This window comes from Peribacillus sp. NPDC096622, assembly GCF_044762665.1.
In the GTDB taxonomy this organism is placed as follows: domain Bacteria; phylum Bacillota; class Bacilli; order Bacillales; family DSM-1321; genus Peribacillus; species Peribacillus frigoritolerans_B.
In genome coordinates, this window is record NZ_JBIWES010000002.1 from 415377 (window position 1) to 529103 (window position 113727).

The window sequence follows — 113727 nt, forward strand, 5'->3', positions numbered from 1 at the left end:
TATGAGATTAAGTGGAAGGAAAATGACTTTACCGATATCAATAACGTGGAGTCACGTGTCCATTATCATATTTCGAATGCCAATCAAGACCCCAAGATCAGGATTGATGTGAAATTAAAAGCGAGTCTGCTAGAGGTTCAGGGCTATGACTTGGGCAAAGCGGTCGACCTGAATAAAATAGAGGCCAGGGCCGAGCATGTCATTGGTAAAAAATTAAATGAGATGGTAACCATGTTTCAGGAGAACAATATAGATCCGATTGCACTCGGTGATCATGCTAAAAGTAAAACAAGAAATTTCGATCAAAAACATTGGGAGGAGGCATATCCCGATATTCCAATCGAGGTCGATCTGGATATTGAAATGATTCAAACGGGAATAGCTGAATAAAAATAGAATATTCTGGAGTTTCCCCCTTTATAATAGGGTATTGGTGTAATGATTGTGTCAATGCGGCTAAAGAGGGGGAAAAGCATGGACAAAGCATGGTGGAAAGAGGCAGTTGTGTATCAAGTGTATCCAAGGAGTTTTATGGATAGTGATGGCGATGGGATAGGGGATATAAACGGGATCTTGATGAAGCTCGATTATTTACAAGAGTTGGGTGTGAACGTGATATGGCTATCCCCGGTTTATCAATCTCCCAATGATGACAATGGGTACGATATCAGTGATTATAAATCAATCATGACTGAATTCGGGACCATGTCTGATTTCGATAGGTTGTTGAAGGCAGTTCATGAGCGTGGAATGAAAATCATGATGGACCTCGTGGTCAACCATTCTTCAGATGAACATCCGTGGTTCGAGGAATCCCGATCCTCAAGAGATAATCCGAAACGTGATTATTATATTTGGAAACCTGGCAGGAATGGGAAAGAGCCAAATAATTGGGAGTCCATTTTTAAAGGTTCAGCATGGCAATATGATGAAAGAACCGATGAATATTATTTACATTTATTCAGCAGGAAACAACCGGATTTAAACTGGGAGAACCCTAAGCTCCGTGAAGAAATCTACAGCATCATGACTTGGTGGCTGGATAAGGGTGTCGATGGCTTCCGTATGGATGTCATCAACTTCCTTTCAAAAGATCAAAGCTATTCAGATGGAGCCGTTCATCATGAGAAGCAGTATGGTGATGGAAGCCCCTTTTTCCTGAATGGCCCGCGCATACATGAGTTTTTGCAGGAAATCAATCAACGGGCACTTTCTGGACATGACGTGATTACGGTTGGGGAGATGCCAGGCGTCACACCGGAGGAAGCACAATTGTTCACAGGTAAAGATCGTGGTGAGCTACATATGGTCTTTCAATTCGAACATATGGATTTGGGGAAGGGACCAGAAGGGAAATGGAGTAACGATAAATGGAAGCTAACCGATTTAAAGCGAATTCTCTCCAAGTGGCAGACTGGTTTGGAGGGGGATGGCTGGAACAGTTTATACTGGAACAACCATGATCAGCCCCGGGTTGTCTCAAGGTTTGGTAATGATGGAAAGTATCGTATTGAAAGCGCAAAGATGCTTGCCGCTTGTCTTCATATGCTTCAAGGTACACCTTATATATATCAAGGGGAAGAGCTTGGCATGACCAATGTTGCATTTGAGGGCATCGATGAATACCGGGATATCGAAACATTGAATTCTTATGACGAACTCGTCAATTCTCATGGCTGGTCAAAAGAGCGGATGATGTCAGCCATCCACGCCCGCAGCCGGGATAATGCGAGGACACCGATTCAGTGGAATGACTCCCGGAACGCCGGATTCACGAAAGGGACTCCTTGGATTAAGGTTAATCCCAATTTTCCCGAGATTAATGCAGAAAAGGCCTACAATGATCCGAATTCCATTTTTCATTTTTATAAAAAGCTTATCCAATTACGCAAGGAACATGAAATCGTCGTTTATGGCCGTTTTGAACTGCTGTTGCCGGATGATGAACGAATATTTGCCTACACGAGATCGTTGGAAGAAGAAAAGCTGTTGGTGCTATGTAACTTTAAAGAAGAGCAGGCTCCCTATACTTTGCCTGAAGAGCTGCATGCATATGCTGCCACAAAGCTGATCGGCAATTATGATCAGGAGGAAGAAGGAATCTCCAGCAAACCCCTGCAACCATATGAATGCCGTGTTTATCATTTGAAATGAAAAAAGGACCTGTCCTTCTCCATTTAGGGAAGAACAGGTCCTTTGCGTATTATTTTGATTTAAGGTCACATTCCTCTAGCGGAATGATTTTCGTTTTATGCTTAATTTTATAGCCGAACCATAGGACGAAAAATAGAATCAAGCCAATGTAGGAAACGAACATTGAATTCCAATCGATCCCATCGCTGCTGAAAGCTTGATAGCCTTGTCCGATGATAATGATAATACAAAGGACAAGTGCGAATATAGGCCCGAATGGGAAGCCTTTTGCCCGGAATGGTAAAGCATTCATATCAAGGCCTTGAGCAGCGTAAGCTTTGCGGAACCGATAATGGGCAATTGCAATCCCTACCCAGGTGACGAATCCTGCCATGCCTGAAGCGTTCAATAACCAGATATAAACGACGCCATCACCGAAAAACGAAGCTAAGAATGCAACGCAGCCAACTAAAGAAGTCACGATAAGTGCATTCACGGGTACTCCTCTTTTATCTAACTTACCTAAGAACTTCGGTGCTTTCCCATCACGTGCCAAGTCCCATAGCATACGGGTTGAAGCGTACATGCCAGAGTTACCAGCAGAGAGTACGGATGATAAAATGATCGCGTTCATGATGGATGCGGCAAATGCAAGGCCGGCCCGTTCAAATACAAGCGTGAATGGACTTACGGCAACATCTTCACTCAATAAACGTGAATCGGTAAACGGAATGATCATGCCAATTACAAAAATGGCTAAGATATAGAATAAGATGATACGCCAGAAAACGGATTTGATCGCTTTTGGGATATTTTTTTCTGGATCCTCACTTTCACCAGCGGTCACTCCAAGCAATTCAGTACCTTGGAATGAAAAGCCGGCAGCCATGAATACACCTAGAATCGTGAAGAACCCTCCGTTAAAGGGACCTTCGCCCATTGTGAAATTGGAAAAACCAATTGGGTCTTTCCCACCCATGATTCCGAGAATGATCAGAACACCCGTGATCAAGAAAATGACGACTGTCACGACCTTGATCATGGCAAACCAGAATTCTGTTTCCCCGAAACCTTTAACTGACATGTAATTGATAAGAAACATAGTGATTAACGCAATGGCACTCCAGATAATTGAAGGGCTATCAGGGAACCAGAACTTCATAATTAAGACAACGGCTGCCAATTCAGCGGCAATGGTGATTGCCCAGTTATACCAGTAGTTCCAGCCAATCGCAAAACCGAAAGACGGATCGACGAATTTGGATGCATAGACACGGAACGAACCGGCCACTGGCATGAACGCTGCCATTTCTGCAAGACTTGTCATTAAGTAATAAACCATGATGCCGATGATCGCGTATGCCACCAAGGCACCGCCGGGACCGGCTGAATGAATGGCACCGCCACTTGCTAAAAATAAACCTGTTCCAATCGTTCCACCTAATGAAATCATCATTAAATGACGCGCTTTCAGGCTCCTTTTCAGTTCAGTAGGGCTTGATGCTGATTGTGAATTTGACAATTGATGTTACACTCCTTTTTATTGGAAGGGAACGAAAAATAAAAAACAGCAGTCGAAAAAGATCGACGGCTGTTTATAATAAACCCGTTTATCCTTCCGAAGATAGCTCCCCACGCTTTGTGAAAAAACGTGACAGTGGTGTTCCTATTCGGTTACACCGCCAGCAAGAATATACATGGAATATACCCTAACTTCGGCAACTTATCCTTTCAAACGGAGTCTTTAATTTTCCAGAATCTCGTCCGTTTTACTTTTATAAGCTGCAGCCTCTAACTCATCGGTAAATGAGGAAGTATTCAATTTTCTAAAATCGTTGGCGTCAGCTTGTGGGTGACGTCGGACGATTATATTCATGAAATTCATGCAATCGCTAATAGATTGCTAGTAATTGAGTAAACTTTACTATATCAAAATTATAAAATAACTTCTGGGATATCGCAATGATTATTTTACGTGGTTATTTTTTCCTAGTTAATGAGTGATGGCAGTAAGGAAGAATTCAAGTACTAAAATAAAGCATCCTAATGACTAAACGGTTTTCCTTTTTATTAGTGCGTAGTCCAGTTTTACATGTTTGACCTCTTCAGGATTCTCAAATAGGTCCACTGCCATTTTCCCAATCCATTCCAGCGGTAAGGAGATGGTCGTGATGTCGAGCATTTCACCAAGGCTATCATTATTGAAGCCGAGAATGGCCACATCTTCCGGTACCCTTATACCCGATTTCTTAGCGGTAAGAATGAAACCCGCCGCCGTGTCATCATTCGTGATGATGATGGCATCAGGTTTATCCATCATCGAATTCCATTCCTGAAACAATTGTTCACCGTCTTTGATGTGATAACTGCCTTCAAATAGCCATTCTTTATTGTTTATCAGTTGATGTTTACTCATGATATCGTTAAAGGCCTTTGTACGATGGGAACTATTTCTGCTTTTTTTACGGCCGAGGCTGTATCCGATTTTCTTATATCCTTTAGCAATCACGTACTCAAGGGCACAGGAAAAAGCGGCATAATGATCAATGCTGATGGATGAGAATTCAGCTTGGGCTGTATCTTCACATAAAATAATCGGTCCGTATTTTTGATAATCCAAGAGGATTTTCATTTCCGAAATCCTTGAACAAACGATAATGCCATCGAGCTGCTTCATTTGCAGCATATTAAAAGCCTGAATCTCTTTCTCTCTATCATAATTTGTTTGAAAGATGACGATATGACAGCCAATTGCATTTGCCTGTTTAGTGATTCCGTTAACGATTGCCCCGTAATATGGGTGATTGTTGAAGGGGATGATGATGCCGATAAGATTGGTTTTGCCTTTTGAAAGATGAATGGCGTTGATGTTTCTCGTATAATTCAAACGATCGATCGCTTCTAAGACGCTCTTTCTTTTATCGGGGCTTACATATGGATGATCATTCAATACACGAGACACTGTTGAGACAGATACACCAGCACATTGAGCTATTTCTTTAATATTTGTCATGGTATCACCGTTTTTTCTTTTTTTATATTGTACAGTATGAAACCCATTTCAGGGCAAGGGAACAGTGTGGGACTGCTGAAGATTTCTTTAAATAAGGTCTTGTTCTGGTATTGGTTTCATCCTTTAAGATTTGTTTAAGTCTTAGAGGAGGAGGAAATCATGATGTTTCAAACTTTAATCACCCTGTTTGTGCTTTGCGGAATCGAATTGGGATTTGCGTACTTGGCAATTTCCTTGAAACAGGAAAAATAAGTGTCAAAGCCCGAATTCCGCGGCATTATGCGTAGAAACCGTGTTTACTCGTGAATTTCACGTCGTCCCTAAATAGCTCTTCTAGGTTTATATTCACCATAAAAACTCCACAATATAAATATAACTTCATCATTCGGAATGACTGACTGTCAGGGAGCTCCCTAGTGGAGCTTCCTGACAGTTTTTGCTGTGTGTATTAGTCATCCGCCTTTTTGAAATGTTTAAAAATAGTTGCACTTTTTTTGTATATTTGTGTATAGTATAAAATAAGTTGTGTAGAGGAAACTTTTTAGCATTTACGACAATGTAAAAAAATTTACACTTAGTTTTGCGCATGGCAAACTATTTTAGAAAGATGAAAAAGGGAGGGAATATGGATGGGTTTTCTAAAATCTATTGGAGGCGTGCTTGCTGCATTGCTGATTTTAACGGGGTGCGGCAATGAAACGGCCGAAAGGGGTAATGGCAAGCTGAATGTCGTTACAACAACGGGAATGATTGGGGATTTGGTTGAGAATATCGGCGGTAAAAATGTCGAGGTCACAAGTTTAATGGGACCGGGAGTCGACCCCCATCTATATAAAGCGACGCAGGGTGATGTGAAGACACTGGATTCGGCTGATATGATTTTTTACAACGGATTGCATCTTGAAGGGAAAATGGCGGATATATTTGAAATGATGAGCAAGGATAAACCGACGATTGCCGTAACGGAAGACTTTAAGGAGAACCAACTTCGCAAAGTGAGTGCAGCGGAGCATGATCCCCACGTATGGTTTGATGTAAAGCTTTGGATCGTTGCGGCGGAGGCAGTTAAGAAAGAATTGATTGCCAAGGACCCGGACAATGAAGCAGAGTATCGTGAAAATTATGAGGAGTATGTTCTGCAATTGGAGGAACTTGATAAATATGTCCAGGAGGAAATTAATAAAGTGCCAGAAGACCAGCGGGTGCTCGTTACAGCACATGATGCTTTTGGATACTACGGGCAGTCATATGGCCTGGACGTAAGAGGGCTCCAAGGGATCAATACATTATCGGAATATGGATCAAAAGATGTGACGGATATGCGGAATTATCTTGTGGAGAACAAAATAAAAGCGATTTTCATTGAGTCAAGTGTACCGAGGAAGGCTATCGAGGCTGTCATCCAAGGAGCAGGTAAGCAGGGCCACAAAGTGGAAATCGGCGGTGAATTGTTCTCGGATGCCATGGGTGAAAGAGGGACGGAAGAAGGAACATATATCGGAATGGTCCGTCATAATACCGACACCATCGTCCGTGCTTTGAAATAAGGGGGGGAAACTATGAATCAAGCAGCTTTGAAGGTCGAGAATTTAACGATTGCTTATCATAAGAAACCGGTTGTCGAAGATGTCTCGTTTGAGGTGCCGGAAGGGAATTTAATCGGTATCATAGGCCCAAATGGAGCAGGGAAGTCCACTTTGATAAAGGGAATACTCGAATTGATCCCAAAAATATCGGGGCAAATCACAATAAAGGGCTCTACTTATAAAACGATGAGGAAGAGTATCGGCTATGTACCACAGCGGGAGTCAGTGGATTGGGATTTTCCGACCAATGCACTTGATGTCGTGATGATGGGCAGATATGGTCATCTCGGATGGCTGAGGCGACCAGGGAAGTCAGAAAGGCAGAAGGGGATGGAGTGCCTGGAAAAGGTGGGGATGGCTGAATACGCTAACCGCCAGATCAGCCAGCTATCAGGTGGACAGCAGCAACGGATATTCCTGGCTCGTGCATTGGCACAGGAAGCGGATATTTATTTTATGGATGAACCGTTCGTAGGGGTGGATGCCGCAACAGAGAAAGCGATCATACAATTGCTGATGGAATTGAAGGAAAAAGGCAAAACCGTTCTGGTTGTGCACCATGACCTATCCACCGTGAAGGAATATTTCGACTGGACGATGTTATTGAATAAGAAGGTGATGAAAATAGGTCCGACAGAGGAAGTGTTCATTCCCGAATACTTACAGGCAACATATGGAGGCCGCTTAGCGATACTATCAGACACAAAGTCCGGCCTTTTATTAAAATGAGGTGTACACGATGAACATAATGGACATTATCACTGATCCAAATACAAGGTGGATATTGCTCGGCACGATGTTCCTCGGATTAAGCAGCGGGGTCATCGGCAGCTTTGCCTACCTCAGAAAGCAATCTTTGCTTGGCGACACACTCGCACATGCAGCGTTACCCGGTATCTGTGTCGCCTTTATGTTAACTGGGGTGAAATCGACTTCCTACTTTCTGGTAGGTGCTGCCCTGGCTGGCTTAGTGGCTGTCTTCTTGATCAGTGTGCTTACGAGATACAGTAAGATCAAGCAGGATGCGGCCTTGGGAATCGTCTTATCTTCTTTCTTTGGCTTTGGAATTGTCATGCTTACGCAAATCCAGCAGAGTGAGTATGGAAACCAGAGTGGGTTGGATACCTTTTTATTCGGGCAGACGGCGTCAATGGTGATGTCCGATGTATATATGATGATGACGGTTTCCTTTATTCTCATTTTCACTTGTACCGTATTTTTTAAAGAATTCAAATTACTGTCCTTTGACCCTGGGTTTGCTAAGGGGATGGGATTGCCAGTTGTTTTTCTGGATTATTTCATCATGATGCTGATCGTGGCAGCTGTAGTGATCGGCATCCAGGCTGTAGGAGTCGTATTGATGGCATCTTTACTGATCACGCCTGCGGTATCTGCGAGGTATTGGACGGAGCGCCTGCATATCATGGTCATCCTGTCTGGCATATTCGGAATGTTGAGCGGCGTGTCTGGAACGTTGATCAGTACATCGGTCAATGATTTGCCAACAGGACCGTTAATTGTCTTATCCGCGACGGTATGGTTTTTCTTTTCCATGCTTTTTGCACCTAAACGCGGAGTGCTTTCATCTGTATGGAGAAGGGTATCGACGAAAAAGAAATATTCTCTCGAACAGGATAGAAGGAAAGGGAGCCACTCATCATGAATGATTTTTGGATTATCTTAGTCGGAGCATTAGTGGCGGGTTCTTGCAGTGTATTAGGGTGTTTTTTGATAGTCAGGAAAATGACGTTGATTGGGGATGCAATCAGCCATTCCGTTTTGCCGGGAATCGTATTGGCATTTTTAATGACCGGAACCCGTGATTCGGTTCCAATGCTGATCGGGGCGGCTGCGCTCGGCTTGCTTACCGTATTCTTGATCCAGCTTTTCCAATCGTCTGGCGTTCAATCCGACGCAGCGATCGGGATTGTATTCACCTCCCTTTTTGCAACGGGGATCGTGCTTGTGAGCTTGTACACGCAACAAATAGATTTTGACCTGGAGCATGTCCTTTATGGCGAAATAGCCTATACTCCATGGAACACGATGACAATCGCGGGAATCGAAGCTGGACCAAAAGCTGTTTGGATAGTCGGCAGTTGTTTTATCCTGAACCTCATACTGATCTTCCTTTTCTTCAAACAGTTTAAACTCGTATCTTTTGATCCATCACTTGCGGCTGCAATGGGAATTCCTGTACTGTTCTTCCATTACTTATTGATGAGCCTCATTTCACTGACGACTGTAGCTTCTTTTGATAGTGTAGGTTCCATTTTAGTAGTTGGAATGCTCATCATACCTGCGGCAACGGCATATCTGCTGTCAGACCGTTTAAGCCTCATGATATTGGTCAGTATCGGGGTCGGGGTGCTAAGTTCCATCATCGGCTACTATTCAGCCACCATTTTGGATGCCTCGATATCAGGCTGCATGGTGGGTTCGGCCGCCATATTATTCGGATTGGCCTTTCTCTTCTCCCCAAGCCATGGGTTGGTCAGCCTATTGCTGAAACGGAGAAAATCAAAGGAATCACATGCATAGCTCCCCCGCCTACAGGCTTCATGGAAATGATTCCATGAAGCCTGTAAACTATCCTTCTATATAGTTGTGATTTTATTTGTTTAAAGTATAATGAATAAGTGTATTTATAGATGTATCGCAGGAGCCTTTTTAAGGGAGAGTTAAGTATGGAAGAACAAAATAAATTTTCGTCACGAATAGATTTTTCTTTGGTTACAATATTGCTGTTATTATGCGTTGGAAGTTGCCTGGCAATCTATAGTGCCCAAACGACTGGACAGTACGCTGAAAACTTCTTAATAAAACAAATTTTTTGGTATATAGTAGGAATCGGAATCGTATTAGGGTTCATCACCCTTGATTCGGATCAGTTGAAAAAAATTTCTTGGTACGCCTATGGCTTCGGATTATTTTTGCTTTTTTTGCTGATCATTATGCCGGATAGCATCGTTCCTGTCCGGAATGGTGCGAAAAGTTGGTTCATCATTCCGGGAATCGGTTCGATTCAGCCATCGGAATTCATGAAGGTTTTCCTGATCCTGGCTTTGGCGAATGTCATCTCAAACCATCATCTCAAAAACACGCTGAAAACGATTCAAACGGATATCTGGCTGCTGATTAAAATCGGTCTTGTGACCGGTGCGCCTTTATTGTTAATCATGCAACAGCCGGATTTGGGCACCTCGCTTGTCATCATGTCAATCATGCTCGGAATGATTTTCATATCAGGGGTATCATGGAAGATCCTGCTGCCGATCGTTTCGGGAGGAATTGTCGTCGCTTCAGCGGTCCTGTACTTTGTACTTTGGAAGCCGGAAATCCTGGAAAAATACCTAGGGGTGAAATCCTATCAATTCGGCCGTATTTATTCTTGGCTGGATCCATATAATTATGCCAGCTCCGAAGGGTATCACTTAACCAAATCGTTACTGGCCATCGGCTCCGGCCAGACCACAGGCAAGGGAATCGGTTCAAGGGAAGTGTATTTACCTGAGAGTCATTCGGATTTCATTTTCAGCATCATCGGTGAAGAATTCGGCTTCATCGGATCAAGCATCATTATCTCCTTGTTTTTCCTATTGATTTACCATATAACAAAAACAGGAATGGACACGAAAAATAACTTCTATACATATATCTGTGTTGGCGTTATCAGCATGTTGACGTTCCACGTTTTTCAAAATATCGGCATGACTGTAGGCCTTTTGCCGATAACGGGGATTCCGCTTCCATTTGTCAGTTATGGAGGAAGCTCGCTAATGGGGAACATGATGGCCATGGGATTAATATTCAGCATTCGGTATCACTATAAGAAGTATATGTTTTCAACGGATATCTAAATAAAAGCCGGCCCCTGATGGGCCGGCTTTATTTGTAGCAAAAAAACAAAAGGAGCGGAATCCCCCCCCTGAATGTTTGCTTATTGAATGTTAGTTCCAGATGGGAATTGATTTTTATAACCGGAAAATTGTTGATACGATTGGCCTAAGCTAGTTGCTTGCGCCTTTTCTAAACTATACCAGCCTTTTTCGAACATAAGGTTATAGAGTTCACGCTGCATCTCCTGATTTTCTTTGGAAATGGAGAAAATGTCTTGGAATAGTGCTTGGTTACTCATTTCATGCAGGGCAACGGAAAGGGAGTTACAAAAGTACTTTTCAGTTGAAAGCATATCATTTATAAAATCCCTGTCATTCATTTGCGGTGTCTTTGCCACGGGAGATTCAGGATTTTGGACTTTGTTTTCATTGGGCATCAAGAACCCTCCTTTATTGATATTGTTGTTGACCCTGATTTTGGTTTGGGTTCAAGTGTTTCAAAATGGTATCGTAATGGCGTTGATGCATCAGTCCGCACCGATTTAACGCATCAATGATTTGCGGGTCCTTACATTGTGTGGCAAAAAAATGTGCTTTTTTAACCGCATTCAGATTCCATGCAAGCATATCGGTTAAGTATAAGCTATCTTTCACCGAAACCATTTCCGGCGGCTGTTTCATAAAGCCGGTCGGCTGCTGTTGGCTATTAAACGAATTTTGCTGTTCCATCATTCTACCTCCTTAAGTGTTCTTTTAAACGAGCTTAATTTTCCCTTCATGAAATTTTTTTATTCTTGCTTCTAAATATCTGAAAAATGAATTAAATGGTAAAATAATCTTGTGCATCTATTTTCCAAAATGATTTGGAGGGGAATGCAGATGGAAAGAATCCTGAAAAATCTATTCCTTTTTTTATCAAAGAATAAAGCTATGACAAAGGCAGCGAAAAAATACGGGCTGCGGTTTGGTGCATCTCGTTTCGTGGCAGGAGAATCTTTGGATATGGCATGTGATGTGATTGCTGATCTTAACCGGAAAGGGCTTGCTGTCACCATTGATTATTTAGGTGAATTCATTGAAGATGAACTAGAAGCAGGGAAGATGGCAGATGAGTGCATCGAAGCTATCCGGATGATTGGCACAAATGAACTGGATTCACAGTTATCCCTGAAGCTGACCTCGATGGGCTTGGATGTGTCCGAACAAGTCGTAATGAATAACATGCGGAGGATCTTGGATGAAGCTAAAGCCCATCGTGTTTTCGTGACGCTTGATATGGAAGATTTTCCGCGCTGTCAGCCGACTTTGGATGTATTCAAAAACCTTAAGCCTGAATATAATGAATTGGGGACTGTCATCCAAGCTTATCTGTATCGGACTGAGAGGGATATTGAGGAGCTGGATGCATACCATCCAAATCTAAGACTTGTTAAAGGGGCTTATAAAGAACCAAGGGAAGTGGCTTTTCCCGAAAAAAAAGATGTGGATGAGAATTTCAAGAAAATCATCAAGATGCATATGCAAAATGGAAATTACACAGCCGTTGCCACACATGATGATAAAATCATTGATTATACGAGGGAATTGGTCAAAGATCAGGGCATTCCGCGGGATTCGTTTGAATTTCAAATGTTATACGGCATCCGCACTGAAAAGCAGTTTGAACTTGCTAAAGAAGGATATAAGGTAAGGGTATATGTTCCTTATGGTACGGATTGGTATGGATATTTCATGCGTCGCCTTGCGGAGAGGCCGGCCAATATTGCTTTCGTTTTAAAAGGCCTATTCAAGAAATAGGAAGCGAGAGCCGCCCCGGAAAAGGGACGGCTGCTCAGATTAAGAAGGATTATCTTTTGAACTGATTGTTCTGGCTGTTCACTTTATTGATTCCATGTTGACGTTCGGCGCCAGGACCGGCATTGCCTTTGACGCTTGCTGCGCTTACGGCTGCTTTAGAAGGATTATCTTTACGCTTCATTATATAAGTCACCTCCTGCCCGGTTATTTTTTACTGAACGGAGGATAAATAACCGAAAGAACGCGGAGAAAAAAATATTTTTTTCCTGTTTAATCATTGCGGAATTTCCAAATATATTCTATATTAGTAATAAGAAAAAATATTCAAAATTTTTTTGAATTAAAAATGAATGAGCATTCATTCAATAAAATGTGTAAGGGGGATATAAACTTGGTTCGACAAATACGAAAGGCTGCTGTTCTAGGGTCAGGAGTTATGGGATCAGGGATTGCTGCACACCTTGCTAACATCGGCATTCCGACTTTATTATTGGATATTGTACCTCGTGAACTCACTGAGGATGAAAAGAAAAAGGGACTGACATTAGAGAATAAACAAGTGCGTAACCGTATCAGCCAAACTGCGATTACGAAACTTTTAAAACAGAAACCAGCTCCGCTTTCGGCTAAGGGAAACATTGCGTTGATCGAGGCAGGAAACCTGGAAGATGATATAAGTCGTTTAAAGGATGTCGATTGGATCATCGAAGTGGTCGTTGAGAAGCTTGAGGTTAAGCAAAGTGTGTTCGCCCAGGTTGATCAGCATCGTAAACCGGGAAGCATCGTTTCATCGAATACATCCGGAATTTCAATCGAAGCTATGGCAGAAGGCCGTTCGGAGGACTTTCAAAAGCACTTCCTGGGAACTCATTTCTTCAATCCGCCGCGTTATCTTAAATTGTTGGAAATCATTCCTACTAAGGCAACTTCAACAGAAGTGCTCGAATATATGAAACGCTTCGGCGAAGATGTACTTGGAAAAGGTGTTGTCGAAGCCAAGGATACCCCTAACTTCATCGCAAACCGCATTGGAACTTATGGTTTATTGGTCACTCTGCGGGAAATGCAAAAAGGCGGATACAGTGTCGGTGAGGTCGATTCGGTTACAGGTCCGTTGATTGGAAGGGCAACTAGCGCGACATTCCGGACACTTGATGTAGTTGGATTGGATACCTTTGCCCATGTTGCCAGAAACGTTTATGACCAGGTGGATGGAGAAGAAAAAGAGGTTTTCAAGATACCTGAGTTCATGAATGAGATGCTTAAGAATGGGTGGCTTGGAAGCAAGTCAGGCCAAGGATTCTTCTTGAAAAAAGGCAAGGAAATCCTTGAACTGGATCCCGAAACCCTTGAATATGCTGCACGAAAACGATTAAAAACGCCATCCATCGAAATGGCTAAACAGGCCAAGGGCTTGGAAAATAAAATGAAAGCGCTTGTTTATAGCGAAGACCGTGCCGGCCAATTACTTTGGAATGTCCTGAATCCGGCGCTAGTGTATTCTGCCCAGCTGCTTGGAGACATCGCGGACGACATCGTGGCGATCGATCAAGCGATGAAATGGGGCTTCGGATGGTCCACAGGACCTTTTGAAACCTGGGATGCGATAGGTGTAGAAAAATCGGTAGCCCGAATGGAAGCGGAAGGCATCACCGTTCCGCAATGGGTGAAGGATATGCTAGCTAAAGGCATCACGTCTTTCTATAAAGAAGAAAATGGCATGGTCCACTATTATGATAATAGTGAATATAAAGAACTTGTCGAAAATCCTAAAGTGATCAATCTTAAAGCGATCAAGAAGCAAAAAGGCGTAATCAAGAAAAACAGTGGTGCAAGCTTGATTGATATCGGCGATGGAGTGGCTCTGCTTGAATTCACTTCACCGAATAATGCAATCGGTCTGGATATCATTCAAATGATCAATGCGGCGGTCGACGAAGCGGAAGCGAATTTTAAAGGACTGGTCATCGGAAACCAAGGAAAGAATTTCTGTGTCGGCGCTAATATTGCAATGATGCTGATGGAAGCGCAGGATGACAATATTTTTGAACTCGATATGGTCATCAGCCAATTCCAACAGGCGATGCTTAAAATTAAGTACAGTGCAGTTCCTGTAGTGGTTGCCCCGTTTAATATGACACTTGGCGGGGGGGCTGAAGTGTCCCTTCCGGCAGCGCGCATCCAGGCAACGACTGAAACGTATATGGGACTAGTGGAACCTGGTGTAGGCTTGATCCCAGGCGGGGGCGGGACTAAGGAACTTTATGTGAAGACGTTGAGGAATATGCCGAAGGGTGTAGATTTCGACTTGCAAAAAGTGGCCAACCAAGTATTTGAAACGGTCGCCATGGCAAAAGTTTCGACCTCCGCCGAGGAAGCGAGAGGGAATAATTTCCTCAATTCAGCTGATGGGATAAGCGTGAATGCGGATCATCAGCTATATGATGCGAAACAGGCGGTACTTTCCATGCATGAACAAGGCTATACCGCTCCAGCCCGCACAAAGATCCCTGTCGTAGGTGAAACTGGATATGCCGCACTTCTATTAGGGGCGGAATCCATGCGCCTTTCAGGATTCTTATCAGAACATGACCTTGTCATAGCCAAAGAGCTTGCATACGTCCTGGCAGGAGGAAAACTCCCATTTGGCACGGAAGTAGATGAACAGTATATCTTGAACCTAGAAAAACAGGCATTCCTAAAACTGATTTCGACTCCGAAATCCCAGGCAAGGATGCAGCACATGCTCGTTAAAGGTAAACCACTCCGTAATTGATGAATAGATGAAGATATGGCCAAAACGAGACAATAGATCGATAGCTTAAAAATGAGTAAGGGGGATCCTCATGAAAGAAGCGGTAATAGTAGCTGGAGCTAGGACTCCGGTAGGAAGAGCGAAAAAAGGTTCTCTTGCTAGTGTACGTCCTGATGATTTAGGGGCTCTTGTCGTAAAGGAAACGTTAAAGCGTGCAGGGAATTATGAAGGCACAATAGATGACCTGATTATCGGTTGTGCAATGCCTGAAGCGGAGCAAGGATTGAACATGGCTCGTAACATTGGAGCATTGGCAGGGTTGCCTTATACAGTACCGGCCATAACGATTAATCGTTACTGTTCAAGCGGGCTGCAAAGTATCGCATATGGAGCGGAAAGGATCATGCTCGGCCAAAGTGATACAGTCATTGCAGGCGGGGCGGAATCCATGAGCCTTTTGCCAATGATGGGCCATGTAACACGTCCGAACGCGAGACTTGCGGAAACGGCACCGGAATATTATATGGGTATGGGTCACACTGCTGAAGCCGTTGCAAAAAAATACGGCATTTCCCGTGACGATCAAGATGCATTTTCTGTTAGAAGTCATCAAAAGGCGGCTAAGGCCATTGCAGAAGGAAAGTTTTCCGATGAGATCGTACCGGTTGACGTAACCCTTCGTTCAGTGGGACCAGATCTTAAGTTAAAGGAAAAATCATTTACTTTTACACAGGATGAGGGCGTTCGTCCAGGCACGACTGCCGAAGTGCTAAGAAAACTAAGACCTGCATTCTCCGTTACAGGATCCGTAACAGCAGGGAATTCATCACAGACGAGTGATGGTGCAGCCGCGGTCATGGTCATGGACGGGGAAAAGGCTTCTTCATTAGGGATGAAACCGATGGGTAAGTTCCGTTCCTTTGCTGTAGCTGGAGTACCGCCTGAAATTATGGGCATCGGGCCGATTGCAGCCATACCTAAAGCTTTGAAGCTAGCAGGTCTTGAGTTATCAGATATTGGTTTATTTGAATTGAATGAAGCCTTTGCCTCCCAATCCATCCAAATCATTCGTGAGCTCGGATTGAATGAAGAGATTGTTAATGTAAATGGCGGAGCCATCGCCTTAGGCCATCCACTAGGATGTTCGGGAGCAAAATTGACATTAAGCCTGCTTCATGAAATGAAGCGCAGAAACCAACAGTTCGGAGTCGTGACAATGTGTATCGGCGGCGGAATGGGTGCTGCCGGAGTATTTGAATTAATGGCGTAATCCCACCCCTTCCGGAAGCTGTCATGCTTCCGGCGGATTTACTATCTTAAACACATAGGAGGAAATAACATGTCCAATCAAACTACAGATAACCTCATTAAAGGCGGAGCCTTTTTAATAGAAGATATTACGTATGATCAAGTGTTTACTCCGGAAGATTATTCTGATGAGCATAAAATGATAGCCAAAACTTCCGAGGAATTCGTAGTGAATGAAATTCTGCCGCAGGTTGAACATTTAGAAAACCATGAGTTTGACCGTTCCGTTAAATTACTGAAGCATGCAGGTGAAATCGGTTTACTTGGTGCTGATGTTCCTGAGGAATATAACGGATTGGGCCTTGATAAAATCAGTTCGGCATTGATTACGGAAAAAATGGCACTTGCAGGCGGCTTCGGAATTACGCATGGTGCACATGTAGGTATCGGATCTTTGCCGATCGTATTGTTCGGGAATGAAGACCAAAAGAAAAAATACCTTCCATTACTTGCAACGGGTGAGAAGATTGCTGCGTATGCCTTAACGGAACCAAGCTCAGGTTCAGATGCCTTGGGAGCAAAAACGACAGCGAAACTGAATGCAGAAGGAACGCACTATATTTTAAATGGTGAAAAACAATGGATTACAAATGCAGGTTTTGCAGATGTATTCTGTGTATACGCGAAAATCGACGGTGAACAATTCTCGGCTTTCATTGTTGAGCGTGATTATAAAGGCGTATCAACTGGGGCTGAAGAGAAGAAAATGGGGATCAAAAGCTCATCCACACGTACTTTAATCCTCGAAGATGTTCATGTACCAGTCGAAAACCTTTTGGGTGTAGCGGGAAAAGGGCATGTCATCGCTTTCAATATCCTGAATATCGGCCGCTATAAATTAGGCGTCGGTGCTGTTGGCGGATCCAAACGCGCCCTTGAGATTACAGCTGCTTATACGAATCAACGTCAACAATTCAAAACGAAAATTTCCGATTTTAACTTGACGAAAGAAAAACTTGCAACAATGGCAGCTAAGATTTATGCAGCAGAAAGCTCTGTATATCGTACCGTTGGCCTTTATGATCAAAGACAAAGCAAATTGACGGATGAGCAAGTGAAAGATGGGAAATCAATGGCGGCTGCAATCGCTGAATATGCGATTGAATGTTCATTGAATAAATTCTTTGCTTCCGAAGTATTGGATTACGTTACGGACGAAGGCGTACAGCTTCATGGCGGTTATGGTTTCATGCAGGAGTATGAAATTGAAAAAGCATATCGCGACTCCCGTATTAACCGGATCTTTGAAGGTACGAATGAAATCAATAGATTGCTTGTCCCGGGAACTTTCTTGAAGAAAGCGCTTAAAGGGGAATTGCCGCTACTTCAAAAAGCTCAAGGCCTGCAAGAGGAATTAATGATGATGATGCCGGAAGAACCTGGCGATGAGCCACTGGCACAAGAAAAAATGCTTGTTAGGAACGCTAAGAAAATCGGTATTTTGGCAGCTGGGCTTGCGGCACAGAAATACGGAAAAAGTCTTGATCAAGAACAAGAAATCCTCTCCAACATTGCTGATATCGCATCCCTTGCCTATGCAGCTGAATCCGTAGTATTGCGTACGGAAAAGGCAATTGCAACTACAGGTCTGGAGAAGAACAAACAAAAAGTGCTTTACACTGAAATCTTCGTTCAGGAAGCTTTCAATGAAATAGAACAGCATGCAAAGGAAACGTTAATTGCGGTGGAAACAGGGGATACTCTTCGCATCATGCTTTCCTCGCTCCGCAAGCTGACTAGACACACTCCGATCAATGTCATTGCGAAAAAACGCGAAGCTTCCGTCAAGGTAATCGAAGCGGAAAAGTATGCTCTTTAAGCAATGAGTCAGAATCCGTAAAGGGAATGCCCGCAATGGCATTCCCTTTATTTCAATTGATGAAATCGGATTGGAAATTCAAAAGACATTTCGTTGTATTGCGTGGTAAAAACGGGTATTCTATTGATAGGTGGTGAAATGATGGGCTTAACATTATATTGGTACCCAAAATGCGGTACATGCCGTAATGCGAAGAAGTGGCTGGATAATCATGAACTGCAATATGAAGCGATCCATATAGCGGATAATCCCCCTTCGCGAACTGAAATAGAACAACTATATAAAAACAGCAATTTGGAGTTGAAGAAGTTTTTCAATACTAGCGGTCAAAAATATCGGGAGCTGGGCTTAAAGGATAAGCTGAAAGAAGCTTCTGAAGCAGAGATGCTTGATATATTGTCCACAGATGGCATGCTTCTGAAAAGGCCGATTGTTACGGATGGCACCAAAGTGACGGTAGGTTTCAAAGAAGAGCAATTCGAACAGGTTTGGAACTGAAATTTCACAAAATATTTGGTTAATTCCTTACTTAAACAAACAATCTACCTTATAATGTAATAGATAAAATAAGATGTACATATGGAGGGTTAATTATGACAACACCAAAAGAACTTCGTTACACTAAAGAACATGAATGGGTCAAAACGGAAGATGGAACAGTGCGCATTGGAATTACGGCATTCGCACAGTCCGAGCTTGGGGACATCGTATTCGTTGAGCTTCCGGAAATCGGCGATGAATTGAAAGCGAACGAACCATTTGGAAGTGTTGAATCCGTTAAGACCGTTTCTGAGCTTTATGCACCTATCAGTGGCAAGGTTGTTGAAGTAAACGAAGATTTAAGTGACAACCCTGAATATGTAAATGAGTCTCCTTATGAAAAGGCATGGATGGTCGTGCTTGAACCATCTAATGGCAGTGATATTGAAAACTTGATGAGCGCTGAAGAGTATGAGAGTTTAATCAACGGTTAATAAGAAGGAGAGGGGGGACTGAAAAGGCCTGCTCTCTTTTTCATTTTGTACAGTGGGTGAGTTGCGCACATAATTCGTGAGATGGAGTGATGACATGGAGTGGGGCGAATTCGAAAAAGTGATCATAGTAGAAGGCAGTTCCGATAGAAGAAAAGTTGCCTCCGTTTTAAATGAAGATGTGGAAATAAGATGTACGAATGGGACCATATCATTAACTAAGCTGGATGAATTAGTGGAAGAATTGATGGACCGTGATGTTTATCTCCTTTTTGACGCAGATGAATCAGGAGAAAAGCTGCGGAAGCAGTTCCGAAGGGAAATGCCGGAAGCGAACCACCTGTATATCAATAAAATATACAAAGAAGTGGAAAGCTCACCCGAACATCATATCGCAACTGTGCTCCTATCTGCCAATATGAATGTGAAAATGAAATTTTTAAGTCAAAGGGTGAACGACTAATTGATGCAGGAATGGAAAGAAGAAGAGTGTAAGCTTGCTGTTGAAAGTGGGGAAACCTTTTGCTTATATTTATATACGCCTTTATGCGGCACCTGTCAGGTGGCATCCAAGATGCTGACGATAGCCTTGGAGCTTTTCCCGGAATTGAAGGCAGGCAAAATGAATATGAACTATGTCCAAGCAATTGCCGAATCATATGAAATCGAAAGTGTTCCTTGCTTATTGCTTTTCAAAGAAGGACAGCTGCACAAAAAAATATATGCCTTTCAATCCGTTCCTTATTTGTACGGATTGCTTAAGGAAATCAGCTAGGAAACCAATCAGATCCGTGGTTGGTTTCTTTGTTGCGTACATTTGAATGCAAGTTGAAAATAAACAAAGAATATTCTAACAATTCATTGACTGATTTATTCTAAAATGCTATATTTTGAATTAAGTAAAGTAACGGCAGAATTTAATAGTTCTTATCAAGAGTGGCGGAGGGACTGGCCCGACGAAGCCCGGCAACCGGTATAAATTTTATATACGGTGCTAATTCCAGCAGAGTGTTGGCTCTGGTAGATGAGGTGTGTTCTTGAAACCTCTTCTTATTGAAGTGGTTTTTTTGTTTATAAAAGGCCAGATTTCATATAATTCCAATTAAATCCATAAAAAAGAGGAGAATTAATATGTCAGGGAAAAAGTTGCGTTTCGAAACATTGAGTGTTCATGGCGGTCTGCAAGCTGATGAAACAGGTGCCCGTGCAGTTCCTATCTACCAAAGCAATGCATACTTGTTCAAAGACACCGACCATGCAGCGAAATTATTTGGCCTAAAGGAGAATGGCTATATATATACACGGCTTCATAATCCCACGGTCAGCGTTTTTGAGGAAAGAATGGCCTTACTGGAAGGCGGTATCGGCGGATTGGCAACGGCAAGCGGAATGGCGGCCATCTCACTTTCAATCCTGAATATTGCCGCTTCAGGGGATGAGATTGTTTCAGCCTCTACCTTATATGGCGGTACGTATAACCTTTTTGAAAATACTCTTCCTAAATATGGGATAAAAGTGAAATTCGTTTCTCCAGATGACCCTGAAAATTTTAAAAGGGCGATTACGCCAAGAACTAAAGCCATTTTTGCTGAAACGATCGGAAATCCAAGTTTGAGGGTGCTTGATATTGAAGCGGTAGCGAAAATCGCCCATGAAGCCGGCATACCTTTAATCATTGATAATACCTTCGCGACACCGTATCTTTGCAGACCAATTGATTTTGGAGCGGATATCGTCATCCATTCCGCTACAAAATGGCTTCTTGGAAATGGAACGACGCTAGGCGGTGTCATCGTGGATGGAGGGAAATTCGATTGGAACTCGCCAAACTACCCTGGCTTCACGGAGCCTGACCCAAGTTACGACAATCTGGTATACGCCGAGGCAGTTGGACCTGCCGCATTCATAACGAAAGCCCGAGTCCAGTTACTCCGTGATTTGGGCCCTGCGCTAAGTGCCCAAAGTGCATTCCAGTTTACGCTTGGACTTGAAACGCTCCATGTTAGGATGAAAGAGCATCTATCAAACACCAAGTCTGTCATTAAATATTTAAAAAACCATCCTGCCGTGACTTGGGTTTCACATCCCGGTGATGAGGATCATCCCGATAAAGCCCTTGCGGATAAATATTTGCCAAAGGGAGCTGGATCTGTCGTCACATTTGGGATACAAGGTAATCGCGAAGCTGGGGCAAAACTTATCAATTCGGTGGAATTATGGTCCCATGTGGCGAATGTAGGGGATGCGAAGAGCTTGATCATCCACCCAGCCAGTACGACCCATCAACAATTGAATGAGGCAGGTCTTGCAAAAGCGGGTGTGCGTGCCGACCAAGTCCGTTTATCCATTGGGATTGAAAATGTAGAGGATTTAATAGAAGATTTGGAGCAGGCAATTGAAAAGGCGACGAATATCGTCTCCTTGACTTCCAAAACGGTTTAAGCAAAGTTCCTGTTCATTGTTGTACTAGAAATAATATACATTGCGCTCCTTTTTTATCTATGATAAAATTTCACCATACTAAAGAACTTAATGTTGTACAAATATTCTATATATTAGCTCTTATCAAGAGAGGTGGAGGGATGTGCCCGATGAAACCCGGCAACCGACAAGGAGATTTCCTTGGAAAGGTGCCAATTCACACAAAGTTTAATCACTTTGGAAGATGAGAGGAAGGCCTGTTTCTTCACCTGCCTTTCTGCTCATGCAGAAAGGTTTTTTCTATTTTTATGGGGAAAACCTTTGCAGGATATGAGAAACAGACTAATAATGTAGAGAAATCAACTAAGTTCATAGGTTTTATTGGATAAAAGAGGTGAGGATTAATGATTACATTGACGAAAGTCAGTAAGCTTTTCCGAACAGGAAAAGGAAACAGTGAGACGATCAAGGCTGTAAATAATGTGAATGTTGAAATAAATAAAGGCGAGATTTTCGGTATCATCGGTTACAGTGGAGCGGGGAAAAGTACTTTGATCAGAATGCTCAATGGATTGGAAACACCGACAGAGGGATCCGTTGTGGTGGCTGAGAAGGAAATTTCAAAAATTAAAGGGGCTCAGCTCCGTAAGGCCCGTCAAGAAATCAGCATGATTTTCCAACATTTCAATCTATTATGGTCAAGGACCGTTCAGGAAAATATTTCTTTCCCATTGGAAATTGCAGGAGTTTCTAAAACTGAACGAACCAAGCGTGTGAACGAATTGATCAAGTTAGTCGGACTGGAAGGCAGGGAAAAGGCCTATCCTTCACAATTAAGCGGGGGGCAAAAGCAAAGGGTGGGAATTGCCAGGGCTCTGGCAAATGACCCTAAAGTGCTGCTGTGTGATGAAGCGACTTCTGCCTTGGATCCGCAGACTACCGACTCCATACTGGAATTGCTTGTTGACATCAATCAGCGCCTGGGATTGACGATCGTCTTGATAACACATGAAATGCATGTGATTCGTAAAATCTGCCATCGCGTCGCCGTGATGGAAAGCGGGCAAGTTGTTGAACAGGGACCTGTCCTGGATGTTTTCAAGAATCCTAAAGAACAAATGACGAAGCGTTTCGTGCAACAGGTAACGGAACCAGAAGAAACGAAAGAAACGATGGACCATTTGCTCGAACGCTATCCTGCAGGCAAAGTGATTCAATTGACCTTTGTAGGCGATCATGCAGAAAGCCCATTGATCACCAAGCTTGTACGTAACTTCGAGTTGGATGTCAATATCGTTCAAGGTAAGATATCCCAAACAAGAAGCGGTTCATATGGAACATTGTTTATCCATCTAGATGGCAAAGAGGATGAAATGCTCCGCGCAATCGAATTCATTAAAGCACAGCAGGTAGGCGTGGAGGTGATTACTCATGCTTGAAGAATTATTGCCGAATGTTGATTGGGAAGACATTATTGAAGCTACGAGGGAAACGCTTTACATGACAAGCGTCTCTGTAGTGGCAACCTTTTTTATAGGCATAATATTAGGATTGATCCTTTTCCTGACAGGGAAGGGTAATATGTGGGAAAACCGGGCAGTCAACGGGATCATGAGTGCTGTCGTCAATATATTCCGTTCCATTCCATTTCTTATTTTGATCGTGCTGCTCATTCCTTTCACTAAAGCGCTTGTCGGTTCCATGATCGGACAGAACGCTGCACTGCCCGCACTTATTATCGGTGCGGCCCCATTTTATGCGCGTATGGTTGAAATCGGCCTTCGTGAAATCGATAAAGGTGTAATTGAAGCCGCTAAATCGATGGGGGCAAAAACGAGCACGATCATTTGGAAGGTCCTGCTTCCAGAGTCGATGCCTGCCCTTATTTCCGGGATTACGGTAACATCGATTGCATTGGTTGGATATACCGCAATGGCCGGGGTCATCGGTGCAGGCGGGCTTGGTAATCTAGCCTATTTGGAGGGTTATCAAAGAAATCAAAATGACGTTACGCTTGTAGCGACGATCGTTATTCTAATTATCGTCTTCATAATTCAAATTATTGGAGATGTGATTACATCTAAATTGGACAAAAGATAAAGGGAGATGAATAGGATGAAAAAGTTTTTAGGATTTGCATTAATTTTAGTGTTATCCATCGCTTTGGCTGCTTGTGGAAGTGAAAAGGATAAAAGCGGCAGCGATATGGAAAAAGAATCGAAGAAAATAGTTGTAGGGGCATCCAATGTTCCGCATGCTGAAATCCTTGAGGAAGCTAAGCCGCTTCTTAAAGAAAAAGGAATCGAATTGGAAATCGAAACGTTCCAGGACTATGTTTTACCGAATAAGGCGTTGAATGATAAGGAATTGGATGCTAACTACTTTCAGCACATTCCTTACTTAGAGTCGCAAATTAAAGAAAATGGATATGATTTCGTCAATGCTGGAGGAATCCATATCGAGCCGATTGCTCTATATTCACAAAAATATAAAAGCATTGATAAACTTCCGGAAGGCGCAACAATTATTATGAGCAGCTCTGTTGCTGATCATGGACGCGCTTTATCCCTTTTGGAAAAGAATGGCCTGATCACTTTGAAAAAAGGCATCGATAAAACGACGGCTACAACTAAAGACATCGTTGAAAATAAGAAAAACCTTAAATTCGATGCAGATTATGAAGCGGCCCTGCTTCCTAAAATTTATGAGAGCGGCGAAGGCGATGCAGTCTTGATCAATTCCAACTATGCAATTGACGCGGGTTTGAATCCGCTTGAAGATTCGATTGCGATTGAAGATTCGGAATCACCATATGTGAATGTCATTGCCGTAAACAAAGGTGACGAAAATAAAGAAGCGATAAAAGCGCTTGTAGAAGTATTGCATTCTAAAGACATCCAAGATTTCATTCTTAAAGAATACAAAGGTGCAGTTGTACCGGCGGATAAATAATTCAAGAATGGCGACCTGATTTAATTCAGGCCACAGTTTGTAAGGAAAAAAGGTTTCGGAATGGTCTCATTCCGAAACCTTTTTGATTTTTTATTGGATTTGAAGCAGTTAAAGCGATTTGTACTCTCGATAGCCCTCTTTATTTGTTGTTGAGTGCAGATGGGCAGAGATAACAACCTAAACGCTCATATTCCACATAGCCATGGTTGCGGAAGAATCTTTCTTTTGTTCGAGGACGTTTATAGAGTAAAGCTGGTGTTTTGTTAGTTGCATCTGTGTCAACAGCTTCAGGTTTTCCAACTTCTTAATCATTTGTTCAACCAAAGGCTCTTAAGAAAACGAGTATCATGAGTATTTCCGGGTATTACTATCGTCCCAACACAAACCCGTTACGGTCTGCTGCCGCATAGATGAATAGGCAAGCTGGTTTGTTCGTTCAGCTTCCAAACATGGAGAAGTGAGGCACTTTATCATGGAAACCTTAGGTGAAAGTGATTGTTTAGTCTTAGTGGATTGGAACGGAGGGTACGAGACTCCTGCGGGAAAAGCGCCGAGGGCGGACCGCCCGCGGAAAGCGAGTGCCTGAAGTGGGAAGTAACTTTCAAATTTTGAAAACCTAAAAAACTAAAAAACTGTAGACAAACTCATTAATCATCCAGTTTGTTTACAGCCTGCGGCCTAATTTAATTCGTTTCATGTTTAATCAGAAAAAGTAAAGGGTATAGAGATAATGAAATGATACGCAAATTTGAAAGGATGGTTCACTATCAATACTCTGGATTTAAATGTAACAAGCGAAATGGAAAAGGCGATGCAGTCTTCACATGGGATTGGCTACAGTGAGTACAGTAGAAACTTAGACCTCCGTATCGAGGTTGAGAAAGAACGGGATAGGGAACATGTAAAGTGCAACAAAATGGTCCAGGACCTACAACGCAAAATTCACGGCTAAGCATATAAAAGAGTTCTTTAAAAGATCGGTCTGTAGAGGTAAAATGGAAAGTGGTCCATAAAATAAGGGGTTTCCTTATTGGATGAACTTACATAATACCTGACAGTCCGATTTTTTTCTTTTTAAAGCGGAACGTTCATACCTTGCAATCGAATTCTTTGAACATATAATAATAAGGACAAGGATTTGCCGAATAATAAGATAATTTTAACAAAAGCTAAAATAAGTATGAATATGCAGTAAACAGGCCATATCTGTTAGTATTGTAAGGATAGGGCAGGTTTTTAATATGGCCGAAGTGGAAACCCCTATCTATTTAGTTGATTCCAAATTGGATTTGTTATAAAATTGGAATGAGAATAAAGTGAGAATGCTTTTACGTAAATTAATGAAAGTAATCTTTACTTTCTGGTAATAAAATTGGAATTAGTTCACGGAGGTATTATTATGTCAGCTTCTACATTAACGGTTAAAGATCTTCACGTATCAATTGAAGGCAAAGAGATTTTAAAAGGGGTAAACCTTGAAGTTAAAGGTGGAGAAATCCATGCGATCATGGGGCCAAATGGAACTGGTAAATCCACTTTATCATCAGCGATCATGGGTCACCCTAAATATGAAGTAACTAGCGGAAGCATCACATTCGATGGTGAAGATGTATTGGAAATGGAAGTAGACGAGCGCGCTCGTGTCGGTCTATTCCTAGCTATGCAATATCCAAGTGAAATCAGCGGTGTTACAAATGCAGACTTCTTACGTTCTTCCATTAACGCACGCCGTGAAGAAGGCGACGAAATTTCATTGATGAAATTCATCCGTCAAATGGACCAAAAAATGGAATTCCTTGAAATGGATGAAGATATGGCGCAACGCTATTTGAATGAAGGTTTCTCAGGCGGAGAGAAAAAGCGCAACGAGATTCTTCAATTAATGATGATCCAACCTAAAATTGCAATCTTGGATGAGATTGATTCTGGTCTAGATATCGATGCACTTAAAGTCGTTTCAAAAGGAATCAACGAAATGCGCGGAGAAGACTTTGGATGCTTGATCATCACTCACTACCAACGTCTATTAAATTATATCACTCCTGATTTTGTACATGTAATGATGCAAGGTCGTGTCGTGAAATCAGGCGGTCCTGAACTTGCTGCCCGCTTGGAAGCGGAAGGTTATGACTGGATTAAACAAGAATTGGGCATTGAAGACGAAACTGTTGGCGAAGAAGCGTAAGTAGGAGGATTTGCAATGACTACAGAAACGAAATTACCGTTTGAACAAGAGGATATAAGCTCCTATTCAACTAAAAATAATGATCCAGCTTGGCTATCCGAGCTTCGGATTCAAGCGTTTTCTGAATTAGAAAAGCTCCCGATGCCAAAGCCGGATAAAACGAAAATCGATAAATGGAATTTTACTTCTTTCCAAACTCATACGGTTGAGAGTGAAGCTTTTGCCTCTTTAGAGGAGCTTCCGGAAGAAATTAAATCCATCGTTGAAGAAAATGAAAACTTATACATTCAACGCAATAATACGCCGGCACATATCAATCTGTCAGCAAATGTGAAAGAGCAAGGCGTCATTTTTACGGATATTTTATCAGCGGCTCGTGACCATGCTGAGCTCGTGCAAAAATATTTCATGAAAGACGGCGTTAAAATAGATGAACATCGTTTAACGGCACTTCATGCTGCATTGGTTAATGGGGGAGCATTCCTTTATGTTCCGAAAAATGTAGAAATCAAAGAGCCGATTCAATCGGTATTCCTATTGGATAATCCAGATACTACACTTTTCAACCATGTCTTGATCGTAGCTGAAGATAATAGCTCTGTCACATATGTAGAGAACTATTTCTCAACCGTTGATTCCAACGAAGGGGTTGCCAACATCGTAACTGAAGTGTTTGCAAATGCGAATGCCAAAGTCGAATACGGTGCGGTCGATACCCTTTCAAAAGGTTTCACGACATATGTTAACCGCCGTGGAGTGGCAGGACGTGACGCGCGTATTGAGTGGGCGCTTGGCCTGATGAACGACGGAAATACGATTTCGGATAATACAACATATCTAATGGGCGATGGCTCTCACGGTGATACAAAAACCGTTGTAGTCGGACGCGGGGAACAAAAACAGAACTTCACGACAGCCATCATTCATTATGGCAAACGCTCTGAGGGTTATATCCTTAAGCATGGTGTCATGAAAGACGCAGCATCCTCCATCTTTAATGGAATTGGGAAAATAGAGTATGGTGCTACAAAGGCCAATGCCGAACAAGAGTCACGCGTTTTGATGTTAAGTGAGAAAGCACGCGGAGACGCCAACCCGATCCTCCTGATTGATGAAGATGATGTAACGGCTGGTCACGCCGCTTCCGTCGGCCGTGTCGACCCGCTTCAACTGTATTATTTAATGAGCCGTGGTATTACAAAGAAAGAAGCAGAAAGACTTGTCATTCACGGATTCTTGGCCCCTGTTGTTAACGAGCTTCCAATTGAGGGAGTCAAAAAACAATTAGTAGCGGTCATTGAAAGGAAAGTACAGTAATGAACCCATACGAAATTCGTAAGCTTTTTCCAATATTAGATCAAGAAGTCAATGGTCAGCCATTAGTTTATTTAGATAGTGCTGCAACCTCTCAAAAACCGGCTGCAGTGATTGAAGCGATTGAGCAATATTACCGCGGATACAACTCGAATGTTCACCGCGGGGTGCATACACTAGGAACAAAAGCTACGGATGCGTATGAAGGTGCACGTGAAAAGGTACGTAAATTCATTAATGCTTCTTCTACAGAAGAAATCATCTTTACCAGAGGCACAACGACTGCTTTAAATACTGTAGCAAGAAGTTACGGTGGTGCAAATATTAAAGAGGGTGACGAAATCGTCATCTCTTACATGGAGCATCACAGTAATATCATTCCGTGGCAGCAGCTTGCCAAAGAAAAAGGCGCTGTATTGAAGTATATTCCGCTTCAGGAGGACGGCACGATTTCCATTGACGATGTGAGGGCTACAATTACGGAAGCAACGAAAATCGTGTCCATCATGCAGGTTTCGAATGTACTTGGCGTTATCAATCCTGTGAAGGAAATCGCCAAAATTGCCCATGATCACAATGCTGTAATGGTAGTCGACGGGGCACAAAGCACGCCGCATCTAAAAGTGGATGTCCGTGATTTGGATTGTGATTTCTTTGCTTTCTCAGGTCATAAAATGGTCGGTCCAACAGGCATCGGCGCATTATATGGCAAGAAAGATTTGCTTGAAAAAATGGAACCGATCGAATTCGGCGGAGAGATGATTGATTTTGTAGGTTTGTATGAGTCTACATGGAAAGAACTCCCGTGGAAATTCGAAGGCGGTACCCCAATCATTGCCGGCGCCATCGGCATGGGGGCTGCAATTGATTTCTTGGAAGAAATCGGCTTGGATAATATTGAACGGCATGAACATAAGCTCGCCGCTTATGCAATGGAGAAAATGTCAGCAGTTGAAGGGCTGACCATTTATGGTCCTAAAGATGCAGAAAAGCGTGCAGGTGTAATTACCTTTAATATTAATGACGTACATCCACATGATGTCGCTACCGTTCTTGATGCAGATGGAATTGCTGTCCGTGCCGGTCATCATTGCGCACAGCCATTAATGAAATGGCTTGACGTATCAGCGACAGCAAGAGCAAGTTTCTATCTATATAACACGGAAGAAGATATTGATAAGCTTGTGTCCGGGCTTGTTAAAACGAAGGAGTATTTCAGTAATGTCTTTTGATAACCTAGATACACTTTACCGTCAAGTCATTATGGATCACTATAAGAAACCGCGTAATAAGGGCATGCTAGAAGATGGAAGCATGACAATCGATATGAATAATCCAACTTGCGGCGATCGGATTCGTTTAACGATGAAGATTGAAGATGGCAAGGTCAGCGATGTTAAATTCGATGGTGATGGTTGTTCGATATCCATGAGTTCGGCTTCCATGATGACGCAAGCCATTAAGGGCAAAGACGTTGATACTGCTCTAGCGATGTCGGAGACTTTTTCCTTAATGATTCAGGGAAAAGAATACGACGATGAGATGGACCTTGGGGATATTGAAGCCCTTCAAGGTGTTTCCAAATTTCCTGCCCGAATCAAGTGTGCTACCCTAGCTTGGAAAGCCATGGAAAAGGGATTGAAGGAATAATTAAATTAAAATGAGCTGTTGTAATTCAGCCATTTGAAATGGAGGAATACGAGCTATGGCAAAGAAAATGCCTGAAATCGGCGATTATAAATATGGCTTTGCGGATAAAGATGTTTCCATTTTCCGTTCAAAGCGTGGTCTGACAAAAGAAATCGTGGAAGAAATTTCTCGAATGAAGGATGAACCGCAATGGATGCTTGATTTCCGTTTGAAATCATTGGAGCATTTTTACAACATGCCAATGCCTCAGTGGGGCGGCGACATGCAGAGCCTGAACTTTGATGAAATAACATACTATGTTAAGCCATCAGAGAAATCAGAGAAGTCTTGGGATGAAGTTCCTGATGAAATCAAACAGACTTTTGATAAATTGGGAATTCCTGAAGCCGAACAAAAATACCTTGCCGGTGTATCTGCCCAATATGAATCTGAAGTGGTTTACCATAGCATGAAAGAAGAATTGGAAGACTTGGGTATCGTGTTTAAAGATACGGACTCAGCACTTCGTGAAAATGAAGATATCTTCCGTGAGCATTTTGGAAAAACGATCCCGCCTACTGACAATAAATTCTCTGCATTGAACTCGGCAGTTTGGTCAGGTGGATCATTCATCTATGTACCGAAAGGCGTTAAAGTGGATACTCCGCTTCAAGCTTATTTCCGGATAAACTCTGAAAACATGGGGCAATTCGAACGTACGCTAATCATTGTTGATGAAGGCGCATCCGTTCACTATGTAGAAGGTTGTACAGCTCCTGTTTATACAACTAATTCCCTTCATAGTGCGGTAGTTGAAATCGTCATCAAGAAAGATGCTTACTGCCGTTACACGACGATCCAAAACTGGGCAAACAACGTGTTTAACCTGGTTACGAAACGTGCGGTTTGTGACGCTAACGCAACAATGGAATGGGTTGATGGTAACATCGGTTCCAAATTGACAATGAAATATCCTGCTGTCATCTTAAAAGGTGAAGGCGCTCGCGGTATGACATTATCGATTGCCATTGCCGGCAAAGGCCAACACCAAGACGCTGGAGCGAAAATGATTCACCTAGCGCCAAATACATCTTCAACTATTGTATCAAAATCAATTTCTAAACAGGGCGGTAAAGTAACATACCGTGGTATCGTTCATTTCGGACGTAAAGCGGATGGAGCTCGTTCCAACATTGAATGTGATACATTAATCATGGATAATCAGTCTACATCTGATACGATCCCTTACAATGAAATCTTGAATGATAACATTTCCCTTGAACACGAAGCGAAGGTTTCCAAAGTATCTGAAGAGCAATTGTTCTACTTGATGAGCCGCGGAATTTCTGAGCAAGAAGCAACGGAAATGATCGTAATGGGCTTCATCGAACCATTTACAAAAGAACTTCCAATGGAATATGCGGTCGAAATGAACCGTCTGATCAAGTTCGAAATGGAAGGCTCCATCGGATAATGACCGACTGGCCTGCCTGTAAGGCGATTTAGATACCATTCATACAAAAGCCTGCCGGGTCTATACTGGCAGGCTTTTTGTTTTGATATTCGGCACCCTTATACCAAAGATTAGATATGGCTCAATAAGGGTAAAAAATAAAAGAAGAAGTCAGGAAATGGTCCTGTCCCGAAGGAGTGATAATGCAGATGATTTATGTTGGTGTGACCGGTTGGGGTGATCATGATGGTTTATATCATGGCGGTATGTCCCAACGTGATAAACTCAAAGAGTACGGGGCCCATTTTCCCGTTGTGGAGGTGGATGCCTCATTCTATGCAGTCCAGCCAAAGAGGAATAGTGAAAAGTGGGTAACCGAGACGCCAGCATCATTCAAGTTTGTCGTTAAAGCCTATCAAGGGATGACAGGGCATCAGCGTGGGGAAATCCCATTTGAAAGTAAAAAGGAAATGTTCAAGGCGTTTTGTGACTCACTGGAAGCATATCAGAAGTCCGGCAAGCTCGCTATGGTCTTATTTCAGTTTCCGCCATGGTTTGATTGTAAACGCGAAAATGTGAATTACCTGCGATGGTGCAAAGCTGAAATGGGCGATATCCCAGTTGCCATAGAGTTCCGGAATCAAAGCTGGTACAGGCCCAACGTAGTCCAGCAAACTCTGGACTTTATCGAAAAAGAAGGCTGGATCCATACTGTATGCGATGAGCCGCAGGCTGGAGAGGGATCCATTCCTGTCGTTCTGCATGCCACCGATAAAGATAAAACCCTGGTACGCTTTCATGGCCGTAACCTGCATGGTTGGCAAAGGTCTGCTTCGGGGGATAATTGGCGTGAGGTCAGGTACTTATATCGATATAATCATCAGGAATTGACAGAGTGGGTGGAGAAAATCAGGATATTGGAAAAGGAATCCAAGGAGTTATATGTCCTGTTCAATAATAACTCAGGCGGGGATGCCGCTGATAATGCCAAACAAATGATTGAGTTGCTTGGTATAGAATATGAAGGGCTGGCTCCTAAGCAGCTTGGTTTGTTTTAAGAGGAATTATATAATTAATAATGATGTGACAAGATAGTAGAGGTAATATCCTCACAAACAGATAAAGGCGGATTTCTTCATGATATGGTTAGTATTAGTGGGTATTGGATTATTAGCGGGATCAGTCGGCGCACTTGTCGGTCTGGGCGGCGGCATAATCATTGTGCCTTCCCTTTTATATTTAGGTACATCTACAAATATTATCGATGAGCTGTCTCCACAGGTCGCCGTAGGTGTTTCAACCGTAATCATGATTTTTACCGGCCTATCTTCCACTTTAGCTTATTTAAAACATAAGGTGGTGGATTATAAGGCCGGCTTAATCTTTTTTATTGGCAGTGCACCTGGTGGAATAATGGGGGCCTATGTGAATAAAAACCTTAACGCCGAAGCTTTTTCATTGTACTTTGGAATTTTCATGGTTTTCATGGCTATCGTGTTATTAGTGAAAAATCGTTTGAAGCCCATGCTTTTCAAGCCTGGGAAAGGGAAAATAGTGAAAACATATAAAACAGAAAATGGACATTCATTTTCCTATGGTTATCACCCCCTGTTAGCTGTATTGATTTCTTTTGTCGTGGGATTCAGCTCCGGGTTATTTGGAATTGGCGGCGGTGCCTTAATGGTTCCTGTCATGATGCTTCTTTTCTTTTTCCCTCCTCATATGGCTGTAGCGACTTCGATGTTCATGGTATTTCTATCTTCCATCACTAATTCGATTACGCATATTTCCCTTGGAAATGTAAATTGGCCATATGCTTTTGCCCTGATTCCGGGTGCGTGGTTCGGTGCTAAATTGGGCGCATTCATAAATACGCGCCTAAAGAGTGCGTCGCTGGAAAATATGTTGAAAATAGTGCTGATAATCATTGGCTTACGTCTTATATACCAAGGTATTACAGGATAAACGAGGAGGAGAAATGATGTCAGAAATCATTCATTTATATCACACCAATGATCTCCATAGTCATTTTGAGAATTGGCCTCGTATTGATAAGTTTCTTAAAGAAAGAAGACAACTTCATCAAGAAACGGGAGAAGAAGCGATCATACTGGATATAGGAGATCATGTAGACCGCTGGCATCCATATACAGAAGGTACGTTGGGTAAAGGAAATATTGAACTGCTGAATGAAGCGGGCTACCAATATGTGACCATCGGCAATAATGAAGGGATCACTTTACCTCATGAAGCGTTGGACTCCTTATATGATCATGCAAGGTTCAAGGTCTTGGCAGCCAATATTTATTACGATGATAATGAAAGGCCTGAATGGGCGCTGCCATATTGGATACATACAACGGTAAAAGGGACCAAAATCGCGATGATAGGTTTGACCGCATTTTTTCAAAAGTTTTATTCTGCAATGGGCTGGGAAATAAAAGAACCATTCGTCGAATTAAAGGTACAGCTCGAAAGGGTCAAAACAGAGGCGGATGTAATCATCATCCTTTCCCACCTGGGCATCCATGAAGATGAGAGGATGGCAGAGGACTTTCCGGAGATTGACATCATACTTGGCGCGCATACCCACCATATCCTCCACCAAGGTAAATTGATCAATGATACACTCCTTTGCGGTGCAGGGAAATATGGTTTCTTTGTTGGACAGGTGGAAATGATCGTCAATCAGGAAAAGAAAATTAGCCAGAAGAGTGCCATTCTTTATGATACCAATGACTTTTTGGAATTGGAGAATGAACGGTCATGGATTGAAGAGATATACCAGGCCGGAGGGGAAACGCTAAAACAGGTTGCAGTGGACTTACCGCAGGCACTGGATAATGATTGGTTCAAAGGAAGTCCTTTGACGGAAATCCTTGGGGAGGCCCTAAGGGAGTGGAGTCAGGCGGATTGTTCCTTTTTGAATGCAGGTCTTCTGCTCGAAGGGCTTCCGAAGGGACCTGTCACAAAAGGGGATGTTCACAGAATCTGCCCACATCCCATCAATCCCTGCGTCGTTGAAGTTAATGGGAATGAATTAAAGGAAATCTTAATGCAATCGAGAAATGAGGAGTGGCCTCATATTCAGGTGAAAGGTTTCGGTTTCCGCGGAAAAATCATGGGAGCCATGCATTATGATCAAATTGAATTTAACGAAATGGAGAATGGAATCGTAAAAGGAATACTTATAAAAGGAGAGAAACTGCAGACGGATAAGTCCTATAAACTGGCAATACCTGATATGTTCACGTTCGGGCACTTCTTTCCAAGTATCCAGCGCTCCAATCGCAAGGAATACTTACTGCCGGAATTCTTACGGGATATCCTTTTATGGAAGCTGAAAAAAATATACACGAACGCCTGACGTAAAATCACGGTTTTGCCCTTTTTATCATAAAGTATGGGGAAGAAAGGGGCGAAACCAATTGATTAACATGATCCCAATAATTCTTGATAATCATACATTCCTAGCCATTTCTGTCCGACTGCCCAAAACGAACTTACTTGCTGTCGCGTCCGAAAAAGGGTATATAATGTGCGGTGCGTTAGATGTTGGACTGCTGAACGATAAATTGAGAGATCGTAAAATCCTTGCAGGGAGAGCCACAGGAGTCAAATCGATTGAAGAGTTATTGGAAGCGCCGCTTGAATCAGTTACCTGGGAGGCTGTGGAAAAGGGCATACATCCAGGAATGATTGGTAAAGAGGCATTAATCAAAATGATTTGAAAAGGTGGGCTTTCTTTCTTCCAGGGGGGCCTTACTTTTTTATCAAAGAAAATGCTGATATTTTTTCAATAAATTTGTTCAAACAGATTCATTTATCAAAATATTTTCCGATAATCCTTATAAAGGAAATAATCGGTTTGATTTACAAATATTGAATGGGGAAACGGAGTACAAGTATGAGGCTAGCTATTACAAAGTCCCTAAGCCCTGGAGCAAGGCTCGGTAAAAACATCTATAATGAGCGGGATCATGTCCTATTGTGCGAGGGTCTTACATTAACGCAGAAAATGATCAATCGACTGGTGTCCCTTAATATTCCCTTTGTTTACATTCAGGATTCCAGGACGGATGACACTATTCCAAAGCCCCCAGTTTCCGGGAAACTTAGAAGAGAAGCCATTAATACGATTGAAACCACTTTCCTGGACATGAAAAACAAAATGAACCTTGATGGATCATTCACGATAGAGCGGGCTAACGTGAAGTTCACTCAAATAGTACGGAACATCATGGGCGAGCTGAAAAGGAATAAAGAGCTAATGACTTTATTGGCCGACGTTTATACATACGATGACTATATCTTCACACATTCCTTCAATGTGACATTATATACCTTGGCGATCGGGATGGAATTGAATATCAATAATAAGAATCTCGAAATTCTTGGGCTAGGGGCGATTTTACATGATGTCAGCAAAATGCTCGTGCCTTTGGAAATCCTCCGTAAACCCGGTAAGCTGACGGAAAAGGAGTTTGAACAAATCCGAAAACATGCCGATTACGGATTTCATCTAATCAAAAATGTTCATACCGTTTCACTTTTAGTTGCGAATTGTGCCTATCAGCATCATGAAAGGTTAGACGGATCTGGATATCCCCGTGGGATAAAAGGGGATGAAATCCATTATTTTGGCAAGATCATTGCCGTTGCCGATGTGTTTGATGCCGTTACTTCCAATCGGGTTTACCGTAAGTCCATGCTGCCGCATCAGGGATTGGAAGTCCTTTATGCCGGGGTCGGGAAAAAGTTCGACAATACGATCATCGAGGCTTTCCGCAGGGCATTGCCATTTATCCCAATGGTCTATCCGTAGAATTGAATGTTGGGAGGAAAGGGGTAGTATCCGCTCAATATAAAGGGATAGGAGACTGCCTCATGATAAGGATACTTGAAGAAGATGGCGAGCAGATTAAAGAGCTCTATGAAGTGGACTTGAATAAAAACCTGGCATTTGCTTATCATGAAATGTCTCAATATACAAGAACCAGCCTAACCTCAAGGATAAGCTGGTTTTTTCATTCCTTGTTTTCCTTCATGATGGCAGGTGCAACCGAACCGTTTCCGTTACTGAAATAACTTGGAACATCACCTTCGATCAGCAGGCTTCCGACTGTCACTTCCTGACTCACCTTGGTCTCTTTTGTGAAAGAGGGGATGACGATTTGAATATTGACATCAAAGTCCACAATCAATTCATAATAGACATTATTGATGCCTGCGTTTGTCAGTTTTGTCCTCAAATCCGATTCAACATTCCCGATGACCGACATTTTCACTGGGATCTCAGGTCCGTAATTGGAAAGGAGGTTATTCCCTGTTACGACACCCAATGGTATATAATAGACAACACTTTTATATTGTTCATCATTTATTTTGGCTGAACCTGTTTTAAAAGGGTTTCCCTGTTTGATGCCAAGCTTCTTTTGAATATCCTTCGTAATGTTAGCCCGCAATTCACTATATATGACCGGATTGAAGCTATAGGAAGAACTGGAGTCATCACCACCCTTGTTGTTAGTGATGATTTTGTTCATATCAACCTTGGCTATATTCTCATCAACCGATTCATGAATCGTTTCCGTTGCAATCCGTTTTATTTCATATTCGGCTACACTCATGATTACGGGTTCGATTGATTTGTCCACGTACCAAAGAGTCATGATGCTTGATATGATGAACAGGATAAATGAATAGAGAAATACTTTTCGGGTGGGAAGAGGCCCCTTTTTTCGGAATTTCTTCGTTCGAAATCTTTTTCGGAACACGCTTTAGCCCCCTTTACTAATAACTATGCATCAAGTTCAGGGGTTTATGTTCGAATCAAAAAAAAGCAGCGTAAAATTCACGCCGCTCACTTTTGCTTTTTGGCCAGATCTTTCCTTTCCCACAATCTTAAATAAGGGTAGGGGTCGAAGCTCCATTCTGTGATTCCGTTGTCTTTGTACATTCCGTAATGAAGATGAGGAGGGAACTTCCCGGAAGTTCCTGGAGGACCGTAACCTGTACTGCCGACACCCCCGATGACTTGTCCGGGCTCGACGATTTGTCCGACTTTCAACCCTTTGGCGAAGCCGCTTAAATGGGCAAAGTAATGATAGGTATTATTTAGATCCCGTATCCCAATCCTCCAACCGCCGAATTTATTCCAGCCTTTCATTTCAATGATTCCGTAGCTCGTGGAACGAACCGGAAGGCTATAATCCGCAAAAATATCAGTGCCCTCATGGATTCTCCTTCCGCCCCATCCGCGGGCGCTTCCCCATGTATTCAAGTACGTATAATGAGTCCGTACTGGAACCGGGAAGGCCTTTTCATGTAGATCCAACCGGCCATATTTCTTATAAATCTCGGCATTGCCGATAATGATGCTGACGGCTTTATCCCGTTTATAATAGTCCCACAAGCCGATCCGGATATTATCTTCATCTGCACCATACGATTGGAGATGCTTCGAAAAAGCATACAATCGATCGGTATCATTAGTGATATCTGCTTTGCCATCACCATTGCCATCCTGGCCCAACCCATCAAAAAATGTGATCGTGAGCGGGTTAACATCGTTTAAGTCAGGATTGAGAGCCCCGCTCCACTTTGAAGGCTCGATGTGGATGCCTATTAAACCCTTTGCCGGCTCTAAATCCCTTCGTGCAGCCCTTAGGCTGTGCTCATATTGATCAGCTCCAGCAAGGTAATACCACGGGATTTGGAGGGTAGCCTCCATATTTTTATATAGCGCCATTCTCCCTGCATAAGCATCAGGGGCATCCGCAGCATTAGCGCCTTGGCCTGGTGCCAAAATAAACAAACAAGTTATCGTAAGAAGGAATAATTTTTTCAACGGGGCAGGCTCCTTTCATGATATTCTCCGTTATTAAAAGACATCAGTCCATCCATCTTTTATAGTTTTGCTGATTTGGCAATAAACATGAAAAATAAATAATGGGAAACCAACTATAACTTGTATAAATGCTTTTTTATTGTTAAAGTAGGGTGTGTTAATTTCTATAGAATGGAGTGGCATTTTTCATGTCTTCTACAAATAAAGAAATTCTTCGAAAACCAGATTGGTTGAAAATAAAGCTTAATACTAACGAAAATTACCTTGGTTTAAAAAATATGATGCGCGAGAAAAACCTTCATACTGTCTGTGAAGAGGCAAAATGTCCGAATATTCACGAATGCTGGGCAGTAAGAAGGACGGCTACTTTCATGATTCTAGGTGAAATCTGTACAAGGGCTTGCCGTTTTTGTGCTGTGACGACTGGACGTCCGAATGAACTGGACTGGGCTGAACCGGAGCGTGTTGCCGATTCCGTTGTTTTGATGAATTTAAAGCATGTCGTCATTACAGCTGTTGCCCGTGATGATTTAAAGGATGGGGGCGCTGAAGTTTTCGCTGAAACGGTCCGTGCCATCCGTCGGAAAAATCCATTTACATCAATTGAAGTATTACCGTCTGATATGGGCGGGGTGTTTGAAAATATCAAGACTTTGATGGATGCTAAACCGGATATCCTGAACCATAATATAGAGACTGTCAGAAGTTTATCCGATCGTGTACGGGCTCAGGCCAAGTACGAACGTTCATTGGAGCTTTTAAGAAGAGCCAAGGAACTGTATCCGGAAATACCGACAAAGTCCAGTTTAATGGTAGGTCTGGGTGAAACGCGGGAGGAAATCCTCGAGACCATGGATGACCTGAGGGCCAATAATGTGGATATCATGACGATCGGCCAGTATTTGCAGCCGACTAAAAAGCATTTAAAGGTGCTGAAATACTACACGCCTGAGGAATTTGCCGAACTGAAGGAACGTGCATTGGAAAAAGGCTTCAGCCATTGTGAATCCGGTCCGCTTGTCCGTTCATCCTACCATGCGGATGAACAGGTTAATGCTGCGGCGAAACATAAGCAAAACAAAGGTGAAGAATTATTGAAATAGAGTGAAAAAAAGGACCGAAAAAATTCGGTCCTTTTGTATTCAACGGTTATCCATTTTTTGATGGATGTTATCATGATGATCTCTTTTATCGTTAACCATTTCCCCGTTTTCATTTTCTTCGTCACTCATTTTGTATCCTTGAGGCGACTTCAGCATTCTTTTGATGGTTTGTTCGATCGTATAGTCAATCCCCCTGCTGCCGGATTTCACTGTAGCGAAATTCTCGACATCTTGGGCAAGGTTTTGATAATCATCACTGACGTAGACATGATAGTAGCGAGGCACGACGGACATGGCAGTACGTTTAACTTGGTCTGCGGTTTCCGTCCGATCCTTGTTATTGGTATCATAAACGACAAGAACTTCCTCATCAGTAACGAGGGTAGCGGCATCATTGACATTTGGAATCTGAACGCTCAGTTTAGAAATGACATCAGAAAGTTGTTCACGGTCAATGGAAGCAGCTTTGTTGGAAATGTTACGGCCGTCAATGGTTGCACTATTGGTGCGGGTAAAACCGAAATCATCACTTTTGTTGTCATTATTACGATAATCCTCATCATAATATTGAGTTGGATTATTTACGTTTGTTGGGTTACCGGCATTGTTTTTTGCACCGAGCCCCTGGTCTTCTTCTTTATCAGCACATCCGGTTAGTGCAATAATCGAGCTTAAACCTATCGTTATTATTGTTTTTTTCATCAATAACACCCCCATAACTTTAGGATGAACATATTTCTCTATTTTTCGCTTAGTAATTGATGGGGAATCAGTTATAATTTAAGAAGGAATGTATACATGAGAGGTGAAAACAATGATTAACATCAATAACATGACCTATGAAATAATTGAGGATGAAAGGGAAGGCTATAACGAAGAAGCGTTTAAAGCCAGATACAGTGAGATTTTAACGAAGTATGATTATATAGTGGGGGATTGGGGTTACGGGCAATTGAGGCTGCGTGGATTTTTTGATGATTCCAATCAGAAAGCGACCTTTGATACGAAAATAAGCACACTTAGTGAATATTTATATGAATACTGCAATTTTGGCTGTCCTTATTTCGTCGTGAAGAAAATAAAGAAATAAAAAGGCCAGAATTCACTCTGGCCTTCCATGTTAAGAGTTGCCATATCCTTTATATGGAGGCTGTTCATCTTTTTCTGAATCATCATGTGTCGGATGAGCACCAGGATATTGTCGAGGTATACCCTCATGTAACGATTTATTTTCATAATTAAAGGCACTTTGATATCGTTGCCCTTCCTGCCACGGGGTGTTTTTATTCTGAACTGGTGCATCTTTTGCTATGGGTGATCCAAAAGGTCCTTCGGGAAATTCTTCAGGAATTAAATAATCCCTCTGTTTTTCGACATTGGAAAAATCGTGGTATTCTTCTTTGTCCAAGATAATCCCCCCTCATGTAATCGATCTTACATTCAGTAGGTTTCCCGTTTAAGTTAAAAAACTTCAGCACTTAGACGATTTCCATTAAAAAGTGACGTAGTTCTTCGGCTTCAGCTTCTGATAATTGAAAGGCATGCTCAAGATAGCCTTCCTCTTCTAAATCATCAGGCCCAATAATCGCGAAGCGGTTACTCTGCATATTTAAAACAAGCTTCTTTCCATAGAAACGATCGGTTGCCGTTATGGCCAGATCGAATCTTGACTCCTCTCCCATGAAGCTTATGAACCGGGTTTTTGAATCAACGACGTCATTGTATAAATAAAAACGATCTTCCATAGTATCATCCCCTTCGTATCTTCACATTTGTAGTTCCATCATAACAAAGTGACTTCAATAGGGGAACAGACATTTTTCGGGGCTTCCGGCTGAAGAGCTTCGCTGCTCCTGTTGGGGACTTCCAGCAATAATGGCATTCATCGATTAAATGAAAATGGCAAGAATATAAATGGGATCGTGGAATGTACGTCTGCCAAATGCACTACAGTCGGGAAGGCAATGTGGAAGCTGCCCTTCTGTTAGTAATGGGATGGTAAAATGGTTGTGGTTGAAGGAATTGAGCGTAAGGGAGAAGCTATGGTATTATCAAGGAATAAGGTTGGTTCGGTAAAGGGTTTTAACTATGCCGCTCATACAACCAATGATTCCCTATATCATCTTAGATCAGAAAGGATCTGGAAAAAATGTACTTTGTAGACCGCCAAAAGATTGAACAAATATTAGGTTTTCTTGAAAAGCAGCTTGGACTTTTTGAGGGGCATGATAATTGGGATGGAGACCTTTCGGAACTTATCGCTGAAAGGCTTATACAAACTTCCATCGATTCCGTGTTGGATGTAGGAAATGCGGTAATTGATGGTTTCATTATGCGTGATCCAGGAAGTTACGAAGATATTATCGATATCCTTCAAGATGAGAAAGTGATTTCGGAAGAAAAAGCGATACAATTCAAAAAGGTTTTGCCATTAAGGAAAATGCTGGTTCAAGACTTCATTGAAGTGGATCACAAAGAACTGCATGCCGTATTTTCGGAAAATATCGAGGCATTCAAGCAATTCCCCGATTTGGTAAGGAACTATTTAACAAATGAATTGGGACCTGTTTCAGCTTTTAAAAACTAGCAGCGTTAGGAAGGCGAATTCAAATGAAGTCGTATAAAGGATATTTAATTGACTTAGATGGCACGATGTATCGCGGAACAGAACAAATTGCGGAAGCGGCAGGGTTTATTAATGACTTAAGGAAAAGGGATATCCCTTATTTATTCGTCACCAATAATTCATCCCGGATTCCGGCACAGGTAGCGGATAAATTGAGGAGCATCGGCATATCGACGGAAGATGACCAGGTTTTTACGACAAGCATGGCGACTGCCAATTACATAGCTGAACAAAAGAAAGATGCATCGGTCTATGTGGTGGGTGAAGAAGGCATCATCGAGGCTCTTAAGGAAAAAGGAATGAAGCTTGTGGAAGAGCATCCGGATTTTCTGGTTATGGGCATCGACCGCGGCATCAATTATGAAAAGTTGTCAAAAGCCTGTCTTGCTGTAAGAAATGGTGCTGTTTTCATTTCGACCAATGGTGATATTGCCATTCCTACCGAGCAAGGCCTTTTGCCAGGGAATGGTTCCTTGACCTCCGTTGTTTCCGTTTCGACCCAGGTACAGCCGATTTTCATTGGAAAACCTGAATCCGTCATAGTGGAACAAGCCCTAAGAGTATTAGGGGTGCCTAAAGAAGAGACAATCATGGTTGGAGATAACTATGATACGGATATCCTTGCTGGCATTAATGCAGGGATCGATACACTGCTTGTACATACTGGCGTAACGACAAAAGAACGCTTGATGCAATATAAGGAGCAGCCTACGCATGTGGTGGACACCCTTGACTTATGGCGCTTCGAATGAAAAAAACCAGGCCTGCGAATGCAGCCCTGGTTTTTTCATGTCGTGAATCTCATTGGTTTACTATTCCGCATTTTCGGTTCTATGGGCAAGCCGGCTTGAAGCGGCAGCTGCAATTGCCCCAACGATATCATCTAAAAAGGTGTTCACCTTACCTGTGCTTTTATCGTTTAAATATTTTAAGATCCCCGGCTTTTGTTTATCGATGAAACCATAATTGGTAAAGCCGATGGATCCATAAACATTCACAATTGAAAAAGCCAATATTTCATCGACCCCATATAGGCCTTCATCTATTTCAATGATGCTCAGCAGAGGCTCCTCAAGCAGTTTTTTCTCAGCTAGGATATCCAACTGTATGCCGGTAAGGATGGCATTTTGGACCTCGCGTTTTGAAAGGACCCGTTCGACATTGTGAAGGCAATCGGACATTTGGAGATTTTCATGGTAGCCAGATTGTAAATACATGACAAGCTCAGCGATATCCTCCAATTTCACTCCTCGTTCAATTAGCCATTTTCGAGCCGTTTTTTCAGACATTGATTGTTCAATATTAGCCATTTCATCACCCATTTCTCTATATTTTAAAGGGATAGTTCTAATGCAGGTAGTTTGATTTGATTAAACTGAAAACCTATGGAGGATGTTTTGATTGGAATTTCTAATAAGGTTTCGATAATCATTCAGAAAACGGGTTATTCCACATATATATAAGTATATGATGTCCAATATTTCTATTATATCCATTTGATGAAGGGGGCCATTCCATGATAGAAGAAATCATTTTTAATAATTATGGTATTCGGGTGGAGCTTGAAGAAGCCAATATCAGGTTTCCAAGCTTCCGTTCAGGAAATATGGTGTACAGTATCGTTCCCATTGAAAATATGGAGCAGGAGGAATTGGTGGAACGGTATAAAATGTCTCAACATCTGATTTCACAAGGTGATCGACATGTATCCGCCTTTGTCCTTGCCAATCATGGAAGTTATGTTTCGGAAGCGGATGAACAATTATTCGTCCTTCTTGCCAATCAGGCATTGGAAGGTCCGAAAAACTTCAACCCAGGAAGACGTCTGGCAAGATTCCATCAGCGTGGGAGAACGATTAATGAAACGATTCGAACATGTTCAAGGATCGGTAAATGGAAAGAACTCTGGGAACAAAGGATCGATCAGCTAGAAAAGATTTGGCGGGATAAGCTCAACGCCCATCCTGATAACCAGTTTGAAAAATTATTTATAGAAACCTTTCCCTATTATATGGTCCTGGGTGAAAATGCGATTCAATATTTAGTCGACACGGAAATTGATGATACCCCGCAAATTGTCGATAGCGGAACGGTATGTTATGAACGTTTTTTACATGATACCTGGAAAAGCAATAAGTGGATGAAAAATCCGTTCGATTGGGTATTCGACCACGGAACCAGGGATGTCGCGGAATGGGTGAGGGAACATTATTTTCAAAATGTGCATACCCATCAGCGGGGCATTGGCCATTTCTTTCACGAATATCAGTCCATAGAACCCTTCTCCAGTTTTTCAGCCCGGTTGTTATATTCGAGGATGCTGTTTCCCATTCATTATTTTGAAACGGTGGAAGAGTATTTTTCAAAAACGACGGAATCAAGGTCGAATGAATTGGAGGATAAAATATTTTCGATCACGAAATCCTCCCAACAATATGAGTCCTTCCTCAAACATTTTTATGAATTGGCAGAGGTCCCTGCCAAGCAATATGATTTGCCTAAAATTGACTGGATTTAGATAAAAACGGGAAAGAAATATGATTCATCCTTACTTACTATGTTATGATGATAACAAGATTTTTTAGAATAATTAGATATTTAATCACTACGGAAGGATGGGATCATGCAAAGATTGATGATGGCCGCCCTTATAGCCCTTCCGAAAAGAATGTCCTCAGTTTACTGAAATGGATGGATCCCGTGCAAAAGCCACATATTGTAATGGGTACAAATGATTCATTGAAGAGCGTTAAGTAATAAACCATAATGGTTTTCCCATAAAAAAATTAACTTTACCCGTTCCTACTCGTTCAAGGGATGGACGAAAAAAGTTCGTGCATCCATCTTTTCTAACTATTGATAATTATATGAATTAAACTTATAATGTCTACTATACAAATACAAATGTTTTCTTCAGGTAAACAGTTTTAAGGGGGAACCAAAATATGAAAGCCATCTCGATCGGTTTATTGGGGTTAGGTACAGTCGGATCAGGAGTCGTACAAATCATTGAAAGCCATCAGGACAAGCTCATGCATCAAGTGGGCTGTTCCATATCCATTAAGAAGATACTAGTGAATGACATGACGAAGGAGCGGCTTGTCGCGGTCGATAAAGGAATGTTAACTGACAATCCTGAGGATATCCTTTCGAATCCCGAGATTGATGTTGTAATAGAAGTGATGGGTGGAATCGAAGAAACACGCGGTTATCTGATGGAAGCGATAAAAAATAAAAAGCATATCGTTACGGCCAATAAAGACTTAATGGCTTTATATGGACCGGAACTGCTGGAATTGGCCACCGAGAATCAATGTGATTTATTCTATGAAGCAAGTGTTGCCGGTGGAATTCCGATTTTACGCGGTCTTGTCGATGGGTTATCCTCTGACCGCATCACGAAAATGATGGGAATCGTCAATGGAACGACAAACTTCATTTTAACGAAAATGAGCAAGGAAGGCAGAGCTTATGATGACGTATTGAAGGAAGCCCAGGAGCTGGGATTTGCTGAAGCAGATCCGACAGCCGATGTAGGCGGATTGGATGCGGCCCGTAAAATGGCAATCCTATCAACACTCGGGTTTTCAATGAACATTGGCTTGAATGATGTTGAGGTACAGGGCATTACCGAGATATCCGAAGAGGATTTGAGATATAGCAAGAAGCTTGGTTATACAATGAAATTGATCGGCGTCGCTTCAAGGGCAGGGGATAGGGTCGAAGTAAGTGTCCAGCCTGCACTTCTTCCGGAAGCACATCCTTTAGCATCGGTAAATAATGAGTATAATGCTGTATACGTTTATGGGGAGGCCGTAGGGGAAACGATGTTCTACGGACCGGGGGCTGGCAGTCTTCCTACTGCAACTGCAGTCGTTTCGGATATGGTGACGGTCATCAAGAATATGAGGCTGGGCGTAAATGGCCGCAGTGCCGTTTCACCTCAGTTTCCGAAACAATTAAAAGATTCCACTGAAATTTTCGCTAAATTCTTCATTCGGTTACATGTTCAGGATGAAGTTGGCGTTTTAGCCAAAATCACGAATTTGTTTGCCGAGCATGGGGTAGGATTCGATAAAATCCTTCAATTGCCTCTGGATGAAAAGGAATCTTCCGAAATCGTATTAGTTACGCATACTGCCACAAAGGCTGCATTTGAGCAAATAATACAGAAATTACATGATTATAATATGGTAAGAGAAGTGAAAAGCACATACAGAGTTGAAGGAGAGGACATCAAATGAGCTGGCAAGGACTTATAAGCACGTATAAAGATTTCTTACCCGTTAATGAAAACACGCCTGCACTTACCCTTTTGGAGGGTAATACACCATTAATCAGACTGAATCGATTATCCGAAGAGTGGGGAATCGACTTACATGTAAAATATGAAGGGGCAAATCCAACGGGGTCATTTAAAGACCGAGGAATGGTCATGGCCGTTGCCAAAGCGATAGAAGAGGGCAGCGACACGATCATCTGTGCTTCCACAGGGAATACATCAGCGGCTGCAGCAGCTTATGCGGCCCGTGCCAACCTGCGCTGTATCGTCGTCATCCCGGAAGGTAAAATCGCCATGGGCAAGCTTGCCCAAGCCGTTATGTATGGAGCGGAAATCATCTCGATCGAAGGGAACTTCGACCAGGCTTTAAAAATCGTCCGTTCACTTAGTGAGAGCTCACCGATAACTCTTGTGAATTCGGTCAACCCATACCGGATTGAAGGGCAGAAGACAGCGGCTTTCGAAATTTGTGATGCTCTCGGCACCGCACCGGATATTTTGGCGCTGCCAGTTGGGAATGCAGGAAATATAACTGCTTACTGGAAAGGCTTTAAAGAATATAACGAATCGAAACAAACAGGCCTTCCTGAAATGAGAGGGTTCGAGGCTGAAGGAGCGGCTGCAATTGTCCGGGATAGCATTATTGAAAATCCAGAAACGATTGCAACTGCCATCCGTATTGGAAATCCTGCAAGTTGGAAGTTTGCTGTGGAAGCGGCAAATGAATCCAAAGGCAAAATTGATGAGGTCACAGACGAGGAAATTCTGGAAGCCTATCATTTCCTTGCTAAAAAAGAAGGGGTATTTGCAGAGCCGGCATCATGTGCTTCCATTGCAGGTATCTATAAACAATTAAAAAGCGGTGAAATCAAAAAAGGAAGTAAGATTGTTGCTGTATTGACTGGAAATGGATTGAAGGATCCGAATGTGGCAGTCAATACAAGTACGATTCAGCCGACATTGCTGCCAATGGATGAAGAAGTCATTTTAGAACATCTGCAGGGTGTGAAACAGGCATGAGTGCAGAATCAGAGATGTTTTTGATCCGTGTACCAGCAAGTACGGCCAACTTAGGGCCAGGATTCGATTCCATCGGTTTGGCGCTAGGACTTTACTTGGAAATACACGGATCTTCATCAGATCATTGGGAAGTCGTCCCGCTTTCAGAGGAAATGTCTGTTTTTCCAAGGGATGATCGTAATTATATCGTCCAAATTGCCAAGGAAACGGCGGCGTCCTATGGAAAGGAACTGTCCCCATGCCGGCTTTTCGTCTCTAGCGAAATTCCACTGGCGCGGGGTCTTGGAAGCAGTGCCTCTGCCATTGTGGCGGGTATTGAATTGGCGAACATCGTTGGTGAGCTTCATTTATCCGATGAGGAGAAGAATAGGCATGCTTCCCTCTTTGAGGGGCATCCCGATAATGCGGGGGCATCTGTGTATGGTGGATTGGTTGTGGGCCTTCATACGGAGGAAAAAACGGATGTCGTGTCGTTTCCGATCGAGGGAGTCAAGGTGATCGCTGTCATTCCCAATTTTGAATTGCTAACTGAGGATTCAAGAAATGTCCTTCCGAATTCGCTTTCCTATAAAGATGCGATAAGCGGGAGTGCAGCCGCAAATGTAATGCTTGCAGGAGTACTATCGAAAGATTGGAAACTTGTTGGTGAAATGATGCAAAGTGATCGTTTCCATCAACCATATAGAGCGGAGTTGGTCCCTCATTTAGAGCTTATAGAAGAAGTTGTCCTGAATGAAGGCGGATTTGGTGCGGCACTAAGCGGAGCAGGACCAACTGTTTTATGCTTGGCATCTCCAGAAAGAAGTGAAGGTTTGCTCAGTGGATTGAAGGAAAGATTTCCGGAATTCCTTGTGAAAGAATTGGAAATCGATAATGATGGAAGTTATACGGCAATCCTTTCAGAACAGGAAAAAAAGGAATTGAAATTTTTGAAATCGTGAGCCATGTTCATTTGCCGTCCATATAAAAAAGCTGACCCGTGTCAAGCCGTATCAATTCATTTGATAAGGCAAAAGCCGAGTCAGCTTTATTTTTATTACAGCTCGGAAAAGATTCCGGCCTGCTTACGTTTATAGAAGAAGTGATCCTTCATCCATACGCTGCATGTTATTTTAAAGGGCTATTAGAAAACTTGTTCAACTTCCACTACACCAGGAACTTCTTCAAGAAGGGCACGCTCAATCCCAGCTTTTAGCGTAATGGTCGAACTTGGACAGCTTCCGCATGCTCCTAGTAATCGTAATTTTACAATTCCATCTTCTACGTCAACTAGTTCACAGTCACCGCCATCACGAAGAAGAAACGGACGAAGCTTATCTAGAACCTCTTGAACTTGGACTTCCATTGTTTGTTGGTCGGACATTGCAATCGACTCCTTTCCTAATCATATTATAATGCGAAGGTAATAAAAAATCCAACTGTAACTTTGCGGAAATATAATCTATATTATTCTGGTAAGATGGAAACAGGTGAATGGTTCTAAAATGTATTCAAGATGAAGTAAATATATTAAAATGAAGGAGGAAGAGTATGGTAATGAAAGAAATTGAGATAGAAGTGTATGGAGCGGAGCAAATTTGCGCGAGTTGTGTGAATCTCCCCTCTTCAAAAGATACCTGCGAGTGGCTTGAAGCCGCTTTAACGAGAAAGTTTCCTGAACAGAAGTTCAAAATATCCTATATAGATATGTATAACCCCCCAGAAACGTTGAAGCAAAAGAGCTTTGCCGCGAAGATGATCGAGGAAGATTTATTTTATCCACTGGTCCTCATCGAAGGTGAAATCATTGCAGAAGGAAATGTCCGTCTCAAAAAAGTTGTGGAAACTATGGAAAAATATGGGTACTCAGCACAATTGTGATATATAATGGAAGAAATAAGAAAAACTGACCCATGAATGAGCTGCATGCAGCTCATTGGGCCAGTTTATGAAATGTTACAGTAATGGGTTGGTATCAACCGTTATGGTATTTATACATCCAGAGAATGCCTGATTTCATTAGTCGTGCCACTCTGCCGGTGATTGGGCGATTTGCAACTAGACCAAAACCTTGTTTTTTCCCAAGGGAACCTAATGTTCCTTTTAATTTCATTGTAGGGAAGCTTTCTGGAAGCGGTTCATTTGCCCATTTCTTCACAAGAACTTGGACGATTTGCTCAGCTTGGGACTCCGCTAATTGAGCACTAGGTGCATGAGGCAGGCTCGCGCAGTCGCCGACTACAAAGATGCTGTCATCATTAGGAAGGAAATGCTGAGGAGTCAGAACGGCTCTTCCTTGACGGTCTTTTTCAATATCCATATCGCGGATGATCTTACTTGGCTGAATTCCAGCTGTCCATACGATGACGTCGCTTTGAACGGCTTCGTCGCCATTATAAAGAAGGTTTGGTTCAACTTTCGTAATATTTGAATGATGGACAATTTCGATTGTATGTTTATCGAACCATGATTCGACAAAAGTACTTAATCTTTCTGGGAAAGCAGATAGAATATGCGGTCCACGGTCAAATAGCTTAACGTTTAAATCTGAACGGCTTTCAATTAATTCACTTGCAAGCTCAACACCGCTCAGTCCGCCGCCAACGATAGAAACGGTTGCACCGGCACCTAAATTATTCAAAGCTGAATATGTGCGGCGTGATTTATCGATTGTTTGGATACTGTAAGTGTGAATGTCTGCACCAGGAATATCGTGGTATTTATCTTCGCAGCCAAGGCCAATGACTAAATCATCATAAACGACAGGATCTTGATTCTCTATAATGACCTGTTTATTTTCCATATCGATGGAAAGTACTTCTCCGTATACGTTCTTCAAGCGAGGATGTTCAGGAAATGCAACACGGATGTGTTGATCTGGAATGGTACCTGCTGCTAAAGCATAATATTCCGTTTTTAAGCAGTGATAAGGATTACGGTCGATAAGCGTGATGCTCACATTTTCAGGAAGCTGATTAGGCAGCAATCTTTGCAACATGCGCATACCACCATACCCGCCACCAAGTATGACTAGATTCTTCATATGATTTTTCCCCTTTATTTGATCTCTTGAAAAATTTGATTAGCACTTAACTATAGGATTCCCCCAAATGGTCCCCTTAAAAGTTTAATTAAATATATATACCCCAATTTGTAGTAAGAATAAAAAATTAGATAAATTTCTTTTTTTTACGTACCCCGACAAAAGTATAACGAATATAAAAGGAAATCACAACCGATATCTTGAAATCGGCTGATTTTTTATGCGTAAATATTGACTGTAAGTGGGAAAAGTAATAAGATGATTTGTTAGTAACTGTGAGGTGAAACAATGTATCCGATTATTGAATTTTGTGTAAGCAATCTAGCCAGCGGGGCTCAGGAGGCTCTAGAGAGATTGGAGCGGGATCCGAATTTGGATATCATAGAATATGGTTGTCTGGGATATTGCGGCAGATGCTCCAGTAACTTATATGCGCTTGTAAACGGTGAAGTGGTTTTTGGTGACACAACGGATGAATTGGTAGATAAAATATATAAGTACATTGATGAATTTGAAATGTTTTAATCATCAATGGCGGATAAAAGGCTGTTCCTGGAAGGAACAGCCCCAGACTGTAGACAAACTCGATGAAAATCGAGTTTGTCTACAGTTTTTTTGGGCTTGCACAAATTTTGACGTTGATTTCCACTTCAGGCACTCGCTTTCCGCGGGCGGTCCGGGAGCCTCCTCGGCGCACTTGCGCCTGTGGGGTCTCCCTTGGACTCGCTATTCCCGCAGGAGTCTCGCACCTTCCGTTCCAATCAACTATGTTTAAAATTTCAGATAGAACTCCTTTTTGCCTACAGTCTTTTTTGTTTTAAAATAGAACTATTAAAACTTGAGGTGATGAGCATGCTTTCGAAACATAATTCTAATCAGCGAGATCAACTTGAAATAATTACTTTAGATCAACTGGTGCCGGTGAATCATTTGGTTCGTAAAATGGAGGCTTCCCGGGCATTTTTTTGTCTTTCGAACACTAATGAAAAATACTTGATGGCTGCCTGTTCATTCCCTATCCTTCTTGAGATTTCGCCAGCGAGATATAGGATTCTGGCTTCCGATACCTGGGTGCCACTGAAGTCCCCTTTTGAATAGGATGCTTCATATTCCTTTAGGGCGAACTTCAAAAATCTTTCCTCCTGTTCTTTGGTTTGGTTTGGTTGATCCTATATAACCAGGCTATCCGTAAACAGATTCCAGCAAGGATTATATGTTTTTCCTTTTTTAAAGCTCCGCAATAAATAGCCAGCTTGTATGTATTGATCGCGTCTTTAATGGATCTTTCCTTGCTAAAATGATGGGGGACCCACTGGGAGCTGACTTTTTCCAAAATGATTTCCATTGTAGTGGGGGGGAAGTACCGGGAGAAATCCTCGGAATAAGAAAAGCCGCAGTGAGGGCTAACAAAAATATTATAGTAAAGTGAGTTGACGGCTGAGCCAGTATGAATGGGACAAAAGTCCGTGTCATATTTAGTAACTTTTACAAAACGTGACCGTACCTTTTTAGTGGTCGACTTTTGTTTGCATAAAAGGCATTCCATGCTTTTGTCATATAGAGGATGTATACTTTCGATAGAAATTACCCCCTTATTGTAATTTGGGATTGGGTCCAACAGATCGGTTCATTATACCTACACCTATTATTATAGACTAATTTTTGTTGGTAAAATAGGTGGGGGAATATGAATTTTTTCAAGCTGGAAAATTGAGCGTAAGAATTTCTTTGGTATATACTATAAAGAGAAATGGTTCTATCTCACATATCAGAAGAAGGAGGGATTTATTGTGAGTGAAGTTGTTCAAATAACGGAAGCTGCCGCTTTTCAGATAAAAGAAATGATGAAACATAATGGTGAAGAGGGTTCCTTTTTAAGAGTGGCCGTTAAAGGCGGAGGCTGCAGTGGATTATCCTACGGAATGGGCTTTGAACAAGAGCCAGGGGAAAAAGATAGCCAGCTGGAACAGTTTGAAATTAAGATCCTTGTTAATGCCGAGGATGCAGATATATTGAATGGAACGGTAATTGATTATAAACAAACGATGATGGGTGGAGGCTTTACGATCGAAAACCCAAATGCCATCGCTTCATGCGGTTGCGGGTCTTCCTTCAAAACGGCAAAAAACGCCGGTACGCCGGAGAACTGCTAAGTAACTCCAATACATTGAAAAAAGGGGCACTTTAATAAGTGCCCCTTTTTCATGCTTATTTGCCGCTGGAAATCTCGAATGTTTTATTGAATGTTTTTTCCTCTGTGACAGATTGGGCAAGAATGGCGGCGACATCGGCCCTTGGAATGGACTTATTAGTATGATCCACTTTCTCATCCGCAAAGATTTGTCCGATTTCTTGTTCATTTGCCAAAGCAACCGGCCGGACAATCGTATATGTCAGCCCGCTTGCTTTTAAATGTTCATCGGCATCATGCTTTGCTTTAAGGTAATGGCGCATTCCTGCTTGGGCTAGTTCCGGATGATCAGAACGGACAGAGCTTAACATGACAAAACGTTCGATACCCTTCTTTTTGGCAGCAACCAGTTTAATGGCTCCATTCTTATCCACAGCTATCGTTTTATCCGGCCCTGTTTTGGGTCCAGATCCGGCGGCAAAAATGATGGCTTCCATGTTATCCACTGATTTATCCACATTGTCCTCTAAATCTGCAAGGATTGGATGCCCGTCGAGTTCTTTTATCGTATGAGCCCGTTCATCTTTCCTGATCATTCCGTATACGGTCATTTGCGGGTTTTTTGATAATTCATTCCCCAATGATCCGCTTTCCGGTCGTTCCGTTGGCTCCTGCAATTAAAATATTCATGGATGCATTCTCCTTTCATGGCTCCTTCCACTCTTTACCCTTAGAATGACAAGGGTAAGCACTGTGGATAACTGATTGGAAAAACTTATCCACAATCATTGAATTGGGGACAACAAAAAAACCGGCCATGAAAGCCGGTTTCTGCGTAATATAGTTAAAACATGGAAGAACTGTGCATCGGCTGAACTTTTGCTTTTGGGTCAATATATTGTTTGGCATGATTGACGGCAGTGGGTGCCTCACCAAAACCACTGGCAATTAATTTTACTTTGCCATCATATGTTGCAATATCACCTGCTGCATAAATTCCCGGGATATTCGTTTCCATTCTGGAATTCACCAAAATGCTGTTCTTCTGGATATCAAGTCCCCATTCCTTAATGGGACCAAGAGAAGAAACGAAGCCGTAATTGACGATGACTGCATCTACCTCCATGGTCTCTGTATCTTCACCATTTGTATCCTTGATGACAATCGTATGGATACGTCCGTCTGTACCAATCAACTCTGAAGGTATGTATGGAGTCTTTATTTCAACTTTTGAATTTTTAAGTGTTTCTACACTATGTTCGTGGGCACGGAATTTATCTCTTCTGTGTATGATGCTCACTTTCTCGGCGATCGGCTCCAGCATTAGGGCCCAGTCCACTGCTGAATCCCCGCCTCCGAAGACCACCACTTTTTTGCCTGCAAAATGGTTGAGGTCGTCGATGAAATAGTGAAGGTTGCCGTTTTCGTATTTTTTTGCATCTTCAATTTCGATGCGTCGGGGTTGGAAAGCCCCATTTCCAGCTGTGATGATAATCGTTTTGGAGTAATGGATCTCTTTATCAGTCGTTAACTTGAAAACCCCATCGGCTTGCTTTTCCACATCTTGAACGGCTTGCTCCAGGACAACATCCTGTTCGAACTTTGCCATTTGTTCTTTCAAATTATTCACTAGCTCCTGAGCGCGCACTTTGGGGAAACCAGCGATATCATAGATGTATTTCTCAGGATAAAGGGCTGACAATTGTCCGCCTAATTGTGGCAGGCTCTCGATGATTTTTACGGATGCCTGTCTCATTCCTCCATAAAATGCAGTGAATAATCCAACTGGGCCTCCGCCAATGATTGTAATATCATAAACTTTTTCATTAACTTCCAACGTTATCCCTCCGATTTACTAGGTTTGCTGAAATTTATTCTCTTATTTTAACATAGATGATCTTTTAAAAAACGGGGAAAGTTAGAAAAGTGGGAAAGTTTTGACTATATATGTGCGGTTTCATGATGAATGTTCTGTATCCGCTTTCGGAGTTGTGTGAAATTACCCTTTGCCAATGGTAAGCATATCGTATAAATATGGTTCGCAACCGGGTGAAAAATAACGTTTTTCGACTTTATTTTAACCCGAAAAAGTTCGGTTTGTTACTTGAAAAAGGTAAGGAAAAAGACTAATATTTACTTAGACATCATTTGGTAAAATTTTTATGAATTTTTTATGACATTTATGAAGTGTTACGTGAAATACGTCACAAATGAATAAGAGTGCTTTTTATAATGGAAATTAATAAGATAGACAATATATTTTAGTTATGGAAAGCATCACAAGAAAATATCGTAAAGGTGGAAGAATACTTTTGAAAAAGCCAACAATCGTTGTTTTAGGAGCAGGTTATGGTGGATTGATGACTGTTACTCGCTTACAGAAGGCATTAGGTCAAAATGAAGCAGAAATCGTATTAGTTAACAAAAATGATTACCACTATGAAACAACATGGCTGCATGAAGCATCCGCTGGAACGCTTCATCATGATCGTGTGCGCTATCCAATCAAAAGTGTCATTAACAGCAAAGTTAAATTCATCCAGGATTCTGTTTTGGAAGTGAAAACAGAGAACAAAAAAGTCATCCTTGAAAACGGCGAAATTTCTTATGATTACTTAGTGATTGGTCTTGGACCTGAATCGGAAACATTCGGAATCCAAGGGCTGAAAGAATATGCTTTCTCTATTTCTAACGTGAACACGGCACGTAAAATCCGTGACCATATCCAATTGCAATTCGCTACGTACAGTACTGAGGTCGAGAAGAATGAAGACCGCTTGACGATCGTTGTTGGAGGAGCAGGATTCACGGGTATCGAATTCCTTGGCGAATTGGCTAACCGTGTCCCTGAACTTTGTAAAGAATATGACATCGATTTCCAAAAGGTCCGTATGTACTGTGTGGAGGCAGCCCCAGCCGTCCTCCCTGGTTTCGATCCGGAATTGGTGGATTATGCAGTATCTTACCTAGAGAAAAAAGGTGTGGAATTCAAAATCGGTACACCGATCAAGGGGGCGACTCCTGAAGGCATCATCGTGGCAAAAGGCGAAGATGAAGTGGAAGAAATCAAAGCGGGAACCGTTGTATGGGCAGCTGGCGTACGTGGAAACTCCGTGATAGAGGCTTCCGGTTTTGAAGCTATGCGCGGACGTATTAAAGTGAACCCTGACATGCGGGCACCGGGTCATGACGATATTTTCATCGTAGGGGATTGCGCTTTGATCATCAACGAGGAAATTAACCGCCCATATCCACCTACTGCACAAATAGCGATGCAGCAAGGTGAGGTCATTGCGAAGAACCTGACTAAATTGGTTCGTAACGAAAGCGACCTGGAAACGTTCACTTTCGAAAACAAAGGAACGGTATGTTCACTTGGTGAAGACAATGCGATTGGTGTTGTATTCGGCAAGAAAGTTACAGGTAAGACTGCATCATTCATGAAGAAAATGGTTGATAACAGAGCATTGTTAATGATTGGCGGAGCCTCACTCGTTGCTAAAAAAGGTAAATTCAACGTCCTTTAATTTTTTCGATAGATCAAGAATGGCCATTTGGGGATTGTCCCTGAATGGCTTTTTCATTGGCATTCCATCCATTGTTGATTGTGTCACGGAGTTTGCAATTTTTTTTTGTGGATTATAATGGGGGTGACGAAGCTTAAACAAGGAAGTTATCTTTCATCTTATCTAATTATAATGAATGTAGGGGATGTGGGTTTTGATGGAACGATGCAAAAATGTTTGGCTGGCAGTGTCCGGCCTTGTGATATCTGATAAAGGTGAGTGGCTGGTCGTGAACAAAAGGTATGGCGGATTGAAAGGGCAATGGTCACTTCCGGCAGGTTTTGTCAAAAATGATGAAACCGTCGATGAAGCTGTCGTAAGGGAAGTGCTGGAGGAGACGGGTATTCATACAGAAATCGAAGGCATTGTAGGAGTGAGAAGCGGAGTCATCAAAGGGGATATAAGTGATAATATGTTGATATTTTTACTTAAACCGCTCAGTTTTGAAGTATCCGCTCAATTGGATGAATTATATGAAGCTAAATTTTATGACCCTGATTTGCTCATGGAGGAGGGGAAGCAATCGTTACTATTGGAACAGCTTTTAGCTTTTAAAAAGGAAAGGATGCAGACGATGCTTGACGGGTTGAACCCGGGAGATCACTTTGGATATACATCATATAAATTATTCATGTGATTTGGGTAATTATCTTTTCTTCGGTATTATTTGGAATAAGTCGTTGACGCAGCAATTATTTTTTCAGTAAACTAAAGGTGTCGCTTTTAAGGAGGGTCAAGAATAACATGCCATTGCCTGTTTTAATTATCTCAATACTCTTATTTTTCATATTGTTTTTCGGAATTGGCTTTTTGCTGAATATGCTCTTTCGTTCTTCGTGGATCATGGTCTTCTTATTTCCAATCGTCTTCATCATCATTGTCAATGAAACAAAGCTAATAGAATATTTTAGAAATCCGGGAATATCTTTTTCTAATCTTGGAACGAACCTTACATCCCTGCATACGGCAGACATCATTATTTTATCAAGCGGCCTGCTTGGCGCGGTTTTAGCTGGTGTGGTCATAAGGATTCTAAGGAATAAAGGATATCAAATGTTTTGATAATGGGAAGGGCCGTCATGTATGGACGGTTCTTTTTTTGTAGGCTGTTTTCACATACTTTGTTGCTATTTACCATGTAGTGCGGTGTGGTTGATTTCCCCTCCAGATGCTCGCTTTCCGCGGGGCGGGCGGTGAGCCTCCTCGGCGTAAATGCCTGTGGGGTCTCACCTGTCCCGCTGCTCCCGCAGGAGTCTCACACTTCCGCTCCAATCAACCTTAAATAGTTTCGTTTTAAAAACAACAATCTTTACGAAAAGAGCCTTTTTTGTAAGGAAAATTGGTTCTTTCCATGCTTTATGAATACTTTCACTCCGTAAAGGGAACAAATATCCTTGTGAGAGGAGTGGAATTGATACATATGAAGATTGTAAAGGCATTATTTTTAAGGGTTGCTATTATCATATTATTTATCTTGGCCATCGAATCGACCGTAAATCATGTTTTTGGGGCTGTGCCTGAAGATCACCCTTTTGAAGAGGCAATGAGGCAACATCGAATGCTTGGTTTCGAATATAAAGCGATCCATAGTGGAGGTCAAGTGGCAACGCTGATGGCATCGGCATCCACGAGCAATGTTCCGACGACGATAGCGGAGGCACTCGAGCTCTCGAAATACCCGAAGCATGAAGTTTTGGCTACAGGATATACAGCAGGGTACGAATCAACCGGGAAGTACCCGAAAAGCCCATCCTATGGCATCACTTATTCAGGAGTGAAGGTGAAACGGGATCTGTTTTCCACCATTGCCGCCGATCTTACCGTTTTCCCTCTAGGAACCATCCTTTGGATTCCGGGCTATGGATATGGGGTTGTTGCAGACAAGGGCGGTGCAATCAAAGGGAATCACCTGGATCTATACTACGAAACGGTACAAGATGTGTACGAGAACTGGGGAAAGAAAACCCTTGAAGTATATGTTGTCCAAAAAGGGAACGGCGAGTTATCTGAAGAACAGTTAAGCAAGTTGAATGAAACCAAGATCAAGCAGGTATTCAAGCCGAAAATCGCTGAGAAAACATTGAATGAAAATGTAGCTTCCTTTGCTTTTTAATGATGGGCAAAAAGGAAAGTGAAAGGCTGCCTTAATTGAGGCAGCCTTTTCTGTTTCATTTGGGAACGCCCTTAGGCCATGCTTTTGTAGGCTTCAGGGTGCAGAGTCTTTGCCAATTTGGACAGCCCATCCAGTAAACGCGGGGAAGGCCGGCAAAATAAAGGTTCTTCCATGATGTGAATATTGTTATTCCGGACGGCCTTCATATCAGTCCACCCTTTCCGTTTCTTGACAAGCGCCGGGTTTACTTTTCGTAAAGGGACACCGACCCAAGCTAAGCAAATATGGTCGGGATCCCTTTTTTGGACCTCTTCGGAAGTGACTTGAATGCTTGCCATGTCGACATCTTCGAAAAGGTTATATCCTCCCGCAAGCGTGCTGATCTCGGATAACCAATTAACTCCTCCGGGGCTGAATATGGGATTAGGCCACCATTCCCAATATAGGGACGGCTTTGATTCGATTTTGTCGGCGATGTTTTTATATTGAAGGATGGCATCACGGAATTTGGCAGCTTGTTCCTCTGCTTTTTCCTTTAGATCCATTGCCTCGCCCAAGGTCAGTAAATCTTTTGCGATATCCTCAAGTGATTGCGGGTTGAAGATGATATGGGGGATGTTCCGTTCTTTTAGCCCCCCGATGTTTTTTTCCATGCCCGGTACACTCAGTGAAGCCAGCACCAAATCGGGTTTTAGTGATTCTACATGATCGATATCGATCGATAAGTCGGGCCCCACCTTAGGAAGGTGCTGTATGGTTTCAGGCCAATCTGAGTAGTCATCGATGGCGATCAGCTGATCTTCAATTCCTAGATATGTGCATAGTTCCGTATTGCTGGGGCAAAGAGAGATTATTTTCAAATTGAACACCTACCCTTGAAAGATGAAAAAGTGAAGTGCCAGTGCAATGAATACTCCGGTCAAGGCTCCGAAAAATACCTCGATTGGCTTATGGCCCAACAGTTCCTTTAATTGTTGCTGTTTCTGTTTATCTGCTTTTTTCTGCCAGTTCTTTGCTTGCTCGACAAAGGTATTGAAGTCGGTAACGAGCTGGTTCAAGACGGCTGCCTGTTCTCCTGCCTGCCGTCTCACTCCTGTCGCATCGAACATCGTGATGACTGCAAAGATCGCGGCAACGGCAAATACAGGGGAATCCATTCCGGTTTCGATCCCTACCGCTACGGTTAGGGCTGACACGGCCGCAGAGTGGGAGCTTGGCATACCGCCTGTGGAGTTAATGAGTGACCAGTTCACTTTTCGAAATGCTATGAAGTGGATGGGCACTTTAATGAATTGAGCAAAGAAAATGGCAATCAATGCTGCGATTAAAGGGAAGTTGAGTAATAATTCCAAGAGTATCAGCCTTCTTTCTAGTTAAAAGTAAAGATGAAATCCATATATGGGTTAATACATCCTGCTCGGAATAAGGACCTTATTATTAGTTCCATTCAGTCCTGTCGATTCCCTGCCGGTATAAGTATAAATATGATCTTTCTTATACTATTACTCTAAAGTCACCCATTCTAAACAATATCCCTTGTTATTATTAATTTTGCGGGCATTATTCGAAAATTTTTGAAGATTTCGTTATAATGAATGTAATAGAATGGAGGAGGTAGCAAATGTTCACAGTAAAAAATTCCTTAAATATAGATTTGATTGACGAATGCCTGATTCTAGGCGTATTTGACAGACCTGTAAAGTTTACAGGGATAGGAAAAGAAGCGGATGAACGATTGGATGGCCAGCTGACAGAGTTAGTGAAGGCCGGGGAAATCCCTTCCAAGAAAAAATCAGTGGTCAAAATACATACATTAGGTAAATTAAGCGTAAAGAGACTGATTTTTGTAGGGTTGGGCAAGGAAAAGGAGCTATCCTTTGAAACGCTCCGCGAAGCGTTGGGTAAAGCCCGTAAGATGATTAAAGAATCCAAGATTGCGACACTTTCGATCGCTTTGGATACATTCACGACGGAAAATCTGGATGCATTGGACGCTGCGCATGCTTGTTCCGAGGCTTTCGAACTTGCTTCCTATAAATTTGACGGATACAAGCAAAAATCGAACCAGGTCGAAAAAAGCCTTGAATCGATTACGGTTTACAGTGAATTTGATCAAGAAGAGGTCGGTGCCGCCCTTCATGTAGGAAGAATCTTTGGAAGGGCGACGAACTCAGCCAGAACATTGGTCAATACACCAGGCAATTTATTGACTTCCACGGATTTGGCGGATTATTCATCTGCCTTGGGCGAACGTTATGGTTTTGAAGTGGAGATCCTCGAGAAGGAAGACATGCTCAAGTTGGGAATGGGCGCACTCCTTGCTGTCAATAAAGGTTCGGTCGAGCCTCCGAAAATGATCGTCCTGAAGTATCAAGGTAAGGATGAATGGAAGGATGTCATCGGGTTGGTCGGTAAAGGAATCACATTCGATACGGGTGGATACTCATTGAAAACGAAGGCTGGTATCGTTGGAATGAAGACGGATATGGGCGGTGCGGCAGCTGTTTTAGGTGCAATGGAAATTATCGGCGAATTGGGACCGGACCAAAATGTCGTGGCTGTCATTCCTTCCACTGATAACATGATCAGCGGTGATGCATTCAAGCCAGATGACGTCATCACTGCCATGAGCGGCAAGACGATAGAGGTATTGAATACGGATGCGGAAGGCCGGCTGGTTTTGGCGGATGCCATGACTTACGCTAAACATCATGGTGCTGACTATCTTATTGACGTTGCCACTTTAACGGGTGGTGTCATAACGGCACTGGGCATGGATATGACGGGTGCAATGACAAATGACACGGAATTCTATGAACAAGTGGTCAAAGCCTCAGAGGAGGCCGGGGAGCCCATTTGGAGATTGCCGATTACGGAAAAGGATAAAGAGCGGGTACGCAATAGTAAAATAGCGGATTTGAATAATTCACCTGGAGGAGCGGGACATGCGATCATGGGCGGGGCCTTCATCGGTGAATTTGCCGAAGACACTCCGTGGGTCCATCTGGATATTGCCGGAACTTCCACAACCTCGAACAACTCCGAATTGTGCACGGCGGGGGCTACCGGTGTCATGGCACGCACACTTGCACTATTGGTTGAAACCTTTGAAACGAAAACAAGATGAACCCAAATATCCGAAGCCGAAAATAGGCTTCGGTTTTTTTACCAAAAAGGGGTTGGACGGACGCTATATATCCCTCCATTTCAAGCTGACGATGATATGGCAATTTTCTTCTCCTGCTTTAGGATAGAAATCAAAACGGATTCCATCGGGGTTATACGTGATATCAGGTTCGTTCTTAATTCCTATCTTTCGGATCATATCGATCACGACACTCTTTTGCGATGCTTGGGCAGCAGTCATCAATCGGTTGGAGAAAGGCTTGGATGTGGCTAAAGTATCCATGACTTTTTTTACATCAAGCATCAAAGATTGCGAGGTCTTTGCCGATTTGACTAGCAGATCTGGATTGGTTGCCGAGTAGGGACGCAATGTACCTTCCCATTCCCGATTCTTATTCAGTGCCCTGGCGTGAGGCGGAAATAGGATGGGATCATATAAAAAATAAGGGAAATCCTCCAAAAGGTTTCCTTCCTTTCCTTAAGTCTGTCTATAGACACGTTTTCGTTATACGTTAAAATATGTATAAAGGCCAGCTGATATGATAGCGGTTTGTGAATGACCTTTCTTCTGCAAAAAACTTCTTGAAAATTATGATTAAAGACACACTATTATTTGTAAACTGCTTCATTGACAGGTATAGTGTATAGTAATATACTTACTTACCTAAAGTAAGGAGAAGGCACACTATAAATTATAAAATAGGTGATGTTAACATGAAAATAACCCAGGAAACAAAAGACCTTTTAATAGATAAAATGAATATCATCAAAACCCCGGGTAAAGCTGATATATGCCTTGTGGGGCCTGTGAACCTGCCGGTTGAACAAGGAGATTTCTCAACGGTTTTCCAATGGTATACATGGCTTCAGCTTGACGGCGCGGATAATGACAAGGATTCGGTGCTTGATTCGCTTTCGGAAGCGAACCTCGCTTTTGGACAGCAATCCTCCGTATTGGTTTATGGTGATTTTAAAAAGTCTGAGGATGCACTTGTCCGGATGCATAGCATCTGTCACACAGGTGATATCTTCGGCAGTAAACGCTGTGATTGCGGCTACCAGCTCCACCAATCGATGAAGATGATAGCCGAGCATGGGTGCGGGGCCATTTTTTACCTTGCGGACCATGAAGGAAGAGGGATTGGCCTGTTTTCCAAATCTCTTGCCTATTTGCTTCAGCAGGAAGGTTATGACACGGTCGAGGCGAATGAGGCTTTAGGATTCGAAGATGATACGCGATCTTACGAGGGAGCCATTCGCGTGTTGAGGGAACTGCGTAAGGATCCGGTGACTTTAATCACGAACAACCCCAAAAAGCTGGATGCCCTCATGAAGCATGGACTTGCGGCAAAGGACCATATTCCGCTTTGGGGCGGTTTGACGGAAGATAATAGTTTCTATCTCGATACAAAGGTTAAGAAGTCTGGACATATTCCCAAAAAGAAGCCAACTTTGATTGTATAAGGAGAGCTATAGAATGAATGATGATCAATATTACATGAAGCTGGCACTGGATTTGGCAGCCAGTGCCAAAGGAAAGACGAATCCGAATCCGGTGGTCGGGGCAGTCATAGTGAAAGACGGTGTGATAGCCGGGACAGGGATTCACCGTAAAGCGGGTGAACCGCATGCGGAAGTACATGCTTTCAAAATGGCGGGTGAGTATGCAGAAGGTGCAACGCTGTATGTGACTCTTGAGCCTTGTTCCCATTATGGAAAGACACCTCCTTGTGCAAATTTGGTGAAAGAATCAGGTGTGCGAAGAGTGGTGGTTGCGACTCAAGATCCGAATCCGGAAGTGGCCGGCAGAGGGATATCGATCCTAAATGATGCTGGAATTGAAGTGGAAGTCGGCGTCCTGGAAAAGGAAGCTCAAAGGCTGAATGAACGTTTTATTCACAATATGCTGACGAATCGTCCATTTGTCATATCGAAGTATGCGATGACGCTCGATGGAAAGCTTGCAACCCACACAGGCCATTCAAAGTGGATAACAGGAGAAGAATCACGTCATTCCGTTCATTTGCTTCGTGATGAGGTGGATGCCATTCTAGTTGGTATCGGGACTGTGTTGGCAGATGATCCATCACTGACGACCAGACTTCCGGAGGGCGGAGGGAAAAATCCGATCCGGATCATTTTAGACAGTGAATTACGGGTTCCATTGGATGCCAATGTTGTACAAGTATCAGATGCGAGAACCTTGATCGTAACGCAGGAAAATGCACCTGCGGATAAAATGGAACTTTTACGTGAAAAAGGGATCGAATTCATTTTCGTCGCCAAAAACGAGACGGGACTGGATCTAAAGGCTTTAATGGAAGAGCTGTATAAAAGGGGGATTACGGACGTCTTGCTGGAAGGCGGAAGTGAAGTGAATGCCTCATTCCTTAGGGAAGGGCTCATCGATAAATACTTGATTTATATAGCCCCTAAACTATTGGGTGGAAGAAACTCACTAACACCGTATACTGGAATGAATGTGGATACGATGGATGAAGCGATGGATGTTTCCTTCTCTGGCGTGGAAACGTTTGGTGAGGACATGCGTATCACGGCTTATCCTAAATAAAAATAGACAACAGGTGAAGAGGCATGTTGGTTAAATCAGATGTATGCATAGTCGGATCAGGTCCTGGAGGAGCCCTGCTGGCTTACCTATTGGCCAAGCAGGACATTTCAGTCGTTTTGCTTGAAAGGCATTCCGAGGTTTCAAGGGAGTTCAGGGGCGAGTTCTTGAACGATGAAGGAGAAGGCATTCTTAAAAAGCACGGTTTATTCGAGAGTGTGGAAAGACTAGGCTTGCTTAGGATGGAACAAATTGAATATTGGCATGACGGCCGCATATTCAAAAGCATTTTCCCTGAATGGCCTGTCGATCATGTTGGGATACATGTCCCGCAAAATCATCTGCTTACAGCCATATTGAATGAAGCCGAAAAGCTGGACTCTTTTCAATTGATGATGAATACGAGGGTTACCGGCTTGATGCAGAATGAAATGGGCCGTTTTACGGGTGTCAAGGCCCGTAATGGCGGAAATGACCTGGAAGTGCAAAGTCCATTGATAATCGGAGCGGACGGCAGGTTTTCCATCGTTCGAAAAAAAGCGGGAATACCAGTCGTTATTAAGGAGCATGGCTATGATTTACTGTGGGCAAAAATTCCTGCTCCACAGGGGTGGAAGCCTTCGATCAAGATGGCATTGGTCAATGGCTCCCAGGTTGCCCTCTTCTCCCAGGCTGGAGGTTTCATCCAAATTGGCTGGAATATAGAGCATGGTTCATTCCCCCGTTTGCGAAAACAGCATTTTGAACCGTTCATAGAAAATTTGCTTCTTGCCTTTCCTGAATTAAAAAAGGTTGTGTGTGAAAATATCCGCTCTTGGCAGGACTTCATTTTATTGGATGTTTACAGCAGCTATTGTGAAACGTGGACAAAGGAAGGCGTCGCTTTATTAGGTGATGCAGCCCATACGATGACGCCTACAGGTGCGTTCGGACTCAATTGTGCCATGAAGGATGCCGATATATTGGCTGAGCTTATCTCTGGATGCATCCTGCAGGGGGATACTGGCTTCCTTGGACTTAAAATGGCTGAGCCAAATAGAAAAGCCGAGATTGAAAGATTACAGGCCATTCAGGTGGACAAGGAAATTTCCTTCGCATCACAGTTTGCCGCCGCTTATGTTTGAATAGGAGTGAAGGATATGAAATTCGGTTTTGATATTGACGATACCCTTATTAACTTGAGGGAGTTCGCGTTCCATCTTTATAATGAAAAGCTTAATGCGAATATAGAGTTAACGAAATTCAGAGCTTTAAAGACGTTGGAGATCCATGAAGCATTCGGGCTTGATAAAGAGGCTGGGGGCAAGATGTGGAACAGCCTTGCCGATGAAGTATATTATTCATCCTGTCCAGCCTTCGAGGGCGCAGTGGAAACGCTGCAGGAGCTTGAACGCGATGGCCATGAAATCTATTACATCACCGCCAGAAAAGCGGAGCATGGTGAACGGACGAAAAAATGGCTGATCGAAAACGGCTTTCCGGTTAAGGATGAACATTTTTACTGCGGGATGAAGGATCATGAAAAAATTGATACGATCCGCAAATTGGAATTGGATTATTATTTTGATGATAAACCGGCAGTGCTGGAAACTTTATTGGATATTCCGACGAAAGTGTATGCAATGGATAACTCCTATAACAGGGAATTGGATATTCCAAGACTGACAAGCTGGTTTGAATTAAAAGAAATCCTCTCCAAATAATACAATTCACATGATTGACGGATGACTTGATAGACTTGGGTCATCCTTTTTATGTATACTATTATGAATAGTGATTCATTTTTTGGTAAAAAAAACAAGAGAGTCGGGGGTAATGGGATGGAGAGAAATATTGAAAAGTCATTGATAGGCACGCTTGGGATTGAAATGAAAGAAGTCGGCGATGGGAAAGTCATTGCGACGATGCCTGTGGATGAACGGACTAGGCAGCCGTATGGTTTATTGCATGGGGGAGCGTCCGTTGCCCTTGCGGAATCCGTTGCAAGCTTTGGCGGAATGCAGCTGGTAGATAGTACAAAACAAGCTGTCGTCGGCCTTGAAATCAATGCCAATCATGTTAGGGGCGTCCGTTCAGGTTTTGTTACCGCAGAAGGGAACATCGTCCATCGCGGGAAGACGACGATGGTGTGGGACGTGAAGATACGTGATGAAGACGATCATCTTATCTGCATTTCACGCTGTACATTAGCCGTTATCGACTTACCGAAGTCAAAGTGAATCAAAAGAACAATCGTAAATTGGTGCAATGATTCTATAGTATCCGGTCTAAGTGTAATATGGCAATAGACTATTGTATGAAAGGAGGTTTTTTTATGCTGGTGGGTCATATACAAGAAATCACCCGTCATCCTGTAAAATCATTCACTGGTGAACAGGTTCAAAAAACGAAGGTGATGGACTATGGACTATATGGAGATCGCAGCCATGCCTTTAAAGGTAAAAATGGGAAGTTCCTGACAATAACCCAAGTCCCGGAGATGGTCCGTTATCAAGCTGCTTTTTCTGGTGAGGAAACCCTTGACCAATATCCGGAAATCAAAGTGAAGACCCCTTCAGGAAACGTTTTGACATGGGGAGAGGAAGCCTTTCTGGAGGAAATGGAACGTTTGTTGAAACAGGAGGCAGCACCTGTTGTTTATCACCCTGCACATATTCCGGTTGGTGCGATTGAAGAAGAAAACATCCTGCTTGTCAGTGATGCCTCGATTGGCGAATTGACAAAGCTTTGGGGAAAAGAACTGGATGGCAGGAGATTCAGGCAAAATTTGGTGATAACCTTAGTGAACAAAACGCCCTTTTTAGAAGAGCAATGGTTCGGAAAAAGGATTGTAATCGGGAATGAAGTGGAATTGGAGATCAAAAGGCATTGTGAACGCTGTATGATCATAACTGTCGATCCAAGCGATTCACATAGAGATCCATCACTGCTGAAAACTGTCGTCAAGGAAAGGAAAAATCATTTTGGCGTATATGCCTCGGTCATGCAAACAGGTGAAATCAGAGTGGGCGACCAGGTATTTTTAAAAGATTGAAACAGAAAGGAGCTGCTCCTGTAATCAGGGCAGCTCTTTTGCGATGGCAGGGGTCACCGGGTTTTCTTTAAATCATCCTGGACACTCCGATCCCACATCTTTACGCCAGTATGATAAGCCGAGCGCATGATTAAATGTCCCGCAACAGGGCTGGTCATGAAGATAAAGATGATCGCGAGCACGACCCGGAAATCGAAATGGCTATGTTTATAATAAAAATATAACAAGGTGCCGATCAGGATGAACATGATCCCAAGTGTCGAACTTTTCGAGGCAGCGTGATTCCTTGTATAGACATCCGGCAGCCGGATTATGCCGAAAGCCGAGACTAAAAAGAGAAAGACCCCCATTAATATGAATAAGGCCGATAGGATTTCAACGATTGCGGTCATCTTCGATTATCTCCCCTTTCTCAAGGAATTTGGAGAAAGCGACCGTTCCGATGAAAGATAGGATTCCGAGCAGAAGAATGGCTTCCAGATATGCGCTTGTATCCATGACAATGCAGGCAAGTGCAACGATTGCGATCAGATTGATTCCCATTGCATCGAGTGCGATGACCCGATCCGGTACGGAAGGCCCTTTGATTAAACGGTATAAGAATCCAATCATGGAAAGCGAAACACCGAGCAAGGCGATTTTAAGCATTAGATCGAACATTATTTGCTCACCTCCATAATTGCTTTTTCAAATGTATTTTTAATGCTGTCAACGGCCTCATCCTTGTCGGCAATATCCATCGCATGGATATATAGAATCCGATTATCCTCTGATACTTCAACGACAAGAGTTCCCGGTGTCAGTGTAATTAAATTCGATAGTATCGTAATTTCCCAATCCTTAGTCAGCACGGTTTCATATGCGAATATGCCAGGTCTCATATCCAGGCTCGGTTTAAGCACGGCCATAAGGACGCTAATGTTGGAAAGTATGAGCTCCCTTGCGAATATGAGCAGCAATAGAACGACGGCATTCACCCTTTTCAAGTAAAACCGATCATTGAAAAAATGACGGAAGACGAACATGATGCCGAGCCCCAATATATATCCGATGATAAAAGTGCTCCCGTTAAATTCATTTTTTAAAAACATCCAGATAAACGCAAGGAACACATTCAGTAAAATTTGGAATGACATCAGGCACTACTCCTTTAAAACCGCTTTGTTATAGATTTCGGGATTCGTTAATGCATCTACAGCTTGTGTAATGAAAGGGTACACCGATTCTGTTCCCAATCCGAATAAAACGGAAATGATGACAAGGAGAACGGCAGGAACCAGCATTTTATTAACCTTTTCATTAGTTAAGGCATAATCAGCTTTTGGAGTTCCCCAAAAGCCATTCATGAATATTTTCATGACGGAATATAGGACCATCAAGCTTGAAATTAAGACGACTGCCATTCCCAAGTAGGCCCCTTTTTCTGCAGCTCCCTGAAGAATAAGGAGCTTACCGGCAAAACCGCTGAACGGCGGGATTCCCGCCAATGATATGGCCGCTATGAAAAAGGTCCATGCAACGGCCGGATATTGCTTGATCAAGCCGCCCATGTCCCGCAAATCATCTGATCCGCTGATTTTGACCATGATGCCGACCAGCAGGAAGAGTGCAGCCTTGATCAGCATGTCATGAATGATATAAAGAATGGAACCTGATAAGGCCTGTTCATTCATGACGGAGATGCCGAATAAGATAACCCCGACGGCAATGATGATATTGTAAATGATGATTTTTTTTACATCGGAATAAGCTATCGCACCAATGACACCGATGATGATGGTCAAGATTGCAAGTATCCCAAGGAAAGTATGGGTGAAATCCTGGTCATGATAAAACATGAGTGTATAGGTCCGGAAAATGGAATAGATTCCGACCTTAGTCAACAATGCCCCGAATAGAGCCATCACTGGAATGGGCGGAGCATAATAGGAACCCGGCAGCCATTGGAAGAGCGGGAAAATGGCTCCCTTCAAACCGAAGACGATCAGAAAGCCAATCGCTATCACCGAGATGATTCCAGGCTGGTCGACTTCCGTTATCCTTTGGCTGATGTCCGCCATGTTCAATGTTCCCAGGACTGAATAAAGATACGCCACCATGATGACGAAAAAGGAAGAGGATAGTACATTGACGATGATATACTTCAATGATTCCCTCAGTTGGATTTTCGTCCCTCCCAGTACAAGCAGGACGTAGGAGGCCATCAGCATGACTTCGAAGAATACGAATAGATTGAAAAGATCTCCCGTAAGGAAGGCACCGTTTACCCCAATCAGCAAAAATTGAAATACAGGATAGTAATAATGTCTTTCGCGTTCTTCCCCTATGGAGTAAAACGAATAAAGCAGTATGGCAAACCCAATGATATTCGTGGTCAGTACGAGCAGCGAAGAAAGCATATCTGCGACGATCACGATCCCGAATGGCGCATCCCAGCTGCCGACGCCTAAAGTCAAGATTCCTTGACTATGGACCTTAAACACTAGATAAAGGGAAATTACAATTCCGATAAAAGAGGAAAAAAGCGATATCCCTCTTTGCAGCTTGATTTTTTTTGCAAAGAATATGAGAAGGATGCCTGTGAAAAGCGGCCATAAAACAGGCATGAAAGTAAGATTATTCATTCGCTTCCGTACCTCTCATTTCTTCCATGTCATCCGTACCGAGTTCCTGGTAGGTCCGATAAGCAAGTACAAGCAGAAATGATGTGACTCCGAAACTGATGACGATCGCCGTCAAGATAAGCGCCTGTGGAAGCGGATCGACATAGGATGCAGCTTTATCACTTAGCAATGGAACGGAATCGCCTTTCAAACCGCCCATCGTCAAAATCAATAGGTGGGCGCCGTGACTGAGCAGCCCGGTACCGATTATGATTCTTAATATGCTTTTGGAAAGCATTAAATAGGTCGCACACATAAATAGTATTCCAATGACAATGGCCATTAAAAGTTCCATTATTCACTCTCCCCTATCGTTTGAATAATGGTCATCGTTACACCAACAACCACAAGATAAACACCAAGATCAAAAAGTACCGCGGTATGAAGCGAGATGTGCCCAAGAAGCGGTAAATCAACATATTGATAAACATGTGTCATGAGGGGCACCCCGAACACCAGCCCGCCGGCTACGGTCAGGCTTGATATGAACAAGCCTGAACCGATCATTAACTTATAGTCAATCGGCAAAATGCCGGTGACGGTTTTAATGTCGAAAGCGAGCAACAGCAGGACTATGGCGGCTGAAGTCATTAAACCGCCGACAAACCCGCCACCTGGCGAATAATGCCCGCCTAAAAAGATGGCTACCGCAAACAGCAAGATAACAAAGGCGGCGACTTTCGTAACCGTTTGGAGAATCAGGTCATTTTGCTTCATGATTTATCTTTTCCCCCTGTCAAACGCAATTTGATCATCGCGAATATTCCGAGCGCAGCGATGGAAAGGACACTGATTTCAAACATCGTATCAAGTCCGCGGAAGTCAACGAGTATGACATTTACGACGTTTTTCCCGCCTGCTTCCTTATAAGCATTTTCAAGATAGTAACTGGATATGGAATCAAATAGTTTATTGCTATGTGCCGATAAGGCAATCAATGTCACGATGACTCCTACACCAATGGATATCAGGGCATTATTCAACTTGAATGTCATCCGTTCTTCCTTTCTGCTCCCCATTAACGGAAGGTGGAAGAAACAGAGCAAAAACAGCGATACCGAAATCGTTTCGATGACTAGCTGAGTCAAGGCTAAATCCGGTGCCCGCAGCAAAACGAAAAATAGGGAAATCGTATAACCGACGGCTCCTAAGATGATAATGGAAGTTAAACGAGATCTTGCAAACAGAATGGCGATCGAGCCAATCACGATGATCGCAGCCAATACCAATTCATATATGCCGATCGGGGCAAAATTCCCTGCATCCAATTTAAATGCATCCTTCCAATAGAGCGTAAAGCCCAAGGAAAGAATGAAGAAAAGGAAGATTGAAAGCAGATACGTCCGAATCGAACCTGTCATTAATGCTTTCATGACGAAGGAAGCTGAGCGTTCGAACCCTCTTACCCCGTTATCATACAAAGCATTCAGGGAGATACGTTCAGGAATGAACTGAGTGATTTTCTGCCACTTCGGAAGCGTTTTGTATAAAAGAATTCCAAATGCTATGATGCCGATGGTCATCCATACTTCAGGTTTGAATCCATGCCAGAAGGCGATATGGACATGGAAATCCGGTCCAGCCAAGCTTGGCTGTATGCCGGCTACCGCAGGTTTAATGATTGATGAAGATAGCAAGTTTGGAAAAATACCGAAAACGATGACCAACGAAGCAAGGATGATCGGGGATATCAGCATCCCGACCGGTGCCTCGTGGGGCTTCTTTTCCAATAGCTGTAACTGAAGTTTGCCTGTAAAGGGTTTGAGCACGACGATCATGCTATAAATAAAAGTGAATACACTGGCTACCCATGCCACCACAGGAAACAAGACCCCCCATGTCTCCATGTTGAAGATATTCAATTCCAATACATTCAACATGGAGGCCAGGAACATTTCCTTGCTCAAAAAACCATTGAAGGGCGGAAGTCCAGCCATTGAAAAAGCACCGATCACAGCGACGGTGAAAGTGATCGGCATCAACTGCATCAATCCGCCAAGCTTTCTGATATCACGCGTACCGGTTTCATGATCAATGATGCCTGCAACCATGAAGAGGCTCCCTTTAAAAGTCGCATGATTAATCAAGTGGAATACTGCGGCAACCGTGGCCGCCAAGTATATATTTTCCCCCAACGTTTCATAGTGGAGTGCCGCCGCACCAAGTCCCAAAAGCGACATGATCAATCCGAGCTGACTGATGGTGGAAAAAGCGAGAATCCCCTTCAAATCAGTCTGCTTGATTGCAGAGAATGAGCCCCATAACAGGGTGATCAATCCGGCGATCGAAACGAGCCAGAACCATAATCCTGATTCTGCAAAAACAGGGCTTAATCGGGCAACCAAATAAATACCAGCCTTGACCATTGTGGCTGAATGAAGGTAAGCACTGACCGGTGTAGGAGCTTCCATCGCATCAGGAAGCCAGATATGGAACGGGAACTGTGCGGATTTAGTGAACGCGCCAAGCAGCACAAGCAAAAGTGCAGGAACGAAGAGTGAGTGGTTCATAAGTTCCCCGCTTTGGGCAATCAATTCCCGTATGCTGAATGTGTTCCCCATAATAGAAAGGAGAATGATGCCCCCAAGCATGCTTAAGCCTCCAAGCACAGTAATCAGCAGGGATTTCTGCGCCCCATAACGTGAACGCTCCCTCTCATTCCAATATCCTATCAATAGAAAAGATGATAAACTCGTGAATTCCCAAAACGAATAAAGGACAATTAGATTATCGGATAGGACGACACCAAGCATCGCTCCCATGAAAAGCAAAAGGAAGACGTAAAATTGGTTCAGCTTTTCCTTCTCCTTCGATAAATAGAAAATTGAATACAGAACGACGAGTGAACCGATACCTGTAATGAGCAAGGCAAACAAAAGCCCTAGTCCATCCACATAGAAATCAACATCAATTCCGAGAGAAGGGATCCATGTTGCGCTTTCAATAATGATATCTCCTTGTTTGGTCAAGGAAATGAACCTTGAAAAATAGGTGAAAAGGAGAATCGGTAAAATCAATACAAACCATCCTGTATGTATTTGTCGAAATAGTTTGTACAATATTGGTACAATAATTGCTAATAGAAACGGTGATAATACCGCCCAATGAAGTAAAGACATAAACTCCCCCCTTTTTTTAAAAACGAAGTCAGTCGTCTTATTATGCTTTTTTCGCGTAATCCTAGACGTTAGGAAATCTTCGTTGAATATGTATTTTTTTATCGAATGCTTGCCTCGCTTAAAAGTATAACGCAATTTATGTGGGTTTGCATGGCTTTAAAAACGGTCAAGGCCAACTTGAATGATGTTTTATATATAGGTAGAAAAGGAGGGGGAACGGTAATGAAAAATTTATAAAAAAAAGTTTTTCAAGGGTGAATCAGCAGCGTACCCATTGTGAAATCATGGATTATCTTGAATAATATAGGATAAAAGACGCATGGATGGAGAAATCATGAAAAACACATATTTACTTAGCTATTTACCAATCATTTCAATCCTATTATTCGGCCTCTCCTTTGCCATTTATGGAGAAATGCAAATGCTCAAGTTATTTGGGAATTTGGGAATCTACCAAGGGATGCTGGAGTTTTTTTCTGAAACCGGCATCAAGCTGGCGCTGCTGATCGTATTGCTCCTATTATTCTTCATGGTTTTTGCTGCATTGAAGCTGATCTCCGATACGATATTGGAGCTGTCGTTATTATTCTTTTTCAAGGATTCGGAGGGTAAAGCCCTGAACAGTGTAAGAAAGGGGTCTGTCATATATGTGATTGGCGGTGCCTGTTCATTATTCAGTGTTCAATTCATCATCGGGCTTGGGGCGATCTTTATCGCAACGAATGTCGCGGCTTTAATTTATTTTGTCAACAAGTTAAGCCCGAGCCTGAATTTGTCGAGGCTAGTGGGATTGGTTTTCTTTCCAATCTTCGTTTGGACGGCACTGATTTCAATAGTCGCTTATGCGGGATTGAAGCTTTATAACAGCGTCATTGCAAGTCTTCCCATATAGCAAAAAGAAGGTTCCATCATCGGCACCTTACAGACTGTGGATAAACTTGATAATCATTGAGGTGCCTACAGTTTTTTCTAAAACAAATACAAAGTTGATTGGAACGGAAGGTACGAGACTCCTGCGGGAAAAGCGGGTCCAGGGGGCTCCCGGACCGCCCGCGGAAAGCGAGTGCCTGGAGTGAAATTCAACGTAATTTTACAAACCCTGAAAAACATCCCTTGTTATTTTCATCCCATATAGAATAGTAAAAAATCATAGTAATAATTCCATGATCAAATCGTGTTAGGGATTGGGAGCATTCCGAACCTCATTTTATTGACAAACTAAGAAGGTGCCATTGCGGCACCTTCTTTTTTCACTCGGCAGTCTGGCTGATATCTTTCCAAATCAATACATGGGGTGCATGTGAATAAATGGATTGTAGATTGGATGGCTTGTCCCTTCCAATCCAAACTCCTGTTGTATAGTTTGCTGTCAGCCCGACAAACCACATGTCTTTCACATCATTGGTCGTACCGGTTTTACCCCCGACATAATCTGTAGGAAAGTAGGCTTTGCGGGCTGTCCCGGAAAGGGTCGTTTCATGGAGCAGCTGCCGCATCTTGGCTACGGTGCGCTTGTTCCATATCTCCTTGGAGCGGTCTTTCCATTTATAAAGGACTTTACCTTCTTGATCGGTGACTTTAGTAATGGCACGCGCTGGCTGATAGTTTCCGTCATGGAAGGAAGTATAGGCATTTGTGAGTTCAAGGGGACTCATGCCATATTCGAATCCGCCTATTGCCGAACTCGTATGGTGGTCTTTTTTACTGACCTTTTTAAAGTCGAAAGCATCCAGGTACTTGAAACTCGTTTCCACCCCCGTCTTTTCAAAAAGTCTTATGGCGGGTGTGTTATAGGACTGAGCGAAGGCGGTTCTTAGTGTGACCATCCCGTAGCTGCCGCCGCTATAATTCTTTGGACAATAGCTATTGCTGCAATAGCTTGCTCCGCTAACGTGCTGATTGATGTCAGCATCCGTTTCTTCTAAATAGGGAGCATAATCGAGAAGCGGCTTAATGGCTGACCCTGGCTGCCTATAGCTTTGGTATGCCCGGTTGAAAGAATTTTTTTTATAATCCTTTCCCCCAATCAAAGAGACAAGCTCGTGCGTATGATGCTGTATAACCACTAAAGCTCCCTCGATATCATTGACACCGATTTTTGATTGTACAGCAGTCTTTGACTGTGTTTGCAGTTTAGTATCGAGTGCGGTATGGATGGTTACACCGGAATTCAAAAGCTTTTTGACCTTTTTATCCAGCTTAGCTTCCGCTTTATTGCGTATAGCGACATCAGTGCTTTGCAGAGATTTGCCGAGACCCTCGGAGGATGCCACCAGGTTTTTCAATTCCTGATGAACATATGTCACGTAATCGGGATATAAGTCGACCGGGGTGGACAAGTCTAATTTAATCGTACTTTTGATAAGCTTTTCGTACTCGGCCTGATCTAAAGCACCATTGGCAACCATTTGTTCCAGTAATCTCTCCTGACGCTTTTTCGTCGCATCGAAATGTTCAAGGGGATTATATTTTTCCGGATTATTAGGGATTGCGGCAAGGAAAGCAAGTTCCGCCTTGGTTAACTCTCCAGTCGGTTTACTGAAATAATATTGGGAAGCAGCTTCGATTCCATAAGCTCCATTACTGAAATATATGGCATTCAAATACAGCTCCATGATTTCCGGTTTTGATTTTTTTCGCTCTATCTGATAGGCATAAATGAGTTCACTGAGTTTTCGGTTATATGTCCTATCATGTGATAGATAAACATTCCTGGCCAGTTGCTGGGTAATGGTACTGCCGCCTTGTTCGATTGTTTTATTTTGTGAATTGATAAGAAGCGCCCTGCTTATGCCGGAAAGGTCGACTCCTGCATGATCATGAAATTTCTGGTCCTCTGTAACGATGAACAGGTTTTCCAGGAAAAGGGGGATGTCTTCAAGTTTTAAGTAAGTCCGTTTCTCACCTGTGGAAATTTCACTGATGACCTTTCCATTTGCCGCCTTCATGTAACTATTCTGAGCCAGTTCTATCGATTCAACCGGAATTCGCTCGTCGAGTACATGATAGGGAGATTGCGCTAAGGACCACTCCTGATAGGAAAGGAAAATGAAAAGGATCAAGACGGGAACTAAGAGGGAAATCGTGATATAACCAAGATACGTGCGCATAGTTCAACTTCCTAACTAATATATTTTTAGTATGTATGTCCTTGGAATGAAGGGATGAAAAAATGGTACTTTTGGTTCATTCATCCATCATAATCCAAAAAAGGTAGACAATAAAGAGTTTTGGGTAAATTAGGTATGACGGCAGGAGCGGTATCCGAATGGTGTGTTGCGATCCAAAGAAATAACTTTCTAAATCTTCTGTTATAATAATCTCGTGAGAAAAAAACATGTTTGTTTAATGTCAGGAATATGAAGGGGGTCATAAAATTGGAGGAACAACAGCAATATGTATTCATTGATTTTGAATTTACGATGCCGGAAGGAAAAGCCAATCCAAAGGGGTTTTATCCGGAAATCATTGAGGTTGGTTTAGTCACTGTCATTAATGGGACCATTGAGGAACAATTCTCATCTTTTGTTAACCCATTGAAATTTCCAGTTTTAACGGGAAGATGCAAGAAGTTCTTGAACATTACCCAGGATCAGGTGGACCGGGGGATTTCATTTGAAGAACTGGTTGCGTTATTGAAGAAAATAGATGAGCAGCACCCGACGACGATTGTTACGTGGGGAAATATGGACATGAAGGTGCTTCGACAGAATTGTCAGAAAGCAGGATTGGATTTCCCTTTTTCAGGGAAAGAAAATGATCTTTGCCTGGAGTATAAACGCTTTTTCGGGGATCAAAATCAAACCGGACTTTGGAAAGCTGTACAGGCCTATGGCAAAGAAGGGACAGGCAAGCATCACAGGGCGCTGGATGATGCGATTACGACATATAATATCTTTAAGTTAGTGGAGAAGGATAAAAGTTATATGAAAAATCATGAACCGACGACAATTGGCGACCGCATTGATTTATCAAAGGTATTGAATCATTTAGCGTTATAAAAGCCAAATCATATACTACTGATTTGGCTTTTATCATGCTTTATTTGAAATAATCCGCCGCTAAATCTTCAAGCAACTGTAAGCTTTTATCATTCCACTCTGTTTGGGCTTCGCTTAAAGTGCCTTTCATTTTCTCAACAGCTTCTCTTAAGGATTCCTTATACTCAGGAATCTCCCCATCGAAAGTCCTTACCATATTCTTTGGTACATTGGTTTGCTCCCGGAATGCAAGAGCACGCCGCTGATGGAACATGGACACTTCCGTTTGCTTCGGGTTATGAAGATCTCCCTGCATGGGATGCTTCAAGACAGCCAACACTTTAACAAGATATGCAGCAGGTCTGATATCGGTGACTTCCCCGATGTATTTTCCAGTTTTATATATGGCGGTAACCTTATCGCCGATTTTAAAATCCTGTTCTGACATTTCCCTACCACCTTTCTTTTAACTTCCTTCATGATACATAAGAACAACGATTTTTCACAGCGAATTTCTTCAATTTCGTAAAGATGCTTTTTTTATGAAAATCGTGTAAAGTGTACAAATGAAGATGAAAAATGGTGTTTCATGCCATTTTATTTTAAAAAGAAAGAGGTTATGTACAATGACAAACTTTCCACAATTAACAAGTGAAGTTTTGGAAAATGAAAAAGCGGTCATCATGCAAACGACGATGGGCGATATTAAAATTAAATTATTCCCTGAACTGGCTCCGAAGACAGTGGAAAATTTCCTGACACATGCTGAAAACGGTTATTACGAAGGAATCATCTTCCACCGTGTCATCAAGGACTTCATGCTTCAAGGCGGAGATCCGACAGGGACTGGAATGGGTGGAGAAAGTATTTGGGGAGCTCCATTTGAGGACGAGTTCTCCATGCAATTATTCAATTTGCGCGGAGCTCTTTCCATGGCTAATGCAGGCCCGGGAACAAACGGCAGCCAATTCTTCGTCGTACAAGCCCCGCATGTGGACAGCAGGATGGGTGAGCAAATGAAGCAAGCCGGTTATCCGGAAGAAATCATCAGTGCTTATATGGAACAAGGAGGCACACCGTGGCTGGATCATAAACACTCTGTTTTTGGACAAGTGGTCGAAGGCATGGACGTTGTTGATTCGATTGCTAACGTAGAGACAGTTGCGGGCGATAAGCCAGCAGTGGATGTAGTCATTAAAGGGATCGCCATTTTATAAATAAAAGCGAAGCGAGGGGCTCAGTGCCTCTCTTTTTTTTAGGTTTTAGTGGATTAGGCCCACTAGTGGATTGTTCTGGTAATTGATATAATGAGAGAATGCAGTTTAATTCCCTATCAGGAAGGATGTAGCGGATGGACTTTCTCAATCATGCTTTACTAGGTTTGTTTCTTTACTTTCCGGAAGACAAGACTGAATATATCTCGGCTGGTATAACTTGCTTCATTTTTCTAGTGGCAGCCGTTTTTACGATGAGGGCTATTATTAGATATTCAAAGAAGGAAGAATTGAAAACGAAGCAATTCGAAGATGAGGTCACCAGAAGGAACCAGCGTATAAAGGATGATACCCTTTCTTGATCCCGGAAGATGCCTGCATCTCGAGCCCCGTTTTTTGATATTGATTATCTGAATATGAATGGTATTATGTTTTGTTAGAAGGTAGTAAAGAATTAAATGTTCCCTTCTCAGCATAAGCATTTTATACTATAAGCATAGAGATAGAAATTTTGGGGGCGTAATTGGTTATGCAAATCGTAGCTAAAAGAATGATTGCGGCAGATACGGTCAAGGATTTTTTCATTCAGCACTGGGAGACGACTCAAGTCGTTTTTTCAAGAGGCTTGTTTCATTATGCGGAACTTGAGGGTTTTGGGGTGATGGACGAGAATGAAAAAATCACGGGGTTGGGAACATACAAATTATCCGACCATGTATGTCAGATCATCTCTTTGAACAGTGAGCATGAGAATCAAGGTGTGGGCTCGTCATTGCTTTATGTGATGGAAAATATCGCTAAGGAAAAAAATTGCCATACTATTAAAGCGATTACAACGAACGATAATCTACAGGCGTTGAAGTTTTTTCAAAAGCGTGGTTATGTCATTTCGGAAATCATAAAAAATGCCGTGGAAGAATCACGGAAAATCAAGCCGGAAATACCATTTTACAGTTTTGATGGAATTCCGATCCGAGATGAGATAATACTGGAGAAATGCATATAATAAGGTGAAATTCACCTGGATATTGGATAGGGGGAATGGTTATGTTTAAGAAAATGGCGGCTGATGCCCTTGGTCTTAGTGATATTGGAAGTGTTATTAGTCCTGCAGATTATGACAAGGTGGATGCAGATGACTATATCATGCATGAAGATGGGGAAAAAATTTATTTCCTGATTAAATCGAAAACCGATGAGTACTGTTTCACGAATCAAGCGTTCATACATTTGGACGGCACAAGTGCCATTAGCAAAAAGCGTACACTTACAAGATATAGCTACAGCCAGTATACTATTTCCAATGCCACGCTTGAAACCGCAGGGACAGTGGATTTGGATGCGGAAATTAAATTTTCGATCGGTGCAAAGACTTTCTCCATTGATGTCCATAAGAAATTCATTGAAGAATTAAAAGACTTGTTCAAATCACTCGTGAAAATATCGGAAATTTGCCATGAGAATGAGTTTGCCCTTCAATATGCCCAGCAAAGCGTAAACCTTGCTTCTTCCACTTTGAACCAGGTTCGCACTGATGGAAGCCAAATGGCTGCAAGTTTCAAGGAAATTAATTCCGCCGCTTTCGAATGGTTGATGGACAGCCGGAAAAAGTACCATGTGAAAGATTTTGGCTTTGTTTTTGAAAAATATATCAATAATTAAAAAAGGAGGCGAACACACATGATGTGTCCGCCTTCTTTTTTAATTGTTCAAATCACTTAATCCAGGGCTATGTTCATTTGGCATATCCGGCATTTCAGGGACCGGGAATCCTTTTGGAGGCTCGGTAACAGCAAGGTTTCCGCCATTTCGGCTCGGTGTCTCCCCTTGGAAAATCTCGCCGATTCGAGTTTGATCCATCCTGAAATTGAATTGGGCATTATGGTAGCCTAAATCCACATATTTGCGGCATTCAGGATATTTGTTCAAATCATAATTAGGTACAGGGAAGATTTTTCCCCAGTCGACCCCAAGCGTTTCCAATGCCTTGGCAAATGCATTTTGATGGGCATTGTCGCGAACCATTAAAAATGCCAGTGTTTCGCGCATTGATTTATTGGAACTCATTTCATAAATCCTGGACTTTTGCAGGACTCCCGTGGATTCAAGAATGACATTGTTCAAAAGGTTCGCCACAAGATTGCCGTGATCATAAACCCATGATCCGTTCCATGGATTGCCGCCAGCATCAACGGGCAGGGATGCTTTCGCACCGATGATGAAATGGTGGGGGTTTGCACCGCCTTTGATGACTTCATCCAATGGGGCGCCGTCGATAGCGACATCTCCAGGCATATCCCCGCCAGCACCATTCAGCAGCTGATTGATGGTTGATTGGACAAGTTCAACGTGGCTCAGTTCCTCCAAGAAAACTCCGCGGATTAAATCGCGATATTGTTTAGCCTTGCCGCGGAAGTTGGCGCTTTGGAAAGAATACTGCATCATCGTCCGCATTTCACCGAATTGCCCTCCAAGCGTTTCCTGAAGCACTTTTGCTGCATTTGGATCAGGTTTATCGGGAACGATCATATTGATTAGGTCTTCTTTATAGAAATACAAATGGAAGCCCTCCTTAAATTAATTTCTAAGTTAGCTTCTGTTATCTGAATTAAATTATTCCTAAGGTAAAAAGTACCTTTATGGAATGTTGGGAAGAGAGAAATACTAGAGGGAAGAACGATTTTGAAAGGATGTTGCACATGCTATCCAATCAGCAGCTAAAAGAATTTCAACAGCAATTGCAGCAAACGAAACAAGAGTTGGAAGAGCGATTAAGTGATTCAGGCAACCACGATTTAAGAAGAAGCCTGGAGGATTCGACTGGTGAGTTATCGAGTTACGATAATCATCCCGGAGATGAAGGAACCGAGTTATATGAACGGGAAAAGGATTTGGCCCTTTCCGAGCATGATCGGGATGAAATAAGGGATATTGAACGGGCGCTTTCTGCCATCGAGTCAGGTGAGTATGGAAAGTGCCAGGTTTGTTCAAAGGAAATACCTCTTGAACGTTTGAAAGCAATCCCTACAACGACTTATTGTGTCGAGCATACCCCATCACAGGAAACTTCGGGCAATCGGCCGGTCGAAGAGGAAGTGTTGGGACCGCCGTTTGGCAGGTTTGATTTTGACGACCGGCATGAATCGGTTGCATACGATGCGGAAGATTCTTGGCAGGATGTTGCCAGTTATGGAACATCTGAATCGCCTTCCGATTTTATAAATCCGCCAAACGATTACGAAGATATGTATGTCGAGTCCGAAGAAAATGTCGGGTATGTCGAAAATTATGAAAATTTCGTTGGTGTGGATATATACGGTAAAGAGATAACGGTTTATCCGAACTCCCAATATGAAGAATTGAAGGAAGAACTTTTTGAAGAAGATATTCAAACCTCGTTTGGGGATTTGCCTCGATATGAGCATGACCCTTATGTCGATGAAGAAAAAGATTGAAAAAGAAGAACCAGGATTCTAAGCCTGGTTCTTCTTTTGTTTAAGAAAAAGCCAATTTCAAACGATTTAGCCCTTCCATCAGGACGCTGCGTGAACAACCGAGATTCATTCGGACGAAACCTTCTCCGCCAGGTCCGTATTTAGAACCAGGCTCCAATGCAAGCTTCCCTTTATGGATCAGTCGATCCTTAATTTCCTTGTCGTTCAATCCAAGGTCACGGCAGTCAATCCATAAAAGGTAAGAGGCTTCCGGATGCATGACATGCAGTGAAGGAATTTCGGCTGCAATGAATTCCTCTGCCACTTTTATATTCTCCTCAATGTAGCCAATCATGTCTTCAAGCCATTCCAAGCCCTCCCGATACGCGGCTTCCATTGCTGTTAAGGCAAAGATGTTAAGACCATGGAAGGCCAGTTTCGTTTGCGCCTTTTGCAATTGCTTCTGCAATCTTTCATTACTGGCGATCAGGAATGAAGCCTGAAGGCCTGCAATATTGAATGTTTTGCTTGGCGCCATCAATGTAACGGTCATATCCGCTAATTTTTCTGAAAGCGAGCCGATCGGATAATGCCTGGATGTTGTATGGAATAAGTCAGCATGTATCTCGTCACTGACGATGACTACATCATATTTTTCACATAGATCCCCGATCCGTAAGAGTTCGTCCTTTGTCCAAACGCGTCCACCAGGGTTATGCGGACTGCAAAAAAGGAATAGTTTCACTCCGCTTTTCAGCTTGTCCTCGAAATCGGTGAAATCAATCTCAAAGCGGTCCTTTTCTATGATAAGGGGGCTATTGACCACTTCCCGGTCATTATTTTTGATCATATCAAAAAATGGGGTATAGACGGGAGATTGTAACAGTATTTTATCCCCCGGGTTCGTGAATGCTTGGATCGTTGTACCGATTGCGGAAACGACGCCGGAGCTGAATGAAATCCACTTCTTATCGATTTGCCAGGAGTGCCGGTCTTTAAGCCAGCTTTGAATTTCAGTGAAAACCGTTTCAGAAGGGACGGTATAGCCGAAAATTGGATGATTCAAGCGTTCCATCAATGCCTTTTGAATGCCCTCAGGAGATGGGAAGTCCATATCGGCAACCCACATTGGCAGAACATCCTCGCGCCCATATAAGGATGTGAGGAAGTTTTTATCCCATTTTGCAGACCCTGAATTTTCCCTGTTGATTTGTTCTTCAAAAATTGACTTGTTCAAAATATCCACCACCGAATAAAAATTTGTCGTCTTCGCGAAAAGCCTGTTGTTATGATACTATGATATCATGTTCTTTGAAAATATTGAGCAGGTGATAAATTAGATGGATACACAGCAAATGAATTTAGCGTTGGTTGCCGTTTTGCAAGAATGGGACCCTTTCGAGATAGGTTGGGATCTATATGAGCCGGAAATTGCAGATACGGTCGTAGCAATCCGGGATATAGATGACCCGGAGGAACTGGCGGAAAAAATAAAATCCATTTACGAGTTCGCGTTCGATGAATCCATTCAGATGGAAAAGTGCCTGGACGTTGCACGAAAGCTGCTCATCATAAAAAATGATGCCAGCTGTTCGATATAAAGGTGAAAAAAGGTGTACCCGGAAATCAGGGGCACCTTTTTTACGTTGTTTTTTTGCTCTATACTCATAGTATGAGCAGTTGAATCGTAAGATTGTGCGATTAACTCGTGAGTTTACGTTGGGGCGGCTACCCCAATAAACCTCTTAATTAATTGATACAATTCTTCCGGTTTCTCCTCTGGAAGAAGGTGCCCGGAATCCTCAATGACAACAAGCTCGGAATTAGGCAGGTCTTCATGGAGCCTTTCGCCGATACTCAATGGCACAACTCGATCATGTCTTCCCCAAATAAGCAGGCATGGTGTATGAATATCACTAAGGTCCTCCTTCAACAAATCGATTTCCTTATCACGAAGCATCCTCCCCAATGCCCGGAAAATATCATGCTTCTTTATGAATGGTCCTAGATATCCCTGCCGCATTTCATCGTCAATCATGGCCGGGTCATGGACGACATTTTTCAAGTTCTTTTCGATACCTGATTTTTGCAGATACCGTTTTATTCCGTATGAAAAGAAAGGCAGGTAACTGACCATCTTCATTTTTTCCGAATAGCCGGGCTGATAGCCTGAACCGGCAAGCAGAATGGCATGGTCGACAAGATCAGGATATGATTTGATGAGCTGCAGGGAAATCTGCCCGCCCATGGAGTGGCCGATGATACTGAATTTATTGATGGCTTTTCCCTCCAAGAATAGAACGACGGATTTAGCGATGTTTCGGAATGAATATGTATATCGATAATCTTTTCCGCTTTGCCCGAATGGCGGGAGGTCTATTGAGATCACATTGTATTCCTTGATTAAATAGGGGACTAATTTACGGAAACTGAAGCTCGATGACAAAAATCCGTGAAGCAGGACAAGGGTGGGGAGAGAATCATCGATTCGGTCATATTCAAAATAGATTTCGATATTACCTACCCGTTCGACACCTTTGATTGTATGACTTTCCATAAAAGCTCCTCCTCCGTTATTGGTCAATGATAAAAAACCATGTTACCCTGAATATTCCAAAAAAGGTCCTTTAATACTGTTGCATAACAGTAATTGTAATAATAACGATGAAAAAACACAATTACTATAACAGGTCACCAACCAATTTTGATATAATAGTGTAAGTTTATCCTGACAGCATAGGACTTATTAAATTATATTGTATAGGTTTTAAAAAAAAGTCTAATAAGGTAATTCGTGAGACTATCTGCCAGCCAAGCCATCACAGCTAAATTAGTGAATTCCAAAAGGGGGGTTTTCCAATGCACTTGAATGAAGAGGAATTGGAAGTCTTGAGAATCATTGAAAATAACAGCCGGATTGATCTGAAGGATTTGGCTAAAATGACCGATCAATCGGAATCGGACATTGAAATAACGTTGAAGAAATTAGAAGATATGCGGGTCATTGTACGTTACTTAACGGTCATTAACTGGGCTAAAGTGGATGAATACCATGGTGTCACAGCGATGATCGATGTAAAGGTCACTCCTAAACGCGGCGTCGGTTTCGATGATGTTGCAAAAAGGATTTACAAATTCAAAGAAGTCGAGTCCGTTTATTTAATGTCTGGGGCTTATGATCTTTCAGTCATTGTCGAAGGACGTTCGATGAACGAAGTGGCAAGCTTTGTTTCGGAAAAACTTTCGACACTGGATTCCGTCATTTCTACGACGACTCACTTCATAATGAAAAAATACAAGCATGATGGCACCATTTTTGATCAAACTGAAGAAGATAAGCGGATAGTGGTGTCACCATGATTAAAACGAGTTATGTTTCAAAAACGATTGCAGAGCTTAAACCATCAGGCATCCGCCGCTTTTTCGACTTGGCAGCCAATTTGGAAGGGGTCGTCTCGCTTGGTGTGGGTGAACCGGATTTCGTTACATCATGGGCAGTAAGGGAAGCGGCGATCAACTCCCTGGAGGAAGGATATACCTCATATACGGCCAATGCCGGATTATTTGAATTAAGGTCGGAAATCAGCCGGTATATGGAGAAGCAGTTCCATGTTTCGTATAGACCGGACGATCAAATCATTGTCACGGTCGGAGCAAGCCAGGCCCTCGATATTGCCCTGAGGACCATCTTGAATCCAGGTGAAGAAGTCATTGTCGTCGAACCTTGTTTCGTCGCCTATGCACCGCTTGTGACCATGGCAGGGGGAATACCGGTCACGGTCCAAACATCCAAGGAAGAAGACTTTAAGTTGACTCCCCAACAACTCGAAGCGGCGATAACGCCTAAAACGAAGGCCGTTTTAATCTGTTCACCGAATAATCCGACGGGAACTCAGCTTGGGCAGGAAGAATTAGTGATGCTTGCTGACATCGTTAAAAAGCATGACTTGCTGGTGATTTCCGATGAAATCTATGCCGAACTTGCTTATGATGAGGAATTCACTTCTTTTGCTGCCGTTGACGGCATGCTTGAGCGGACAATTGTCATCAATGGGTTTTCGAAAGGGTTTGCGATGACTGGGTGGCGTCTTGGGTTCGTTTGTGCACCTAAGGAAATTTCCGAAGCGATGCTTAAGCTTCACCAATATGCGATGATGTGCGCGCCGACCGTTGCGCAGCATGCTGCATTGGAAGCGTTAAAGAGCGGAATGCAGGATGTGGAAGAAATGCGTCGGAGTTACCGGAGAAGACGAAATTATATCGTGAAATCATTTAACGATATGGGTCTGGATTGCCATAATCCCGGCGGGGCTTTTTATGCTTTTCCATCAATCGAGAAAACGGGGATGACTTCGATGGAATTTGCTGAAAAACTTCTGAAGGAAGAACTTGTTGCCGTTGTACCGGGAGATGTGTTCGGGGAAAGCGGTGAAGGTCATATCCGCTGTTCTTATGCATCCTCCATGGAACAGCTTCAAGAGGCGCTTAGAAGAATGGAACGTTTCATGAAGAATCATTGCCAATAAAAGCAAAAAAATAGGGATCCGGCCTTTAGCAGCCGGATCCCTTTCCATAGGGGGAATTAGAAAAAAGAGTTAATCTAATGGATTAACATAGAAAGTGTTAATCATAGTATATCCAGTACCTAGAAAAAAAATACACATACTACGACCCATTTTTAAATTAAGCTTGTGTATTATATAAAGTATGCATAACTTTCAGAATTTGTTCTTCGCTAAAGTCCTTAGCTGTCCTTAGAATGAGCTCCGCTTTTTTGGTTCCGATTTCTTCAATCAATTTTTTTATTTCCTCATCGATACCAGCGGCGTTACCGGCCTGGGCATCTTTCAGGAATTCTGAAGCCGGTATGTCAAGAACGGTGGAAAGCCGTAAAATGGTTTGTGTATCAGGAACCGATTCACCCGATTCATACTTTTCGATTTTCTTCGTGCCGATTCGTAATTTCAAAGCCAGTTCCTGTTGAGTGAGGTTATTATCTTCTCGGTATTGCCGGATATTCTTCGCGATATTTGACATGGTCAGACACTCCTTTTTCAGGAAATATATTTTTATTATGTAATTATTTTACCATATTATTACTTAAGGGAAGTAATGGAATATGTAGGTTTTGTGAAAAAATGCCGCATCGAGAAATCTCGAAACGGCACGTTGAATGTTAAATGAGATTAGTTGACTTAAGGAATACGAGTATGATCATGATCGGCACGATGTAGCGAATCAGGAAGTACCAAAGTTTAAAAAGTGATCGGCCGGGATCAGCGCCAGTTTCGAATTCCTTTTGTACCTCGAGCCTTTTCATTTGATAGCCGATGAAAAGGGATATGAACAAGGCGCCGACTGGCAGCGCGATATTGCTTGTCAGATAATCAGCGAAATCGAATATGGATAAATTGAAAATCTTCACATCCGAAAGCACCCCAAAGGATAATGCGCTTGGAATCCCAATCAGGAAAACGGTGATACCAGCTATCCAAGAAGCCTTCTTCCGTTTTGCGGCATCACCCTTGATCATGGCTGCAACGACGATTTCGAGAATGGAGAATGCCGTCGTAAGGGTGGCAAATAATAATAATATGAAGAAAATGAACATGAAGATCCCGCCAAGCGCCATTTCATTGAAGACGGCAGGCAACACGACAAATACCAGTCCAGGACCGCTTGAAGGGCTGAAACCCAGTGCGAAAACAGCCGGGAAGATGACCAAACCTGCCAGCAAGGAAATGAAGATATTCAGTCCAACTACCGAAAGTGCCGATTTTGTAATATCTTCTTTTTTACTTAGATAGGATGCGTAGGTTACCATCACGGAAACACCTACACTCAGTGCAAAGAAGGATTGGCCCAATGCCAATAGGATCGTTTCCCCTGTTAATGCGGAAAAGTCCGGTTTCAAGAAGAATTTAACACCTTCCATCGCTCCATCCAGAGTCAAGGATCGGATAAGAAGAATGATGAAAAGAATGAACAATGAAGGCATCATATATTTATTAGCCTTTTCAATTCCCTTGGAAACGCCTCCTTGCACGACCCAAATGGTAAAGACCATGAATAATAACTGAGCGATGACCGTTTCATAAGGATTACTGATTATCGTATTGAAGAAGTTCCCATATTCTTCTTGCGTCAAGTTTGAGAGGGAACCTGTAAAGCTTCTTGCTAAATAGGAGATGATCCAGCCTCCAACAACACTGAAGAAGGAAAGAAGAATGATTGAAGCGACGACACCGCCATATCCAATCAATGCCCAAGGCTTTCCAGGGGCGATATTTTTATATGCGCTAATGGCATCTTTCTGTGCATTGCGGCCAATCGTGAATTCCGCTATTAATATCGGTGCCCCGATAAGCAGGGTGAATATAATGAAGAGCAGGAAGAAGACCCCTCCACCATTTTCCCCAGTCATATATGGGAGCTTCCAGATGGCGCCCAATCCAATAGCGGATCCCGCGGCTGCCAGGATGAACCCAAGTTTTGAAGTCCATTGATCTTGTTTTGACATGATGGAAAAACTCCTTTAGATGTAAAGATTATCTAGCTGTATATTATTTTTTTTAAAACATTTTCTCATCTTACTATGATTATGGGGAATTGGATAGGTTTAATATTACAATCTTTAGAAAAATGAGTAAATATCTTAAGGGAAATAGAGGTTATTTGCAAATTTTTAGGTTAAGTTATATACAAAGATCTTATAATATTTATTATTTCCAAAAAACAAACATTTTTAATGAGTAAAATCCTAAAAAGTATGGTATACTTAACTTTGATTATTTTCCAATTATGTGATATAATTTTTTATTGCGTGAAAAGACGAAAAAATATATATAAAATAGGAGTGTTACCATGTCTGAAAAATTCGAAATTGGTGCGGTAGTTGCTGGTAAAGTTACTGGTATTCAACCATACGGTGCATTTGTTGCTCTAGATGAATCAACTCAAGGTTTAGTTCATATTTCTGAAATCACTCACGGCTTCGTTAAAGATATCAACGAACATTTAAAAGTGGGCGATGAAGTGAAAGTTAAAGTTCTTTCCATCGATTCAGCTGCTGGAAAAATCGGCTTATCGATCCGCGCTACAGAAGAAGCTCCTGAGCGTACTGAAGCTCCGAAAAAAGCTCCGAAAAAACGCCAAGCATCTGTTAAAGCGACATCTCACATCGAATCTACTGAAGGTTTCAACACATTGAAAGACAAACTTCAAGAGTGGATTGAACAATCTCAACGCGAAGACTTAATCAAAAAATAATATTTTAGAACCGGCAGATCCTACGATCAGCCGGTTTTTTTTGTCCAGGGGCATATGAATGAAATAAAGCCGGGTCATGTGTTTATCCATGGTCCGGCTTTCTTTTATAGAACATAACATTATCCATGGTCAAGATCTCAACGAGTCGGTTTGGTTTCAGGCTCCCTGGAAATTTCAGGACTTGGTTTAAAGAGGAGACCAAGATTAATGAGACCGGCAATTCCAACCAATCCATAAACGATACGGGCCATTCCAGCATCTTGCCCTCCGAAAATCGAAGCTACCAAGTCAAATTGGAAAAAACCTATTAATCCCCAGTTGATTGCCCCGATTATTGTAAGAACAAGTGCAATTCTTTGTATTCCACTCATTGTACAGCCTCCTTTTTTTGAAAAAATCAGTTCTTTACTTATCATGCTTTTTCATCATGTAAATATACATCCACTCAAAAGTTCCGGGCGGATATTTTGTATTTAAATGGAACATTGGTCATAATGAATAAAAGAAAAACTAGCACTTGGCTCTGTCGATAATTCAAAAATGGAGTCAATGTGGCATTAAAGGAGAGATACCATTGGAGAATTTCACATATAAAAATCCTACTAAAGTAATTTTCGGGAAAGGTCAGCTTGAAAGCTTAAAAACTGAAATTCCCGCCTATGGCGATAAAGTTTTACTTGTATACGGTGGAGGAAGCATAAAGAAAAATGGCTTATATGGAAAAGTGGTCAATGCCTTGAAAGAGATCGATGCAGAGGTGCACGAACTTTCCGGAGTTGAACCGAATCCACGCATCTCAACAGTCCGGAAAGGTGTTGACCTTTGTAAAGAACATGGTATCGACTTTGTCCTTGCGGTTGGAGGAGGAAGCGTTATAGATGCTACAAAGGCCATCGTTGCTGGTGCTAAATATGAGGGGGACCCATGGGATCTTGTCATTAAGAAGGCCCCAGTCGAAGAGGCCCTTCCATTCGGAACGGTTCTGACCTTAGCTGCAACAGGCTCTGAAGCGAATTCCGGATCTGTCATAACAAACTGGGAAACGAAAGAGAAATACGGATGGGGAAGTCCATTGGTATTCCCGCAATTCTCCATTTTGGATCCTGAAAATACTTTTTCAGTACCAAAAGACCAAACGGTATACGGAATGGTCGATATGATGTCACATGTGTTCGAAACGTACTTCCACCCGGAAACGCATGCACCTCTGCAAGACCGTTTTTGTGAATCGCTGTTATCGACGGTAATTGAAACGGCACCTAAACTATTGGAAGACCTGGAGGATTATGAGCATCGGGCCACTATCCTGTATGCCGGAAACCTGGCCTTGAATGGGTCGCTTGGGGTTGGTTACAGCGGTGATTGGGCAACGCATAACATTGAACATGCCGTTTCAGCTGTTTATGACATCCCGCATGCAGGAGGATTGGCCATCTTATTCCCAAATTGGATGAAGCATGTGCTCCATGAAAATGTAGCACGTTTTAAACAAGTTGCAGTCCGTGTATTCCATGTAGATCCGGAAGGTAAAACGGATGAGGAAGCGGCCCTTGAAGGCATTGAAAGACTTAGGTCATTTTGGAGCAGCTTAGGGGCGCCGACCAATCTTTCGGATTATGGCATCGATGACTCACAATTGGAAGTCATAGCTGATAAAGCGATGAGCAGAGGGGAATTTGGACGATTCAAAGTCCTTAACCGTGAAGATGTCCTTGCCATTTTACGGGCTTCATTATAAACAAGTGATATGATCCGCTCTCCCGCCTTCCCTGGTGGGAGATTGCTTTATATGTATAATTCGTTATTTACTTGATCGATTTCTTGATTATGAGAATTACATCAGATAAAGTGAAAGGGAAACTAAAGAATTCAAGGAGGAATTTGAATGGCCCATATTCGTTTCGATTATTCAAAAGCCCTGCCGTTTTTCGGGGAGCATGAGATTACCTATTTACAGGATGCTGTAAAAGTGGCACACCATTCCCTGCATGAGCAGACAGGGGCAGGCAATGAATATCTTGGCTGGCTTGATTTACCCGCCAATTATGATAAAGAAGAGTTCTCAAGAATCAAAAAAGCGGCCGCGAAAATAAAAGAAGACTCAGAAGTGCTGCTGGTTATCGGAATCGGTGGATCATATCTGGGAGCACGGGCAGCGGTTGAGATGCTTCAACATAGTTTTTATAACATTCTACCTTCGGATAAAAGGAAAGCACCGCAAATTTTATTTGTCGGTAATAATATAAGCTCTACATATATGCAGGACGTGATGGACCTATTGGAAAATAGGGATTTCTCGATCAACGTCATCTCTAAATCCGGTACGACCACGGAGCCTGCACTGGCCTTCAGGATTTTCAGGAAACTGCTTGAACAAAAATACGGCGTTGAAGAAGCTAAGAGCCGCATTTATGCTACGACTGATAAAGAGAAGGGCGCTTTAAAAACGGTAGCAACGGAGGAAGGGTTCCAAACTTTCGTCATTCCTGATGATGTTGGCGGACGTTACTCGGTCTTAACGGCTGTAGGGCTGCTTCCTATTGCTGTCAGCGGGGCGGATATCGATCGAATCATGGAGGGGGCCGAGCGTGCCAGGGTCGACTTCAGTTCTTCCGAGCTAGGTGAAAATCAGGCATACCAATATGCGGCGGTTCGGAATATCCTTTACAATAAAGGGAAAACGATTGAAATGCTGATAAACTATGAGCCTGGACTTCAATACTTCTCTGAGTGGTGGAAGCAATTATTTGGAGAAAGTGAAGGAAAAGATCAAAAAGGGATATTCCCTTCATCGGCTAACTTCTCGACTGACCTGCATTCATTAGGGCAGTATGTTCAGGAAGGACGGCGTGATCTTTTTGAAACAGTCATCAAAGTGGAAAAGGCCCGTCATGAGATCTTGATTGAAGAAGCGGCCAATGACTTGGACGGCCTGAATTACCTATCAGGTGAAACGGTGCAATTCGTGAATAATAAAGCATTTGAGGGTACGCTGTTAGCCCATACGGACGGTGGCGTTCCCAACCTGATCGTAACGGTTCCTCAGTTGGATGCTTATACTTTTGGCTACCTTGTTTATTTCTTCGAGAAAGCTTGTGCAATGAGCGGTTACTTACTGGGTGTAAATCCATTTGATCAGCCTGGAGTGGAGGCCTATAAGGTGAACATGTTTGCTCTTTTAGGCAAGCCGGGTTATGAAAAGAAAAAAGCGGAGCTCGAAAAGCGCTTATAATAAAGGGCATCAAGCCGGGATAACATCCGGCTTGATGCCTTTTTTTGTTGAAAGCCAAAGAGTGCCATCACGGAAACGGCGAAAATTTCACAAAATCGTAAGGATGGCTTGGAAGCAAAGTTCCTTATGCCTTTCGGGGGAACAATGGAGTCATTCCAGGTTTTTTTTTGGCGCATTGGTTAAGCTAATAGAAAATTAGCGAAAGAGGTTTTATACAATGATTAAAATTTCTTCTCAGTTGGAAGGGAAAACATTTGGTTTGTTCGATCTGGAGACGAAGTTAAAACCGGAAGGATATGTGATAGGTGGAGGATGGGATTATGACCACGGGTCTTTTGATTATAAGATTGACGGCAGTGATGGCTACCAATTCTTGCGGGTCCCTTTCAAGGCTGTTGATGGTTCACTCGATATGGATGGGGTAATGGTCGAACTTTTACAGCCGTTTCTGTTATCTCATAAGTATGAGGACGGGATTGATGATGAAGGAAATATCGGAAACCTCTCCGCTTCCTTCAATCAGTTTGCCGAGCCTGAAAATCCGGATGCCGAATTTCCGGAAAACTATATCTCATTAGGAAAAACGCTTGTCCGTGATTTGGAAAAGCTTTTATTACACTAATCCTCAATGATGAGCAGGGTGTCATCACGATGGATGATTACATCTCCGGGGGGCTTGATCAATGTCTTGCCTCCTGAAATGATGCCGACCAATAAAATGTCTTGATCGAATAGCTTAACGTTCAGCTGTTTGAACGTCAATTCCACCCAGTCATCCTGGATGGGCAGCTGTTTGAGGCTCAATCCATTCCGCTCATTTTGTTCTCTGGCTTCCGTTATGATCCCCTTCGATAAGCAATCCTGCATATATTCACTCGCGAATTTATTCGTTTCGACTATACCGTCCGCCCCAGCCCGTAAAGCATTTTCCTTTTGTTCATGCGTCAATATTTCCACAAGGCAATACACATGCGGATTCAGCCCTTTGACGGCCAGTAACGTCAATATCGAGAACATATCCGTTTGCAGCTCGTCTTGCTTCAGGTCAGCCGTAATAAGGACGCGTATGGCTTGTTTAATATTGGCTTTCTGCAAAACGGAATCCAATGTAGCTTTTCCTTGGATAAAGTGGATATTCGTTCTTGGAAGCGGGTGCTTTTGCAGTGTATCATCGATAAGGACAATGGATTGATGGTGTTTGCGATCATGGATGTTTTGGATGATTCTTTTAGAACGGCCATTCCAGCCGACAATGATAATATGGCCGCCGCCGCCGAATACTTTCTTACCTGTTAGAAATTGCTGTTCATTGGATATGGAAATTTTAGCGATGTACGCAAAATAAGAGGTAATCAGGCCGGCGCCTGACAAAATGAGGACCATCCCAATGATTTTGCCAAGATTGGTCACTGGAGTGAAATCTCCATAACCGACCGTTGACATGGTCACGATTGCCCACCAGATGCCATCAAGTAAGGTGGGGAATCTTTCCGGCTCCACAATGTGGATCAAGACCCCGAATGAAAGTAAAAATAAGGCGATGATGGAAAGCAATCTGATGAAACGTGGAAATCTGGGAACGGTACTGATGTATGGACCGATTCGAATCATGTTTTTCACACCCTTTGAGCTGTTCCTTATAGTATGGTCAAAAAAGGCTTGGCTCATAAGGGTGCAAAAAGACAAACTTTGAATGATATATATCGGCATATTGCCTGATCGAATTACGGTAAATGATAAAAGCCCTCCGGATGATGTCGGAAGGCTTCTAGTGCTGAGTCACGTATCCTGAATGGACTTCATGCTCGATGATTGATTATATGCCCGTTTCAGCTTCGGTATTCCTTGATCTTTTCTAAACCCTTCTCCGCACGTTGAAGTTATCACTGATGAGCAGCCAGTTTTGAGGGAAGGCTAAGCCGAGCTTCCAATAACTCATTCCCCTTAAGTTCAATTCTTTGAGTAAATCGAATTTTGCCTGAATCGATCTGGCATCTTCAAACCACACCTCATGCTGCCTATCCTCAATATCGGTATAATTGAAGTGCGGGGCCTGTGCGGTTTCATCATACTCGATGGCAACATCATTGTCCGCCGCAATCTGGATGGCCTGCTGCGGACTCACGGCCCTGGCAGTGGATCCCTGTACAAAAGGCAGGGTCCAATCATAGCCATATAGGTTTTGCCCCATCAGGATCTTGTTGGAAGGAATATCGGTGACGGCATATTCGAGAACATCCCGAACAGGTCCGATAGGTGACACTGCCATTGGGGGTCCGCCGCTATATCCCCACTCATATGTCATGATGATGACGAAGTCGACGATTTCACCATGTGCTTTATAGTCATGGGCCTCATACCAACGGCCTTTTTGCTCAGCACTTGTTTTAGGGGCCAGTGCCGTGGAAATGAACCATCCTTCCTTCTTGAAGCGATCCCTGGCTTTTCGAAGAAATTGATTATAGGCTTCTCTGTCGGCCGGCCGTAAATACTCAAAGTCAAAGTGGATATCCCGGAAACCATATTTCTTTGCCGTTGTAACGATATTGTTCAGGAACTTATTCTGAACGGAAGTATTCGTTAAGATGATTCGTCCGAGTTCATCGCTGAATTGGTCATTTTCCTGATTTGTGATCACCATCATCAGGACATTTTTATTTTCCCTGGCGATGGCAGGGAATTCATTGAGTAATGGCTCTTTTAAGGAGCCGTCTCGAAGCGCCTGGAAGCTGAAAGGGGCTAAGTAGGTTAAATAGGGCGCAGCTTCCCTGGCAGCCGTTTCAAGGGCCGGTGCAACCGTCGTACCCCTCGGCTCGACATAGCCGTTGAATTCGGCTGTCCTTTTCCTCCGAGCCGGAATATAGAGCCGGTATCCAACTGATAGGATTTGATTTTCAGAAATGCCATTTATATTTGCCAATTCTTGAACAGGGACATCAACCCTTTGGGAAATGGAATAAAGACTATCACCCGGTTGTACGAAATAATAACTGCCGACGATTGGAATGACAAGGGCCTGCCCCGAAACAAGATTATTTGGGTTAGGGATCTTATTTGATTCAACGAGCCTGTCAACGGTTACGCTGTACGTCTGGGCGATGCCATATAACGTCTGGCCTGGCCTAACCACATGTATTTGCAATTCTTTTCCCTCCTACTGAAAGTTTCCTAACAGTTTATGAGCATAAAAAGAAATTCATGATAAAGAGCTTAGGATTGAGGGAAACGCAATCAAAAAAAATTCAATAAATTGGCAATAATAATTTAAGCTTAAAATGCTAATTAATATTAGTAGGAGGTGAAAACACATGGCAAACAACAATAACAGCAATCAACTTTTAGTATCTGGTGCAGAACAAGCTCTACAACAAATGAAGAATGAAATCGCTAGTGAATTTGGTGTAAACCTAGGTGCTGACACTACTTCTCGCGCTAACGGATCTGTTGGTGGGGAAATCACAAAACGTTTGGTTCAAATGGCTGAACAACAACTAGGCGGTTCAAACTTTTCTCGTTAATTAATTGAATAAATATGGATTTGAAAGAGAAGGAGCATCGCTTCTTCTCTTTCGCATTGTTCAGCCATGTGACTGCCAAGCTTTTAAAATCTTGAGTGCCTTTTCAGGGAAATCGGTCATGATGACGTCGACTCCCAACCCTGCCAGCCTGACGATGTCGGCTTCATCATTGGCGACCCAAGGCCGGATTTTATATCCAAGTTTTTTCGCTTTTTCTTTAACTGCTGGAGTCAGGCTGTTTTTATCTGGATGGAAACCCGATTCTTTTTTATCACGTAAGATTTCTTCGAAGTTTTCAGGAAGCCCCTCGAACAATAATGCCCGTTCAAGGTCTGGGGCAAGCATCTTCACTTTTTCAATGGATTGATGGTTGAAGGAAGAGAGGATCACCCGGTTTTCCATTCCATAATGACGAATTGAATCAATGATCTTCTGTTCAATTCCTTCATAAGCGAGTTTATCCGTTTTGATTTCGATATTCATCAATAAAGCATTTCCCTTAGCCCAGTCGAAAACGTCCATTAAAAAAGGAATCCGCTCCCCAAGGAATTCATTGGAAAATTTGCTCCCGGCATCAGCCGTTTTCAGTTTTTGTGCCGAATGATCTTTTACATAACCAGTAAGGGTGGTCGTTCGATCAAGTGTTTCGTCATGGATGATGACCAATTCCCCGTCAGAACTGAGGTGGACATCGAACTCGATTCCTTCGGCCCCGATTTCTTCCGCCTTTTGAAATGCTGCCATGGTATTTTCAGGATGCGTCCCTTTGGACCCCCTATGAGCGAAAATCAGTATGTTTTGCAAAATCATCACTTCCCCTTTAAACTTTATCTTGAACCCTATCATACATGTACGCTTGAATTGTTTCAGCAATGTTTATTAGACAATATTTTAAACAACGAGTAAAATACATATGATATTTCCATAAATAGGTGTTCGAATTATGAGGTGAATAAAATGAATATGTGGGAAATTTTTGTTGCAGTTATCCTTGGTCTTGTAGAAGGATTAACTGAATTTGCTCCTGTATCGTCTACAGGGCATATGATTATCGTTGATGATTTATGGCTGAATTCGAAAGAACTTTTCGGGAGTGAAGTGGCCAATGCGTTCAAGGTGGTCATCCAGCTTGGTTCGATACTCGCCGTTGTCGTGCTTTTCTGGGGGCGATTCATGGACTTGCTTGGTTTAAGGAAAATGAAAGGCACATCCGCTGTGAATGGCCAAAAGCTTAACCTATTGCAGATCATTGTCGGATTGTTGCCGGCGGGCGTTTTAGGTCTATTATTCGAAGATTATATTGATGATCATTTATTTACGATGAAGACGGTTATCGTCGGGTTGTTCTTGGGCGCATTTTTGATGATTGCTGCAGATAAATTCCGTCCAAAGCTGACTGCAGAGACGGTTGACCAAATCACTTATAAACAAGCCTTCGGTGTAGGGTTAATCCAATGTTTGTCACTATGGCCGGGATTCTCGCGTTCAGGCTCGACCATTTCCGGTGGAGTACTTTTGGGTATGAGCTACCGGGCGGCCTCCGATTTCACGTTCATCATGGCCGTGCCGATCATGGCAGGTGCCAGTTTGTTGAAAATCGTGAAATACTGGGAAAGCTTCACACCTGAAGTTCTGCCGTTCTTTATTGCAGGTTTCATCAGTGCATTTATCTTTGCGTTATTCTGTATCCGCTTTTTCTTGATTTTAATCAATAAAGTTAAATTGACTCCTTTTGCCATTTACCGGATCGTCTTGGCGGTTGTGCTTCTATTCATTATTTGGTAATACGAAATGAAGCTTGAAAGAGGAATGGAACCACCCCGTTGATTCGGGGTGGTTTTTTTTTGTGTGTCCGAAAATAAGCAGGATTCCCATAAAATTCATGACGAATGATATTCGGTTTTTAAAGTTTTTAATTCGTCATTATTGATTAAAATGCCAATAAATCTATTTATAATAAAAAAATATTCGGTTTTTAGTACAATTCCAGACATAATTAGTAAAAAAAATATAAATGTAATAAAGCTGCCTGAGCGTAATGATACCAACGTGTTTGGGTATTTTTTGTAATATTCAAATGATTACATAAACTATTTCTGTATAATTTATATGATATAATTTTAGTATAAATAAAGTACATGTGTACACCTGGGGAGGACAACATGGGAAATGACCAATTGAAGAAAACGATTGGCTTTTGGGTTGGAACATCTATTGTAGTTGGTACAGTTATCGGTTCTGGTATTTTCATGAGACCTGGTGACGTGCTTGAATTGAGCGGTAATTCAACCATGGCCTTGTTAGCTTGGCTGATAGGCGGTCTGATTACCCTTGCAAGCGGGTTGACGATTGCCGAAGTGAGTACACGGATTCCTAAAACGGGCGGCTTATATGTCTATATGGAAGAAGTGTACGGTAAAGCTTGGGGATTCCTATGCGGCTGGGTTCAGACATTGGTATATGGACCTGCAGTCATGGGCGCACTCAGTTTATACTTCGGGTTATTAGTTGCAGGAATATTTAAGATCGCTTCAGGCTACTCTTTGGCGATTGGGATTCTTACGATTGTATTCATAGCAGGCATGAATCTGTTGGGGACAAAATACGGCGGTATCATCCAAACCTTATCGACCGTTGCCAAATTGATCCCCATCATTTTCATAGCGGTGTTCGGTATCGCACAAGGTGATATGCCTGTATTCAATATCAATAGTGAAAGTTCAATGAAAATCAGTATGGCCGGTGCGATTTTGGCCACGCTCTGGGCGTACGATGGCTGGATGAATGTCGGCTTCATGGCAGGGGAAATGAAAAACCCGCAGAAAACGCTGCCGCGGGCAATCATAACGGGATTGGTCGTGGTCATGGTCGCTTACTTGGCTGTGAATCTTGCCATGCTTCATGTATTGGGGGCGGAGGGAATCATAGCCCATGGTACGAATGCAGCGAATGTTGCAGCAACGATGCTATTCGGTGAATTGGGCGGGAAATTGATATCAATCGGAATTGCGATTTCAATCTTCGGTTGCCTGAACGGAAAGCTTTTGACCTTTCCGCGCATTACCTTGGCGATGGCGACTGATAAAATGATGCCAGGCCATAAACAAATCGGAAAGATATCGCCCAAGTTCAAAACGCCTATAAATGCGACGGTATTGCAAGTGATCATTGCAATCATCATGATGGTTGCAACAGACCCTGACAAACTTACCAATATGGCTGTATTCTCTGTCTTCTGTTTTTATGGATTAGCCTTCTATGCGGTCTTCATATTGCGCAGAAAAGATCCGGATGCGAAAACTTATAAAGTGCCGTTTTACCCAATCATCCCCATCGTGGCGATTGCTGGTGCAATATACATTGTTTTAAGCACATTAATCGATACACCTTTAAATGCCCTGTACTCGGTGATCATCCTCATTATCGGTATGCCAGTGTACTGGCTCCTTAAAAAAAGTGAGCAGGATGGTAAACGGTCATATTAAATCAAACCCTTCACTGAGTACAGTGAAGGGTTTGATTTTGTCCAGAAAAGGGGGACGGCAAGGTCTCATCTCAAACCATGTTTACGATTAGGTTATCCTTAATGTTTTTTTCCTGTAACCCTTATTGGATTGAAGAAATTTGCGACACTCCTGCCGAATAACTGGCTTGCCGAAACCCCACAGGCGCTTGCTTTGATTCGGCTTGACAGACAGTCGGCGGAATGGGAGCGGATTTCTGAAATCAACTGGAATGTTTTTTTAGAAAAACTGCAGGCTTTGCTTTTCTTCAATTTGTCAACAGTCTGAAATCCTTTCACTACAAGCAGTGAAGGTTTTTTTGTGAATGGCTGGAACAAAACTTTCCCTTTGGACAAAAGTGACGAAATAGACAACTCGGGAAGTTCGTATTAACATAGGGGGAAAGTTAAATAGCGAAGGGTCTGAACAAAAGTGAATTATATCGAGCCTGCTGGTAAATCATTCAGGAAAACAATCTTGGCCTTATTTCTTGGTAGCTTTGTAACGTTTGCGGATCTGTATAGTACCCAACCGGTCATTCCGGTTTTCGCAAAGCAATTCGGAGTCTCTCCTGCAATGGCAAGCCTTACATTATCTTTCGCAACTGGAACGCTTGCACTCTGTTTATTGCTTGTTTCATTTTTCTCAGAAAATATCGATAGGAAAAAAATAATGGGGACGGCGCTCACACTGTCTGCATTGTTATCCATATGTGTCAGCTACATCCAGGATGATCTATACATACTAATTGCAATACGGGCGATTCAAGGAGCGGTGCTTGCGGGTTTCCCGGCAATTGCGATGGCCTATATCAATGAAGAGTTTCATCCGAAAAGCCTTGGCTATGTGATGGGGATCTATGTAAGCGGTTCGAGTATCGGCGGATTGGCTGGCAGGCTGATTGTCGGGGTCCTGACAGACCATTTCTCATGGAACATAGCGATTGGAAGTCTTGGGGCTTTAAGTTTGATCATCAGTCTGGCTTTTTGGTGGATGCTTCCGCCTTCGCAGCATGCTGTCCGTGTACGGGTCTCATTGTCGAGAATCAAAACCTCCCTTATCAATAACTTAAGGAATAACAGACTAGTACTCTTATTCGGCATGGCCTTCCTATTAATGGGCTCGTTCGTTACCGTTTATAACTTTGTGGGTATACCTTTAATGGGACCGCCATATCATTTATCACAGACATTGATTGGCTTCATATTCATAATCTACCTTGTGGGGACATTTAGTTCAACATGGATGGGGAAGCTTGCCGATCAATATAGTCGGAGGCTTGTGCTTCTTATCGGAATCGCAATCATGCTGATGGGCGCCCTTTTAACCTTACTGGATCCGCTCTTGCTGAAAATAATGGGGCTTGCCTTGTTTACATTTGGCTTTTTTGGAGCTCATTCAATTGCAAGCAGCTGGGTCGGCAGTTTGGCCGATAGAAGTGAAAAGGCACAAGCATCTGCATTATATCTCCTGTTTTACTATGCGGGATCAAGTGTAGTGGGGGCATCCGGCGGTGTATTCCTGATGAAGTTCGGCTGGGGAGGGGTCATCTCGGCTGTATCCATTCTGATCCTCCTTGCTGCCGCTTGTGCGATGATGGTTGAAAAAGTGAAAATCGTTAAATAAAATGATCTTTTCTATCATGTTTTTCCGGAATCCTGAATATAATCTAGTGAAAATGGATATTGAATAATAGATTGATAAGAGAAGAGGGTAATAGATAGAGTGAAACGAAAAGCAGTAATTCTCATTGGGTTAATAGCCGTTTTAATTATATTATTCGTTGTATACTTAACAAGTCCGGGCAGATTGCAAAAGGTGCAGATTGTTGAAAAATACTATCCGCATTTCTCCGATGGCAAGGCAGTCGGTTTTAAGACGAACGAAGTCATTGATGTGACGGAAACCGAAGAGGGATCCAATTGCGCAATGAAGTTCGACAATGGGGAAACGTTGGAAATTGATTGTGACCGTTATTTAACATACAAAATTGATGAAACAGTCTATATTACTATTGAAGGGAACCATGTGAAGGAAATCCGGAGAAAAAGGTAGTGGCTTATCGATTTTTTAATGATGAAAGAGCGGGGTTTGCTTAATAAATAAACCCAGCTCTTTTATTTTATCCATTCAAAAAACCCAGGCCATTTTGGACTGGGCTTTTTCATTTTTTATCTTTGTTTTTACTTTTATCCTTTTTATTACGCCGAAGTACATCCAAGATTCTGCGGCTGTTATTTTTACTGTTTATGAGTTCGACTAAATCGCTCATGTTTTCAGATTCGAAGTCTTGTTGATCCTTTTTCATGGTTATCCCTCCAAGTCATATATCATAATACCCTTATGCAGAAAAGGGTAAACGTCTATTATCATATTGGTAATAGAAGGATTTTATATCCTTAACCATTGATTATTTGCTAAAATGTGATAAAAGCCCTGTATGGGAGGTCCATATGGAAGAATTAAGAATGATCGGCGAAAAAATTGAAAAATTTAAATATATCTTAGTGGAGCATATCGAGTTGTTTGAAGAAGAGGAACCGCTCTATGATTTAGAAACCAGTAAAGAGGTACGGTCAAAACTTATTCAAATTCATGCAGATGCCTTGATTCATGGAAAGGCACAAGCGATGGAAAGCATGAAAATAACGGGTATGGAAATAGGTAAGCGCATCGTGGATATGGGCATTCCTTTAGATAAGAATATTGAGGAAGCACAGCTTGTGCGTAACCTCTTCTGGAGTTTCATTGAAGAAGAGGTGAGCAATCGCTATTACTCCATTGAAATTCTGTTAAAGGCAAGCTCGATAATTGATGCAATCCTGGACCAGTTCATACACTGTGTGAGTATCAGTTACGTGAATCATTATAAAGAAATGGCGAAAATGGCAAATGATTCTTTGCAGAAGATAAAAGAAAACCAAGAAGTCATGGAAGAATTGTCCACCCCGATTGTTCAGACCGTATTAAAGGATGTGCTGCTCTTACCGTTGATCGGACGTATTGATGATTGGAGAATGGAGTCGATGCAATCAACGGTGCTGCAAAAATGTGCAGATCTGCATGCGGAAGTGTTGATCATGGATTTCTCGGGAATTACCTTTACGAAGGAAAGCAATATGCTCTCCCTGCTGGATCAATTAGTGGGGGCACTGGCATTGATGGGAACGGAAACGATGTTTGTCGGTTTCACCCCTGATGTAGTGAAAGAGATCGTCAAACTTGATTTCGCAAATCAGGTAAAAGCCTTTCTATCGTTCAGGCAGGCCCTGGAATATCTGTTTAATCAAAGGGGGCTGGCTCTTCAGCCAGTATGAGATATCCTTTTTCAGGGTATCTTTTTTTCTATGCCAGGCTAACATTCCTGCAGCTCCCATATATTATCGCCCATTGGTATTTCTCCATGTTATAGTGAAGTGACGTGGGCGGACATGTTGATTTTGGTTTAAATTGAATAGGACATGTAAACCGTGTAAGGGAGGTGGTTGAAGAGTGTTTTTCAAGAAAAATGAAGAATCTCAACATAACGAAAAATGGTATTGTGTAGGAATCATGACGGATAATGGGCTGGAGGATGAAGAATATGATGTTTTGTCCAAACGCATCCTCGACTCGGTCCAAAATGTCTCGGTCATATCGGACTTGGTAAGGGTGGAATGGGATCGGGATAAATTGCGAGCCTTGAATGAACGTTTTGGGGACCCTTCATTTTCCGACCCATGTTTTATCATTAATGAATTCATACCAGAGGATATAAAAAAGGAAAGAAAACTTCTGGAGAAAACTCATAAATGGAAGAGGATTTTTGGTCTCCTCTCCCTGATTGAATACATGGAAGCCGAGACGAAGGCGGCTCATGACTTTGATAAAGCTCTCTTTTATACAGACGATGCAGATAAAGTGATTGAATACATTATTGCAAATAGCTAGCATTCCCTGCCACATCGATACTTTGTATCGGTGTTTTTGCATTTGTTTTAATGTTTAATCGGAGCAATTTCGCGGTAAAATTTCGACTTTGCACCTTTCTTCGCTCTCAAAATAAAAAGAGAGAATGTGAGGAGGGCGGTAGGAAAGATGGAGATGAATGCGGAATATCTTAAATAGAAAGAAAGAGAGTTTTAAGGGGAGAGGAAGATGAATCGATGGAAGTTGCCGTACCTCAGCAAAAGCCAAAACGGAAGTGGAGAAAGCGGGCGCTTTGGAGTTTTGGAATCCTGATCATACTTTTGCTGTCTGTCTTGATTGCTGCAAATGTATTTCTTTCAAGATCCTTGCCGGAAACAAAGGGGGAAATATCGCTTCCAGGTCTTTTGAAACCGGTTACGGTGGTGAGGGATTCAAGTGGGGTCCCGCATATCAACGCAGCGAATGAACATGATTTGTATTTAGCCCAGGGGTATATCCAAGCACAGGACCGTTTATTTCAAATGGATTTAAGCAGGCGTAAGGCGTCAGGTAGATTGAGTGAAGTGATTGGTGAGAAAACCGTCAAAAATGATAAGTATTTCCGCACACTTGGGTTGAGGCGGGCGGCCGAAGCCTCATATGCAGCATATTCAAGTGACGGAAAAGAAGCCTTGGATGTGTTTGCCGAGGGGGTGAATCTTTATATCGATGAATTGAAGAAGAATGGGAAATGGCCGGCGGAGTTCATTCTGCTTGGATACGAACCAGAGCCTTGGACACCCGTCGATTCGCTGACCATCGGTAAATATATGGCCTTTGATTTAGGGGGGAACTGGGAAGATCAGGCGTTTAGGCAGTATTTGCTGCAAACGTTCCCAAAGGAAAAAGCATATGATTTATTTCCTGATTATCCAAAGAACGCTCCATATATCATCAGCAAGGAAGAACTGGATATTGAAAAAAGTTTTGCCGGGGCCGTTATTCCCTATGAATTCAACGGCAGCAATAACTGGGTCGTTTCTGGCAAGAAAACGCAATCCGGTCAGCCGTTATTGGCGGATGATCCCCATCAGGGATTGGCTACACCGTCGGTTTGGTATCAAATGCATTTGGAGGCCCCCTCAGTCAATGTGAGTGGTGTTATTTTTGCCGGGATTCCGGGAATCATACTAGGTCATAACGAAAAGGTCGCTTGGGGTGTGACCAATACCGGTCCGGATGTTCAGGATCTGTATATTGAGAGGAGGAACCCGGAAAACGAGAAAGAATTCTCCTACAAGGGTAAATGGGAAAAAGCTGAAATCTTGGACGAACCGATCAAGGTGAAGGATGGTAAAACACTTGACTATCAAGTGACGGTTACCCGGCATGGACCTGTTGTCTCCGAATTTGCCGGGAAAAGCGGAAAAGATACCGTGCTTGCCTTAAGATGGACGGCACTTGATCCATCTGCCGAGCTTGAAGCGGTATTGAAGATGAATAAAGCGGGAAGCTGGAAAGAATTCGAAAAGGCCCTCTTGAAATTCGAAACGCCGGCACAGAATTTCGTCTTTGCCTCAGCCGATGGGACCATTGCCTATAAGGCGAATGGGAAAATCCCAATCCGGAAAAAAGGCGATAGTATGCTGCCTGTACCTGGCTGGACGGATGAATTTGAATGGAACGGCTATATCCCCTTTGATGAACTTCCAAAAACGGTGAATCCAAAAGAGGGATTCATTTCAACAGCGAATAATAAAGTCATCTCGGATGATTACCCTTACCATATCAGCAATAACTGGGCACAGCCGTATCGTCAGATGAGGATACAGGAGTATTTAAAGGCCAATAAAAAGCTTACGGCCGAGGATATGCAAAGCCTGCAGATGGATAAAGTGAATTTGCAAGCTAAGGAGTTTGTTCCTCAATTCGTGGAGGTATTGAAAGGTCCATCAGGGAAACAGGAAGACCAGGCACTGACGATTCTGAAGAAATGGAATCATATCGATTCCGCTGATGAAGCGGCACCGATGATTTTTAATGTCTGGATGCGAAATATAGGGGATGAACTGCTTAAAGAAGAAATACCGGAGGAAACCCTCAACCTCTTTAATGGAAGGCGTTCAGCCGTTGATGAATTACTGAGGCGGGCATTGGACGGTAAGCCGGGCCCTTGGATTGAAGATGCTGGTGGACTTGAGCAGGTGCTTGCCAAGTCGTTACAGGAGACGTTAACGGAACTGGAAGAATCACAAGGTGACGATATAGCCGATTGGGAATGGGGAGACTATCATCAGGTCAGGTTTAACCACCCGCTATCGAGTGTCACCCCGTTAAATTATTTATTTAACAGCGGCGGCGGCATTCCGGTAGGCGGCAGCAGTGTCACCGTACAGGCGGCGGCATTTTTAGATGATGGAACCGTTAATCACGGTGGCTCCTGGCGATTCGTCATCGACCTAGCCGACATGAATCAAGGATATCACCTCGTTGGCCCGGGGCAATCAGGTAACGTTAAAAGTGTGTGGTACCGCGATCAGCTTGATGATTGGGCAGAAGGTACTTATCACAAAACCACAATGGACGATCCAAAAGGTGATAAGCTGACATTGAAACCATCTTACTAAGATTCAGAAAAACGTACCAAGTCCAGCATCTTTCCCTGGACTTGGTACGTTTTCATTGTTTTTGCTTAGTCAAGAATTCTGCAAGGAACTCCTCAAAATTAGGGGCCTCGATTGCTGCGATTTTTTCATATGATTCAATGATCTTGAGTTTAATTTCTTGCTCCAGATCATTCCGGTCTTGATAGTTCGTGTTTTTTAACGATTTTTTTATTTTAGGATTCAAAGAGTCGATTAGATCCATCAATTCTTCTTTTGACAGTTTTTTATCCACAATGGCTTTTCTCCTTTCTAACATATACCTCATCCATATAGTGCTTTCGAAGTTTTTTTAGAGCTTGTTTACGGATGCTTGAGATATTCTGTGGCGACTCATGGAAATAGGCAGCAATTTCCTTGTTGGATAGGCCGTAGGAAAAGATCATGGTCAGCACCAGGTTTTGTTTGGCTGTTAACTTCTTCAAGGCTTTTATCATCTCTTCATCACTTATGTGTGAAGCGAGGTCATTCGTTTCCCCCATCTTTTCAAGTTGAACGTCCAAAGTGCCGATTCGATCGATCAATCCGCCAGTATCCCTTGGTGTCGCATCAAGTACCATCCGATAGCGTTCCCGCTGCTTCCGTGCCCTTTTATCAAAGTCAACAGAGAAAAAGTAAATTAAGGAGCACATGTATTTGTATACTTTAGCCCGGTAATAGAAAATTTTGAAAGTCTCGTTGAGATGACAAATGTTGTGGGAAGAAGGGGAATCAAGAGTTTCAGTGAAAATCTTTAAATGCTCTGGGTTCTGTAAAAATACTTGAATGATCGGTTGTTCAAAGAAAGATGAGTACTGTTGCTGCAGAAACTCCAATGAATGAGAAAAAAAATGAGAAGTTAATTGGTTCATTGTTATCCCTCCTTTAATTTTAATAAAGTGATAGACAAGGGGAATAAATCAATTATATAAGAACATTCGTTCCTTTTACCATAAATCAATAGTGCTAGATTGATTTTTTTAAACAAGTTTCACTTTAGATATCAGATACAAGAAAAGGGGTGAAGAGGATGATGATTGAGGATGCTACTATGTGGGTTTCATTAGTTAGCGAATTTGGCTATCCATTCGTCGTTTCTATGTTTTTGCTCTTCCGCTTCGATAAACAATTAAAAGAACTGACAACGGACGTAGAGAACTTAAAAAAGTCCGCTCATAAAACGAAAAGACGATAACCTCAGGACGTAAAGTGCCGGATGGTAAACACCGAATTTCGGGTTCTATTCTAAAAAGGGTCCGGAATTCGGGTATAAAGAAATGGGTACTATCTTAAAATCAAGACTTTGTAAATCCCTCCCTTAAGCTAAAAAATAAAATAATCATAAACCATTATTTGGAATATAGCACAAAATAGGTAAAAAATAATCGTCATTTGGAATCATTTTACTGCTATAATTCATCCGTCAATGGAATTAGATAGGAAATCCTCCCCTCGTACGATTTTAGCTTTATGGAATAAAGTGGAAATACTTTTAAAAAAACAACATTCATCAATAAACTTATGAATAGTATGCGGCATCCGAGTAAAAGGGTGCTGCTTTTCTTATTTTTTGGTAATAAACTGATAATATGGAAAAGGGGTGGAGAATTTGAAGGATGAACAGCTGGAAGATATTCGGATCCTGCAGCAAGAATGTGAACGGGAAGGTTTTACTTTAAAGTTGAATTGGGAAACGCTTCGCAGTCGAAATGGTGTGCATAAGAATGACTTTCTTCACTATGATGGATTGAAACTTGTTGGTTTTCTTGGTCTTTACGATTTTGGAAACAAAGCGGAGATGTGCGGGATGGTGCATCCTGATTACCGGAGGCAAGGCATTTTTACAAAGCTGCTGGAAGAGGCGATAAGAAGTGCCGTGGAGCGCAACTATAAGTTGATACTCTTGAACTCACCTGCTCAATCGCACTCAGGGACAGAATTTTTGAAACAGCTCCCATGTGAGTTTGCTTTTTCTGAGTTTCAAATGAAATGGTCCGAAACGGAGCTTGATGATTATGATGATGCAGTCGTTCGCCCTTCACGGAGAGATGATGAGGAAACGGAAATTCAGCTGGATATTCAATGTTTCCAATTTACGAAACGGGAGGCGAAGGATTATTATCAGCGCATCCTATATGAGGATACTTTGAAAACCATGATGATTGAAAAGGGTGGCCTTGCAGTCGGTAAGATCCGTGTTGATCACTCAGGACGGGAAGCGTGGATTTATGGATTTTCCATTTTGCCAAAATACCAGGGAAAAGGACTTGGAAGAAAGGCATTGAAAAAGGTTGTAGCCGAACAATGCCAGCTGGGATATGATATTTTTCTCGAGGTCGAGGCGACTAATGAGCATGCTTTAAGACTCTATGAATCTTGTGGCTTCAAAACGATTCAAAGACAGGATTATTATCAATACAAACGCTGAATGGCATTTGACGACAAAAAGTGTTAGGGGGCCGGGATGGATGATGGCATTATTCAATTATAACTGGCAGGTGAGAAGTGAGTGGTTCAAGTGGTGCCGATCTTTATCGATTGAGGAGCTGAAACGGCAGCGAAAGGGAGGGATGGGCAATATATTGAGGACACTTGCCCATATTATCGATGTCGAATGCAGCTGGATCAGGGCCATACAAGGGAAGCCTGATGTCGCGGTCGATTTGGACGCTTATGATACGATCGAAAAAGTGGAGGATTTATCTAACCATTATCACTCAGAGGTCATGGACTATTTAAACTCGCATGCAATTGAAGAAGAGAATGGAATGATTCAGCCATCTTGGATGGAGGGGACATACGAAAAAGGCAGGATACTGCGCCATCTTATAGCGCACGAAATTCACCATATAGGCCAGCTGTCTATCTGGTCGAGGGAGATGGGCATCGAACCGGTATCCGCCAGTTTAATAGATCGCGATTTATAGATTTGCAGTTTCAAAAGGTTTCCCTGATATAAAGAGCGTAAGGAACGATCTTTGAGATCCATAAGATGTTAGCAGGCTGGTTCATTTTAATGGGCCAGCTTTTTCTATAAAGTAACTTTCTCCCTGGTGATTCGATGATGATTATATACATAATTGAAGGTATATCGAGCTAGGGGCTCTGAATGGAAATGGGTAAAGAGTACCATTTATTCAAAATTCGTAATATTACAGTAAAATTTGGCGATAATTCGACAAAATCATGATATATTATTCTAGCATTTTACAAAAAATAGAAGGGTTGTGAAGTATGTCGTACAAGATGCATGTTAATAAGTGGCTCGCCCCGATTCTTGCTGTGAGTTTGATTACAGCCCCATTTACCGTACCGGGGGAGACATCCGCCAAAGAGCCTAATAAGAAACCGGCCACGACTGAACCATTTATCATTACAGCTCCTACTGTTCATTACACAAAAGGAACCAAAGCGACTGTAACGGTCACGCCGAAAAAAGGGAACAAAGGAAATGAAACCGTTGTCTTCCAATTAATGAATGGGACGAAGGTCATTTCACAATCAGCCGTTGAGGCGGATATTAAATCGGCCCAAAAGTTCTCGGCGTACTTCAACTCGTACAAATCGGGTTATTGGGTTAAAGTATCGGTTGTCTCCAAGTATAACGGCAATACGGGTAACTTCGGCAAAAGCCTGGCAGCCTCCGTTTCGGATGCACCATTTGAACTAAGGATCATGGAAACGACTGATATACACACTAATCTGGTAAGCTATGATTATTATAAGGATGCCGTATCGGACTCAGTCGGTCTTTCCCGCACGGCATCTTTAATCAAACAGGCAAGAAAAGAAGTGAAAAATAGCGTTTTAGTGGATAACGGCGACCTTATTCAAGGGACCCCCCTAGGTACGTACAAAGCGAAAATAGCGCCACTGAAAAAGGGTGAAGTCCATCCCGTCTATAAAGCGATGAACTTGCTTGACTATGATGTGGCGACATTCGGCAATCATGAATTCAATTATGGTTTATCATATTTGGACGAGGCCATCAACGATGCGAACTTCCCTTATGTCAATGCCAATGTTTATAAAAAGGATAAAGACAATAATCCAAAGAATGATAAAAATAAATATACTCCTTATAAAATCGTTACGAAGAAAGTAAAGGACATCAATGGAAAAGAAAAATCAGTAAAAATAGGATACATTGGATTTGCCCCTCCGCAAATCATGGATTGGGATAAAGCGAATCTAAACGGTAAGGTCATTGCAAAGGAAATCGTCACGACTGCAAACAAATATGTACCTGAAATGAAGAAAAAGGGTGCGGATGTCATCGTGGCGCTCACACATTCCGGTTTTAATGGCGATACCAAGAATACCGAGGATGTCATCTATTCATTAAGCAAGGTATCCGGCATCGATGCCATCACGTTTTCCCACACGCATAAAGTCTTCCCGGCACAAGATGAGGCTTCTTTGGACAGCCTATTCAAAGATAGCCAAGGAAAAGTCCTAAAAGGAGTGGATAATGAAAAGGGGACCATCAATGGTGTCCCAGCCGTTCAAGCAGGTTATGGCGGCAGTAATCTCGGGATCATCGATCTTGATATCCAAAATATCAAGGGGAAATGGAAAGTCGTCAATTCCGATTCATCAACACGGGCAATCAACGACAAAATAACAGGAAAAAAAGCGGATGAAGATGCATCTATCGTCAAAGCCGTAAAGAAGGATCACGAAGGAACGATCAAGTATGTTAACACGCCAATCGGAACGACTACAGCTCCAATTCATAGTTATTTCGCCCTTGTTCAAGATGATCCTTCCGTACAGGTCGTGACGAGCGCACAGAAATGGTATGTAGAAAAATACATCCAAAGCAACCGCCCTGAATACAAAGACTTGCCCATCCTCTCTGTAGGAGCCCCTTTCAAAGCGGGTCGCAATGGAGTCGAGGAATTCACGGAAATCAAGGAAGGCGGACTGACCATTCGCAGCGCGGGTGATTTATATTTATACGATAATACCTTGAAGGCAATCAAGATCAAAGGGTCCGTGGTTAAAGAGTGGCTTGAGATGTCTGCCGGGAAATATAATACAATCGATCCTGCCAAGTCTGAGGAACAGGAGCTGCTTAATGGAAAGTTTGCCGTCTATAATTTTGATGTGATTGACGGTGTCACGTACGAAATCGATGTCACCAAGGCTCCGCGCTATGATGAAAAAGGGATAAAAGTGTCGGATTCAAGCAGGATTGCAGATTTGAAATATAATGGTGAACCAGTGGACCCGAATCAAGATTTCATCGTCGTGACGAATAATTACCGTGCTTCGGGCGGGGGGAACTTCCCGGGAGTCAAGGGCAGTGAATATGTGGTTGACTCTGCGGATGAAAATCGCCAGATCTTGATGGATTACATCACACAAGAGGGTGAGATCAATCCAACAGCTGATAATAACTGGTCGATAGCCCCGATTTCAGGCAAGGTGAACGTTACTTTCACCTCATCGCCAAAAGGTGCTGAATATTTAAAGGAAGGCAGCCCGATTTCCTATACAGGCAAGAAGGATGATAAAGGCTTTGGCATTTACAAATACAATTTGGGCAAAGAAAACGTTAAGGTGCAACTGCTCGGGATCAATGATCTTCACGGCCAGCTTGATACCACCTCCGATTTTGGCGGCATCAAACAAGGTCGTGCCGATTATTTAGCCGCTCACTTGAAGCAGCGTAAAGCTGAAAACCCTGAAAATACACTTTTACTTTCGGCAGGGGATGCTGTTGGGGCAAGTGCACCCGTTTCTTCTTTAATCCAGGATAAACCGACGCTTCAGTTTTTGAATAATATGAAATTCGATGTCGGAACTGTCGGGAACCATGAGTTCGACAAAGGGGTAGAAACCTTGATGGCTCAGATCAATGGCGGAAAGTCGCCAACATCCGATGTGGTATTCGATAAATTGAACTTTCCATATGTAGTGGCCAATGTCGTATATAAAGACACGAAAAAACCGATTTTGGACCCTTACGTCATAAAAAAGGTCGGCGGGGTTGATATTGGGTTCATAGGTGTAGTCACGAATGCCACACCTCAAAAAGTAAGTCCGGATGGCATTAAGAATGTGGAATTCATAGAACAGGCACCTGCAGTAAATAAGGCGGTTAATGAGTTGAAAGGTAAAGGCGTCAAATCGATCGTGATCATCTCACATGACCCAGGCACTGAAAAGGAAGGGGTTATCACAGGCGAAGTGGCTGATCTTGCTAATGCCGTGGATGATGAAGTGGATGTGATCTTAGCCGGAGATAATCATGCAAAGGTCAATAACTATGTCGATAATAAATTGATCGTACAAGCTTACTCTTATGGAACGGCTTTTGAAGATGTGGATTTGGAAATCGATCCAAGCACAAAGGATATTGTCAAAAAGTCAGCTGAAATTGTTACGGTTACACAAGATGGCATCACACCGGATGCCGGGACGACGAAATTCATTAATGACTACCTGGACATGTTCCCCGAGCTGAAAGCCCCGCTTGGGACAACGGATGAGAAAATTTTAAGAACCAATGCCTATACGCAGGAAACGGGTCTTGGAAATTTAATTGCCGATTCAATGAAGGCCGATTTGAACTCCGATTTTGCCTTCATGAATCCAGGCGGAATTCGGGCAGATATTCCAAAGGGGGAAGTCACTTTTTCCGATTTAGCGAAAATCCAGCCGTTCGGAAACGTATTGGTTAAGCTGGACCTGACTGGAGCGGAAGTGAAAACGCTGCTTCAACAGCAATGGATCGTTGAAGGATCTCCGAAAACTTTGCAAATTTCTGGACTGAGCTATACAGCCGACTTCAGTAAGCCTGTTACGGAGCGTGTCACCTTATTGAAGAAAGCGGACGGAACACCGATCAAGGATACCGAAACATACACGGTGGCCGTCAATGATTTCATGGCAAGCGGCGGTGATAACTATACCGTCCTGAAAGAAAAAGAGCGTGTATTTGGACATGCTGACCTGGAAGCATTCGTCAACTATGTGAAAGAAACCTTTAAAGGCGGAAAGATCACGGCAGAAATTGAAGGCAGAATTACGAATATCAATAATTAATTGAGGTTTACTCGTGAAACTCTAAAAGAGAGCGCTCCTTAATATAAGGGGCGCTCAGACTGTAGACAAACTCGATGAAAATCGAGTTTGTCTACAGTTTTTTTGGGCTTGTACAAATTTTGACGTTGATTTCCACTTCAGGCACTCGCTTTCCGCGGGCGGTCCGGGAGCCTCCTCGGCGCACTTGCGCCTGTGGGGTCTCCCTTGGACTCGCTATTCCCGCAGGAGTCTCGCACCTTCCGTTCCAATCAACTATGTTTAAAATTTCAGATAGAACTCCTTTTTGCCTACAGTCTTTTTTGTTTTAAAATAGAACTATTAATACTTGAGGTGATGAGGATGCTTTCGAAACATAATTCTAATCAGCGAGATCAACTTGAAATAATTACTTTAGATCAACTGGTGCCGGGGATTCTTTCGCAAACATGACTATGTTTACGATGAACACTTTGAGCTTGTCATAAATCTCTTTTGAATCCCTTGTGGCGAATATCCCCACAAGTGAACCTCCGACCACAGGTACCAATACACTTTTAGCCAATTTTCCGTAGTTCACAATGCAATCCTCTTCTTTCTTCATTATTGGGATGTTCTTATACCTTTACCTCCCACCTGAAAATAAAACATCCCCTTTAATCTGGAAGTGTAACTTTCTTCCAAACTTTACGTCGGTACTAGTAAGAAAAGGGGGAATACCGATGAACCGTAAAACAATGATGCTCATGTTCAGTTTGTTCCTTTTACTTGCTGGATGCAGCAGTAACGAAAAAGATGATTCAGCATCGGAAGCACAGGATGAAAAGGCGGAAAGTAAAATGGACGCTTCCATTTCCGGGAATAAGGTGCAGGAAGAAGCAGCGGAAAAGGAAGGGATGACGGATGAAAGAAAGGTCATCCATCAGGCCCAGCTTGAGTTGAAGGTGAAGAATCTTGAAAAGGCACAAATGAAGATTGAGAATAAGGTGGCTGAATATGGCGGATATGTTGTCGAGTCCAATGTATACAGGGAAGATGAAGAACTGGTGGAAGGAACGATCACCGTTCGGGTCCCTGAAGCCCATTTTCAGGATTTTCTAAGCGATAGCGAGGGCGAAGCTTCAGAAGTGGTCGGAAGGAATGTGACAGGACAGGATGTAACGGAGCAATATGTGGATTTAAAAGCAAGGTTGAAGTCAAAGCGGGCAGTGGAGGAAAGGTTGCTTGCATTCATGAAGGATGCTGAGAAGACGGAAGATTTACTGAAAATATCATCCGATCTTGCCGTGGTGCAAGAAGAAATAGAGCAGCTGACCGGGCAAATGAAGTATCTTGAAAACCAGACCTCCTATTCGACGGTTACCATCACGTTATCACAGGACCGGATAGTTGTGCCGGGCATTGATAATAAGGAATTGAATACATGGGAGAGGACGAAGAAACAACTTGCAACGAGTGCGAATCTATTACTTAAAGCGGGTTCAGGAATCATTGTTTTTATAATAGGAAACTTGCCTCTCCTCATTATTTTAGGCGGAGCTGGTGCGGTGGTCCATTGGGTGATCAAAAGAAGGGGTAAAAGGTGAAGGCAAGAAATAGAGGGTGCCAATTAGATTGGG

Annotated in this window: 122 protein-coding genes and 3 riboswitches (1 of these 125 cut by a window edge); of the genes, 80 read left to right on the plus strand and 42 right to left on the minus strand. The window is 42.6% G+C overall.

Annotation, left to right across the window (positions count from 1 at the left end):
- A protein-coding gene (locus tag ACIQYG_RS05350; protein WP_402836028.1) for a Ger(x)C family spore germination protein crosses the window boundary here: on the plus strand, window positions 1–390 show its 3' portion. 693 nt of this gene lie to the left of the window's left edge; the window shows 390 of its 1083 coding nt (coding positions 694–1083); its start codon lies off the left edge, out of view; its stop codon occupies window positions 388–390.
- 84 nt (window positions 391–474) lie between these two features.
- Entirely contained in the window at window positions 475–2154 is a 1680-nt protein-coding gene (locus ACIQYG_RS05355; RefSeq protein ID WP_402836030.1) for a glycoside hydrolase family 13 protein, read from the plus strand.
- A 49-nt stretch (window positions 2155–2203) separates the two neighbouring features.
- Here ACIQYG_RS05355 and ACIQYG_RS05360 read toward each other — a convergent pair whose 3' ends face one another.
- Window positions 2204–3655, minus strand: coding sequence for an amino acid permease (locus ACIQYG_RS05360; RefSeq protein ID WP_402836032.1), 1452 nt, complete (start codon window positions 3653–3655; stop codon window positions 2204–2206).
- Window positions 3656–3750: 95 nt separating this feature from the next.
- Window positions 3751–3935, minus strand: a riboswitch (Lysine riboswitch).
- A gap of 248 nt (window positions 3936–4183) precedes the next feature.
- Entirely contained in the window at window positions 4184–5146 is a 963-nt protein-coding gene (locus tag ACIQYG_RS05365; protein WP_402836034.1) for a LacI family DNA-binding transcriptional regulator, read from the minus strand.
- A gap of 629 nt (window positions 5147–5775) precedes the next feature.
- Between ACIQYG_RS05365 and ACIQYG_RS05370 the strand changes: the two genes are divergently transcribed.
- The 5 genes from ACIQYG_RS05370 (at window position 5776) to ACIQYG_RS05390 (ending at window position 10592) form a co-directional block, all read left to right on the plus strand.
- Entirely contained in the window at window positions 5776–6693 is a 918-nt protein-coding gene (locus ACIQYG_RS05370; RefSeq protein ID WP_402836036.1) for a metal ABC transporter solute-binding protein, Zn/Mn family, read from the plus strand.
- Window positions 6694–6705: 12 nt separating this feature from the next.
- Complete coding sequence (locus ACIQYG_RS05375) at window positions 6706–7461, plus strand: metal ABC transporter ATP-binding protein (RefSeq protein ID WP_402836037.1); 756 nt, start codon at window positions 6706–6708, stop codon at window positions 7459–7461.
- A 10-nt stretch (window positions 7462–7471) separates the two neighbouring features.
- The gene (locus tag ACIQYG_RS05380; RefSeq protein WP_402836039.1) at window positions 7472–8395 is read left to right on the plus strand and encodes a metal ABC transporter permease; all 924 of its coding nucleotides are present in this window, start codon (window positions 7472–7474) and stop codon (window positions 8393–8395) included.
- Window positions 8392–9273 (plus strand): metal ABC transporter permease, encoded by an 882-nt coding sequence (locus ACIQYG_RS05385; protein WP_402836041.1) that lies wholly within the window; start codon window positions 8392–8394, stop codon window positions 9271–9273. The genes ACIQYG_RS05380 and ACIQYG_RS05385 overlap by 4 nt, the downstream gene beginning before the upstream one ends.
- A 146-nt stretch (window positions 9274–9419) precedes the next feature.
- Window positions 9420–10592, plus strand: coding sequence for an FtsW/RodA/SpoVE family cell cycle protein (locus ACIQYG_RS05390; protein ID WP_402836043.1), 1173 nt, complete (start codon window positions 9420–9422; stop codon window positions 10590–10592).
- Between the two features lie 80 nt (window positions 10593–10672).
- Here the strand turns inward: ACIQYG_RS05390 and ACIQYG_RS05395 are convergent, their stop codons facing one another.
- Together ACIQYG_RS05395 and ACIQYG_RS05400 are read right to left on the minus strand one after the other, a co-directional pair.
- A complete protein-coding gene (locus ACIQYG_RS05395; RefSeq protein WP_241592696.1) occupies window positions 10673–11008 on the minus strand; it encodes a spore coat protein in 336 nt (111 codons plus the stop codon).
- 13 nt (window positions 11009–11021) lie between these two features.
- Entirely contained in the window at window positions 11022–11303 is a 282-nt protein-coding gene (locus tag ACIQYG_RS05400) for a hypothetical protein (protein WP_402836046.1), read from the minus strand.
- A gap of 147 nt (window positions 11304–11450) precedes the next feature.
- On the opposite strand from ACIQYG_RS05400, the gene ACIQYG_RS05405 reads away from it, so the two are divergent.
- A complete protein-coding gene (locus ACIQYG_RS05405) occupies window positions 11451–12368 on the plus strand; it encodes a proline dehydrogenase family protein (protein ID WP_402836048.1) in 918 nt (305 codons plus the stop codon).
- Between the two features lie 49 nt (window positions 12369–12417).
- Here ACIQYG_RS05405 and ACIQYG_RS05410 read toward each other — a convergent pair whose 3' ends face one another.
- The gene (locus tag ACIQYG_RS05410) at window positions 12418–12552 is read right to left on the minus strand and encodes a YuzL family protein (protein ID WP_072273724.1); all 135 of its coding nucleotides are present in this window, start codon (window positions 12550–12552) and stop codon (window positions 12418–12420) included.
- A 207-nt stretch (window positions 12553–12759) separates the two neighbouring features.
- On the opposite strand from ACIQYG_RS05410, the gene ACIQYG_RS05415 reads away from it, so the two are divergent.
- The 23 genes from ACIQYG_RS05415 (at window position 12760) to ACIQYG_RS05525 (ending at window position 36263) form a co-directional block, all read left to right on the plus strand.
- Complete coding sequence (locus tag ACIQYG_RS05415; RefSeq protein ID WP_402836050.1) at window positions 12760–15144, plus strand: 3-hydroxyacyl-CoA dehydrogenase/enoyl-CoA hydratase family protein; 2385 nt, start codon at window positions 12760–12762, stop codon at window positions 15142–15144.
- Between the two features lie 70 nt (window positions 15145–15214).
- Entirely contained in the window at window positions 15215–16393 is a 1179-nt protein-coding gene (locus ACIQYG_RS05420) for an acetyl-CoA C-acetyltransferase (RefSeq protein ID WP_402836052.1), read from the plus strand.
- A gap of 69 nt (window positions 16394–16462) precedes the next feature.
- Window positions 16463–18250: an acyl-CoA dehydrogenase family protein gene (locus tag ACIQYG_RS05425; protein WP_402836054.1), complete on the plus strand. Its 1788-nt coding sequence runs from the start codon at window positions 16463–16465 to the stop codon at window positions 18248–18250.
- A gap of 141 nt (window positions 18251–18391) precedes the next feature.
- Window positions 18392–18748, plus strand: a complete 357-nt coding sequence (locus ACIQYG_RS05430; RefSeq protein WP_034310119.1) for an arsenate reductase family protein — start codon at window positions 18392–18394, stop codon at window positions 18746–18748.
- A 95-nt stretch (window positions 18749–18843) separates the two neighbouring features.
- The gene (gene gcvH / locus ACIQYG_RS05435) at window positions 18844–19224 is read left to right on the plus strand and encodes a glycine cleavage system protein GcvH (protein ID WP_402836056.1); all 381 of its coding nucleotides are present in this window, start codon (window positions 18844–18846) and stop codon (window positions 19222–19224) included.
- 94 nt (window positions 19225–19318) lie between these two features.
- Window positions 19319–19684 carry a toprim domain-containing protein gene (locus ACIQYG_RS05440; RefSeq protein ID WP_402836058.1) on the plus strand — a complete coding sequence of 122 codons (366 nt, stop codon included), beginning with the start codon at window positions 19319–19321 and terminating at the stop codon, window positions 19682–19684.
- A gap of 3 nt (window positions 19685–19687) precedes the next feature.
- Entirely contained in the window at window positions 19688–19996 is a 309-nt protein-coding gene (locus tag ACIQYG_RS05445; protein ID WP_402836352.1) for a thioredoxin family protein, read from the plus strand.
- Window positions 19997–20145: 149 nt separating this feature from the next.
- Window positions 20146–20252, plus strand: a riboswitch (SAM riboswitch).
- A 100-nt stretch (window positions 20253–20352) separates the two neighbouring features.
- On the plus strand, window positions 20353–21663 hold the full coding sequence (locus ACIQYG_RS05450) for an O-acetylhomoserine aminocarboxypropyltransferase/cysteine synthase family protein (RefSeq protein ID WP_402836060.1): 1311 nt from the start codon (window positions 20353–20355) through the stop codon (window positions 21661–21663).
- A 117-nt stretch (window positions 21664–21780) separates the two neighbouring features.
- Window positions 21781–21893: riboswitch (SAM riboswitch) on the plus strand.
- Window positions 21894–22046: 153 nt separating this feature from the next.
- Complete coding sequence (locus ACIQYG_RS05455; RefSeq protein WP_252278957.1) at window positions 22047–23081, plus strand: methionine ABC transporter ATP-binding protein; 1035 nt, start codon at window positions 22047–22049, stop codon at window positions 23079–23081.
- A complete protein-coding gene (locus ACIQYG_RS05460) occupies window positions 23074–23742 on the plus strand; it encodes a methionine ABC transporter permease (protein ID WP_402836062.1) in 669 nt (222 codons plus the stop codon). The genes ACIQYG_RS05455 and ACIQYG_RS05460 overlap by 8 nt, the downstream gene beginning before the upstream one ends.
- Window positions 23743–23757: 15 nt before the next feature.
- Window positions 23758–24594: a MetQ/NlpA family ABC transporter substrate-binding protein gene (locus tag ACIQYG_RS05465; protein ID WP_402836064.1), complete on the plus strand. Its 837-nt coding sequence runs from the start codon at window positions 23758–23760 to the stop codon at window positions 24592–24594.
- Window positions 24595–25405: 811 nt separating this feature from the next.
- The gene (locus ACIQYG_RS26940) at window positions 25406–25546 is read left to right on the plus strand and encodes a YuzK family famiily protein (RefSeq protein ID WP_472673127.1); all 141 of its coding nucleotides are present in this window, start codon (window positions 25406–25408) and stop codon (window positions 25544–25546) included.
- Between the two features lie 447 nt (window positions 25547–25993).
- A complete protein-coding gene (gene sufC / locus ACIQYG_RS05475) occupies window positions 25994–26779 on the plus strand; it encodes a Fe-S cluster assembly ATPase SufC (RefSeq protein ID WP_034310141.1) in 786 nt (261 codons plus the stop codon).
- Between the two features lie 15 nt (window positions 26780–26794).
- The gene (sufD, locus tag ACIQYG_RS05480; protein ID WP_402836066.1) at window positions 26795–28096 is read left to right on the plus strand and encodes a Fe-S cluster assembly protein SufD; all 1302 of its coding nucleotides are present in this window, start codon (window positions 26795–26797) and stop codon (window positions 28094–28096) included.
- On the plus strand, window positions 28096–29325 hold the full coding sequence (locus ACIQYG_RS05485; RefSeq protein WP_402836068.1) for a cysteine desulfurase: 1230 nt from the start codon (window positions 28096–28098) through the stop codon (window positions 29323–29325). The genes sufD and ACIQYG_RS05485 overlap by 1 nt, the downstream gene beginning before the upstream one ends.
- Window positions 29315–29743 (plus strand): Fe-S cluster assembly sulfur transfer protein SufU, encoded by a 429-nt coding sequence (gene sufU / locus ACIQYG_RS05490; protein WP_034310148.1) that lies wholly within the window; start codon window positions 29315–29317, stop codon window positions 29741–29743. Before ACIQYG_RS05485 ends, sufU begins: the two co-directional genes overlap by 11 nt.
- 55 nt (window positions 29744–29798) lie before the next feature.
- On the plus strand, window positions 29799–31196 hold the full coding sequence (sufB, locus tag ACIQYG_RS05495; protein WP_076368170.1) for a Fe-S cluster assembly protein SufB: 1398 nt from the start codon (window positions 29799–29801) through the stop codon (window positions 31194–31196).
- Between the two features lie 188 nt (window positions 31197–31384).
- Complete coding sequence (locus ACIQYG_RS05500; protein WP_402836354.1) at window positions 31385–32233, plus strand: DUF72 domain-containing protein; 849 nt, start codon at window positions 31385–31387, stop codon at window positions 32231–32233.
- 79 nt (window positions 32234–32312) lie between these two features.
- Window positions 32313–33140 carry a sulfite exporter TauE/SafE family protein gene (locus tag ACIQYG_RS05505; protein ID WP_402836071.1) on the plus strand — a complete coding sequence of 276 codons (828 nt, stop codon included), beginning with the start codon at window positions 32313–32315 and terminating at the stop codon, window positions 33138–33140.
- Between the two features lie 13 nt (window positions 33141–33153).
- Window positions 33154–34542 (plus strand): bifunctional metallophosphatase/5'-nucleotidase, encoded by a 1389-nt coding sequence (locus tag ACIQYG_RS05510; protein WP_402836073.1) that lies wholly within the window; start codon window positions 33154–33156, stop codon window positions 34540–34542.
- 61 nt (window positions 34543–34603) lie between these two features.
- Complete coding sequence (locus tag ACIQYG_RS05515) at window positions 34604–34906, plus strand: YunC family protein (RefSeq protein WP_034310161.1); 303 nt, start codon at window positions 34604–34606, stop codon at window positions 34904–34906.
- A 176-nt stretch (window positions 34907–35082) separates the two neighbouring features.
- A complete protein-coding gene (locus tag ACIQYG_RS05520; protein WP_402836075.1) occupies window positions 35083–36000 on the plus strand; it encodes an HD-GYP domain-containing protein in 918 nt (305 codons plus the stop codon).
- A gap of 62 nt (window positions 36001–36062) precedes the next feature.
- A complete protein-coding gene (locus tag ACIQYG_RS05525; RefSeq protein WP_402836077.1) occupies window positions 36063–36263 on the plus strand; it encodes a hypothetical protein in 201 nt (66 codons plus the stop codon).
- Here ACIQYG_RS05525 and yunB read toward each other — a convergent pair.
- Both yunB and ACIQYG_RS05535 read right to left on the minus strand, forming a co-directional pair.
- Complete coding sequence (gene yunB / locus ACIQYG_RS05530) at window positions 36203–36952, minus strand: sporulation protein YunB (protein WP_402836079.1); 750 nt, start codon at window positions 36950–36952, stop codon at window positions 36203–36205. The genes ACIQYG_RS05525 and yunB overlap by 61 nt on opposite strands.
- An 86-nt stretch (window positions 36953–37038) precedes the next feature.
- The gene (locus tag ACIQYG_RS05535; protein WP_402836081.1) at window positions 37039–38025 is read right to left on the minus strand and encodes a M23 family metallopeptidase; all 987 of its coding nucleotides are present in this window, start codon (window positions 38023–38025) and stop codon (window positions 37039–37041) included.
- A 188-nt stretch (window positions 38026–38213) separates the two neighbouring features.
- On the opposite strand from ACIQYG_RS05535, the gene lipA reads away from it, so the two are divergent.
- The gene (gene lipA, locus ACIQYG_RS05540) at window positions 38214–39128 is read left to right on the plus strand and encodes a lipoyl synthase (RefSeq protein ID WP_063234033.1); all 915 of its coding nucleotides are present in this window, start codon (window positions 38214–38216) and stop codon (window positions 39126–39128) included.
- A 39-nt stretch (window positions 39129–39167) separates the two neighbouring features.
- On the opposite strand, the gene ACIQYG_RS05545 is transcribed toward lipA, so the two are convergent.
- Window positions 39168–39830 (minus strand): YhcN/YlaJ family sporulation lipoprotein, encoded by a 663-nt coding sequence (locus ACIQYG_RS05545; protein WP_402836083.1) that lies wholly within the window; start codon window positions 39828–39830, stop codon window positions 39168–39170.
- Window positions 39831–39942: 112 nt separating this feature from the next.
- On the opposite strand from ACIQYG_RS05545, the gene ACIQYG_RS05550 reads away from it, so the two are divergent.
- Window positions 39943–40218, plus strand: a complete 276-nt coding sequence (locus tag ACIQYG_RS05550; RefSeq protein ID WP_034310177.1) for a YutD family protein — start codon at window positions 39943–39945, stop codon at window positions 40216–40218.
- Between the two features lie 30 nt (window positions 40219–40248).
- Here ACIQYG_RS05550 and ACIQYG_RS05555 read toward each other — a convergent pair whose 3' ends face one another.
- Together ACIQYG_RS05555 and ACIQYG_RS05560 are read right to left on the minus strand one after the other, a co-directional pair.
- Complete coding sequence (locus ACIQYG_RS05555) at window positions 40249–40536, minus strand: cytosolic protein (protein ID WP_402836085.1); 288 nt, start codon at window positions 40534–40536, stop codon at window positions 40249–40251.
- A 70-nt stretch (window positions 40537–40606) separates the two neighbouring features.
- Window positions 40607–40873: a DUF3055 domain-containing protein gene (locus tag ACIQYG_RS05560; RefSeq protein ID WP_034310182.1), complete on the minus strand. Its 267-nt coding sequence runs from the start codon at window positions 40871–40873 to the stop codon at window positions 40607–40609.
- 404 nt (window positions 40874–41277) lie between these two features.
- On the opposite strand from ACIQYG_RS05560, the gene ACIQYG_RS05565 reads away from it, so the two are divergent.
- Together ACIQYG_RS05565 and ACIQYG_RS05570 are read left to right on the plus strand one after the other, a co-directional pair.
- Complete coding sequence (locus ACIQYG_RS05565; protein ID WP_402836088.1) at window positions 41278–41715, plus strand: DUF86 domain-containing protein; 438 nt, start codon at window positions 41278–41280, stop codon at window positions 41713–41715.
- A gap of 23 nt (window positions 41716–41738) precedes the next feature.
- The gene (locus ACIQYG_RS05570) at window positions 41739–42506 is read left to right on the plus strand and encodes a TIGR01457 family HAD-type hydrolase (RefSeq protein WP_402836090.1); all 768 of its coding nucleotides are present in this window, start codon (window positions 41739–41741) and stop codon (window positions 42504–42506) included.
- Between the two features lie 60 nt (window positions 42507–42566).
- Here ACIQYG_RS05570 and ACIQYG_RS05575 read toward each other — a convergent pair whose 3' ends face one another.
- On the minus strand, window positions 42567–43064 hold the full coding sequence (locus ACIQYG_RS05575; protein ID WP_034311650.1) for a phosphatidylglycerophosphatase A family protein: 498 nt from the start codon (window positions 43062–43064) through the stop codon (window positions 42567–42569).
- 206 nt (window positions 43065–43270) lie between these two features.
- Here ACIQYG_RS05575 and yutH point away from each other — a divergent pair, with 206 nt between their 5' ends.
- The 4 genes from yutH to thrB all read left to right on the plus strand — a co-directional run bounded on the left by yutH (window position 43271) and on the right by thrB (window position 47997).
- Complete coding sequence (gene yutH, locus ACIQYG_RS05580) at window positions 43271–44272, plus strand: spore coat putative kinase YutH (protein WP_402836093.1); 1002 nt, start codon at window positions 43271–43273, stop codon at window positions 44270–44272.
- Window positions 44273–44699: 427 nt separating this feature from the next.
- A complete protein-coding gene (locus ACIQYG_RS05585; RefSeq protein ID WP_402836095.1) occupies window positions 44700–45998 on the plus strand; it encodes a homoserine dehydrogenase in 1299 nt (432 codons plus the stop codon).
- Window positions 45995–47056 carry a threonine synthase gene (thrC, locus tag ACIQYG_RS05590; RefSeq protein ID WP_402836097.1) on the plus strand — a complete coding sequence of 354 codons (1062 nt, stop codon included), beginning with the start codon at window positions 45995–45997 and terminating at the stop codon, window positions 47054–47056. Before ACIQYG_RS05585 ends, thrC begins: the two co-directional genes overlap by 4 nt.
- Window positions 47053–47997 carry a homoserine kinase gene (gene thrB / locus ACIQYG_RS05595; protein WP_402836098.1) on the plus strand — a complete coding sequence of 315 codons (945 nt, stop codon included), beginning with the start codon at window positions 47053–47055 and terminating at the stop codon, window positions 47995–47997. The genes thrC and thrB overlap by 4 nt, the downstream gene beginning before the upstream one ends.
- 182 nt (window positions 47998–48179) lie before the next feature.
- On the opposite strand, the gene ACIQYG_RS05600 is transcribed toward thrB, so the two are convergent.
- Window positions 48180–48419: a NifU family protein gene (locus tag ACIQYG_RS05600; protein WP_076368151.1), complete on the minus strand. Its 240-nt coding sequence runs from the start codon at window positions 48417–48419 to the stop codon at window positions 48180–48182.
- 167 nt (window positions 48420–48586) lie between these two features.
- Between ACIQYG_RS05600 and ACIQYG_RS05605 the strand changes: the two genes are divergently transcribed.
- On the plus strand, window positions 48587–48916 hold the full coding sequence (locus ACIQYG_RS05605) for a YuzD family protein (protein ID WP_402836100.1): 330 nt from the start codon (window positions 48587–48589) through the stop codon (window positions 48914–48916).
- 94 nt (window positions 48917–49010) lie between these two features.
- Here the strand turns inward: ACIQYG_RS05605 and ACIQYG_RS05610 are convergent, their stop codons facing one another.
- Window positions 49011–50078, minus strand: coding sequence for an NAD(P)/FAD-dependent oxidoreductase (locus ACIQYG_RS05610; RefSeq protein ID WP_048687320.1), 1068 nt, complete (start codon window positions 50076–50078; stop codon window positions 49011–49013).
- A 288-nt stretch (window positions 50079–50366) separates the two neighbouring features.
- Here ACIQYG_RS05610 and ACIQYG_RS05615 point away from each other — a divergent pair, with 288 nt between their 5' ends.
- Window positions 50367–50603: a YuzB family protein gene (locus ACIQYG_RS05615; RefSeq protein WP_063234046.1), complete on the plus strand. Its 237-nt coding sequence runs from the start codon at window positions 50367–50369 to the stop codon at window positions 50601–50603.
- Window positions 50604–51004: 401 nt separating this feature from the next.
- On the opposite strand, the gene ACIQYG_RS05620 is transcribed toward ACIQYG_RS05615, so the two are convergent.
- Both ACIQYG_RS05620 and ACIQYG_RS05625 read right to left on the minus strand, forming a co-directional pair.
- The gene (locus ACIQYG_RS05620) at window positions 51005–51208 is read right to left on the minus strand and encodes a DUF2225 domain-containing protein (RefSeq protein WP_402836102.1); all 204 of its coding nucleotides are present in this window, start codon (window positions 51206–51208) and stop codon (window positions 51005–51007) included.
- Entirely contained in the window at window positions 51205–51624 is a 420-nt protein-coding gene (locus ACIQYG_RS05625; protein WP_402836104.1) for a DUF2225 domain-containing protein, read from the minus strand. Before ACIQYG_RS05625 ends, ACIQYG_RS05620 begins: the two co-directional genes overlap by 4 nt.
- Before the next feature lie 244 nt (window positions 51625–51868).
- On the opposite strand from ACIQYG_RS05625, the gene ACIQYG_RS05630 reads away from it, so the two are divergent.
- Complete coding sequence (locus tag ACIQYG_RS05630) at window positions 51869–52231, plus strand: HesB/IscA family protein (protein WP_063574759.1); 363 nt, start codon at window positions 51869–51871, stop codon at window positions 52229–52231.
- A gap of 55 nt (window positions 52232–52286) precedes the next feature.
- On the opposite strand, the gene ACIQYG_RS05635 is transcribed toward ACIQYG_RS05630, so the two are convergent.
- Both ACIQYG_RS05635 and ACIQYG_RS05640 read right to left on the minus strand, forming a co-directional pair.
- Window positions 52287–52886: an SDR family oxidoreductase gene (locus ACIQYG_RS05635; RefSeq protein WP_402836106.1), complete on the minus strand. Its 600-nt coding sequence runs from the start codon at window positions 52884–52886 to the stop codon at window positions 52287–52289.
- Window positions 52887–53053: 167 nt separating this feature from the next.
- Window positions 53054–54046: an NAD(P)/FAD-dependent oxidoreductase gene (locus ACIQYG_RS05640; protein WP_402836108.1), complete on the minus strand. Its 993-nt coding sequence runs from the start codon at window positions 54044–54046 to the stop codon at window positions 53054–53056.
- A 475-nt stretch (window positions 54047–54521) separates the two neighbouring features.
- Here ACIQYG_RS05640 and ACIQYG_RS05645 point away from each other — a divergent pair, with 475 nt between their 5' ends.
- The 4 genes from ACIQYG_RS05645 (at window position 54522) to ACIQYG_RS05660 (ending at window position 57888) form a co-directional block, all read left to right on the plus strand.
- Window positions 54522–55736, plus strand: a complete 1215-nt coding sequence (locus ACIQYG_RS05645) for an NAD(P)/FAD-dependent oxidoreductase (RefSeq protein WP_402836110.1) — start codon at window positions 54522–54524, stop codon at window positions 55734–55736.
- A gap of 196 nt (window positions 55737–55932) precedes the next feature.
- Entirely contained in the window at window positions 55933–56412 is a 480-nt protein-coding gene (locus tag ACIQYG_RS05650) for an NUDIX domain-containing protein (protein ID WP_402836356.1), read from the plus strand.
- Window positions 56413–56519: 107 nt separating this feature from the next.
- Window positions 56520–56837 carry a YuiB family protein gene (locus ACIQYG_RS05655; protein WP_034310217.1) on the plus strand — a complete coding sequence of 106 codons (318 nt, stop codon included), beginning with the start codon at window positions 56520–56522 and terminating at the stop codon, window positions 56835–56837.
- A gap of 358 nt (window positions 56838–57195) precedes the next feature.
- Complete coding sequence (locus tag ACIQYG_RS05660; protein WP_402836113.1) at window positions 57196–57888, plus strand: 3D domain-containing protein; 693 nt, start codon at window positions 57196–57198, stop codon at window positions 57886–57888.
- A 71-nt stretch (window positions 57889–57959) separates the two neighbouring features.
- On the opposite strand, the gene ACIQYG_RS05665 is transcribed toward ACIQYG_RS05660, so the two are convergent.
- Together ACIQYG_RS05665 and ACIQYG_RS05670 are read right to left on the minus strand one after the other, a co-directional pair.
- Entirely contained in the window at window positions 57960–58748 is a 789-nt protein-coding gene (locus ACIQYG_RS05665) for a cobalamin-binding protein (RefSeq protein WP_402836115.1), read from the minus strand.
- A gap of 9 nt (window positions 58749–58757) precedes the next feature.
- Complete coding sequence (locus ACIQYG_RS05670) at window positions 58758–59240, minus strand: divergent PAP2 family protein (protein ID WP_402836117.1); 483 nt, start codon at window positions 59238–59240, stop codon at window positions 58758–58760.
- Window positions 59241–59509: 269 nt separating this feature from the next.
- Between ACIQYG_RS05670 and ACIQYG_RS05675 the strand changes: the two genes are divergently transcribed.
- Window positions 59510–61015 carry a leucyl aminopeptidase gene (locus ACIQYG_RS05675; protein ID WP_402836119.1) on the plus strand — a complete coding sequence of 502 codons (1506 nt, stop codon included), beginning with the start codon at window positions 59510–59512 and terminating at the stop codon, window positions 61013–61015.
- A gap of 63 nt (window positions 61016–61078) precedes the next feature.
- Here the strand turns inward: ACIQYG_RS05675 and ACIQYG_RS05680 are convergent, their stop codons facing one another.
- Window positions 61079–61474 carry a YuzC family spore coat inner layer protein gene (locus tag ACIQYG_RS05680; protein ID WP_402836121.1) on the minus strand — a complete coding sequence of 132 codons (396 nt, stop codon included), beginning with the start codon at window positions 61472–61474 and terminating at the stop codon, window positions 61079–61081.
- Between the two features lie 254 nt (window positions 61475–61728).
- Here ACIQYG_RS05680 and ACIQYG_RS05685 point away from each other — a divergent pair, with 254 nt between their 5' ends.
- The 6 genes from ACIQYG_RS05685 (at window position 61729) to ACIQYG_RS05710 (ending at window position 66617) form a co-directional block, all read left to right on the plus strand.
- On the plus strand, window positions 61729–62478 hold the full coding sequence (locus tag ACIQYG_RS05685; RefSeq protein ID WP_402836123.1) for a GTP cyclohydrolase II: 750 nt from the start codon (window positions 61729–61731) through the stop codon (window positions 62476–62478).
- A 13-nt stretch (window positions 62479–62491) separates the two neighbouring features.
- The gene (gene ribD / locus ACIQYG_RS05690) at window positions 62492–63586 is read left to right on the plus strand and encodes a bifunctional diaminohydroxyphosphoribosylaminopyrimidine deaminase/5-amino-6-(5-phosphoribosylamino)uracil reductase RibD (RefSeq protein ID WP_402836125.1); all 1095 of its coding nucleotides are present in this window, start codon (window positions 62492–62494) and stop codon (window positions 63584–63586) included.
- A 23-nt stretch (window positions 63587–63609) separates the two neighbouring features.
- Entirely contained in the window at window positions 63610–64707 is a 1098-nt protein-coding gene (locus ACIQYG_RS05695) for an FAD-dependent monooxygenase (protein WP_402836127.1), read from the plus strand.
- A gap of 15 nt (window positions 64708–64722) precedes the next feature.
- The gene (locus tag ACIQYG_RS05700; RefSeq protein ID WP_402836129.1) at window positions 64723–65286 is read left to right on the plus strand and encodes a 5' nucleotidase, NT5C type; all 564 of its coding nucleotides are present in this window, start codon (window positions 64723–64725) and stop codon (window positions 65284–65286) included.
- Window positions 65287–65403: 117 nt separating this feature from the next.
- Window positions 65404–65802: a hotdog fold thioesterase gene (locus ACIQYG_RS05705; RefSeq protein ID WP_402836131.1), complete on the plus strand. Its 399-nt coding sequence runs from the start codon at window positions 65404–65406 to the stop codon at window positions 65800–65802.
- 95 nt (window positions 65803–65897) lie between these two features.
- Window positions 65898–66617, plus strand: coding sequence for an MOSC domain-containing protein (locus ACIQYG_RS05710; RefSeq protein WP_402836133.1), 720 nt, complete (start codon window positions 65898–65900; stop codon window positions 66615–66617).
- 53 nt (window positions 66618–66670) lie between these two features.
- Here the strand turns inward: ACIQYG_RS05710 and mnhG are convergent, their stop codons facing one another.
- The 7 genes from mnhG to ACIQYG_RS05745 are packed head-to-tail and all read right to left on the minus strand — an operon-like array spanning window position 66671 to window position 72399.
- Window positions 66671–67009 carry a monovalent cation/H(+) antiporter subunit G gene (mnhG, locus tag ACIQYG_RS05715; RefSeq protein ID WP_402836135.1) on the minus strand — a complete coding sequence of 113 codons (339 nt, stop codon included), beginning with the start codon at window positions 67007–67009 and terminating at the stop codon, window positions 66671–66673.
- Window positions 66993–67265: a Na(+)/H(+) antiporter subunit F1 gene (locus ACIQYG_RS05720; RefSeq protein WP_402836358.1), complete on the minus strand. Its 273-nt coding sequence runs from the start codon at window positions 67263–67265 to the stop codon at window positions 66993–66995. The genes mnhG and ACIQYG_RS05720 overlap by 17 nt, the downstream gene beginning before the upstream one ends.
- A gap of 11 nt (window positions 67266–67276) precedes the next feature.
- A complete protein-coding gene (locus ACIQYG_RS05725; protein WP_402836137.1) occupies window positions 67277–67753 on the minus strand; it encodes a Na+/H+ antiporter subunit E in 477 nt (158 codons plus the stop codon).
- A gap of 6 nt (window positions 67754–67759) precedes the next feature.
- Window positions 67760–69241, minus strand: a complete 1482-nt coding sequence (locus ACIQYG_RS05730) for a Na+/H+ antiporter subunit D (RefSeq protein ID WP_402836139.1) — start codon at window positions 69239–69241, stop codon at window positions 67760–67762.
- Complete coding sequence (locus tag ACIQYG_RS05735; protein ID WP_402836141.1) at window positions 69234–69575, minus strand: Na(+)/H(+) antiporter subunit C; 342 nt, start codon at window positions 69573–69575, stop codon at window positions 69234–69236. The genes ACIQYG_RS05730 and ACIQYG_RS05735 overlap by 8 nt, the downstream gene beginning before the upstream one ends.
- Window positions 69575–69997 (minus strand): Na(+)/H(+) antiporter subunit B, encoded by a 423-nt coding sequence (locus ACIQYG_RS05740; RefSeq protein ID WP_034310256.1) that lies wholly within the window; start codon window positions 69995–69997, stop codon window positions 69575–69577. Before ACIQYG_RS05740 ends, ACIQYG_RS05735 begins: the two co-directional genes overlap by 1 nt.
- Window positions 69994–72399 (minus strand): Na+/H+ antiporter subunit A, encoded by a 2406-nt coding sequence (locus tag ACIQYG_RS05745; RefSeq protein WP_402836144.1) that lies wholly within the window; start codon window positions 72397–72399, stop codon window positions 69994–69996. The genes ACIQYG_RS05740 and ACIQYG_RS05745 overlap by 4 nt, the downstream gene beginning before the upstream one ends.
- Before the next feature lie 334 nt (window positions 72400–72733).
- Here ACIQYG_RS05745 and ACIQYG_RS05750 point away from each other — a divergent pair, with 334 nt between their 5' ends.
- Window positions 72734–73291: a DUF5366 family protein gene (locus ACIQYG_RS05750; RefSeq protein WP_402836145.1), complete on the plus strand. Its 558-nt coding sequence runs from the start codon at window positions 72734–72736 to the stop codon at window positions 73289–73291.
- A 358-nt stretch (window positions 73292–73649) separates the two neighbouring features.
- On the opposite strand, the gene ACIQYG_RS05755 is transcribed toward ACIQYG_RS05750, so the two are convergent.
- Window positions 73650–75509: a transglycosylase domain-containing protein gene (locus ACIQYG_RS05755; RefSeq protein ID WP_402836147.1), complete on the minus strand. Its 1860-nt coding sequence runs from the start codon at window positions 75507–75509 to the stop codon at window positions 73650–73652.
- A 267-nt stretch (window positions 75510–75776) separates the two neighbouring features.
- Between ACIQYG_RS05755 and kapD the strand changes: the two genes are divergently transcribed.
- Window positions 75777–76400 carry a 3'-5' exonuclease KapD gene (kapD, locus tag ACIQYG_RS05760; protein WP_402836149.1) on the plus strand — a complete coding sequence of 208 codons (624 nt, stop codon included), beginning with the start codon at window positions 75777–75779 and terminating at the stop codon, window positions 76398–76400.
- Window positions 76401–76440: 40 nt separating this feature from the next.
- Here kapD and kapB read toward each other — a convergent pair whose 3' ends face one another.
- Window positions 76441–76827 (minus strand): kinase-associated lipoprotein KapB, encoded by a 387-nt coding sequence (kapB, locus tag ACIQYG_RS05765; protein ID WP_402836151.1) that lies wholly within the window; start codon window positions 76825–76827, stop codon window positions 76441–76443.
- 178 nt (window positions 76828–77005) lie between these two features.
- Between kapB and ACIQYG_RS05770 the strand changes: the two genes are divergently transcribed.
- The 4 genes from ACIQYG_RS05770 (at window position 77006) to ACIQYG_RS05785 (ending at window position 79255) form a co-directional block, all read left to right on the plus strand.
- Window positions 77006–77596 carry a peptidylprolyl isomerase gene (locus tag ACIQYG_RS05770; protein ID WP_402836153.1) on the plus strand — a complete coding sequence of 197 codons (591 nt, stop codon included), beginning with the start codon at window positions 77006–77008 and terminating at the stop codon, window positions 77594–77596.
- Window positions 77597–77730: 134 nt separating this feature from the next.
- On the plus strand, window positions 77731–77955 hold the full coding sequence (locus ACIQYG_RS05775) for a hypothetical protein (protein ID WP_402836155.1): 225 nt from the start codon (window positions 77731–77733) through the stop codon (window positions 77953–77955).
- Between the two features lie 167 nt (window positions 77956–78122).
- Entirely contained in the window at window positions 78123–78599 is a 477-nt protein-coding gene (locus ACIQYG_RS05780) for a GNAT family N-acetyltransferase (protein ID WP_402836158.1), read from the plus strand.
- A gap of 41 nt (window positions 78600–78640) precedes the next feature.
- Window positions 78641–79255 (plus strand): PH domain-containing protein, encoded by a 615-nt coding sequence (locus tag ACIQYG_RS05785; RefSeq protein ID WP_048687662.1) that lies wholly within the window; start codon window positions 78641–78643, stop codon window positions 79253–79255.
- 39 nt (window positions 79256–79294) lie between these two features.
- Here the strand turns inward: ACIQYG_RS05785 and ACIQYG_RS05790 are convergent, their stop codons facing one another.
- On the minus strand, window positions 79295–80152 hold the full coding sequence (locus tag ACIQYG_RS05790) for a manganese catalase family protein (RefSeq protein WP_402836161.1): 858 nt from the start codon (window positions 80150–80152) through the stop codon (window positions 79295–79297).
- Between the two features lie 140 nt (window positions 80153–80292).
- On the opposite strand from ACIQYG_RS05790, the gene ACIQYG_RS05795 reads away from it, so the two are divergent.
- The gene (locus ACIQYG_RS05795; RefSeq protein WP_402836163.1) at window positions 80293–81048 is read left to right on the plus strand and encodes a TraR/DksA C4-type zinc finger protein; all 756 of its coding nucleotides are present in this window, start codon (window positions 80293–80295) and stop codon (window positions 81046–81048) included.
- 40 nt (window positions 81049–81088) lie between these two features.
- Here the strand turns inward: ACIQYG_RS05795 and ACIQYG_RS05800 are convergent, their stop codons facing one another.
- Window positions 81089–82264, minus strand: coding sequence for a MalY/PatB family protein (locus ACIQYG_RS05800; RefSeq protein ID WP_402836165.1), 1176 nt, complete (start codon window positions 82262–82264; stop codon window positions 81089–81091).
- 103 nt (window positions 82265–82367) lie between these two features.
- Here ACIQYG_RS05800 and ACIQYG_RS05805 point away from each other — a divergent pair, with 103 nt between their 5' ends.
- On the plus strand, window positions 82368–82628 hold the full coding sequence (locus tag ACIQYG_RS05805) for a DUF1871 family protein (RefSeq protein ID WP_402836167.1): 261 nt from the start codon (window positions 82368–82370) through the stop codon (window positions 82626–82628).
- Between the two features lie 113 nt (window positions 82629–82741).
- Here ACIQYG_RS05805 and ACIQYG_RS05810 read toward each other — a convergent pair whose 3' ends face one another.
- Window positions 82742–83584: an alpha/beta fold hydrolase gene (locus tag ACIQYG_RS05810; RefSeq protein WP_402836169.1), complete on the minus strand. Its 843-nt coding sequence runs from the start codon at window positions 83582–83584 to the stop codon at window positions 82742–82744.
- Between the two features lie 302 nt (window positions 83585–83886).
- Here ACIQYG_RS05810 and ACIQYG_RS05815 point away from each other — a divergent pair, with 302 nt between their 5' ends.
- Together ACIQYG_RS05815 and ACIQYG_RS05820 are read left to right on the plus strand one after the other, a co-directional pair.
- Window positions 83887–84387, plus strand: coding sequence for an Lrp/AsnC family transcriptional regulator (locus tag ACIQYG_RS05815; protein ID WP_101223605.1), 501 nt, complete (start codon window positions 83887–83889; stop codon window positions 84385–84387).
- Window positions 84384–85553, plus strand: a complete 1170-nt coding sequence (locus ACIQYG_RS05820; protein WP_402836172.1) for an aminotransferase — start codon at window positions 84384–84386, stop codon at window positions 85551–85553. Before ACIQYG_RS05815 ends, ACIQYG_RS05820 begins: the two co-directional genes overlap by 4 nt.
- A gap of 157 nt (window positions 85554–85710) precedes the next feature.
- Here the strand turns inward: ACIQYG_RS05820 and ACIQYG_RS05825 are convergent, their stop codons facing one another.
- Window positions 85711–86064: a helix-turn-helix domain-containing protein gene (locus tag ACIQYG_RS05825; RefSeq protein WP_402836174.1), complete on the minus strand. Its 354-nt coding sequence runs from the start codon at window positions 86062–86064 to the stop codon at window positions 85711–85713.
- A gap of 139 nt (window positions 86065–86203) precedes the next feature.
- Window positions 86204–87547, minus strand: coding sequence for a sodium-dependent transporter (locus tag ACIQYG_RS05830; RefSeq protein ID WP_402836176.1), 1344 nt, complete (start codon window positions 87545–87547; stop codon window positions 86204–86206).
- A 344-nt stretch (window positions 87548–87891) separates the two neighbouring features.
- Between ACIQYG_RS05830 and yugI the strand changes: the two genes are divergently transcribed.
- Window positions 87892–88296 (plus strand): S1 domain-containing post-transcriptional regulator GSP13, encoded by a 405-nt coding sequence (yugI, locus tag ACIQYG_RS05835; RefSeq protein WP_034310304.1) that lies wholly within the window; start codon window positions 87892–87894, stop codon window positions 88294–88296.
- Between the two features lie 137 nt (window positions 88297–88433).
- Here yugI and ACIQYG_RS05840 read toward each other — a convergent pair whose 3' ends face one another.
- Window positions 88434–88667 (minus strand): DUF378 domain-containing protein, encoded by a 234-nt coding sequence (locus ACIQYG_RS05840; RefSeq protein ID WP_034310308.1) that lies wholly within the window; start codon window positions 88665–88667, stop codon window positions 88434–88436.
- A gap of 203 nt (window positions 88668–88870) precedes the next feature.
- Between ACIQYG_RS05840 and ACIQYG_RS05845 the strand changes: the two genes are divergently transcribed.
- The 3 genes from ACIQYG_RS05845 to ACIQYG_RS05855 all read left to right on the plus strand — a co-directional run bounded on the left by ACIQYG_RS05845 (window position 88871) and on the right by ACIQYG_RS05855 (window position 92150).
- Complete coding sequence (locus ACIQYG_RS05845; protein WP_402836179.1) at window positions 88871–90034, plus strand: iron-containing alcohol dehydrogenase; 1164 nt, start codon at window positions 88871–88873, stop codon at window positions 90032–90034.
- A 147-nt stretch (window positions 90035–90181) separates the two neighbouring features.
- The gene (locus ACIQYG_RS05850; protein WP_402836180.1) at window positions 90182–91528 is read left to right on the plus strand and encodes a glucose-6-phosphate isomerase; all 1347 of its coding nucleotides are present in this window, start codon (window positions 90182–90184) and stop codon (window positions 91526–91528) included.
- A 217-nt stretch (window positions 91529–91745) separates the two neighbouring features.
- Window positions 91746–92150, plus strand: a complete 405-nt coding sequence (locus ACIQYG_RS05855; protein WP_402836182.1) for a YugN-like family protein — start codon at window positions 91746–91748, stop codon at window positions 92148–92150.
- Here the strand turns inward: ACIQYG_RS05855 and ACIQYG_RS05860 are convergent.
- Together ACIQYG_RS05860 and ACIQYG_RS05865 are read right to left on the minus strand one after the other, a co-directional pair.
- Window positions 92147–93139 carry a potassium channel family protein gene (locus tag ACIQYG_RS05860; protein ID WP_402836183.1) on the minus strand — a complete coding sequence of 331 codons (993 nt, stop codon included), beginning with the start codon at window positions 93137–93139 and terminating at the stop codon, window positions 92147–92149. The two genes, ACIQYG_RS05855 and ACIQYG_RS05860, sit on opposite strands and share 4 nt — an antisense overlap.
- A gap of 244 nt (window positions 93140–93383) precedes the next feature.
- Window positions 93384–94670 (minus strand): glycoside hydrolase family 18 protein, encoded by a 1287-nt coding sequence (locus ACIQYG_RS05865; RefSeq protein ID WP_402836185.1) that lies wholly within the window; start codon window positions 94668–94670, stop codon window positions 93384–93386.
- Between the two features lie 166 nt (window positions 94671–94836).
- Between ACIQYG_RS05865 and ACIQYG_RS05870 the strand changes: the two genes are divergently transcribed.
- The gene (locus ACIQYG_RS05870; RefSeq protein ID WP_034310322.1) at window positions 94837–95046 is read left to right on the plus strand and encodes an alpha/beta-type small acid-soluble spore protein; all 210 of its coding nucleotides are present in this window, start codon (window positions 94837–94839) and stop codon (window positions 95044–95046) included.
- Window positions 95047–95106: 60 nt separating this feature from the next.
- Here the strand turns inward: ACIQYG_RS05870 and ACIQYG_RS05875 are convergent, their stop codons facing one another.
- Window positions 95107–95856 carry a glycerophosphodiester phosphodiesterase gene (locus ACIQYG_RS05875; RefSeq protein ID WP_402836187.1) on the minus strand — a complete coding sequence of 250 codons (750 nt, stop codon included), beginning with the start codon at window positions 95854–95856 and terminating at the stop codon, window positions 95107–95109.
- Between the two features lie 147 nt (window positions 95857–96003).
- Here ACIQYG_RS05875 and ACIQYG_RS05880 point away from each other — a divergent pair, with 147 nt between their 5' ends.
- The 4 genes from ACIQYG_RS05880 to ACIQYG_RS05895 all read left to right on the plus strand — a co-directional run bounded on the left by ACIQYG_RS05880 (window position 96004) and on the right by ACIQYG_RS05895 (window position 100604).
- Entirely contained in the window at window positions 96004–96831 is an 828-nt protein-coding gene (locus ACIQYG_RS05880) for an undecaprenyl-diphosphate phosphatase (protein WP_402836189.1), read from the plus strand.
- A 377-nt stretch (window positions 96832–97208) separates the two neighbouring features.
- Window positions 97209–98531: an APC family permease gene (locus ACIQYG_RS05885; RefSeq protein WP_402836191.1), complete on the plus strand. Its 1323-nt coding sequence runs from the start codon at window positions 97209–97211 to the stop codon at window positions 98529–98531.
- A 450-nt stretch (window positions 98532–98981) separates the two neighbouring features.
- The gene (locus ACIQYG_RS05890) at window positions 98982–100175 is read left to right on the plus strand and encodes an MFS transporter (protein ID WP_402836192.1); all 1194 of its coding nucleotides are present in this window, start codon (window positions 98982–98984) and stop codon (window positions 100173–100175) included.
- A 99-nt stretch (window positions 100176–100274) separates the two neighbouring features.
- Window positions 100275–100604, plus strand: coding sequence for a hypothetical protein (locus tag ACIQYG_RS05895; protein WP_402836194.1), 330 nt, complete (start codon window positions 100275–100277; stop codon window positions 100602–100604).
- A 109-nt stretch (window positions 100605–100713) separates the two neighbouring features.
- Here the strand turns inward: ACIQYG_RS05895 and ACIQYG_RS05900 are convergent, their stop codons facing one another.
- Entirely contained in the window at window positions 100714–100857 is a 144-nt protein-coding gene (locus ACIQYG_RS05900; protein ID WP_402836196.1) for a hypothetical protein, read from the minus strand.
- A gap of 145 nt (window positions 100858–101002) precedes the next feature.
- Here ACIQYG_RS05900 and ACIQYG_RS05905 point away from each other — a divergent pair, with 145 nt between their 5' ends.
- The 3 genes from ACIQYG_RS05905 to ACIQYG_RS05915 all read left to right on the plus strand — a co-directional run bounded on the left by ACIQYG_RS05905 (window position 101003) and on the right by ACIQYG_RS05915 (window position 105064).
- Window positions 101003–101866: an STAS domain-containing protein gene (locus tag ACIQYG_RS05905; protein ID WP_402836198.1), complete on the plus strand. Its 864-nt coding sequence runs from the start codon at window positions 101003–101005 to the stop codon at window positions 101864–101866.
- 175 nt (window positions 101867–102041) lie between these two features.
- Window positions 102042–102479: a hypothetical protein gene (locus ACIQYG_RS05910; protein WP_402836200.1), complete on the plus strand. Its 438-nt coding sequence runs from the start codon at window positions 102042–102044 to the stop codon at window positions 102477–102479.
- Window positions 102480–102694: 215 nt separating this feature from the next.
- A complete protein-coding gene (locus tag ACIQYG_RS05915) occupies window positions 102695–105064 on the plus strand; it encodes a penicillin acylase family protein (RefSeq protein WP_402836202.1) in 2370 nt (789 codons plus the stop codon).
- Between the two features lie 52 nt (window positions 105065–105116).
- Here ACIQYG_RS05915 and ACIQYG_RS05920 read toward each other — a convergent pair whose 3' ends face one another.
- Entirely contained in the window at window positions 105117–105335 is a 219-nt protein-coding gene (locus ACIQYG_RS05920; RefSeq protein WP_101223589.1) for a hypothetical protein, read from the minus strand.
- Entirely contained in the window at window positions 105328–105951 is a 624-nt protein-coding gene (locus tag ACIQYG_RS05925; RefSeq protein ID WP_402836204.1) for a sigma-70 family RNA polymerase sigma factor, read from the minus strand. Before ACIQYG_RS05925 ends, ACIQYG_RS05920 begins: the two co-directional genes overlap by 8 nt.
- Window positions 105952–106109: 158 nt before the next feature.
- On the opposite strand from ACIQYG_RS05925, the gene ACIQYG_RS05930 reads away from it, so the two are divergent.
- The 4 genes from ACIQYG_RS05930 to ACIQYG_RS05945 all read left to right on the plus strand — a co-directional run bounded on the left by ACIQYG_RS05930 (window position 106110) and on the right by ACIQYG_RS05945 (window position 112132).
- Window positions 106110–106274 carry a YvrJ family protein gene (locus tag ACIQYG_RS05930; RefSeq protein ID WP_402836206.1) on the plus strand — a complete coding sequence of 55 codons (165 nt, stop codon included), beginning with the start codon at window positions 106110–106112 and terminating at the stop codon, window positions 106272–106274.
- 414 nt (window positions 106275–106688) lie between these two features.
- Window positions 106689–107507 (plus strand): GNAT family N-acetyltransferase, encoded by an 819-nt coding sequence (locus ACIQYG_RS05935; RefSeq protein WP_402836208.1) that lies wholly within the window; start codon window positions 106689–106691, stop codon window positions 107505–107507.
- 40 nt (window positions 107508–107547) lie between these two features.
- On the plus strand, window positions 107548–108006 hold the full coding sequence (locus tag ACIQYG_RS05940; RefSeq protein ID WP_402836210.1) for a DinB family protein: 459 nt from the start codon (window positions 107548–107550) through the stop codon (window positions 108004–108006).
- A 307-nt stretch (window positions 108007–108313) separates the two neighbouring features.
- Window positions 108314–112132: a bifunctional 2',3'-cyclic-nucleotide 2'-phosphodiesterase/3'-nucleotidase gene (locus tag ACIQYG_RS05945; protein ID WP_402836212.1), complete on the plus strand. Its 3819-nt coding sequence runs from the start codon at window positions 108314–108316 to the stop codon at window positions 112130–112132.
- A 385-nt stretch (window positions 112133–112517) separates the two neighbouring features.
- Here ACIQYG_RS05945 and ACIQYG_RS05950 read toward each other — a convergent pair whose 3' ends face one another.
- The gene (locus ACIQYG_RS05950; RefSeq protein WP_402836214.1) at window positions 112518–112688 is read right to left on the minus strand and encodes a hypothetical protein; all 171 of its coding nucleotides are present in this window, start codon (window positions 112686–112688) and stop codon (window positions 112518–112520) included.
- A 142-nt stretch (window positions 112689–112830) separates the two neighbouring features.
- On the opposite strand from ACIQYG_RS05950, the gene ACIQYG_RS05955 reads away from it, so the two are divergent.
- The gene (locus tag ACIQYG_RS05955) at window positions 112831–113694 is read left to right on the plus strand and encodes a DUF4349 domain-containing protein (protein WP_402836216.1); all 864 of its coding nucleotides are present in this window, start codon (window positions 112831–112833) and stop codon (window positions 113692–113694) included.
- Window positions 113695–113727 lie beyond the last annotated feature (33 nt).

What these genes read in the sequence shown, in the direction of transcription:
- ACIQYG_RS05355 (WP_402836030.1), top strand. Translation starts at nt 475, where the DNA reads ATGGACAAAGCATGGTGGAAAGAGGCAGTTGTGTATCAAGTGTATCCA.
- ACIQYG_RS05365 (WP_402836034.1), bottom strand. Translation starts at nt 5,146, where the DNA reads ATGACAAATATTAAAGAAATAGCTCAATGTGCTGGTGTATCTGTCTCA.
- ACIQYG_RS05370 (WP_402836036.1), top strand. Translation starts at nt 5,776, where the DNA reads ATGGGTTTTCTAAAATCTATTGGAGGCGTGCTTGCTGCATTGCTGATT.
- ACIQYG_RS05375 (WP_402836037.1), top strand. Translation starts at nt 6,706, where the DNA reads ATGAATCAAGCAGCTTTGAAGGTCGAGAATTTAACGATTGCTTATCAT.
- ACIQYG_RS05380 (WP_402836039.1), top strand. Translation starts at nt 7,472, where the DNA reads ATGAACATAATGGACATTATCACTGATCCAAATACAAGGTGGATATTG.
- ACIQYG_RS05385 (WP_402836041.1), top strand. Translation starts at nt 8,392, where the DNA reads ATGAATGATTTTTGGATTATCTTAGTCGGAGCATTAGTGGCGGGTTCT.
- ACIQYG_RS05390 (WP_402836043.1), top strand. Translation starts at nt 9,420, where the DNA reads ATGGAAGAACAAAATAAATTTTCGTCACGAATAGATTTTTCTTTGGTT.
- ACIQYG_RS05395 (WP_241592696.1), bottom strand. Translation starts at nt 11,008, where the DNA reads ATGCCCAATGAAAACAAAGTCCAAAATCCTGAATCTCCCGTGGCAAAG.
- ACIQYG_RS05400 (WP_402836046.1), bottom strand. Translation starts at nt 11,303, where the DNA reads ATGATGGAACAGCAAAATTCGTTTAATAGCCAACAGCAGCCGACCGGC.
- ACIQYG_RS05405 (WP_402836048.1), top strand. Translation starts at nt 11,451, where the DNA reads ATGGAAAGAATCCTGAAAAATCTATTCCTTTTTTTATCAAAGAATAAA.
- ACIQYG_RS05420 (WP_402836052.1), top strand. Translation starts at nt 15,215, where the DNA reads ATGAAAGAAGCGGTAATAGTAGCTGGAGCTAGGACTCCGGTAGGAAGA.
- ACIQYG_RS05425 (WP_402836054.1), top strand. Translation starts at nt 16,463, where the DNA reads ATGTCCAATCAAACTACAGATAACCTCATTAAAGGCGGAGCCTTTTTA.
- ACIQYG_RS05430 (WP_034310119.1), top strand. Translation starts at nt 18,392, where the DNA reads ATGGGCTTAACATTATATTGGTACCCAAAATGCGGTACATGCCGTAAT.
- gcvH (WP_402836056.1), top strand. Translation starts at nt 18,844, where the DNA reads ATGACAACACCAAAAGAACTTCGTTACACTAAAGAACATGAATGGGTC.
- ACIQYG_RS05440 (WP_402836058.1), top strand. Translation starts at nt 19,319, where the DNA reads ATGGAGTGGGGCGAATTCGAAAAAGTGATCATAGTAGAAGGCAGTTCC.
- ACIQYG_RS05445 (WP_402836352.1), top strand. Translation starts at nt 19,688, where the DNA reads ATGCAGGAATGGAAAGAAGAAGAGTGTAAGCTTGCTGTTGAAAGTGGG.
- ACIQYG_RS05450 (WP_402836060.1), top strand. Translation starts at nt 20,353, where the DNA reads ATGTCAGGGAAAAAGTTGCGTTTCGAAACATTGAGTGTTCATGGCGGT.
- ACIQYG_RS05455 (WP_252278957.1), top strand. Translation starts at nt 22,047, where the DNA reads ATGATTACATTGACGAAAGTCAGTAAGCTTTTCCGAACAGGAAAAGGA.
- ACIQYG_RS05460 (WP_402836062.1), top strand. Translation starts at nt 23,074, where the DNA reads ATGCTTGAAGAATTATTGCCGAATGTTGATTGGGAAGACATTATTGAA.
- ACIQYG_RS05465 (WP_402836064.1), top strand. Translation starts at nt 23,758, where the DNA reads ATGAAAAAGTTTTTAGGATTTGCATTAATTTTAGTGTTATCCATCGCT.
- ACIQYG_RS26940 (WP_472673127.1), top strand. Translation starts at nt 25,406, where the DNA reads ATGCAGTCTTCACATGGGATTGGCTACAGTGAGTACAGTAGAAACTTA.
- sufC (WP_034310141.1), top strand. Translation starts at nt 25,994, where the DNA reads ATGTCAGCTTCTACATTAACGGTTAAAGATCTTCACGTATCAATTGAA.
- sufD (WP_402836066.1), top strand. Translation starts at nt 26,795, where the DNA reads ATGACTACAGAAACGAAATTACCGTTTGAACAAGAGGATATAAGCTCC.
- ACIQYG_RS05485 (WP_402836068.1), top strand. Translation starts at nt 28,096, where the DNA reads ATGAACCCATACGAAATTCGTAAGCTTTTTCCAATATTAGATCAAGAA.
- sufU (WP_034310148.1), top strand. Translation starts at nt 29,315, where the DNA reads ATGTCTTTTGATAACCTAGATACACTTTACCGTCAAGTCATTATGGAT.
- sufB (WP_076368170.1), top strand. Translation starts at nt 29,799, where the DNA reads ATGGCAAAGAAAATGCCTGAAATCGGCGATTATAAATATGGCTTTGCG.
- ACIQYG_RS05500 (WP_402836354.1), top strand. Translation starts at nt 31,385, where the DNA reads ATGATTTATGTTGGTGTGACCGGTTGGGGTGATCATGATGGTTTATAT.
- ACIQYG_RS05505 (WP_402836071.1), top strand. Translation starts at nt 32,313, where the DNA reads ATGATATGGTTAGTATTAGTGGGTATTGGATTATTAGCGGGATCAGTC.
- ACIQYG_RS05510 (WP_402836073.1), top strand. Translation starts at nt 33,154, where the DNA reads ATGATGTCAGAAATCATTCATTTATATCACACCAATGATCTCCATAGT.
- ACIQYG_RS05520 (WP_402836075.1), top strand. Translation starts at nt 35,083, where the DNA reads ATGAGGCTAGCTATTACAAAGTCCCTAAGCCCTGGAGCAAGGCTCGGT.
- ACIQYG_RS05525 (WP_402836077.1), top strand. Translation starts at nt 36,063, where the DNA reads ATGATAAGGATACTTGAAGAAGATGGCGAGCAGATTAAAGAGCTCTAT.
- lipA (WP_063234033.1), top strand. Translation starts at nt 38,214, where the DNA reads ATGTCTTCTACAAATAAAGAAATTCTTCGAAAACCAGATTGGTTGAAA.
- ACIQYG_RS05545 (WP_402836083.1), bottom strand. Translation starts at nt 39,830, where the DNA reads ATGAAAAAAACAATAATAACGATAGGTTTAAGCTCGATTATTGCACTA.
- ACIQYG_RS05550 (WP_034310177.1), top strand. Translation starts at nt 39,943, where the DNA reads ATGATTAACATCAATAACATGACCTATGAAATAATTGAGGATGAAAGG.
- ACIQYG_RS05560 (WP_034310182.1), bottom strand. Translation starts at nt 40,873, where the DNA reads ATGGAAGATCGTTTTTATTTATACAATGACGTCGTTGATTCAAAAACC.
- ACIQYG_RS05565 (WP_402836088.1), top strand. Translation starts at nt 41,278, where the DNA reads ATGTACTTTGTAGACCGCCAAAAGATTGAACAAATATTAGGTTTTCTT.
- ACIQYG_RS05570 (WP_402836090.1), top strand. Translation starts at nt 41,739, where the DNA reads ATGAAGTCGTATAAAGGATATTTAATTGACTTAGATGGCACGATGTAT.
- ACIQYG_RS05575 (WP_034311650.1), bottom strand. Translation starts at nt 43,064, where the DNA reads ATGGCTAATATTGAACAATCAATGTCTGAAAAAACGGCTCGAAAATGG.
- yutH (WP_402836093.1), top strand. Translation starts at nt 43,271, where the DNA reads ATGATAGAAGAAATCATTTTTAATAATTATGGTATTCGGGTGGAGCTT.
- ACIQYG_RS05585 (WP_402836095.1), top strand. Translation starts at nt 44,700, where the DNA reads ATGAAAGCCATCTCGATCGGTTTATTGGGGTTAGGTACAGTCGGATCA.
- thrC (WP_402836097.1), top strand. Translation starts at nt 45,995, where the DNA reads ATGAGCTGGCAAGGACTTATAAGCACGTATAAAGATTTCTTACCCGTT.
- thrB (WP_402836098.1), top strand. Translation starts at nt 47,053, where the DNA reads ATGAGTGCAGAATCAGAGATGTTTTTGATCCGTGTACCAGCAAGTACG.
- ACIQYG_RS05600 (WP_076368151.1), bottom strand. Translation starts at nt 48,419, where the DNA reads ATGTCCGACCAACAAACAATGGAAGTCCAAGTTCAAGAGGTTCTAGAT.
- ACIQYG_RS05605 (WP_402836100.1), top strand. Translation starts at nt 48,587, where the DNA reads ATGGTAATGAAAGAAATTGAGATAGAAGTGTATGGAGCGGAGCAAATT.
- ACIQYG_RS05610 (WP_048687320.1), bottom strand. Translation starts at nt 50,078, where the DNA reads ATGAAGAATCTAGTCATACTTGGTGGCGGGTATGGTGGTATGCGCATG.
- ACIQYG_RS05615 (WP_063234046.1), top strand. Translation starts at nt 50,367, where the DNA reads ATGTATCCGATTATTGAATTTTGTGTAAGCAATCTAGCCAGCGGGGCT.
- ACIQYG_RS05625 (WP_402836104.1), bottom strand. Translation starts at nt 51,624, where the DNA reads ATGGAATGCCTTTTATGCAAACAAAAGTCGACCACTAAAAAGGTACGG.
- ACIQYG_RS05650 (WP_402836356.1), top strand. Translation starts at nt 55,933, where the DNA reads ATGGAACGATGCAAAAATGTTTGGCTGGCAGTGTCCGGCCTTGTGATA.
- ACIQYG_RS05655 (WP_034310217.1), top strand. Translation starts at nt 56,520, where the DNA reads ATGCCATTGCCTGTTTTAATTATCTCAATACTCTTATTTTTCATATTG.
- ACIQYG_RS05660 (WP_402836113.1), top strand. Translation starts at nt 57,196, where the DNA reads ATGAAGATTGTAAAGGCATTATTTTTAAGGGTTGCTATTATCATATTA.
- ACIQYG_RS05675 (WP_402836119.1), top strand. Translation starts at nt 59,510, where the DNA reads ATGTTCACAGTAAAAAATTCCTTAAATATAGATTTGATTGACGAATGC.
- ACIQYG_RS05685 (WP_402836123.1), top strand. Translation starts at nt 61,729, where the DNA reads ATGAAAATAACCCAGGAAACAAAAGACCTTTTAATAGATAAAATGAAT.
- ribD (WP_402836125.1), top strand. Translation starts at nt 62,492, where the DNA reads ATGAATGATGATCAATATTACATGAAGCTGGCACTGGATTTGGCAGCC.
- ACIQYG_RS05695 (WP_402836127.1), top strand. Translation starts at nt 63,610, where the DNA reads ATGTTGGTTAAATCAGATGTATGCATAGTCGGATCAGGTCCTGGAGGA.
- ACIQYG_RS05700 (WP_402836129.1), top strand. Translation starts at nt 64,723, where the DNA reads ATGAAATTCGGTTTTGATATTGACGATACCCTTATTAACTTGAGGGAG.
- ACIQYG_RS05705 (WP_402836131.1), top strand. Translation starts at nt 65,404, where the DNA reads ATGGAGAGAAATATTGAAAAGTCATTGATAGGCACGCTTGGGATTGAA.
- ACIQYG_RS05710 (WP_402836133.1), top strand. Translation starts at nt 65,898, where the DNA reads ATGCTGGTGGGTCATATACAAGAAATCACCCGTCATCCTGTAAAATCA.
- mnhG (WP_402836135.1), bottom strand. Translation starts at nt 67,009, where the DNA reads ATGACCGCAATCGTTGAAATCCTATCGGCCTTATTCATATTAATGGGG.
- ACIQYG_RS05720 (WP_402836358.1), bottom strand. Translation starts at nt 67,265, where the DNA reads ATGCTTAAAATCGCCTTGCTCGGTGTTTCGCTTTCCATGATTGGATTC.
- ACIQYG_RS05725 (WP_402836137.1), bottom strand. Translation starts at nt 67,753, where the DNA reads ATGTCATTCCAAATTTTACTGAATGTGTTCCTTGCGTTTATCTGGATG.
- ACIQYG_RS05730 (WP_402836139.1), bottom strand. Translation starts at nt 69,241, where the DNA reads ATGAATAATCTTACTTTCATGCCTGTTTTATGGCCGCTTTTCACAGGC.
- ACIQYG_RS05735 (WP_402836141.1), bottom strand. Translation starts at nt 69,575, where the DNA reads ATGGAACTTTTAATGGCCATTGTCATTGGAATACTATTTATGTGTGCG.
- ACIQYG_RS05740 (WP_034310256.1), bottom strand. Translation starts at nt 69,997, where the DNA reads ATGAAGCAAAATGACCTGATTCTCCAAACGGTTACGAAAGTCGCCGCC.
- ACIQYG_RS05745 (WP_402836144.1), bottom strand. Translation starts at nt 72,399, where the DNA reads ATGTCTTTACTTCATTGGGCGGTATTATCACCGTTTCTATTAGCAATT.
- ACIQYG_RS05750 (WP_402836145.1), top strand. Translation starts at nt 72,734, where the DNA reads ATGAAAAACACATATTTACTTAGCTATTTACCAATCATTTCAATCCTA.
- ACIQYG_RS05755 (WP_402836147.1), bottom strand. Translation starts at nt 75,509, where the DNA reads ATGCGCACGTATCTTGGTTATATCACGATTTCCCTCTTAGTTCCCGTC.
- kapB (WP_402836151.1), bottom strand. Translation starts at nt 76,827, where the DNA reads ATGTCAGAACAGGATTTTAAAATCGGCGATAAGGTTACCGCCATATAT.
- ACIQYG_RS05770 (WP_402836153.1), top strand. Translation starts at nt 77,006, where the DNA reads ATGACAAACTTTCCACAATTAACAAGTGAAGTTTTGGAAAATGAAAAA.
- ACIQYG_RS05775 (WP_402836155.1), top strand. Translation starts at nt 77,731, where the DNA reads ATGGACTTTCTCAATCATGCTTTACTAGGTTTGTTTCTTTACTTTCCG.
- ACIQYG_RS05780 (WP_402836158.1), top strand. Translation starts at nt 78,123, where the DNA reads ATGCAAATCGTAGCTAAAAGAATGATTGCGGCAGATACGGTCAAGGAT.
- ACIQYG_RS05785 (WP_048687662.1), top strand. Translation starts at nt 78,641, where the DNA reads ATGTTTAAGAAAATGGCGGCTGATGCCCTTGGTCTTAGTGATATTGGA.
- ACIQYG_RS05795 (WP_402836163.1), top strand. Translation starts at nt 80,293, where the DNA reads ATGCTATCCAATCAGCAGCTAAAAGAATTTCAACAGCAATTGCAGCAA.
- ACIQYG_RS05805 (WP_402836167.1), top strand. Translation starts at nt 82,368, where the DNA reads ATGGATACACAGCAAATGAATTTAGCGTTGGTTGCCGTTTTGCAAGAA.
- ACIQYG_RS05810 (WP_402836169.1), bottom strand. Translation starts at nt 83,584, where the DNA reads ATGGAAAGTCATACAATCAAAGGTGTCGAACGGGTAGGTAATATCGAA.
- ACIQYG_RS05815 (WP_101223605.1), top strand. Translation starts at nt 83,887, where the DNA reads ATGCACTTGAATGAAGAGGAATTGGAAGTCTTGAGAATCATTGAAAAT.
- ACIQYG_RS05820 (WP_402836172.1), top strand. Translation starts at nt 84,384, where the DNA reads ATGATTAAAACGAGTTATGTTTCAAAAACGATTGCAGAGCTTAAACCA.
- ACIQYG_RS05825 (WP_402836174.1), bottom strand. Translation starts at nt 86,064, where the DNA reads ATGTCAAATATCGCGAAGAATATCCGGCAATACCGAGAAGATAATAAC.
- ACIQYG_RS05830 (WP_402836176.1), bottom strand. Translation starts at nt 87,547, where the DNA reads ATGTCAAAACAAGATCAATGGACTTCAAAACTTGGGTTCATCCTGGCA.
- yugI (WP_034310304.1), top strand. Translation starts at nt 87,892, where the DNA reads ATGTCTGAAAAATTCGAAATTGGTGCGGTAGTTGCTGGTAAAGTTACT.
- ACIQYG_RS05840 (WP_034310308.1), bottom strand. Translation starts at nt 88,667, where the DNA reads ATGAGTGGAATACAAAGAATTGCACTTGTTCTTACAATAATCGGGGCA.
- ACIQYG_RS05850 (WP_402836180.1), top strand. Translation starts at nt 90,182, where the DNA reads ATGGCCCATATTCGTTTCGATTATTCAAAAGCCCTGCCGTTTTTCGGG.
- ACIQYG_RS05855 (WP_402836182.1), top strand. Translation starts at nt 91,746, where the DNA reads ATGATTAAAATTTCTTCTCAGTTGGAAGGGAAAACATTTGGTTTGTTC.
- ACIQYG_RS05860 (WP_402836183.1), bottom strand. Translation starts at nt 93,139, where the DNA reads ATGATTCGAATCGGTCCATACATCAGTACCGTTCCCAGATTTCCACGT.
- ACIQYG_RS05870 (WP_034310322.1), top strand. Translation starts at nt 94,837, where the DNA reads ATGGCAAACAACAATAACAGCAATCAACTTTTAGTATCTGGTGCAGAA.
- ACIQYG_RS05875 (WP_402836187.1), bottom strand. Translation starts at nt 95,856, where the DNA reads ATGATTTTGCAAAACATACTGATTTTCGCTCATAGGGGGTCCAAAGGG.
- ACIQYG_RS05880 (WP_402836189.1), top strand. Translation starts at nt 96,004, where the DNA reads ATGAATATGTGGGAAATTTTTGTTGCAGTTATCCTTGGTCTTGTAGAA.
- ACIQYG_RS05885 (WP_402836191.1), top strand. Translation starts at nt 97,209, where the DNA reads ATGGGAAATGACCAATTGAAGAAAACGATTGGCTTTTGGGTTGGAACA.
- ACIQYG_RS05900 (WP_402836196.1), bottom strand. Translation starts at nt 100,857, where the DNA reads ATGAAAAAGGATCAACAAGACTTCGAATCTGAAAACATGAGCGATTTA.
- ACIQYG_RS05905 (WP_402836198.1), top strand. Translation starts at nt 101,003, where the DNA reads ATGGAAGAATTAAGAATGATCGGCGAAAAAATTGAAAAATTTAAATAT.
- ACIQYG_RS05915 (WP_402836202.1), top strand. Translation starts at nt 102,695, where the DNA reads ATGGAAGTTGCCGTACCTCAGCAAAAGCCAAAACGGAAGTGGAGAAAG.
- ACIQYG_RS05925 (WP_402836204.1), bottom strand. Translation starts at nt 105,951, where the DNA reads ATGAACCAATTAACTTCTCATTTTTTTTCTCATTCATTGGAGTTTCTG.
- ACIQYG_RS05930 (WP_402836206.1), top strand. Translation starts at nt 106,110, where the DNA reads ATGATGATTGAGGATGCTACTATGTGGGTTTCATTAGTTAGCGAATTT.
- ACIQYG_RS05940 (WP_402836210.1), top strand. Translation starts at nt 107,548, where the DNA reads ATGATGGCATTATTCAATTATAACTGGCAGGTGAGAAGTGAGTGGTTC.
- ACIQYG_RS05945 (WP_402836212.1), top strand. Translation starts at nt 108,314, where the DNA reads ATGTCGTACAAGATGCATGTTAATAAGTGGCTCGCCCCGATTCTTGCT.
- ACIQYG_RS05955 (WP_402836216.1), top strand. Translation starts at nt 112,831, where the DNA reads ATGAACCGTAAAACAATGATGCTCATGTTCAGTTTGTTCCTTTTACTT.